Origin of the sequence: Alteraurantiacibacter aestuarii, assembly GCF_009827405.1 — a bacterium.
GTDB lineage: Bacteria > Pseudomonadota > Alphaproteobacteria > Sphingomonadales > Sphingomonadaceae > Alteraurantiacibacter > Alteraurantiacibacter aestuarii.
Genome location: NZ_WTYY01000002.1, coordinates 168834 through 280945, shown reverse-complemented (window position 1 = coordinate 280945; position 112112 = coordinate 168834). Strand labels below are relative to the sequence as shown.

116 protein-coding genes, 1 tRNA gene and 1 riboswitch (2 of these 118 cut by a window edge) are annotated in these 112112 nt (G+C 62.2%); of the genes, 72 read left to right on the top strand and 45 right to left on the bottom strand.

Annotation, left to right across the window (positions count from 1 at the left end):
• A protein-coding gene (locus tag GRI32_RS03975; RefSeq protein ID WP_160589837.1) for a DsbA family oxidoreductase crosses the window boundary here: on the top strand, window positions 1-644 show its 3' portion. It extends 37 nt beyond the left edge of the window; 644 of the gene's 681 nt are visible here — the last part of the coding sequence; the start codon falls outside the window, past its left edge; it ends in the stop codon at window positions 642-644.
• Between the two features lie 42 nt (window positions 645-686).
• Here GRI32_RS03975 and GRI32_RS03970 read toward each other — a convergent pair whose 3' ends face one another.
• Together GRI32_RS03970 and GRI32_RS03965 are read right to left on the bottom strand one after the other, a co-directional pair.
• Entirely contained in the window at window positions 687-935 is a 249-nt protein-coding gene (locus GRI32_RS03970) for a hypothetical protein (protein WP_160589836.1), read from the bottom strand.
• Window positions 936-1084: 149 nt separating this feature from the next.
• Window positions 1085-1471: a DUF1489 family protein gene (locus tag GRI32_RS03965; protein WP_419866758.1), complete on the bottom strand. Its 387-nt coding sequence runs from the start codon at window positions 1469-1471 to the stop codon at window positions 1085-1087.
• Between the two features lie 269 nt (window positions 1472-1740).
• On the opposite strand from GRI32_RS03965, the gene GRI32_RS03960 reads away from it, so the two are divergent.
• A complete protein-coding gene (locus GRI32_RS03960; RefSeq protein ID WP_160589834.1) occupies window positions 1741-1962 on the top strand; it encodes a twin-arginine translocase TatA/TatE family subunit in 222 nt (73 codons plus the stop codon).
• A 25-nt stretch (window positions 1963-1987) separates the two neighbouring features.
• On the top strand, window positions 1988-2947 hold the full coding sequence (locus GRI32_RS03955) for a CorA family divalent cation transporter (protein WP_160589833.1): 960 nt from the start codon (window positions 1988-1990) through the stop codon (window positions 2945-2947).
• 33 nt (window positions 2948-2980) lie between these two features.
• Here GRI32_RS03955 and mgtE read toward each other — a convergent pair whose 3' ends face one another.
• A complete protein-coding gene (gene mgtE, locus GRI32_RS03950) occupies window positions 2981-4396 on the bottom strand; it encodes a magnesium transporter (protein WP_160589832.1) in 1416 nt (471 codons plus the stop codon).
• A gap of 113 nt (window positions 4397-4509) precedes the next feature.
• Between mgtE and GRI32_RS03945 the strand changes: the two genes are divergently transcribed.
• Complete coding sequence (locus GRI32_RS03945) at window positions 4510-4974, top strand: peptidylprolyl isomerase (RefSeq protein ID WP_160589831.1); 465 nt, start codon at window positions 4510-4512, stop codon at window positions 4972-4974.
• Window positions 4974-5285 (top strand): DUF4919 domain-containing protein, encoded by a 312-nt coding sequence (locus tag GRI32_RS03940; RefSeq protein WP_160589830.1) that lies wholly within the window; start codon window positions 4974-4976, stop codon window positions 5283-5285. The genes GRI32_RS03945 and GRI32_RS03940 overlap by 1 nt, the downstream gene beginning before the upstream one ends.
• A gap of 56 nt (window positions 5286-5341) precedes the next feature.
• Here the strand turns inward: GRI32_RS03940 and GRI32_RS03935 are convergent, their stop codons facing one another.
• From GRI32_RS03935 to GRI32_RS03875, 13 genes are all read right to left on the bottom strand, one after another.
• Window positions 5342-6349, bottom strand: coding sequence for a nuclear transport factor 2 family protein (locus tag GRI32_RS03935; RefSeq protein ID WP_160589829.1), 1008 nt, complete (start codon window positions 6347-6349; stop codon window positions 5342-5344).
• Window positions 6350-6417: 68 nt separating this feature from the next.
• Window positions 6418-7296 carry a LysR substrate-binding domain-containing protein gene (locus GRI32_RS03930; protein WP_160589828.1) on the bottom strand — a complete coding sequence of 293 codons (879 nt, stop codon included), beginning with the start codon at window positions 7294-7296 and terminating at the stop codon, window positions 6418-6420.
• Window positions 7297-7367: 71 nt separating this feature from the next.
• The gene (locus tag GRI32_RS03925) at window positions 7368-8309 is read right to left on the bottom strand and encodes a hemolysin family protein (RefSeq protein WP_160589827.1); all 942 of its coding nucleotides are present in this window, start codon (window positions 8307-8309) and stop codon (window positions 7368-7370) included.
• Window positions 8310-8360: 51 nt separating this feature from the next.
• Complete coding sequence (gene ybeY / locus GRI32_RS03920) at window positions 8361-8858, bottom strand: rRNA maturation RNase YbeY (RefSeq protein WP_160589826.1); 498 nt, start codon at window positions 8856-8858, stop codon at window positions 8361-8363.
• A gap of 36 nt (window positions 8859-8894) precedes the next feature.
• A complete protein-coding gene (locus GRI32_RS03915) occupies window positions 8895-9935 on the bottom strand; it encodes a PhoH family protein (RefSeq protein WP_160589825.1) in 1041 nt (346 codons plus the stop codon).
• Window positions 9936-10246: 311 nt separating this feature from the next.
• Entirely contained in the window at window positions 10247-11599 is a 1353-nt protein-coding gene (gene miaB, locus GRI32_RS03910) for a tRNA (N6-isopentenyl adenosine(37)-C2)-methylthiotransferase MiaB (protein WP_160589824.1), read from the bottom strand.
• A gap of 45 nt (window positions 11600-11644) precedes the next feature.
• Window positions 11645-12337, bottom strand: a complete 693-nt coding sequence (locus tag GRI32_RS03905) for a lysophospholipid acyltransferase family protein (RefSeq protein WP_237437368.1) — start codon at window positions 12335-12337, stop codon at window positions 11645-11647.
• Between the two features lie 37 nt (window positions 12338-12374).
• Window positions 12375-12797: a Fur family transcriptional regulator gene (locus GRI32_RS03900; RefSeq protein ID WP_160589823.1), complete on the bottom strand. Its 423-nt coding sequence runs from the start codon at window positions 12795-12797 to the stop codon at window positions 12375-12377.
• A gap of 88 nt (window positions 12798-12885) precedes the next feature.
• Window positions 12886-13323 (bottom strand): Ros/MucR family transcriptional regulator, encoded by a 438-nt coding sequence (locus GRI32_RS03895; RefSeq protein ID WP_160589822.1) that lies wholly within the window; start codon window positions 13321-13323, stop codon window positions 12886-12888.
• A gap of 146 nt (window positions 13324-13469) precedes the next feature.
• On the bottom strand, window positions 13470-13928 hold the full coding sequence (locus GRI32_RS03890) for a GNAT family N-acetyltransferase (protein WP_160589821.1): 459 nt from the start codon (window positions 13926-13928) through the stop codon (window positions 13470-13472).
• Window positions 13925-14545, bottom strand: a complete 621-nt coding sequence (gene tsaB, locus GRI32_RS03885; RefSeq protein ID WP_160589820.1) for a tRNA (adenosine(37)-N6)-threonylcarbamoyltransferase complex dimerization subunit type 1 TsaB — start codon at window positions 14543-14545, stop codon at window positions 13925-13927. Before tsaB ends, GRI32_RS03890 begins: the two co-directional genes overlap by 4 nt.
• A 12-nt stretch (window positions 14546-14557) precedes the next feature.
• A complete protein-coding gene (locus tag GRI32_RS03880) occupies window positions 14558-15151 on the bottom strand; it encodes a malonic semialdehyde reductase (RefSeq protein ID WP_160589819.1) in 594 nt (197 codons plus the stop codon).
• A 17-nt stretch (window positions 15152-15168) separates the two neighbouring features.
• A complete protein-coding gene (locus tag GRI32_RS03875; RefSeq protein ID WP_160589818.1) occupies window positions 15169-15747 on the bottom strand; it encodes a NifU family protein in 579 nt (192 codons plus the stop codon).
• Window positions 15748-15893: 146 nt separating this feature from the next.
• Here GRI32_RS03875 and GRI32_RS03870 point away from each other — a divergent pair, with 146 nt between their 5' ends.
• The 6 genes from GRI32_RS03870 (at window position 15894) to GRI32_RS03845 (ending at window position 26181) form a co-directional block, all read left to right on the top strand.
• Window positions 15894-18818, top strand: coding sequence for a M16 family metallopeptidase (locus GRI32_RS03870; protein WP_160589817.1), 2925 nt, complete (start codon window positions 15894-15896; stop codon window positions 18816-18818).
• Window positions 18819-18942: 124 nt separating this feature from the next.
• Window positions 18943-20322, top strand: a complete 1380-nt coding sequence (locus GRI32_RS03865; protein WP_160589816.1) for a class II 3-deoxy-7-phosphoheptulonate synthase — start codon at window positions 18943-18945, stop codon at window positions 20320-20322.
• A gap of 148 nt (window positions 20323-20470) precedes the next feature.
• Entirely contained in the window at window positions 20471-22288 is a 1818-nt protein-coding gene (locus GRI32_RS03860; protein ID WP_160589815.1) for a sensor domain-containing diguanylate cyclase, read from the top strand.
• Window positions 22289-22434: 146 nt separating this feature from the next.
• Window positions 22435-23676, top strand: a complete 1242-nt coding sequence (gene egtB, locus GRI32_RS03855; protein ID WP_160589814.1) for an ergothioneine biosynthesis protein EgtB — start codon at window positions 22435-22437, stop codon at window positions 23674-23676.
• The gene (egtD, locus tag GRI32_RS03850) at window positions 23676-24662 is read left to right on the top strand and encodes an L-histidine N(alpha)-methyltransferase (protein WP_160589813.1); all 987 of its coding nucleotides are present in this window, start codon (window positions 23676-23678) and stop codon (window positions 24660-24662) included. The genes egtB and egtD overlap by 1 nt, the downstream gene beginning before the upstream one ends.
• Window positions 24663-24762: 100 nt before the next feature.
• On the top strand, window positions 24763-26181 hold the full coding sequence (locus GRI32_RS03845) for an MFS transporter (RefSeq protein ID WP_160589812.1): 1419 nt from the start codon (window positions 24763-24765) through the stop codon (window positions 26179-26181).
• Between the two features lie 108 nt (window positions 26182-26289).
• Here the strand turns inward: GRI32_RS03845 and GRI32_RS03840 are convergent, their stop codons facing one another.
• On the bottom strand, window positions 26290-27693 hold the full coding sequence (locus GRI32_RS03840; RefSeq protein WP_160589811.1) for a sulfatase-like hydrolase/transferase: 1404 nt from the start codon (window positions 27691-27693) through the stop codon (window positions 26290-26292).
• Window positions 27694-27831: 138 nt separating this feature from the next.
• The gene (locus tag GRI32_RS03835) at window positions 27832-30882 is read right to left on the bottom strand and encodes a TonB-dependent receptor domain-containing protein (RefSeq protein ID WP_160589810.1); all 3051 of its coding nucleotides are present in this window, start codon (window positions 30880-30882) and stop codon (window positions 27832-27834) included.
• 205 nt (window positions 30883-31087) lie between these two features.
• Between GRI32_RS03835 and GRI32_RS03830 the strand changes: the two genes are divergently transcribed.
• Entirely contained in the window at window positions 31088-32041 is a 954-nt protein-coding gene (locus GRI32_RS03830; protein WP_160589809.1) for a LysR family transcriptional regulator, read from the top strand.
• On the opposite strand, the gene GRI32_RS03825 is transcribed toward GRI32_RS03830, so the two are convergent.
• Window positions 32038-33366 carry a sulfatase-like hydrolase/transferase gene (locus tag GRI32_RS03825; RefSeq protein ID WP_237437367.1) on the bottom strand — a complete coding sequence of 443 codons (1329 nt, stop codon included), beginning with the start codon at window positions 33364-33366 and terminating at the stop codon, window positions 32038-32040. The two genes, GRI32_RS03830 and GRI32_RS03825, sit on opposite strands and share 4 nt — an antisense overlap.
• A 4-nt stretch (window positions 33367-33370) precedes the next feature.
• A complete protein-coding gene (locus GRI32_RS03820; RefSeq protein ID WP_160589807.1) occupies window positions 33371-33763 on the bottom strand; it encodes a VOC family protein in 393 nt (130 codons plus the stop codon).
• A gap of 129 nt (window positions 33764-33892) precedes the next feature.
• On the opposite strand from GRI32_RS03820, the gene GRI32_RS03815 reads away from it, so the two are divergent.
• Window positions 33893-35119, top strand: coding sequence for a lipopolysaccharide biosynthesis protein (locus GRI32_RS03815; protein ID WP_160589806.1), 1227 nt, complete (start codon window positions 33893-33895; stop codon window positions 35117-35119).
• Window positions 35120-35233: 114 nt separating this feature from the next.
• On the opposite strand, the gene GRI32_RS03810 is transcribed toward GRI32_RS03815, so the two are convergent.
• Window positions 35234-35308 (bottom strand) — tRNA-Gln (locus tag GRI32_RS03810).
• Window positions 35309-35533: 225 nt separating this feature from the next.
• Between GRI32_RS03810 and GRI32_RS03805 the strand changes: the two genes are divergently transcribed.
• Window positions 35534-37765 carry a TonB-dependent receptor gene (locus tag GRI32_RS03805; protein WP_237437366.1) on the top strand — a complete coding sequence of 744 codons (2232 nt, stop codon included), beginning with the start codon at window positions 35534-35536 and terminating at the stop codon, window positions 37763-37765.
• A gap of 69 nt (window positions 37766-37834) precedes the next feature.
• Here the strand turns inward: GRI32_RS03805 and yghU are convergent, their stop codons facing one another.
• A complete protein-coding gene (gene yghU / locus GRI32_RS03800) occupies window positions 37835-38698 on the bottom strand; it encodes a glutathione-dependent disulfide-bond oxidoreductase (protein WP_160589805.1) in 864 nt (287 codons plus the stop codon).
• A gap of 150 nt (window positions 38699-38848) precedes the next feature.
• Here yghU and GRI32_RS03795 point away from each other — a divergent pair, with 150 nt between their 5' ends.
• The gene (locus tag GRI32_RS03795; protein ID WP_160589804.1) at window positions 38849-39862 is read left to right on the top strand and encodes a methyltransferase; all 1014 of its coding nucleotides are present in this window, start codon (window positions 38849-38851) and stop codon (window positions 39860-39862) included.
• Here GRI32_RS03795 and GRI32_RS03790 read toward each other — a convergent pair.
• Window positions 39859-40311, bottom strand: coding sequence for an MEKHLA domain-containing protein (locus tag GRI32_RS03790; RefSeq protein WP_202385923.1), 453 nt, complete (start codon window positions 40309-40311; stop codon window positions 39859-39861). The genes GRI32_RS03795 and GRI32_RS03790 overlap by 4 nt on opposite strands.
• Window positions 40312-40388: 77 nt before the next feature.
• On the opposite strand from GRI32_RS03790, the gene GRI32_RS03785 reads away from it, so the two are divergent.
• Together GRI32_RS03785 and GRI32_RS03780 are read left to right on the top strand one after the other, a co-directional pair.
• Window positions 40389-41993 (top strand): GMC family oxidoreductase, encoded by a 1605-nt coding sequence (locus GRI32_RS03785; RefSeq protein ID WP_237437365.1) that lies wholly within the window; start codon window positions 40389-40391, stop codon window positions 41991-41993.
• Between the two features lie 147 nt (window positions 41994-42140).
• The gene (locus GRI32_RS03780; RefSeq protein ID WP_160589802.1) at window positions 42141-42605 is read left to right on the top strand and encodes a carboxypeptidase regulatory-like domain-containing protein; all 465 of its coding nucleotides are present in this window, start codon (window positions 42141-42143) and stop codon (window positions 42603-42605) included.
• An 18-nt stretch (window positions 42606-42623) separates the two neighbouring features.
• Here GRI32_RS03780 and GRI32_RS03775 read toward each other — a convergent pair whose 3' ends face one another.
• The 4 genes from GRI32_RS03775 to GRI32_RS03760 all read right to left on the bottom strand — a co-directional run bounded on the left by GRI32_RS03775 (window position 42624) and on the right by GRI32_RS03760 (window position 45859).
• A complete protein-coding gene (locus GRI32_RS03775; RefSeq protein ID WP_160589801.1) occupies window positions 42624-42920 on the bottom strand; it encodes a DUF3817 domain-containing protein in 297 nt (98 codons plus the stop codon).
• Window positions 42921-42923: 3 nt separating this feature from the next.
• Window positions 42924-44030 (bottom strand): branched-chain amino acid aminotransferase, encoded by a 1107-nt coding sequence (locus tag GRI32_RS03770; protein ID WP_160589800.1) that lies wholly within the window; start codon window positions 44028-44030, stop codon window positions 42924-42926.
• A gap of 729 nt (window positions 44031-44759) precedes the next feature.
• Window positions 44760-45329: a hypothetical protein gene (locus tag GRI32_RS03765; protein ID WP_160589799.1), complete on the bottom strand. Its 570-nt coding sequence runs from the start codon at window positions 45327-45329 to the stop codon at window positions 44760-44762.
• Between the two features lie 5 nt (window positions 45330-45334).
• Window positions 45335-45859 carry a hypothetical protein gene (locus GRI32_RS03760; RefSeq protein WP_160589798.1) on the bottom strand — a complete coding sequence of 175 codons (525 nt, stop codon included), beginning with the start codon at window positions 45857-45859 and terminating at the stop codon, window positions 45335-45337.
• Window positions 45860-45962: 103 nt separating this feature from the next.
• On the opposite strand from GRI32_RS03760, the gene GRI32_RS03755 reads away from it, so the two are divergent.
• The 3 genes from GRI32_RS03755 to GRI32_RS03745 all read left to right on the top strand — a co-directional run bounded on the left by GRI32_RS03755 (window position 45963) and on the right by GRI32_RS03745 (window position 47688).
• Window positions 45963-46733, top strand: a complete 771-nt coding sequence (locus GRI32_RS03755; protein ID WP_160589797.1) for a TlyA family RNA methyltransferase — start codon at window positions 45963-45965, stop codon at window positions 46731-46733.
• Between the two features lie 112 nt (window positions 46734-46845).
• On the top strand, window positions 46846-47400 hold the full coding sequence (locus GRI32_RS03750; RefSeq protein WP_160589796.1) for a TspO/MBR family protein: 555 nt from the start codon (window positions 46846-46848) through the stop codon (window positions 47398-47400).
• Window positions 47401-47439: 39 nt separating this feature from the next.
• A complete protein-coding gene (locus tag GRI32_RS03745; RefSeq protein ID WP_160589795.1) occupies window positions 47440-47688 on the top strand; it encodes an accessory factor UbiK family protein in 249 nt (82 codons plus the stop codon).
• A 63-nt stretch (window positions 47689-47751) separates the two neighbouring features.
• Here GRI32_RS03745 and GRI32_RS03740 read toward each other — a convergent pair whose 3' ends face one another.
• Window positions 47752-48162 (bottom strand): hypothetical protein, encoded by a 411-nt coding sequence (locus tag GRI32_RS03740; protein WP_160589794.1) that lies wholly within the window; start codon window positions 48160-48162, stop codon window positions 47752-47754.
• 124 nt (window positions 48163-48286) lie between these two features.
• On the opposite strand from GRI32_RS03740, the gene recO reads away from it, so the two are divergent.
• From recO to GRI32_RS03720, 4 genes are all read left to right on the top strand, one after another.
• Complete coding sequence (recO, locus tag GRI32_RS03735) at window positions 48287-48889, top strand: DNA repair protein RecO (protein ID WP_160589793.1); 603 nt, start codon at window positions 48287-48289, stop codon at window positions 48887-48889.
• Window positions 48890-48899: 10 nt separating this feature from the next.
• Window positions 48900-49958 (top strand): 3-isopropylmalate dehydrogenase, encoded by a 1059-nt coding sequence (gene leuB / locus GRI32_RS03730; RefSeq protein ID WP_160589792.1) that lies wholly within the window; start codon window positions 48900-48902, stop codon window positions 49956-49958.
• Between the two features lie 44 nt (window positions 49959-50002).
• Entirely contained in the window at window positions 50003-51154 is a 1152-nt protein-coding gene (locus GRI32_RS03725) for a glycosyltransferase family 2 protein (RefSeq protein WP_160589791.1), read from the top strand.
• Window positions 51155-51239: 85 nt separating this feature from the next.
• The gene (locus GRI32_RS03720; protein ID WP_160589790.1) at window positions 51240-51422 is read left to right on the top strand and encodes a PLD nuclease N-terminal domain-containing protein; all 183 of its coding nucleotides are present in this window, start codon (window positions 51240-51242) and stop codon (window positions 51420-51422) included.
• An 89-nt stretch (window positions 51423-51511) separates the two neighbouring features.
• On the opposite strand, the gene GRI32_RS03715 is transcribed toward GRI32_RS03720, so the two are convergent.
• Window positions 51512-52786 carry a glycosyltransferase family 39 protein gene (locus tag GRI32_RS03715; protein WP_160589789.1) on the bottom strand — a complete coding sequence of 425 codons (1275 nt, stop codon included), beginning with the start codon at window positions 52784-52786 and terminating at the stop codon, window positions 51512-51514.
• 89 nt (window positions 52787-52875) lie between these two features.
• Between GRI32_RS03715 and GRI32_RS03710 the strand changes: the two genes are divergently transcribed.
• From GRI32_RS03710 to apaG, 4 genes are all read left to right on the top strand, one after another.
• Entirely contained in the window at window positions 52876-53148 is a 273-nt protein-coding gene (locus tag GRI32_RS03710) for a hypothetical protein (protein WP_160589788.1), read from the top strand.
• Between the two features lie 45 nt (window positions 53149-53193).
• Window positions 53194-54399 carry a trans-sulfuration enzyme family protein gene (locus GRI32_RS03705; protein WP_160589787.1) on the top strand — a complete coding sequence of 402 codons (1206 nt, stop codon included), beginning with the start codon at window positions 53194-53196 and terminating at the stop codon, window positions 54397-54399.
• Window positions 54400-54489: 90 nt separating this feature from the next.
• Window positions 54490-55851 carry a PAS domain S-box protein gene (locus GRI32_RS10890; RefSeq protein WP_337190146.1) on the top strand — a complete coding sequence of 454 codons (1362 nt, stop codon included), beginning with the start codon at window positions 54490-54492 and terminating at the stop codon, window positions 55849-55851.
• A 65-nt stretch (window positions 55852-55916) separates the two neighbouring features.
• Window positions 55917-56315 carry a Co2+/Mg2+ efflux protein ApaG gene (gene apaG, locus GRI32_RS03695; protein WP_160590231.1) on the top strand — a complete coding sequence of 133 codons (399 nt, stop codon included), beginning with the start codon at window positions 55917-55919 and terminating at the stop codon, window positions 56313-56315.
• 77 nt (window positions 56316-56392) lie between these two features.
• Here the strand turns inward: apaG and GRI32_RS03690 are convergent, their stop codons facing one another.
• Window positions 56393-59017, bottom strand: a complete 2625-nt coding sequence (locus GRI32_RS03690; protein ID WP_160589786.1) for a M14 family metallopeptidase — start codon at window positions 59015-59017, stop codon at window positions 56393-56395.
• Window positions 59018-59130: 113 nt separating this feature from the next.
• On the opposite strand from GRI32_RS03690, the gene GRI32_RS03685 reads away from it, so the two are divergent.
• The 3 genes from GRI32_RS03685 (at window position 59131) to GRI32_RS03675 (ending at window position 61918) form a co-directional block, all read left to right on the top strand.
• Window positions 59131-59934, top strand: a complete 804-nt coding sequence (locus GRI32_RS03685; RefSeq protein ID WP_160589785.1) for a LysR family transcriptional regulator — start codon at window positions 59131-59133, stop codon at window positions 59932-59934.
• A 117-nt stretch (window positions 59935-60051) separates the two neighbouring features.
• Window positions 60052-60576 carry a GNAT family N-acetyltransferase gene (locus GRI32_RS03680; protein ID WP_160589784.1) on the top strand — a complete coding sequence of 175 codons (525 nt, stop codon included), beginning with the start codon at window positions 60052-60054 and terminating at the stop codon, window positions 60574-60576.
• 85 nt (window positions 60577-60661) lie between these two features.
• Window positions 60662-61918, top strand: a complete 1257-nt coding sequence (locus GRI32_RS03675; protein WP_160589783.1) for a hypothetical protein — start codon at window positions 60662-60664, stop codon at window positions 61916-61918.
• 177 nt (window positions 61919-62095) lie between these two features.
• Here the strand turns inward: GRI32_RS03675 and GRI32_RS03670 are convergent, their stop codons facing one another.
• Together GRI32_RS03670 and GRI32_RS03665 are read right to left on the bottom strand one after the other, a co-directional pair.
• Complete coding sequence (locus tag GRI32_RS03670; protein ID WP_160589782.1) at window positions 62096-63325, bottom strand: hypothetical protein; 1230 nt, start codon at window positions 63323-63325, stop codon at window positions 62096-62098.
• A gap of 95 nt (window positions 63326-63420) precedes the next feature.
• Window positions 63421-64080: a hypothetical protein gene (locus tag GRI32_RS03665; RefSeq protein ID WP_237437364.1), complete on the bottom strand. Its 660-nt coding sequence runs from the start codon at window positions 64078-64080 to the stop codon at window positions 63421-63423.
• A gap of 147 nt (window positions 64081-64227) precedes the next feature.
• Here GRI32_RS03665 and GRI32_RS03660 point away from each other — a divergent pair, with 147 nt between their 5' ends.
• The 37 genes from GRI32_RS03660 to GRI32_RS03480 all read left to right on the top strand — a co-directional run bounded on the left by GRI32_RS03660 (window position 64228) and on the right by GRI32_RS03480 (window position 91171).
• A complete protein-coding gene (locus GRI32_RS03660) occupies window positions 64228-65841 on the top strand; it encodes an RNA-directed DNA polymerase (protein WP_160589781.1) in 1614 nt (537 codons plus the stop codon).
• A 289-nt stretch (window positions 65842-66130) separates the two neighbouring features.
• Window positions 66131-66520: a hypothetical protein gene (locus tag GRI32_RS03655; RefSeq protein WP_160589780.1), complete on the top strand. Its 390-nt coding sequence runs from the start codon at window positions 66131-66133 to the stop codon at window positions 66518-66520.
• Between the two features lie 479 nt (window positions 66521-66999).
• Complete coding sequence (gene rpsL / locus GRI32_RS03650) at window positions 67000-67371, top strand: 30S ribosomal protein S12 (RefSeq protein WP_160589779.1); 372 nt, start codon at window positions 67000-67002, stop codon at window positions 67369-67371.
• 24 nt (window positions 67372-67395) lie between these two features.
• Window positions 67396-67866: a 30S ribosomal protein S7 gene (gene rpsG, locus GRI32_RS03645; RefSeq protein ID WP_160589778.1), complete on the top strand. Its 471-nt coding sequence runs from the start codon at window positions 67396-67398 to the stop codon at window positions 67864-67866.
• 129 nt (window positions 67867-67995) lie between these two features.
• Window positions 67996-70089 carry an elongation factor G gene (gene fusA, locus GRI32_RS03640; protein WP_160589777.1) on the top strand — a complete coding sequence of 698 codons (2094 nt, stop codon included), beginning with the start codon at window positions 67996-67998 and terminating at the stop codon, window positions 70087-70089.
• 93 nt (window positions 70090-70182) lie between these two features.
• Complete coding sequence (gene tuf, locus GRI32_RS03635) at window positions 70183-71373, top strand: elongation factor Tu (protein WP_160589776.1); 1191 nt, start codon at window positions 70183-70185, stop codon at window positions 71371-71373.
• Window positions 71374-71534: 161 nt separating this feature from the next.
• Window positions 71535-71846, top strand: coding sequence for a 30S ribosomal protein S10 (rpsJ, locus tag GRI32_RS03630; protein ID WP_034905023.1), 312 nt, complete (start codon window positions 71535-71537; stop codon window positions 71844-71846).
• 267 nt (window positions 71847-72113) lie between these two features.
• Window positions 72114-72977 (top strand): 50S ribosomal protein L3, encoded by an 864-nt coding sequence (rplC, locus tag GRI32_RS03625; protein WP_160589775.1) that lies wholly within the window; start codon window positions 72114-72116, stop codon window positions 72975-72977.
• A gap of 2 nt (window positions 72978-72979) precedes the next feature.
• The gene (gene rplD, locus GRI32_RS03620; protein ID WP_160589774.1) at window positions 72980-73603 is read left to right on the top strand and encodes a 50S ribosomal protein L4; all 624 of its coding nucleotides are present in this window, start codon (window positions 72980-72982) and stop codon (window positions 73601-73603) included.
• Window positions 73596-73907, top strand: coding sequence for a 50S ribosomal protein L23 (locus tag GRI32_RS03615; RefSeq protein WP_160589773.1), 312 nt, complete (start codon window positions 73596-73598; stop codon window positions 73905-73907). Before rplD ends, GRI32_RS03615 begins: the two co-directional genes overlap by 8 nt.
• Window positions 73908-73911: 4 nt before the next feature.
• Window positions 73912-74748 carry a 50S ribosomal protein L2 gene (rplB, locus tag GRI32_RS03610; protein WP_160589772.1) on the top strand — a complete coding sequence of 279 codons (837 nt, stop codon included), beginning with the start codon at window positions 73912-73914 and terminating at the stop codon, window positions 74746-74748.
• Between the two features lie 6 nt (window positions 74749-74754).
• Complete coding sequence (gene rpsS, locus GRI32_RS03605) at window positions 74755-75030, top strand: 30S ribosomal protein S19 (protein ID WP_160589771.1); 276 nt, start codon at window positions 74755-74757, stop codon at window positions 75028-75030.
• Window positions 75030-75407 (top strand): 50S ribosomal protein L22, encoded by a 378-nt coding sequence (gene rplV, locus GRI32_RS03600; RefSeq protein WP_160589770.1) that lies wholly within the window; start codon window positions 75030-75032, stop codon window positions 75405-75407. Before rpsS ends, rplV begins: the two co-directional genes overlap by 1 nt.
• A gap of 1 nt (window position 75408) precedes the next feature.
• Complete coding sequence (gene rpsC / locus GRI32_RS03595; RefSeq protein WP_160589769.1) at window positions 75409-76104, top strand: 30S ribosomal protein S3; 696 nt, start codon at window positions 75409-75411, stop codon at window positions 76102-76104.
• A gap of 15 nt (window positions 76105-76119) precedes the next feature.
• The gene (rplP, locus tag GRI32_RS03590; RefSeq protein ID WP_160589768.1) at window positions 76120-76551 is read left to right on the top strand and encodes a 50S ribosomal protein L16; all 432 of its coding nucleotides are present in this window, start codon (window positions 76120-76122) and stop codon (window positions 76549-76551) included.
• A gap of 3 nt (window positions 76552-76554) precedes the next feature.
• Entirely contained in the window at window positions 76555-76773 is a 219-nt protein-coding gene (gene rpmC, locus GRI32_RS03585) for a 50S ribosomal protein L29 (protein WP_160589767.1), read from the top strand.
• Between the two features lie 10 nt (window positions 76774-76783).
• Complete coding sequence (gene rpsQ, locus GRI32_RS03580) at window positions 76784-77074, top strand: 30S ribosomal protein S17 (RefSeq protein ID WP_160589766.1); 291 nt, start codon at window positions 76784-76786, stop codon at window positions 77072-77074.
• 70 nt (window positions 77075-77144) lie between these two features.
• Window positions 77145-77513 (top strand): 50S ribosomal protein L14, encoded by a 369-nt coding sequence (gene rplN, locus GRI32_RS03575; RefSeq protein WP_160589765.1) that lies wholly within the window; start codon window positions 77145-77147, stop codon window positions 77511-77513.
• Window positions 77513-77833 carry a 50S ribosomal protein L24 gene (gene rplX / locus GRI32_RS03570; protein ID WP_160589764.1) on the top strand — a complete coding sequence of 107 codons (321 nt, stop codon included), beginning with the start codon at window positions 77513-77515 and terminating at the stop codon, window positions 77831-77833. The genes rplN and rplX overlap by 1 nt, the downstream gene beginning before the upstream one ends.
• On the top strand, window positions 77826-78410 hold the full coding sequence (rplE, locus tag GRI32_RS03565; protein WP_160589763.1) for a 50S ribosomal protein L5: 585 nt from the start codon (window positions 77826-77828) through the stop codon (window positions 78408-78410). Before rplX ends, rplE begins: the two co-directional genes overlap by 8 nt.
• Window positions 78411-78434: 24 nt before the next feature.
• A complete protein-coding gene (gene rpsN, locus GRI32_RS03560; RefSeq protein WP_160589762.1) occupies window positions 78435-78740 on the top strand; it encodes a 30S ribosomal protein S14 in 306 nt (101 codons plus the stop codon).
• Between the two features lie 11 nt (window positions 78741-78751).
• Window positions 78752-79147, top strand: coding sequence for a 30S ribosomal protein S8 (rpsH, locus tag GRI32_RS03555; RefSeq protein WP_160589761.1), 396 nt, complete (start codon window positions 78752-78754; stop codon window positions 79145-79147).
• Window positions 79147-79680 (top strand): 50S ribosomal protein L6, encoded by a 534-nt coding sequence (gene rplF / locus GRI32_RS03550; RefSeq protein ID WP_160589760.1) that lies wholly within the window; start codon window positions 79147-79149, stop codon window positions 79678-79680. The genes rpsH and rplF overlap by 1 nt, the downstream gene beginning before the upstream one ends.
• Before the next feature lies 1 nt (window position 79681).
• A complete protein-coding gene (gene rplR, locus GRI32_RS03545; protein ID WP_160589759.1) occupies window positions 79682-80026 on the top strand; it encodes a 50S ribosomal protein L18 in 345 nt (114 codons plus the stop codon).
• Window positions 80026-80856 carry a 30S ribosomal protein S5 gene (gene rpsE / locus GRI32_RS10760; RefSeq protein WP_160589758.1) on the top strand — a complete coding sequence of 277 codons (831 nt, stop codon included), beginning with the start codon at window positions 80026-80028 and terminating at the stop codon, window positions 80854-80856. The genes rplR and rpsE overlap by 1 nt, the downstream gene beginning before the upstream one ends.
• Before the next feature lie 5 nt (window positions 80857-80861).
• Window positions 80862-81050, top strand: a complete 189-nt coding sequence (gene rpmD / locus GRI32_RS03535; protein ID WP_160589757.1) for a 50S ribosomal protein L30 — start codon at window positions 80862-80864, stop codon at window positions 81048-81050.
• 86 nt (window positions 81051-81136) lie between these two features.
• Entirely contained in the window at window positions 81137-81679 is a 543-nt protein-coding gene (gene rplO / locus GRI32_RS03530) for a 50S ribosomal protein L15 (protein WP_160589756.1), read from the top strand.
• Window positions 81680-81822: 143 nt separating this feature from the next.
• Window positions 81823-83187 carry a preprotein translocase subunit SecY gene (secY, locus tag GRI32_RS03525; RefSeq protein WP_160589755.1) on the top strand — a complete coding sequence of 455 codons (1365 nt, stop codon included), beginning with the start codon at window positions 81823-81825 and terminating at the stop codon, window positions 83185-83187.
• 39 nt (window positions 83188-83226) lie between these two features.
• Window positions 83227-83874 carry an adenylate kinase gene (locus GRI32_RS03520; protein ID WP_160589754.1) on the top strand — a complete coding sequence of 216 codons (648 nt, stop codon included), beginning with the start codon at window positions 83227-83229 and terminating at the stop codon, window positions 83872-83874.
• Window positions 83875-83951: 77 nt separating this feature from the next.
• Window positions 83952-84491, top strand: a complete 540-nt coding sequence (locus GRI32_RS03515; protein ID WP_160589753.1) for an SRPBCC family protein — start codon at window positions 83952-83954, stop codon at window positions 84489-84491.
• Between the two features lie 298 nt (window positions 84492-84789).
• On the top strand, window positions 84790-85158 hold the full coding sequence (gene rpsM, locus GRI32_RS03510; protein ID WP_160589752.1) for a 30S ribosomal protein S13: 369 nt from the start codon (window positions 84790-84792) through the stop codon (window positions 85156-85158).
• Between the two features lie 58 nt (window positions 85159-85216).
• The gene (gene rpsK / locus GRI32_RS03505) at window positions 85217-85606 is read left to right on the top strand and encodes a 30S ribosomal protein S11 (RefSeq protein WP_160589751.1); all 390 of its coding nucleotides are present in this window, start codon (window positions 85217-85219) and stop codon (window positions 85604-85606) included.
• Between the two features lie 118 nt (window positions 85607-85724).
• A complete protein-coding gene (locus GRI32_RS03500) occupies window positions 85725-86780 on the top strand; it encodes a DNA-directed RNA polymerase subunit alpha (protein WP_160589750.1) in 1056 nt (351 codons plus the stop codon).
• Between the two features lie 132 nt (window positions 86781-86912).
• Window positions 86913-87332, top strand: coding sequence for a 50S ribosomal protein L17 (gene rplQ / locus GRI32_RS03495; RefSeq protein ID WP_160589749.1), 420 nt, complete (start codon window positions 86913-86915; stop codon window positions 87330-87332).
• Between the two features lie 147 nt (window positions 87333-87479).
• Complete coding sequence (locus GRI32_RS03490) at window positions 87480-89555, top strand: prolyl oligopeptidase family serine peptidase (RefSeq protein WP_160589748.1); 2076 nt, start codon at window positions 87480-87482, stop codon at window positions 89553-89555.
• A gap of 129 nt (window positions 89556-89684) precedes the next feature.
• Complete coding sequence (locus GRI32_RS03485) at window positions 89685-90284, top strand: hypothetical protein (RefSeq protein ID WP_160589747.1); 600 nt, start codon at window positions 89685-89687, stop codon at window positions 90282-90284.
• Window positions 90285-90412: 128 nt separating this feature from the next.
• Window positions 90413-91171 carry a hypothetical protein gene (locus GRI32_RS03480; protein ID WP_160589746.1) on the top strand — a complete coding sequence of 253 codons (759 nt, stop codon included), beginning with the start codon at window positions 90413-90415 and terminating at the stop codon, window positions 91169-91171.
• Here the strand turns inward: GRI32_RS03480 and GRI32_RS03475 are convergent.
• From GRI32_RS03475 to GRI32_RS03425, 11 genes are all read right to left on the bottom strand, one after another.
• The gene (locus GRI32_RS03475; protein ID WP_160589745.1) at window positions 91168-91791 is read right to left on the bottom strand and encodes a trimeric intracellular cation channel family protein; all 624 of its coding nucleotides are present in this window, start codon (window positions 91789-91791) and stop codon (window positions 91168-91170) included. The genes GRI32_RS03480 and GRI32_RS03475 overlap by 4 nt on opposite strands.
• Before the next feature lie 3 nt (window positions 91792-91794).
• Window positions 91795-92496, bottom strand: coding sequence for a PepSY domain-containing protein (locus tag GRI32_RS03470; protein ID WP_160589744.1), 702 nt, complete (start codon window positions 92494-92496; stop codon window positions 91795-91797).
• 32 nt (window positions 92497-92528) lie between these two features.
• The gene (locus tag GRI32_RS03465; RefSeq protein ID WP_160589743.1) at window positions 92529-92957 is read right to left on the bottom strand and encodes a VOC family protein; all 429 of its coding nucleotides are present in this window, start codon (window positions 92955-92957) and stop codon (window positions 92529-92531) included.
• Between the two features lie 8 nt (window positions 92958-92965).
• Window positions 92966-94381: a dihydrolipoyl dehydrogenase gene (gene lpdA, locus GRI32_RS03460; protein ID WP_160589742.1), complete on the bottom strand. Its 1416-nt coding sequence runs from the start codon at window positions 94379-94381 to the stop codon at window positions 92966-92968.
• 10 nt (window positions 94382-94391) lie between these two features.
• Window positions 94392-95645, bottom strand: coding sequence for a 2-oxoglutarate dehydrogenase complex dihydrolipoyllysine-residue succinyltransferase (odhB, locus tag GRI32_RS03455; RefSeq protein ID WP_160589741.1), 1254 nt, complete (start codon window positions 95643-95645; stop codon window positions 94392-94394).
• 23 nt (window positions 95646-95668) lie between these two features.
• The gene (locus GRI32_RS03450; protein WP_160589740.1) at window positions 95669-98506 is read right to left on the bottom strand and encodes a 2-oxoglutarate dehydrogenase E1 component; all 2838 of its coding nucleotides are present in this window, start codon (window positions 98504-98506) and stop codon (window positions 95669-95671) included.
• Between the two features lie 52 nt (window positions 98507-98558).
• Window positions 98559-99449, bottom strand: coding sequence for a succinate--CoA ligase subunit alpha (gene sucD / locus GRI32_RS03445; protein ID WP_160589739.1), 891 nt, complete (start codon window positions 99447-99449; stop codon window positions 98559-98561).
• Between the two features lie 224 nt (window positions 99450-99673).
• Window positions 99674-100636 carry a malate dehydrogenase gene (mdh, locus tag GRI32_RS03440; RefSeq protein ID WP_160589738.1) on the bottom strand — a complete coding sequence of 321 codons (963 nt, stop codon included), beginning with the start codon at window positions 100634-100636 and terminating at the stop codon, window positions 99674-99676.
• A gap of 250 nt (window positions 100637-100886) precedes the next feature.
• Window positions 100887-102860, bottom strand: a complete 1974-nt coding sequence (locus tag GRI32_RS03435) for a putative bifunctional diguanylate cyclase/phosphodiesterase (RefSeq protein WP_337190145.1) — start codon at window positions 102858-102860, stop codon at window positions 100887-100889.
• 54 nt (window positions 102861-102914) lie between these two features.
• Window positions 102915-103238 (bottom strand): hypothetical protein, encoded by a 324-nt coding sequence (locus tag GRI32_RS03430; RefSeq protein ID WP_160589737.1) that lies wholly within the window; start codon window positions 103236-103238, stop codon window positions 102915-102917.
• 170 nt (window positions 103239-103408) lie between these two features.
• A complete protein-coding gene (locus GRI32_RS03425; protein WP_202385922.1) occupies window positions 103409-104416 on the bottom strand; it encodes a cell wall hydrolase in 1008 nt (335 codons plus the stop codon).
• 241 nt (window positions 104417-104657) lie between these two features.
• A riboswitch (cobalamin riboswitch) is annotated at window positions 104658-104821 on the top strand.
• A gap of 163 nt (window positions 104822-104984) precedes the next feature.
• On the opposite strand from GRI32_RS03425, the gene GRI32_RS03420 reads away from it, so the two are divergent.
• The 4 genes from GRI32_RS03420 to GRI32_RS03405 are packed head-to-tail and all read left to right on the top strand — an operon-like array spanning window position 104985 to window position 109388.
• Window positions 104985-106904, top strand: a complete 1920-nt coding sequence (locus tag GRI32_RS03420) for a TonB-dependent receptor plug domain-containing protein (RefSeq protein ID WP_160589735.1) — start codon at window positions 104985-104987, stop codon at window positions 106902-106904.
• A 2-nt stretch (window positions 106905-106906) separates the two neighbouring features.
• Entirely contained in the window at window positions 106907-107704 is a 798-nt protein-coding gene (locus GRI32_RS03415) for an ABC transporter substrate-binding protein (RefSeq protein ID WP_337190161.1), read from the top strand.
• Window positions 107701-108651: a FecCD family ABC transporter permease gene (locus tag GRI32_RS03410; protein WP_160589734.1), complete on the top strand. Its 951-nt coding sequence runs from the start codon at window positions 107701-107703 to the stop codon at window positions 108649-108651. The genes GRI32_RS03415 and GRI32_RS03410 overlap by 4 nt, the downstream gene beginning before the upstream one ends.
• Entirely contained in the window at window positions 108651-109388 is a 738-nt protein-coding gene (locus tag GRI32_RS03405; protein WP_160589733.1) for an ABC transporter ATP-binding protein, read from the top strand. Before GRI32_RS03410 ends, GRI32_RS03405 begins: the two co-directional genes overlap by 1 nt.
• Window positions 109389-109390: 2 nt before the next feature.
• Here GRI32_RS03405 and GRI32_RS03400 read toward each other — a convergent pair whose 3' ends face one another.
• Together GRI32_RS03400 and thpR are read right to left on the bottom strand one after the other, a co-directional pair.
• A complete protein-coding gene (locus GRI32_RS03400) occupies window positions 109391-111478 on the bottom strand; it encodes a M3 family metallopeptidase (protein WP_160589732.1) in 2088 nt (695 codons plus the stop codon).
• A gap of 115 nt (window positions 111479-111593) precedes the next feature.
• Window positions 111594-112112 carry the 3' portion of an RNA 2',3'-cyclic phosphodiesterase gene (gene thpR / locus GRI32_RS03395; protein WP_160589731.1) on the bottom strand. The gene runs 15 nt beyond the window's last position, so only the last 519 of its 534 coding nucleotides appear in the window; the start codon falls outside the window, past its right edge — the gene reads right to left on this strand; its stop codon occupies window positions 111594-111596.

Genomic DNA, 112112 nt, shown 5'->3' with positions numbered 1-112112 from the left:
TGGTGTGCCCCTGGTGCGCGATCGGCTGCACCCAGTTCGAACAGGCCGTGGCCGATCTGGCGGGCGATGTGGACGTGGAAATGCGCTTCATGCCGTTCGAACTGAACCCGCAGATGGGCCCCGAGGGCCACAATCAGGTGGACCTGCTGGCCAAGGCCTATGGCAAGACCCCGGCGGACGTTTTGCAGATGCGCCGCAATGTGGAGGCGACGGGCGCGGAAGCGGGCTTTCCCATGGCCTATTCGGGCGAGGGGGAGGAGCCGGTGCTGATGGTGTGGAACACGCATCAGGCGCACATGCTGCTGCGCTGGGCGCTGACCGTCGCGAATGCGGACGCTCAGGTGAGGCTGAAGAAGGCCATGTTCCGCGCCTATTTCCAGCAACGCCGCAATATCTCCGACCGCGAAGTGCTGCTCGATATAGCCGCAGCCGAGGGTTTCGACCGCGAAGCCGCCGCCGCCGCGCTGGACGATGAGGCGCTGTCCGCAGCGGTGAAAATGGAGGAGCAGCGCGGGCTGCAAAACCAGATCACCTCCGTCCCCACATTCGTGGTCAACGGCAAATATATCCTGCAAGGTGCAGCCCCGCCCGATGATTACAAGCAGGCGCTGTACAAACTCGCCAGCATGGAAGCGATGAGCTGAACGCCCCGATAGCCTGATTACGCGGAGAATCCGGCGGGACGATCAGCGCCTGGTGCGATCGCTCTGGATCTTGGTGCTGGTCTTGCGGCCTTTGAGGGCGTCTTCGGCAGGATTGTCGCTGCCGATGGCGCGTTCCCTGTCATCGGGATCGATCACACGGTTCATCTCGGCGCGCGCACCCACCAGCCTGTTCACCTCGCCGCCGGAAGTGCTGCCTTGCGAAGGGGTGGGAAATTCCGCCATCGAATCGATCAGTTTGTTGTCGGAATGGATTATCCGGCGTTTGGGCATTGGCCTTCTCCTGCTCTTGCGGTTTCGCGCTTGAGCTTTGGAGGATAAGGCCCATGCTGATCGGCCCAAATACGTAATTGGCGAAGGGCCGTGTTCGCAGGACAGATGCGGCGGCCATGCATTCGGGCAGGGCGCAAGGCGATCCCGCGCTAGACCAGCCCGAGTTTGCTCAATTTGCGTACCAGCACGCCGGGCATCGCATCGCCCGCCACTTCGCCGGCGGCCAGGTCCTTTGGCGCGGTCTTTTCGGTCAGGTAGCGCCAGCCCTGATGGCCGCGCTTGGCCTGCGGGTGGACGAGGATGAAACGGTTTTCGAGGATGATGTCCCAGTGCCCGTCGCTGTCGCGCTGCTCAAAGCCCACAATGGGCGATCGGCCCACCAGCGCGCCCTGGAATATCCAATAGAGCGATCCGCCTTCCATCTCCGCATGCCGCTTTGGCAGGTAGCGTGTGCGCACGCGCTTTTGCGCCTCATCTCCGCTGAACCAGTCCTGCACCTCTTCCAGCGAGGCGGCCTTGTAGGCGATCTTGGTCATGTTGAGCGGCATGGGGAGGGAGATAGGGTTTCGGGCGGAAATGCGAAAGCCCCTGTGCCCCATCCTGCCTTTTCTGCGGCAATGCGGGCGGTGATACGGGCGGGGCATTGCCTGTGGCATGACTGGCTGGCGAGCGGGCCGGATTTCGATCGCCGGGCACTGGCGGAATCGAATAATGCATCCGGCGCACCGGGGCACTGGAACAATGCGAGGGACAGGACTAAATACGCCGCTCATCTGGCGAAGCTTTTTTCGCGCAAGGAGCAATTATGGGAAGTCTGTCATTGACCCATTGGGTCATAGTACTGGTGGTTGCGATGGTCCTTTTCGGCCGGGGCCGCATTTCAGAGACGATGGGCGATTTCGGCAAGGGCATTACCAGCTTCCGCAAGGGAATGGCGGGTGAGGATGAGAGTGCTCCTGCCAAGAGCATTGAGACATTGCCCACGATCCGTGCAGAGATTGAATCCGCGCCGGTAAAGCCGGAATAATGGCGCCATCGGGCGCTCCGCCAGAATGATTGGTTTTGTCCTCGTCCGATCCGGCGACAATGTTGTCCGTGAACTTGCCGAGGGCAAGGACGTGGCGGTGGATGGCGCAGCCTTGCTGTGGGAACATATCGAGCAGGCAAGCGATGCCGATATCTCGCTGAAAATTCAGCGGACGGACATTCCCGCCGTCGTGTTTGCCGCCCTTGTCGCATCGGAAACCCGGCCCAGGTGCGACCAGATCGAGGATGGCGCGCTGATCAATCTGAGGGGGCCAGCGGCGCTGCCAGCTCCCGATGGCGACAGGCTGGTTTCCATTCGTGCGTGGGTCCACGGCGACAGGGTGATCTCTGTCAGCCGCCGCGGCCTTGCCGCAACCAGCCAGGTTGCAACGGCGATGAAGGCCGGCGCAATTTCCGATTGCGGCGATCTGGTGGCGGCGTTCTCCCAGTCCATCAGCAATGGTCTGGACCCTCAGGTGGCAAGCCTTGGTGACGATGTTGACGATTGCGAGAGCGAGCTCGAAGCAGGCAATATTTACCAGCTTCGCCGCCGGATCGCGACAATCCGCTCCCAGGCCATCGCCTTCAGGCGCTTTATCGCTCCCAACCGGGATGCGCTGCTGACTCTGGCCGGTCTGAGAGTGGACTGGCTTGCCGACGATGACCGCCTTCACATCCGCGAGGCTGCGGACCGTTTTTCGAGAATGGCGGAGGAACTGGAAGCGATCCGCGAACGCGCCGCCTTGCTGCATGAACAACTCACCGATCTGCGCGCGGAACTGGTTGATCAGCGCAGTCTGATGATTGCGATTGTCGCCTTCATCTTCCTGCCGCTGACATTCATTACCGGGCTGCTGGGCATGAATGTGCAAGGTATTCCCTTTGCCAATCAGCCTTGGGCATTCTGGGGAGTGGTCGCCTTTTGCAACGTGGTGGGGCTTATCGTCCTGGGCTGGTTCGGCATGCGCCACTGGCTGGGCAGGTAATCACCGCCCCTGCGGTGTGACAGCGCTGCTTTGTCAGACGGCCAGGCCAGCCGCCACGGCGAGCCCCAGGAAGGCGAAGAAGCCCATTGAATCGGTTATCATGGTCACGAACACGCTGCTGGCCACGGCGGGGTCCTGATCCAGCCGCTCGAAAATCACTGGCACCGCCACACCGGCCAGGCCTGCGGTGACGATGTTGATGACCACGGCGGTGGTGATCACTGCGCCCAGTTGCGGGGTGAAGATCACCGCCGTTGCCATGCCGATCAGCGCCGCCACGGTCACGCCATTGAGCAGGGCCACGCGAAATTCCCGCCACAGCATGCGCCTGGTGTTGGATTTGGTCAGCTGGTTCATGGCGATGGCGCGCACGGTCACCGCCATCGTCTGCGTGCCGGCATTGCCGCCGATGCTGGCGACAACGGGCATCAGAATGGCCAGCGCCACCAGCTTCTCTATCGCGGCGCCGAATGCGGCGATGATCAGGCTGGCGACCAGCGCCGTGCCCAGATTGGCGATCAGCCAGCGCACGCGGGCGAAATAGGCATCGCGGATCGGCTCGTTAATGTCGCCTTCGCCCGCGCCGGACATCAGCAGGGCATCCTCGCCCGCTTCTTCCTGAATGATGTGGACGATATCATCGACTGTCAGCTGGCCCACCAGCCGCCCGCTCTCATCGACCACGGCGGCGGAGATCAGCGCGTATTTCTGGAACCGCAGCGCCACTTCTTCCTGATCCATGTCCGTGGGGATCAGCGTCTGGTCGCGCTTCATCACATCGGTCAGCGGGATGTGGCGCGGGGTGCGCATGACCCATGAAAGCTGGCAGGTGCCGATCGGGCGATGGCGGTGATCGACCACGAACACTTCCCAGAACTCGGTGGTCAGGTCGTCATGATCGCGCAGATAATCGATCAAATCGCCCACGGTCATGTGTTCGGGCACGGCCACCAGCTCGCGCTGCATCAGGCGGCCGGCGGATTCCTCCGGGTAGGCGAGCGCCGATTCGATGGCTGCGCGGTCCTCGGCGTCCATCTCGGCCAGAACCGCCTGCTGGTCCTCGTCGTCCAGATCCTCGATCAACTGGACGGCATCGTCGGTATCCAGCTGTTCGGCGATTTCGGCCACGGCGGAGGCGGGCAGCGCCTCCACCATGCTTTCACGCACGTAATCGTTGAGCTCGGCGATCACGTCGCCGGTCATCAAATCGGTTATGGCAGAAGCGAGTTCGCGCCGTTCGCCCGGTTCCAGCAGTTCCAGAAGGTCGGCGATGTCGGCCGGGTGGAGCGGTTCCACCAGCTCATAGGCGCGGCTCTCGTCCTCCTCCTCCAGCGCATCGCGTACGGCGCGCACGAATTCCGGCTTGAGGCGGTTTTCCTCGTCAAACTCCTCTCCCTCGCCCTGCACGGCGTTCTCGTCTTCGAGTTCCTGGAGATCGGTTTGAGACATGATCCACGGCCTAATGCCGCCGCGCACAAAAGCAAGCCGCCCGCACCGGTGCGGGGTGACTTTGCCGCCATTGCGCCTATACCCCCACGCAAATTATCAAAGGAGAATATTGCATGGCCGACGAAAAGCTTACCTTCACCCTCGAAACTGCCAATGGTGAGGGCGGTGACGTCGTGATCAAGCTGCGGCCGGACCTTGCGCCGGGGCATGTTGCGCGGATCAAGGAACTGGTGGGCGAAGGCTTTTACGATGGCGTGGTGTTCCACCGCGTGATCCCCGGCTTCATGGCGCAGGGCGGTGATCCCACCGGCACCGGCATGGGCGGTTCCGACAAGCCTGACCTGAAGGCAGAATTCAACGACGCGCCGCATTCGCGCGGTGTATGCTCGATGGCGCGCACGCAGGTGCCCGACAGCGCCAACAGCCAGTTCTTCATCTGCCTGGACGATGCCCGTTTCCTGGATCGGCAATATACCGTCTGGGGCGAAGTGGAGAGCGGCATGGAACATGTCGACGCCCTGCCCAAGGGTGAGCCGCCGCGCGAACCCGGCAAGATCGTCAAGGCCACCATCAGCTGATGATCGCCCGCCGACTTGCGGCGGCCTTGCTGGCTGGCACCCTGTCGGCGGGCCTTTCGGGCTGCCTGCTGCCGCCCGATGCGCCCACCGTGCTCGCCTCTGCGGGCGGGACCGGGCCGGACGATGCCTATGTGGTGTCCAGCGTGGCGCAGGAATATGAAATCCTGCGCCTGCTGGGCCTGCAAAGCCAGTCGCAGGAAGTGCACCGTATCGATGGCCGCACATTCGATGTGCTGCGCGTGATCGATCCCCAGACGCAGGAAGCGCGAGATGTCTGGTTTGACATCTCGCGCTTCTTTGGTCGCGGGTAACAGGGTTCTTCGAGCCCTTGCGCGGTCATCCTCCCGCAGGGAGGATGCGCAGGGGGTTATTCCTGCTCGCGCGTGGGGGCCACGTTGCGCATCTGGATCAGCCATTCGCCGTCGACCTTCACCAGGTCGTCCACGCCCTGACCGGCTGCTGCCACCACGGGAGCGGTGGCGCTGCCTACCGCTCCGCCAGTGCCGAACACGGTCTGGTGGTAATAGTGATAGCGCGCGGAATTCGGCCCGGTGAATTCCAGCCACTGGTTCATCGTGAAGTGGTGCATCTTGGCGATGGCCACGCCTTGCTGGCGGCGTTCTTCCTGACCGGCTGCCAGATCACGGATCATCTGCGCCAGCGCTTCGCGGCCCTGTGTGCGGCCAAATGCGCCATTCGGGGTGAAGTTGGCGGCGTAGGCTTCCGGATCGTAATTATCGAGGCTGCGGTCATAAGCCCACATGCGTGCCTCGATCGCCTCGCGGTCGGCCATGCGCTGCGCCAGCTGTTCGGCATTCATCGCCGCCACGCCGGTTGGCTGCGGCGGAGCGGCGGTGGGCAGGGTGGCCGGGTCCCAATGCTCGTCCGCCTTGCCATCCACGAAACGCCAGGTGTCGAACCAGGTGGTGGTGTAGCTCTCGGCCGGATTATCCGCATAGGGCATGATGCGGCGGGTCAGGATGGTGACGTAATCGCCTTCCGCCATCACCGCGACCACGCCGTTGGGGTCCTCGGCGCTCAGCGCGGGGCAGGGGTTAAGCGGCTCTCGCTTGGCGATTTCCACGAAGTAATAGATCACCCCTTCCAGACCCGATGCGGCGACCGGATTGTGCTGGATATAGGCGTCGGTCAGCCATTCGCCTGCGCGCGCCCACTCATTGCACTTGAGCAGCTCCCGCTGGATGTGCAGCGCCGCCTGCTTGTTGCGATGGAGCACGGGATCGGAGCTGGAGAACAGGCTTTCGGGATCGGGATGCGGCACCACCGGATCGCTGAGCGCGCGCATCTGGGCGCTGACGGCAGTCGGGCTTACGGCCACCAATGCGGCGGCCAGGATCGTGTTGACGAATTTCATGATGTTCCCCTCATATCAGAATCTGCATTCCTGAATGCGAGGGTTGTGCCGCAAATCCCGGCGTGAGGCTAGAGGCCTGCGGTAACCAGCCAATCGTGGAAAATGCGCACCGGGCGCGCTTCCAGATCGACCGGGCGGCAGATGAACCAGTAGCTGTAGGGGCTGGCCACGGACACATCGAACAGCTTGGCCAGGCGCGGATCGTTGTTCCGCTCCATATGATCGTCATGCATCATGGCAATGCCCAGACCCTGCGCCGCGGCCTCCAGGATCAGCTGGCCCGAATCGTAGTGGTCAATCGCCGCCGGGCGCAGCTTTTCAAAGCCGAGCGCCTTCTTCCACGCCTCGAAACTCAGCGCCATGTCGGTGTGCACCAGGAAGGTCTGCTTCTCCAGCGTGGCAAGGTCCGGCTTTGGTCCAAGCTGTGCCGCAAGCTCCTTGCTGCAGATGGCATGGACGGTGTTCTGGTCCAGCTGCACGGCGTGGAACGACGGGTCGGGATCGGTCATCAGCGTGATCGCCGCATCCAGCGTATCGCCCACGCGGTCCACCAGATGCGGGCTGGTGTCGATGTCCAGATGCAGGCGCGGATGCAGGCTGCGCAATTCGGGCAAGCGCGGGAACAGGCGCTGCGTGCCGAACAGCGGCATCACACCCAGCCGCAGACGCAGCAGCTGGAAGTTCTCAGACTGCGATTCCACCGCCGCCGCCAGCGTTTCCAGATGCGGGGCCACGGCATCGTAGAAAGCGCGCCCCTCATCGGTCAGCTTCATCGCCTGCCCCGTGCGCGAGAACAGCTTGCGGCCGGTGAATTCTTCCAGATTGGTGATGCGGCGCGACAGCGCTGACGGGCTCAGCCCCAGCTCACTGGCCGCCGAACGCGCCGATCCAAGGCGCACGACACGTACAAAGGCCTCCAGGGCGCGAAGGGGCGGCAATCGTCTCATCCCGACCCTATGTTCAGAAATATGCAACTCATGTCGAGCGGGTTATTGCGCAAGTGCGAAGAAAAACCCGATCAATCCGCAGATTTGTCGTCCTCACGCTCGCTGGGAGCATGCAGGCGCAGGCGCGTGACGTGCGTTTCATCGCCTGCCAGTACCTCTATCCGCCAGCCACTGGGATGAGTCAGCATGGCGCCGGGCTGCGGCACCTGTTCGGCCAGGATGAAAGCGAGGCCGCCCAGCGTATCGACCGATTCTTCCACTTCGGCGATGCGCGGATCGCCGATTCGCTCGGCCACGTCGTCCAGTTCGGCGCGGGCATCGGCATCCCACATGCCATCACCGATCGGCACCACCAGTTCGACCGGGGCATCGTCATGCTCATCCTCGATGTCGCCAACGATTTCCTCGACCAGATCCTCGATGGTGATGATCCCGTCAGTGCCGGAAAACTCGTCCACCACAATCGCCAGGTGAACACGGCGGCTGCGCATGTCGGCCAGCACGTCCAGCGCGCCGCGCGCCTGCGGCACATACAGCGGCTGGCGCATCAGCGTGGTCCAGTCCTCTGGCGGATCGCGCTTTTCGGCCAGGAAGGTGAACACGTCCTTGATGTGCATCATGCCGATCACATCATCCAGCTGCTCGCGGAAAACGGGCATGCGGGAATGGCCATGTTCGGCAAACAGGGCGACCATCTGATCCCAGCTGGCATCGGCGCGAATGGCGATGATCTCACCGCGCGGGATGGCCACGTCATCGGCATCGTTTTCGCTGAAATGCAGCAGGTTGCGCAGCATCGTCAGCTCAACCGGAGACATGTCGCCGGCAGCCTTCTCTTCCGACCGGCCAGCAGTGGATTGTTCATCCTCATGCTCGTCGATCGCTTCTTCCAGCTGCTCGCGGAAGGAGGTGATGTTATTGGCTTCGAAGAGTGACCGGATTGCGTTCCACAATCCGCCGCTACTGTCTGCGTCTCCCTGCTGGGTTTCGCCGTTCCTGGTAATCTCGGGCATTGCCCCTGTCACTTCCTCTTACTGGCCGCAGTTTGTTGGCCGCAGTCGGGCCTATTCGTCTTCTATCGCACTATATGGGTCTGCAATTCCCATAAGCGCAAGCGTCTTAACTTCCAATTGTTCCATCGCCTCTGCCTCTGCGGGAGAGATTTCGTGATCATATCCCGCAAGGTGCAACAGGCCGTGGACGATCAGATGGGATGTGTGATCGGCAATTGCGATGCTTTTCTGTGCCGCCTCACGCGCGCAGGTTTCCTGGGCCAGCACAATATCGCCCAGCAACACCGGCGGGCCTTCTTCGTCCAGCGCCAGCAGGTCCTCCCGGGTCAGCATGGGGAAGGACAGCACATTGGTGGGCTTGTCGCGATCGCGCCACTGGCGGTTGAGCGCGTGAATTTGCGCGTCAGAGGTGAACGTCAGGCTGGTGGCAAGGCGCGGATTGGCCAGCTGGGGCGCGATGGCCTGCACGGCCTGCACGGCCCTGAGCGCCAGCGCTTCCCAGTCGGTATCGGCACTCCACGGTGCCTCGATCTCGCAATCGAGTTCCATCAGGCCAGTTCCATCATGCGGGCGGCAATTTGATCATCACGGAAGGGCATTCTCACCCTCATAGGCCTCGACAATGCGGCCCACGATCGGGTGGCGCACCACGTCTGCGGTGGTGAAGCGGGTGACGCCGATACCGTCCACGCCTTCCAGCCGCGCCACCGCATCGGCGAGGCCGCTCATCCGGTCGCCGCCGGGAATGTCCACCTGCCGCGGATCGCCGCACACCACCATCCGGCTGTTCTGGCCAAAGCGGGTGAGGAACATCTTCATCTGCTCCTTGGTGGTGTTCTGCGCCTCATCCAGAATCACGAAGGCATCGGCCAGCGTGCGTCCGCGCATGAAGGCAATCGGGGCAATCTCGATCTCGCCCGATGCCAGCCGCCGCTCCACCTGTTCTGGCGGCATGCAGTCGAACAGCGCATCGTAAAGCGGGCGCAGATAGGGATCGACCTTCTCCTTCATGTCACCGGGCAGGAAGCCCAGCTTTTCGCCCGCTTCCACCGCGGGCCGAGACAGGATCAGGCGCTGCACGCTGCCGGTAATCAGCTGGCTGACCGCCTGCGCCACCGCCACATAGGTCTTGCCCGTACCTGCCGGGCCGAGCGCGAAGATCACGTCGCGGCTGGCCAGCAGGCGCATGTATTCGGCCTGCTTGGCGGTGCGCGGCACGATGGTCTTCTTGCGCGTGCGGATCATGACAGAGGGCAATTCCGCCGTGGTATCGATGATCCCGTCCAGCGTGGGTTCGCTCGACATGGCGATCAGCGCCTCGATCGCCCCTGCATCCATTTCCTCACCGGCCAGCAATTTATCGTGCAGTTTCAGCAACACATCGCGGGTGCGGGCGACATCGTCCTCGGCCCCCTCGATCACAACCTTGTTGCCGCGCGCGCCGATATACACGCCCAGCCGGTTTTCGATCTGCACCAGATTGGCATCAAATTCACCGAACAGCGCGCCCAGCACGGTCTGTTCCTCAAATTTGACCTCCACCCGCGTTCGGCGACCATGATCGCGGCGATCTTCGGGGTGGGCGATTGCGGCCGAACTTTCGGCGCTGTGTGCTTTGCGGGTCATGTGCTCCCTTCGGCGATGATGGACACAAGAATAGGCACGCTTGCGGCTCAGGCAAGATGGGCGATGCAAGCAAGCGGTGGATAGTCACATGACTGTCATCCCAGCTCTGTCATCCCAGCTCTGTCATCCCAGCTCTGTCATCCCAGCTCTGTCATCCCAGCTCTGTCATCCCAGCTCTGTCATCCCAGCTCTGTCATCCCAGCTCTGTCATCCCAGCTCTGTCATCCCAGCTCTGTCATCCCAGCTCTGTCATCCGGACCCAACTGGCGAGAAATGGCGGAGCGTTCCATTTGCGCCCCTGAACAGGCCGATCAGGCCTGGCTGGACAGCACCTGCCCCTTGAGCGAGGCCGGTCCGGCTTCGCCCAGCCGGGCATGCACCATGTCGCCGATCTGCATCGCATCGGCCTCCGCACCTTCGAAGAACACCGATTGCAGCCAGGGCGACTTGCCCAGCCACTGGCCGGGGCGGCGGCCCTTGCGTTCAATCAGCACGTCGCAGGTCTTGCCGGTGCTGGCCTGATTGAAGGCATGTTGATCGCGGCCCAGCGATGCCTGCAGGCGCTGGAGTCGCTCTTCCATCACCTCGCGGGCGATCTGGCCATCCATGCTGGCGGCAGGCGTGCCGGGGCGGGGCGAATACATGAAGCTGAAGGCAGAGGCGTAGCGGACCGCGTCCACCACCTGCAACGTTTCGGCAAACTCGGCCTCGGTCTCTCCGGGGAAGCCGACGATGAAATCACCCGACAGCGCGATGTCGGGGCGCACTGCGCGAAAGCGCTCGAGCAGCTTGAGGTAGCTGTCCACCGTGTGGCTGCGGTTCATCGCTTTCAGCACCCGGTCTGATCCGCTCTGCACCGGCAGGTGCAGGTACGGCATCAGCTTCTGCACCTCGCCATGCGCGGCGATCAGGCCTTCGTCCATGTCGTTGGGGTGGCTGGTGGTATAGCGAATTCGCTGCAATTTCGGGAGCTTGTCCAGCTCTTTTATCAATTCTCCCAGGCCCACGGCGTGGCCCCTGGCATTCTCTCCGCGCCAGGCATTGACGTTCTGCCCCAGCAAGGTGATCTCGCGCGCGCCGGCTTCCACAAGCGCCTCAGCTTCGCGCAGCAAATCGCTGTAAGGGCGCGATATTTCTGCGCCGCGCGTATAGGGAACCACGCAATAGGTGCAGAACTTGTCGCACCCTTCCTGCACGGTCAGAAATGCCGATGGCCCAACCTTGCGCCGCGCCGGAAGTGCAGCAAATTTGGCGTCTTCCGGCATGTCTGTATCGGTTGCGCGCTCTCCGTTTGCGGCCCTGGCGATCATCGCCGGCAGGCGGTGATAGGCCTGCGGGCCGACCACCATGGAAACCGCCGGTGCGCGCTTCATGATCTCCTCACCCTCGGCCTGCGCCACGCAGCCGGCCACCGCGATCATCGGATCCTTGCCGACCTTGCGGCCCGCTTTGACCAGGCGGCCGATATCCGAATAGACCTTCTCCGCCGCCTTCTCGCGAATGTGGCAGGTGTTGAGCACCACCAGGTCCGCCTCCTCACCCTCGGGCGCGGCGGTAATGCCCTGCTCGGCCAGCATCTCGGCCATGCGCTCGCCATCATAGACGTTCATCTGGCAGCCGAAGCTCTTGACCCGGTAGGTCCTGGGAGGATTGCTGTGTGGCATGGGCGCGGCCTTTAGGTCATTGCGCAGCGGAAATCAAAGCGCGCGTCAGAAGCGCAGCGCGGCCTCGATCTTCGCCTGTGCCGCTGCCGCCATGGTCTTGCGATTGGTCATTTCATCGCCCGTCAGCGGGTCAAGGAAGCGGATGGTCAGCAGGATCGGCTTTGTGCGGGCGAGGATTCGCTTGAAATTGTCCAGTCCCGGCTCATCCCCGAACCACACCATTGCGGGCGTATCCTCATAATCTAGTGCCACCGGCTGCACCGGAATATCGGCGGGCAGGCGTTCAACTGCAGAGAGCAGCGATGACCGGAAGGGCAGCAGCCCGGTGCCATCATTGGTGGTGGATTCGGGAAAGATCGTCAGCCGTCTTTTGCCCAGCCGGTCGGTCACCTGCGCCACCTGCTCTGCCACGGTGGCGCGCTGGTCGCGGCTGATGAACAGCGTGGCGTTCTGCAGGCACAGCCACGCCAGCACGGGATGGGTGGACAGGCCGCTCTGCGCCACAAAGGCGGTGCGGCTGGCCCCGGCCAGCGTCAGAATATCCAGCCAGCTTTGATGATTGGCCAGCAGCAGCGCCCGCTGTGCAGGCTTGCCGACAATGCGCACGCGCACCCCGCTGATCCGCGCCAGTCCGCCCAGAAAAGGCGGGGGCACAAGATCGCGCCGGCCCAGCAGCGTGCACAGCAGGTGCGGAATGATGATGATTGCGAACAGCAGCAGCCAGCCGGCCGCCCGCAATATTACGAGCAGCCATCGCCAGCCGAGATCTGCTGGCTCAATCCTCGCGGTCGATGCGGACGCCGTACAGCTCCATCCGGTGGTCAACCAGGCGATAGCCCAGCTTCTCGGCAATCGTGCGTTGCAGCGCCTCCAGCTCGGGGTCGACGAATTCGACCACCTTGCCCGTTTCGACATCGATCAGATGATCGTGATGAGCCTCCGGCGCAGCTTCATAGCGCGCGCGGCCATCGCCGAAATCATGGCGATCGAGAATGCCCGCCTCTTCGAACAGGCGCACCGTGCGATAGACTGTGGCGATGGAGATCTTGGGATCAATGGCGGAAGAGCGCGCGTGCAGCTTCTCCACATCAGGATGATCGTCGCTCTCCGACAGGACCCGGGCGATCACGCGGCGCTGCTCTGTAATCCGCAGGCCACGTTCAGCGCACAAGGCTTCTAGGTCGATAGGCTGGTGCAAAATCAATAATCCCGGTTCGAAACAAGTCGCCCCGCCACTATGTAAGGGGCGGGGCGTCTTTTCAACCGGATTGGTCGATAGTGTTCAATCAAACCACTTTTTTGCGGCGACCACGACGCTGGCCGGGCTTGCGGCCAAGGCCGATCTTCTTGGCCAGTTCGCGGCGCTTTTCCGCATAATCGGGGGCGACCATCGGATAATCGGCAGGCAGATTCCAGCGGGCACGATATTCGTCCGGGGTCATGCCGTGATCGGTCATCAGGTGACGCTTGAGCATCTTCATCTTCTTGCCATCTTCCAGGCAAACGACGTGATCGTTCTTGATCGATGCGCGAATCGTTACTGCTGGCTCGGGACGTTCTTCCTTCGCTTCTACAGAGCCCAATCCAGAAAGAGCGCCATAAACGCTCTGAATAAGTACTGGAAGGTCAGACACATCAACATTGTTATTGGCGACATGCGCGGTGACGATGTCCGAGGTTAGCGTAATCAACATCTCGTTCATGTCGTTTTCAAGGTTATCCATGGGTTCCTCTTATTTTTATTTTGCGACCGTTTGACTAATGCCAGCCATCGTCTTCGATTGGCTATGCTCGTCGCCACTGCAACATCATTCACACGATTACAAGAGGCAGGGATGGTAAACCGGATTATTTTTCGGTGAAATTGTCTCTAACCACGTATTGTTGCAAAGGTAATCGCATCAAACGGGCCATCTATTCCGGATCGATAGTAATTGATCCGGCGACCAACCTCCTCAAACCCATGGTTTTGATATAGTTTGACGGCTGGATTCCCGTCCCGCATTTCAAGAAAAAGTCTTTTAGAACCACGTATTTGGGCACAATCCAGGAAGCGTTTCATCAAAGCTGAGCCAACTCCCGATCCGCGTGCCTGCGGCATCACGGCAATCAGCAGCAATTCCTCTTCTTCGGCGGCGGCGCGGGAAAGGGCGAAACCGCGCGTATCCTCCATCGCCCGGGGTTCGGCGCCATTGCCATCGGCAAGCAGAAAAAAAGTGCCCGGCATGGTCAGCGTGTCACCCACCTGCCGCCTGTTCCACGCCTCGCCATAGGCAGGATCGAACGATGCTTCCATCACCTGCATGATGGCATCGAGCGCATCCATCATGCTTTCACCCCCGGCAATCTGGCATCGGGAGCGCGCCCGTAAATGGGCGAAAGATCGGTGGCGAGCACGTCATCGCTCAGCAGAAATGACTGGCTCGCATCGGGCAGCAGATCAATTGCACGGTGATCGCCGCCCAGCGCTGCGGCCAGTTGCTGTGCCTTGCTGCCCGCGATTACTTGGTGCCGACATGCTGCACTTGCCTGTTCGGGCGTGAGCGAGCGGACGGTGTCTTGCGCAATTGCGTCAGCGGAGAAATTCTGCACGAAGTATTCGCCATGTCCGGCGGCCATGCACACGGTGACCGGGCCGGGATGCTGCGCGCGGGCCATCGCCGCCACCAGCGCCAGAGCGGGATAGCCCAGCACCTGCGCATCCCATGCCAGCCCCAATGCGCGCGCGGCGGCCAGGCCTATGCGCACGCCGGTAAAGCTGCCGGGGCCGAGCGAAACAAGGATACGGTCTGCGCGGCCCTTGCCGGGGAAATTGGCGATGGCGGGCACCAGCGTTTCTGCATGGCCGCGCCCGATCACCTTGTGGAAGGAGGCGATGCATGTCGTGTCATCGAACAAGGCTGCGGAGCAGGCTTCGGTGGCACTGTCTATGGCAAGTATTCGCATCGGCAGATGCTATCAGATCAGGCGGTTGAATGCACCGAAGTCCGGGCGCGGGCTGCGCTCATGCAGGCGCGTGGGATCGCCGTAACCGATCGAACAGATGAAATTGCTTTTCCAGCTGGGATCGTCGGCAAAGAAATCCGCATCGACAGCGGCGTTGTTGAAGCCCGACATAGGACCGCAATCCAGCCCCAGAGCGCGCGCGGCCAGAATCAGATAGCCGCCCTGCAGCGAGGAATTGCGAAAGGCCGATGTTTCACGCGCTTCCGGCTTGCCGTCGAACATCGCCTTGCCATTGCCGTGCGGGAAAAGCTGCGGCAGCTGCTCGTGAAAATCCACGTCCATCGCCACGATCGCGCAGACAGGAGCATTCCTGACCTTCTCGACATTGCCCGGCGCGGCATGGGCGGCCAGCCGCTCTTTCGCCGCATCCGATTTGCACCATACGATGCGTGCGGGCAGCTGGTTCATCGATGTCGGACCCATTTTCGCCAGCTCCCAGATCGCGTGGATCTGTTCATCGCTGACTTCGCGGCCATCGAAATACTGATGCGTGCGGGCTTCGCGGAACAGCTGGTTCAGCGAGCCATCGGAAAGAACATCTGCCATGAAAAACTCCGTCTGGATCAGGCGGCGCGGACTTCACTCACCTCGGGCACATAATGCTTCAGCAGGCCTTCGATACCGTGCTTGAGCGTGGCGGTGGAGCTGGGACAGCCGGAGCATGCGCCCTGCATCTGCAGATAGACCACGCCGTCGCGGAAACCACGATAGCGGATATCGCCGCCATCACCCGCCACAGCCGGACGAATGCGGGTTTCCAGCAATTCCTTGATCTGTTCGATGATGTCCGCGTGGGCGGGATCGTCGGCAATCTCCAGCTCGTCATCCGCCGGGACCGAAAAGCCGCTGGCATCGCCGCCGGTAAACAGCGGCGCCTGGCTGACGAAATGATCGAGCAGCACCACCACAACCTGCGACTTGAGTACGGACCAGTCCGCGCCCGGTCCGGCGGTGACGGATACGAAATCCTTGCCGAAGAACACGCCGGTCACTTCGCCTGTATCGAACAGCGCCTGCGCCAGCGGAGAAGCTTCCGCATCCTCGGGATTGGCAAAATCGCGCGTGCCCGAAGGCATGACCTGCTGGCCGGGCAGGAATTTCAGCGTTGCCGGGTTCGGTGTGGTTTCGGTCTCTATGAACATATCGGCGATGTAGGGGCGCGCACGGCGGACCACAAGGCAGCAATATTTGGCTTGCCCCAATCACAACTCGTCGGCCATCGTGGTGGCAGCCATCGAGCGCACCATTCACCAAGCCTTCATTCCTCCAAGGCCAATTAGGCACCGTGATGACATTTCTTTCGCGCTTCACCCGCGCTTTCCTGCCGGCCCTGCTGCTCCTTCCCGTACCGGCGCTGGCCCAGTCCGATTGCACGCTGGGGGTTTCCGGCCCGCAGGATGTGCCGCAATTCGACATGCCTGACGATCCGTGGATCTATCGCGGCACGGATATTCCGGTGGACCAGCAATGGCTGTTTGGCGAATTGCCCAATGGCGTGCGCTATGCCGTGCGCCAGAACGGCGTGCCGCCGTGCCAGATTTCCATCCGCGTGCGCATCGATGCAGGTTCGCTGCATGAGAATGATGACGAGCTGGGCTTTGCCCATCTGATCGAACACCTCACCTTCCGTCAGTCGCGCGATTTCGGTCCGGGTGAGGCGATTCCCTATTTCCAGCGGCTGGGCGCGGGCTTTGGCAATGATACCAACGCCATCACCAGCCCCACGCACACGGTTTACCAGCTGGACCTGCCCAATGCCCGGCGGGATACGCTGGAGGACAGTGCGCGGCTGTTTGCCGGGATGATCCAGGCCCCTACGCTCAGCGCGCAGGACCTGGCGAGCGACCTGCCCATCGTGCTGGCCGAACGGCGGGAGCGCGCCGGTCCGGACGAACGCATTTCGATCGCCACGCGTGAGACTTTCTTCAGCGGACAGCGGCTGGCGGATCGCCCGCCGATCGGCACGGTGAACTCTCTGCAGAACGCCACGCCCGAAGCCGTGCGCGCTTTCCATCAGCGTTGGTACCGCCCGGAAAACACCGTGGTGGTGCTGGTGGGCGATGCCTCTCCGCAAGTGCTGGCCGCGCTGGTCGAACGCAATTTTGCCGACTGGCAGGTTGCCGGACCGGTGACGCCCGAACCCGATTTCGGCGATCCGCAGGCGCCCGCAGGGGCCGATCCGGAAAATCCGGTGGGCGAAGTGCGCGTCCTGATCGAGCCGGGCCAGCCGCTCAGCCTGACCTATGCGATCCTGCGCGACTGGGACCAGGTGGTCGACAATCTGGAATACAACCGCGGCCTGCTGATCGATTCGGTGGCGGAATCGATCCTCAACCGGCGGCTGGAGGAAAATGCCCGCACCGGGGCGAGCTATCTGTTCGCCGGTATCCAGCAGGACAAGATCAGCCGGTCGGCCGATGGCACTTATGTCGTTGTCACCCCGCTTACCGATGACTGGAAAGCCGCGCTGGCCGATGTCCGCGGTGTGATCGCAGATGCGGTGACACAGCCGCCCAGCGAGGAAGAAATCGCCCGCGAACTGTCGCAGTTCGATGTCGCCTTTGTCGACATGGTCAGTCAGGAGCGGATTCAGGCCGGCAGTCAGCTGGCCGATAATCTGGTCAATGCGGTCGACATTCGCGAAGCCGTGGCCGCGCCCGAGACATTCCTCGAAGTGTTTCGCGCCATGCGTGACCGCTTCACTCCGCAGGCCATTCTCGAACACACGCAGCGCCTGTTTTCCGGCACTGTAGTGCGCGGCGTGATGCTGGTGCCCGATCTGGGCGTGGCGAACGAGGCGCAGTTCCGTGCCGCGCTGAGCGCGCCTGCCATCGCCAGCAGCGCCGCGCGCAGCGATGCCGAGGCGATCAGCTTTGCCGACCTTCCGCCGATCGGTGATCCGACACTTCCGGTGGTTTCCGAACCGCTTGGTCCCGGCCTTGTCAGCAATGTCGAGAAGCTGACCTTTGCCAATGGCGTTCGCGCGCTGATCCGCGACAGCAACAATGAGCCGGGCCGTGTCACCGTGCGCGTGCGCTTTGGTGCCGGCTGGCGCGGGTTCGAGGCCGATGAGGGTGTCTATGCCGATCTGGGCCGCCGCGCGCTGGTCAATTCGGGCATCGGTCCGCTGGGTCAGAACGAGCTGGACCGGCTCGCCACCGGGCGCAAGCTGACATTCGGTTTCAGCATTGGCGATGCGGCCTTTGAATTCGAAGGGATTACCCGGGCAGAGGATCTGGCGGACCAGCTGTATCTGTTCGCCGCCAAGCTGGCGCAGCCGCGCTGGGATGTGGCGCCGGTGGAACGCGCCAAGGCCAGCGCCCTGCTGACTTACGATTCGTTCGACGGCGATCCCAATGGCGTGATCAACCGCGATCTGGATTACCTGCTGCGCGGGATGGACGCGCGCTTTGCCACGCCCACGCCCGATCAGCTGCGCAGCGCCACCGCCGGCGAGTTTCGCCGCGTATGGTCGCGCCTGCTGGCACAAGGGCAGATAGAGGTCGACGTTTTCGGCGATATCGACCGCGATGCCACGGTGGACGCGCTGAGCCGCACATTTGGCGCGCTGGCCGTGCGCGACGAGCTTCCTGAACGGGTTGCAACACGCGGTGTCGGCTTCCCGCCGCCCAATGACACGCCAATGGTGATCAACCATTCTGGCGAGGCCAACCAGGCCGCGGCGCTGATCGCATGGCCCACCGGCGGCGGATCTGCCGGCCTGCCGCAGGCGCGCAAGCTGGACCTGCTGGCGCAGCTGGTCGCCAATCGCCTGCTGGACGGGCTGCGCGAGCGATCGGGCACGTCCTATGCGCCCTTCGCCAGTTCCAGCTGGCCGCTCGACATGGAAAGCGGCGGCCATGTGCTGGCGCTAGTGCAACTGGAGCCGGGCGATATCGACGACTTCTTTGCCGAGGCCGACCGGATCGTGGCCGATCTGGCCGACAAGGGGCCGACCGAGGATGAGCTGGCGCGGGTGATCGAACCTGTGCGCCAGAACATTGCCCGCGCGCAGACCGGCCACACATTCTGGCTCAACCAGATGGAAGGTTCGGCATTCGATCCTTATCGCGTGCTCAACCTGCCCACGCTGCCGGTCGATTACCTGGGCACTACGCGCGAAGAGATTCGCCAGCTTGCGCAGCGCTATCTTGCGCCAGAGCGCGGATTCCGGCTGGTGATCCTGCCTCCGGGCGATCGGGCGCCTGGTTAGCCTTGGAACAATAACGCAAGTAACCTTTGCCCTTGGCCCGACTCGGGGTTAGATGCTGCCTCCCCCTAAACATTTAATGCGGGACTCGGCTATTTCCGGGCCCTGCTGCATTGGACGAAGTGACGTGGCAAAAAACTGGACACCCGATAGCTGGAAGCAGGACCGTTTCGAGGCGAAGCACCTGCCGCATTATGAAGATGCGGCGGAACTGGCCGACGCCGAAAAGGTGCTGTCCGGTTTTCCTCCGCTGGTGTTTGCCGGTGAAGCGCGCGCGCTGAAGGCCAAGCTGGCCGATGTGACGGCGGGCGAAGCCTTCCTGTTGCAGGGCGGCGATTGCGCGGAAAGCTTTGCCGAATTCACGCCCAACAACATTCGCGACAGCCTGCGGGTGATCCTGCAGATGGCGGCCGTGCTGACCTATGCCAGCAAGATGCCGGTGGTGAAGGTGGCACGTATGGCGGGCCAGTTTGCCAAGCCGCGCAGCGCCGCAACAGAAGTGCAGGGCGGCGTGGAGCTGCCCAGCTACTTCGGCGATATTATCAACGGGATCGAATTCGATCCGGCCACGCGCCGCAACGATCCCCAGCGCATGCTGCGCGCCTACAGCCAGTCTGCCGCCACGCTCAACCTGCTGCGTGCCTTCACCACGGGCGGCTATGCCAATCTGCGCCAGGTGCATCAGTGGACGCTGGATTTCATGGGCCGCAGCGCCTGGTCCGAACAGTACAAGTCCATCGCCGACCGGATCGGTGAATCGCTCGATTTCATGGAAGCGTGCGGGATCGACATCGAAGATCAGCCGCAGCTCAAGATGGCAAGCCTGTACACCAGCCATGAAGCGCTGCTGCTGCCTTACGAGGAAGCGATGACGCGGCAGGATTCGCTGACCGGTGAATGGTACGACACATCGGCCCACATGCTGTGGATCGGTGATCGCACCCGCTTTGAGGACAGCGCCCATGTGGAATTCATGCGCGGGATCAACAATCCCATCGGCATGAAGTGCGGTCCCAGCCTGTCTCCCGATGCGCTGATCAAGATGCTCGACCTGCTCAATCCTGCGCGTGAGCCGGGACGCATGACGCTGATCAGCCGTTTCGGCCATGAGAAGGTGGAAGCCGGGCTTGCCCCGCTGGTCCGCGCGGTAAAGCGCGAAGGCCATCCGGTGGTGTGGAGCTGCGATCCGATGCACGGCAATGTCATCAAGTCCGACAGCGGATACAAGACCCGCCCGTTCGACCGGATCATGTCCGAAGTGAAGGGCTTCTTCGCGGTTCACCGGGCAGAGGGCACCCATGCCGGCGGCATCCATGTGGAAATGACCGGACAGGACGTGACCGAATGCACCGGCGGCGCGGTGGCTATCACCGATGCCGGCCTGGCCGATCGCTATCACACGCATTGCGATCCGCGCCTCAATGCCGCGCAATCGCTGGAACTGGCGTTCACCCTGGCTGAAATGCTCAACCTGGAACTCAGCGAGCGGCAGGCCGACGCAGCCTGACAAGGCTGGGCCTCACCGGCAGGAAGTTCGGCACCGCAACAGGTGGATGATGTGCCGCGCCTGTAAGTGGTAACACCTAGGCTGTGTAACCCGGACGATCATCATCTGCTCCTATAGTTCCTCCCTTGAGGGACTCAGGAGCATATTGATGGAGCGTTTGAGGCCCTTTTTGGGCCCCATACTTACCGGTGTAATCTGGTGCCTGTTCGCGCTGGGTACGTTGCAGCTGCGCTCCGAATATAATGCCGTGCTGATCATCTGGCTGCCCAGCGCGGTGGCGGTTGCGGCCCTGCATGCCCACCCCATGCGCCAATGGCCGGGCCTGTTGCTGGCGCTCTATATCGCCCAGCTGACCACTTCCCTGCTGATCGACCTGCCCCTGGTCAACGGCATGGCGCTGGCCTTTGCCACCATTGTCGAGGCTTTCATATGCACCAGAATTGGCAAGCTGGTGCTGGGCGGGCGTGGGCAATTGCCGCGAACATTTGCGCACATCGCCGGCCTGTTTCTGGCCGCTGTGGCAGGAGCGCTGGCCAGCGCGCTGATTTCCTTCCCGTTTCGCACTGATCCCACCCTGCCTGAACTGGCGTGGTGGTTTCTGGCCAGCGTGCTGGGCATTCTTGCCGGCACACCCGTGCTGTTGTTCCTTCGGCAATATCTGGGATTTGGCGATCAGAAAGTGGCGATCAGCGGCAGTCTGTCGCTGAAAGGACTGTTGCTCGCCTTCCTGTTGCTGGTGCTGCTGGCCGACATCGTGCTGGCCATTCCCCATATTTCGCTCACGCCACTGCTGGTGATCGGTATTCTTGCAATCGCCATCCGCTTTGGCCAGCTGGGCGCAGCCTGGGGTATTATCGCCTATGGCGTGGCGGCCACGGTCCGCAGCCTGGGTGGGCACAATCCTGCGGCATTTCTGGATTTCACCCCGTTCAATGCCGGCCTGTATCTGCAGGCGCTGATGCTGGTGATGCTGGCGGCATCGCTGCCGCTTGCGGCGCTGCTGCTATCGCGGGACAAGCTGGAGGAGACGCTGCGAAGGCGCAACGAGGCCTTGCACCAGAACCTGACCATCTTCAATCTGGCAGAGACCTTGGCGGGCATTGGCCGCTGGCGCTACGACCTGCGGAAGCACACGCAGGACTGGTCTGAGCGCATGCTGGAAATGAACGGCCTCCCGCGTGAACTGGCACCCGATCCGGGCGATGTGCGCGACAGCCTGCCTGATCGCGGGAAAGAGCTGTTCGGCCAGATCGCCAGACACCGCGATGACCGCAAGCCTTATGATTTTCATTACCGTGTCCGGCCCGGGGGCGGCGAGGAGAGGACCCTTCACATCTCCATCCTCAATGAATTTGATGACAGCGGCGCACGTATCGCCCTGTTCGCCGTGGCCATGGATGTGACGCAGCAGGTCCGGCGCGAGGAAGCGATCGAGCTTGCGCGCGGCCGCGCGGTGCAACTGGCGGCAGAGGCCAACAGGCGGGCCAATACCGATCCACTGACCGGCCTGCCCAATCGTCGCTGCACCTTGAACCGGCTGGGCAGATTGGTGGACAACGCCCATCGCGGCGGCAGTTCGCTTGCCGTCCTCATGTTCGACATCGACCATTTCAAGGCGGTCAATGATGGCCACGGCCACCGCACTGGCGATGAAGTGCTGATCCGCGTGGCCCAGCTGGCCAGCTGCGAAGTGCGCGGCGCGGATCTGGTGGGCCGCATCGGCGGGGAGGAATTCGTCTGGCTGCTGCCCGGTGTCGATCAGAACCGTGCAGGGCAACTGGCAGAGAGGCTGCGCAGCGCGATTGAAACCGGAAGTGCGCTGGGGGGCCTGCCGATGGTGACCGTTTCTATCGGCATCTCCAGCCTGCGCCCCGGTGAAGACGCCGATGCGATGCTGGCGCGTGCCGATAGCGCACTCTACCGGGCGAAGGAGGGCGGCAGGAACCGCGTTCGCCTGGCCGCCTGAAGCGGGCGCCTGCATAATTTCTGCGGAACCCGGCACTAGGTCGGGGTTTCTATAGGTAACCGTCCCGTGCATTATTGCGAATGCACGCTGACAGGCCGCAGGAGGGGTGTTTGCCCAAAGCCACTACCCGCCCGCATGCCCAGGGCATGCCAGATCTCGCACACAGCTTCCTCGCCACGCGGGCGATGAGCGAGGCGCTGTGCGCGCCGCTGTCCGAAGCCGATGCCACGATCCAGTCGATGGACGATGCCTCGCCCGCCAAATGGCACCTGGCGCATGTCACATGGTTCTGGGAAACCTTCCTGCTGCGCGATCACCTCCCCGGATACCGGCTGTTTGACGAGCAATGGCCGTTCCTGTTCAATTCTTATTACGAGGCGGAGGGCGATCGCATATTGCGCTCGCGGCGCGGCATGCTCTCGCGGCCGACACTGGCGCAGGTGCTGGAATGGCGCGCGCATGTGAATGCACATATGGAGCCGCTGCTGGCCGATCCCGCTGTGGCCGATCCCGCCGTGGCCGATTTGATCGAACTGGGTATCGCCCATGAACAGCAGCACATCGAATTGCTGCTGACCGACATCAAGCACGCCTTGTTCCGCAATCCGCTCGGCCCCGCCATGTGGGGTGGGCAGCCGGCAAAGGCGCAGGCGCAGGATGATGGCTGGCTGGAGCATCCCGGCGGCATCGCCCGCATCGGCCATCAGGATGAAGGCTTTGCCTTTGACAATGAGGGGCCGGTGCACCGCGCGCTGTTGGAACCCTTTGCCCTGTCGCGGCGGCTGGTGACCAATCGCGACTGGGACGCATTCATCGCCGATGGCGGATATCGAACTCCGGCGCTGTGGCTGTCCGATGGCTGGGCATGGGTGAACCGCATGCATATTGCCGCGCCGCTTTATTGGCGCGATGGCCAGCACTTCACCCATCAGGGCTGGCAGGACCGCGATCCCGATGCGCCGGTCTGCCATATTTCCTATTACGAGGCCGATGCCTTCGCCAGCTGGGCCGGTGCCATATGGCAAGGTGCGCGCCTGCCGACGGAGTTCGAATGGGAAGCGATTGCCCGCGGGCAGGATAAGCTGGGCTTCGATGCCGCATCAGGCAACCAGCTGGATGAAGCCGCGCCCCCTTTGCCCACCGGATCGGGCGAGCTGTTCGGCGATTGCTGGCAGTTCACCCGTTCGGCCTATCTGCCTTACCCGCGCTTCCGGCCTGCGGAGGGCGCGGTGGGTGAATATAACGGCAAGTTCATGGCCGGTCAGTGGGTGCTCAAGGGGGCCAGCTGCGCCACCATGCGTGGCCATTCGCGCCCGTCCTATCGCAACTTCTTCTATCCGCAGCAGCGCTGGCAATTCACCGGACTGCGATTGGCGAGAGATATCTGATGACTGCCATAACCGAAATCCGCCTTGTCGACCGGGATGAGGGCGGCGTTGACCGTGCCTTTCGTGCCGACGTGCTCGCCGGGCTGGCGCAGCGCCAGAAGGCTGTGCCAGCGCGCTGGCTGTATGACGATGCCGGATCGCAATTGTTCGAGGATATCACCCGCCTCCCCGAATATTACCCGACCCGCGCCGAGACCGAGATATTGCAGGCGCGCGGCGCCGAGTTTGCCGATCTGATCGGGCCGGGCAGGGCGGTAGTGGAATTCGGCTCCGGCTCCTCGGTCAAGACCCCGCTGCTGCTGGGGGCGATCGATCCGGGCGCCTATGTCCCGCTGGATATCGCGGGCGATTTCCTGCGCGCGGCAGCGGCGGAGCTGTCTGCCAACTTCCCCGGCCTGCCGGTCCATCCGGTGGAGGCAGACTTCACCAGAACGGTCACGCTGCCTGCCGAAGTGGCGGACATGCCCAAGCTGGGCTTCTTCCCCGGCTCCACCATCGGCAACATGGTTCCGCGCACGGCGGTGGACCTGCTGCGATCCATGCGGGAAACGCTGGGCAGCCAGTCAAAACTGCTGATCGGCATGGATCTGGTGAAGTCCAGGGATACGCTGATCGCCGCCTATGACGATGCGAAGGGGGTGACGGCGCAGTTCAACCTCAATCTGGCGCGGCGCATCAACCGCGAGCTGGACGGCACGATCCCGGTCGACAAGCTGCGCCACAAGGCCCGCTGGAATGACACTTTCGCCCGCATCGAGATGCATCTGCAGGCGGCGCAGGATTTATCCTTCGACGTGTCGGGTAAATCCTTCACCATGCAGGCGGGGGAAACCATTCACACGGAAAACAGCCACAAGTTCAGGCGCCGCAGCCAGAACATGCTGCTGCTGGCAGGCGGCTGGACCCCGCTGAAGCGCTGGGTTGACGGCAAGCGGCGGTTCTCGCTGATCCTGGCAGAAGCCAGCATCGCCCGCAGCGCGCCCTGACGCGCCGATCCGGCCACAGTTTGATACAAGCGGCGCATTGACGCGGAGCCTGCGCGCCGCCACTCTCCCCCTTTGACACTGTCCTTGGGAGGGGGCGATAATGGCCGCAGGTGCCACTGGCGAACACCGTTTTGATGTCGCCGCCTTCATCGATGAGAGAGACATCGGCTGGCGCGAGATCGTGACGCTGATTGTCTGTTCGATCGTCCTGTTCATGGACGGGTTCGACATGTATTTTCTGGGCAAGATCCTGCCCGCCATCGCCGTGGGGCTGGGCGGCGAATCGGTCGATATGGCCCCCGTCGTCACCAATCAGCAATGGGGCATGCTGCTGGGCGCGATCATCATTCCCCCGCTGGCTGACCGGATCGGGCGCAAGCCGGTGCTGGCGCTGTGCCTGCTGGCCTTTGGCTCGCTGACCCTGTGGGCTGCATGGTCCAGCGGTTTTACCATGCTGGCGGTGCTGCGCGGGATTGCCGGCATCTTCTTTTCCGCCATGCTGCCTGTTGGTCTGGCGATCATTGCCGAGGCCACGCCCAAGCGCCGCCGCGCGCTGTTCATGTCGATTGCGCTGGTGTGCTTTTCGGGCGGCAATCTGGGCAGCGGTTTCATGGTTACGCTGCTGCTGGAAGATCACGGCTGGCAGATTTTCTTCATCATTGGCGGGATTGTGCCCTTGGCGGCAATGCTTTTGCTGCTGACCATCCCCGAAAGCGTGTCCTTCCGCGTCAACCGCAACAGCGCCGATCCGCGCATTCCCGGGATGCTGCGGCGGCTTGATCCGGCAGTCGAACTGACCGGCAATGAAGTGTTCCATATGGGCGATCAGGCCGAAGTGGAGCGGCTGGGTCCGCTCGCCATGTTCGGTCCGCGCTTCCGCATGCAGACGATCCTGCTGTTTGCGATCTGCTTCTTCTCGCTGGGCAATATTGCGCTGCTGGCCAATTGGCTGGCCACCTTCATGCTGGAAATGCGCGATGTGCCGCTGACCGACTTCGCCTATTACATGATCATCGGTTATTTTGGCGGTGCGGCGGGCACTTTGACCATGGGCTGGCTGATGGACCGCATCAATCCGTACAAGGTGCTGGCGGTGTTCTTCGTGGTTGATGCGTTGGCGATTTACGCCATCGGCCAGGTCGATGCGCAAGTGGCGGTGATGGTGATCGCCGCGTTGATCGTGTGGAATTTCTGCCAGGTGGGCGGACAGACCGGCATCAACAATCTGGCCACGCTGGGCTATCCGCCCGAAATGCGCAGCAGCGGCATTGGCTGGGCCGGGGCGATGGGCCGCTTTGGCGGGGTGATCTTCCCGGCGCTGGGCGGCATGGCACTGGCGGCATCGCTGCGGCTGGAGACGATCATGCTGGCAGCCGCCATTCCGGCGCTGATCATTGCCGTGCTGATCACCGTGCTGGGGGTCATGAACAAGGGAATGATCGGCGGCGTGGCCATGCAGGGCGGCCAAGAGGGGCACGGCGGCCAAGGCGGACAGGGCGTACAGGCACCGGCCAACTGATAGCAATCAGTCCAAGACGATTCAGGCCAAAACGAAACGGGCCCAAACGAAACGGGCGAGCCGGTTGCCCAGCTCGCCCGCCCCCTCTCCCAAGGTCGGAACCTCGTTCTAACTGTTCCAGTCGTAGTGATCGGCCAGATGGCGCGGCTCAAAGCCATAGCTGCGGGCATTGGGATCATGCAGCATGTGCCCGTTCCACTCGATCCATGCCTGCTTCAGATCGGCAAAGACATCGGGCAGGCGATCCTTCAGATTGCCCCTCTCCTGCGGGTCCTCGATCACGTCGAACAGGAATTCGTTCTCATTGATCTTCAGGTATTTATAGCGGCCGCGGCGCACAGCGCGCTGGGTCTTGCTCCAGTACCGCCAGTACATGGTGCGATCGGGCAGGGTGATCCCGGCCAGCGCCGGATGCAGGTCTATGCCGTCGCTGGGATAGGCGGGATCGGGCGCGCCGCCTGCTGCCGCCAGCATGGTGGGCAGGAAATCCATCGACATGGCGGGCACATCGCTGGTTGATCCCGGTGCGGTCAGCCCCGGCCACTTGATGATCAGCGGCACGCGAATGCCGCCTTCCAGCAGCTCTGTCTTCATGCCCTTGAACGGCCATGTGTCGGAGAAACGCTCCCCGCCATTGTCGCTGGTGAAGATGACCACCGTATCCTGTTCCATCCCAAGATCAGCCAGCCTGGTCAGGATGCGGCCGATATTGGCATCCATGCTGGTGACCATCTGTGCATAGGTCGCCATCGTGCCGCCATCGAAATGGGTGATGTTCAGATCGTCGGTGGCGGGCTGCTGGTCGAGCCGCTCGCTTTCAGCCTGACCGCTGGCATTATTGCCTTCCCACGGCCAGTGCGGCGCGGTGAAGTGCAGCGACAGCAGCCACGGCTTGTCCGCTTCCTGCGCGCGCGCTTCGAGATATTCGATGGAGCGATCGGCCAGCAGGTCGGTATAATAGCCGACTTCCTCTATCTGGACGTCGCCGTCCCACATGTCATTCGCACCGGCGATCTTGTGGGTGAAGTAATCCACCCCGCCGCCGCGATTGCCCCAGAATTCGTCATAACCGCTCTTCATCGGGCCGAAATTGGGCAGGCGGCCCATGTGCCACTTGCCCACCAGCGCGGTGTGATAGCCCTGCTGCTTGAGCAGGGAGGGCATGGTCGGATGCGACGGGTCCATGCCCAGGTCGGGATTTTCCAGCGGCTCTTCCAGGCCCACCGGAATGCGATATTGATAGCGCCCGGTGATCAGCCCCACGCGGGTGGAGGAACATACGGCGCTGTTGGCATAGCCATGCATGAACTGCATGCCCTGCGCGGCCAGACTATCGAGAACCGGCGTTCTGTATTCGCGCCGCCCGTAACAGGACAGGTCGGCATAACCCAGATCGTCAGCCATGATGAACAGGAAGTTGGGCTTGCGGCCGGGCGTATGGGCCAGCCCCGGAATGCTGACCGTCAATGCGGCGGTGCCGATTGCGCCCTTGATGGCATTCCGGCGCGTCATCCCGGAAGTTGTTTTCCGCTCGGTCAAGATCAGCTTACCCTTCTTGTAATGGGTCGGGGAGAAATGGGAGGGCAGGGCCGGTGTTATGGTGGGACACCGACCCTGCCAATTGGCACGGCTGAGCCTGCCGTGCAAAGTTTACATGCGGAACTTCACACCCAGCGTATAGCGACGTCCCAGAACGTCATGCAGGGAATTGAAGGTCTGCGTCGCAGCTGCGGTAAAGAAGCTGTAGGTCGCCACAACCGGCGGGTCCTTGTCGAACAGATTGGTGATCGACAGTGACAGCTGGGCCCGGGTGTTCCCGATATCCAGATCATAGTTGAACCTTGTATCGACATAGAACACTGACGGGATCTGGTTGTTCTCGACGGTGATCCCGGTTGCGCCCTGCGTGGCGATGTTCTGGATCAGGCTGCTGCCGATGACGCGGCCGGTAAAGACAGCGTTGAACGGCCCGTTGTTGTAGGAAACGAAGCCCGTGCCCCTGAACTTGGGGAACGATCCGAAGCCGTCGAGCCTGGTCGGCTGAGGGTCGAAGTTGTTCGCCGGAGTAGCGGCACCCGTGTTCGAGCGTTCCAGCAGCCAGGTGGCAAAGCCGCGCAGCGAAAGCCGCTCGTCACCGCCGCCAAGAATATCGATGTCGGTGTTGTAGCCGAGTTCGAGATCGATACCTTCGACATAGGATCTGGCGACGTTGACAAATTGGTCGCCAACCAGCTGCATCAGCGGGAAGCCGCCGGCGTCTGTGACTTGTGATGTGCTTTCGGTGATCAGATTACAGAAAATCGGATCCTCGTCTTCGTAACAGCGACGGGCAACTTCGGACAGGCCAACCTGGCCAATGGCGCCCTTCACATCCACCCGGAACCAGTCCAGCGATGCCGAGAAGCCGGGCAGGAAGTCTGGCTGGAACACCACACCTGCGGTCAGCGTGTCGGCCTTTTCCGGGGCGACGTTGGGGTTGCCGCCAGAGAAGGTGGTGACGCTGTAGCTGGCGCTACAGGCCAGGTCCGGATCGTTCAGCGCATTACAGGCATCGATATCGGCCTGCGAGATACGCGGATCAGTGACCGTACCGATGCCGCCGGTCTTGTTGAACCGTTCGTTGAGGTTCGCAGCGCGAACGTCACGCGAGTAGGTGCCGCGAAGCCTGAGGTCTTCATAGACCGAGAAGTCGAGGCTGGTCTTGTAGGACCAGATCGTGCCTGAGCCTTCATAGTCGGCCCAGCGACCGGCCATGTTGAGACCTGCCCGTTGCCCGCTTCCGGTATCGAAAATCGGCAGCAGCACTTCACCGAACAGTTCCTTCACGTCCGCTCCGCCGCGGATATTCGAAACCTTCGAATATTGCGTGGCCACGGTGTTGTTGCAGTCACCGCTCACGCCGCGCAGGCCGGGCGACTCGCCCGAGCAGAGCACCGGACGTCCGCTATCGTGGTTGGAGGTCGGATTGGCCGGGTCACGGTTGACCTGGTAGATCGAGTCCTGACGATAGGACCCGCCAAAGGCCAGCGACACTGGGCCGGCCGGCAGATCGAACACGTTGCCGGCAAAGCTGAGTTCGGCAAAATGCTGTTCGAAGGTGGTGATCGCACGCTTGCCGGGGGTCGATGTGTAGGAATCGGTGATGCCCAGATCGAAGCCCGAATCCGCGAAGAACAGCGGCGTGGTGATCTGCTGGCCCGGGTCCATGCCGGTCACGTAATCAACCGCTTCGGGGCTGGCATTGCCGCGACCGAACAGGTTGATCGGCTCGCAACCGGGGAAATCGGTGCTGCCGAACTGGGTTACACGGCAAACTGCGTTGCCAGTGCCATCGTCCACGGCATCGATTGAAGCAAAGATGCGGTCCACGCGCAGGCCGAACTGGTCCCACTTCTTCTGGGAATGGCTGTACTGGTAATAGCCATCGACACGCCAGCCATCGAGGAAACCGTTGTTGTCGATTTCCGCTTCGAAGCCGACCGTTCCGATGTTCTGCGTGCTCCATTCCTCGTAATAGAGATTGCCGCAATCCTCGACAGAGCACATCCGGCGCAGTGCGAAGGAGGCGACATTTTCGTCCTCCATCGCCTGGGCAATTTCGGGATGATCGCGGTTGAGGAAGAAGTTGTCCTGATAGATCGTCAGCGTGGTCGGGAAGCCGACGAACGAACCGCGCGGAGTGGCGTTTTCGTACAGGTGGCTGTAGCCGCGCATATATTGCGCAAAGACCTTGAAATTATCGGTCAGTTCGTAGTCGAAATAGGCGAACAGCGAATAACGATCCGTATCGGGGAAGACGTTGCAGACTTCTCCGCAGTTGATGTCATCCCCGTTGCCGCCCGAGGTGCGGGAATCGAAGCCACCGACAGTACCATCGGATGCCACACCCAGCTGATAGGGGGTGGCGGGGCCGTCGCCATCGAACTGATAGCCATTCAGCGAGAAGCCCGCCTGACTGACAATCCCGTCAAAGCTGACCCGCGACGAATGAACATTCGGCCACACTTCATCAATGCCGTCGCCATCTGAATCGAGCAGGCCAAAGGCCTGGTACCAGTTGCGGCCGCTGTAATCGAAAATGCCGTTCATCTTGTTGGCTTCTGCCGACAGCAGCAGGTGGCCGCGATCGCCGACGGAAGTACCGTAGGAAATACTGCCTTCGTAATTGTCGCCGTCGCCCCGTTCGGTGATGCCGCCCTGCAGATTGATTTCCAGGCCGGTGAACCGGGTGTCGAGCAGGAAGTTGGTCACGCCTGCGACAGCATCGGTACCGTAGGCTGCCGAAGCGCCGCCGGTCACGTTCTCCACGCCCTTGAGCATGGCGGCAGGGATAAGGTTGATATCGGCACCGCCAAAGGCGGTCGTCGGCGAAACCCGGCGCCCGTTGAGCAGTGTCAGCGTGCGGTTCACGCCAAGACCACGCAGGTTGAGGTTGCCGGTGCCGGCGCGGGCAAAGAAGCCTGCGTTGCTGTTGGGCGTATCGTTGTTCACGAAGATCGGCAGGTTGTTCATCGCCTGGATCAGCGTGCCCGGATCGAGGTTGTCGATTTCCTCTTCGTTGATCGACGTCACCGGATTGGCCGTATCCATGCCCGATGGAATGGCCAGACGCGAACCGGTGACGAGGATGGTATCACCCTTTTCCTCGGTGTCGTCTGCATCTGCATCCTGCGCCTGAACGGCTGTGGACCCCAGAACCATGGCCAATGCGCTTGCACCGCAAGTGAGCCAAATACGCGTATTGCGCGCCGACTGACGCGCATAACTCTTTGTAAGAGACATGCTAGGTTTTCCTCCCCCTAAACAACTTGGCGGGGGAATGCCGCCTGATCCGGTTCAATAGCAACGCATGGCAAAGTGATGACAATAGATAGGTTTGAAGTTATAGGTGCGGAAAGGACCCATAATGCCAAGCCTGCCATTCACTCTTCGCCAGCTGGAAGTCTTCTCCAGCCTCGCCACCACTCGCAGCTTTGGCCGCAGCGCGGAATTGCTAGGAATTTCACAGGCTTCGGTCAGCAACCAGATCAAGGTTCTGGAGGAGCAGCTGGGCGTGGAACTGTTCGATCGCAAGCCGGGTCGCCGCCCGACCTTGCGGGCAGAGGGGCTGGCCTTCCTGGACGATCTGCGCAAGTTCCAGATTGCGGGCGAGGTGCTGGCGGCGCACCGCCGCAAGAATTGCGAGGAGGTTGAGCGCAAGGTCCGCTTCAAGGTTCTGGTGGGGCAGGGCATGTTCGATGCCTATGTCCGGCGCAAGCTGGACCAGTTCTTTGGCGCCCATCCGGACATAGAGCTGGAGTTCGAGGCGCAGTGGCCATTTGGCCAGCTGATCCGCGCGGTGGAAAGCGGCCAGTTCGATTTCGCCCTGATCAACCAGCGCGCCGATCATCCCGTGCTCAACCAGTTTCGCGAACTGGCGATGGTGCGCGGGGGCGTTTACGGCCACCGCAAATATGCCGAGGGGCATGACCTGCCGATGACTGCCGAGGCGCTCAACAAGCTGCCCTTCATCCTGCCCAAGGCCACCAGCAAGCAGGAGCGTGAGGTGCTGCGCAATTACGAACGGCACGGGATCATCCCGCGCCACATCATCGGCCATACGCAATATTATGATGTGATGGCGGCCATGCTCGATCGCGGGCTGGGAGTGGCCAGCCTGTCGGACGCGATCCTGCCGCCAGCCATGCGCAAGGACGTGATCATGCTCAAGTCGCTGGAAGACTGGCGCATGCTGTATTTCCGCAAGGATCTGGGCACTGATCCCAACTGCAATCTGGTGGAGGATTTCCTGATCTCCAGCGTGCTGGACGATCCTGACTATCCCGCCATCCGGCGCACGCGCAAGACCGTCCCTGCCTAGCTGTCCACGCCGTAATATTCGGCCAGCTGCGCACCGGTAAAGCCGTGCCGCCCGGCCTGCGGATCGGGTGGCAGCATGGTGGCGTTCCAGCTGTTCCATTCCGCGCGCAGGGAGTGGAAGTCCGTCGCCCGCCGCTCCTTCAGATTGGCGCGCTCCATCGGGTCAGCCACCACATCGAACAGGAAGGCATTGGTGCCGATCTGCAGGTATTTCTGGTTTCCGCGGCGCGCCGCCTTCTGGTCATGATTGGCAAAGCGCCAGAACAAGGTGCGCTGCGGCAGGTTGCGGCCGGCAATGGCGCTGCGAATATCGAGGCCATCGGTCGGGCGGGCCGGATCGGGCGCGCCGCCTGCCGCCGCCAGGAAGGTGGGCAGCCAGTCCATCGTCATCACCGGAACGTCATTCTCGCTGCCGGGCCTGGCCAGCCCCGGCCAGCGCACGATGGCGGGAATGCGCAATCCGCCTTCCAGCAGCTCGGTCTTGCGGCCGTTGAACGGCCAGGTCTTAGAGAAACGCTCCCCGCCATTGTCCGATGTGAACACCACCACGGTGTTGTCTGCCAATCCCAGACGCTCCAGCGCGGCGGTGACCTTGGCCACATTCTCATCCAGATTGCGCATCATCGCGGCATAGGTGGCCATGTCGCCGCCATCCCAGTGGATGATCGGCATGGGATCATCGGTCCGGGCCTTCAACCGCAAGGCTTCGCCCTCGTCATCGGGACCTTCCCACGGCCAGTGCGGGGCGGTGAAGTTGAGATTGAGGAAGAACGGCTGATCGCCCTTCGCGCGCTGTTCCAGCACTTCCACCGCGCGATCACCCAGCAGGTCTGTCAGATAGCCGACCCGCTCGATATTGGTCTCCCCGTCCCACAGGTCATTCTTGCCGTGCAGTTCGTGGGTGAAATAATCCACCCCGCCGCCACGAATGCCCCAGAACTCGTCAAAGCCGCTTTTGAGCGGGCAATAGCGGGGCAATTCGCCCAGATGCCATTTGCCCACCAGCGCGGTGTGATAGCCGCAGTTCTGCAACAGCGATGGCAGTGTGGGGTGCGCTGGCGGCAGGCCGATATCGCGGCCCTGAAGCGGTTCTTCCAGCCCGATCGCGATCCGGTATTGATAGCGCCCGGTCATCAGCGCCACGCGGGTGGCGGTGCATACCGCGCTGTTGGCATAGGCATGGGTGAAGCGCATGCCGCCATCGGCCAGCGCGTCTATCGCCGGCGTCTGGTAATCCTCCCGCCCATAGCAGGACAGGTCGGCAAAGCCGAGGTCATCGGCCAGGATGAAGACGAAGTTGGGCTTGGCGCCAGAGGGTGCGGACATGGCGTTATCCGCCAGCCTGCACCAGCTCGATCTCATGCCCTTGCGGTGATTTCACCAGGCAGACGCGAATGCCGGGAGCGACTTCGGTGATCTCCATTGTCTTCACGCCGCCCGCGGCAATCGCGCATTCCAGCGTGGTGACGATATCGCTGCAGGTGATGCCAAGCGGACCGTGGCCGGGTCCCACGGTGACATCCATCGGGAACTTGGTCTGCACCAGCATCAGGCTGGGCCCTGCCTCCTGCCCCGGAAGGTTGAGGATGTGTTCGAGGAATGCCTCCTCATCATAGGTCTGGCGCACCGTAAAGCCGAAGGCATCGCGCCAGAAGGCCAGCGCAGGCTCCATTTCTGCCACATTGAGTTTCATGAAGCTGAGGCGGATCGTGTTGTCTGGCATGGTGACTCCTGTTTCCCTTTGCCAGACCTATCGTCCTGCCCGGTTTTTGCAATTGGAGCATTTGCAAATGCGGCTTTTGCATTTGTCCGTCTTCTGGGGCAGGGGGCGCGAAGTGATAGAAGGCAGCACATGATCAAGCGCGCTCTGACCAATACCGGCTGGCTGATGGGCGCGCGCGGCATCAACGCGGCGCTCAGCCTTGTCTATCTGGCGCTGGCCACGCGGGCGCTGGGCCTGGCCGGATTTGGCCAGTTCATCCTGGTGGTCACCTTTGCGCAGGCGCTGGTCGGCTTCACCTCGTTCCAGACATGGCAGGTGGTGGTCCGCTGGGGCCAGACCAAGAAGACAATCGGCGATGCCACAGGCTTTGCGCTGGCGCTGGATGCGCTGACCATCATTGTTGGCACCATAGCCGCCGCGCTGATCCTGTGGCTGGCCGGTGACTGGCTGCCCCTGCCGCGTGAATTGCGGCTGACGGCGTTTTTCTTCACGCTGGTGTTTCTGTTTTCCGTCCGCTCCACACCCACCGGGATCTTGCGCCTGCATGATCGCTATGCCCGCGCGGCCACGGCGGATTCGGTCACTTCCATCGTGCGTGTGATCGGGGCGATCATCGTCGCCTTCCTGGCCCCCGGCATCACCGCCTTCCTGATCGTATGGGCCGCATCCGAAGCGGCGACAGCGGCGATGTACTGGTACTTCGCGCGCCAGACCCAGCCGATTTTCTGGCGCCATTTCAGCCTCAGCCGCGTGCCCGCCGCCGATGGCAAGACATGGAGCTTCGTGGTCGGAACCGCGCTTTCGGGCATGCTGCTGATCGCATCGCGGCAATTGCTGGTACTGCTGGTGGGCGCGCTGGGCGGAGCGGCGCTGGCGGGCATTTACCGCGTGGCGGCGCAACTGGGCGAAGGCCTGCTCAAGCTGGCGCAGGCGCTGCTGCGCGCCACCTATCCCGAACTTGTCCGCTCTCCCGAAGCGGCGCGCGCCATCGTGCGGCGCATCACCATCATCGCCGTGATTACCGGGATCGGCGCGATATTGTTCGCGCTGCTGGCGGGCCGCTGGCTGATCGGCGTGATTGCCGGGCCCGATTTCATCGCCGCCTATACGCCCATGATCCTGCTGTCGGCTGCCGCTGCGATAGAGCTGGTGGGTGCCAGTCTGGAGGCGCTGCTGGTGGCGCGCGGACGGGCATTCACCAATTTCCTGCTGCGCGCCGTGCCCACCGCCGCCGCGCTGGTCGCGCTGATCTGGCTGATCGACATTCACGGCTCTGCCGGCGCTGCCATGGCGGTGCTGGCCGCCAGCGTCACCACGGTGGCGGGCCTGGCCATCGTCAACCGCCGCACGGATTGACCTTCAAGGATCAGGAACTGGCTGGGGCGGCAGGATTGTCTTCGCCCTGCGGGCTCGTTCATCTTCGATTCCGAACCTGCGGTTCGATCCTTCTGCAAGGTCATTCGAAGGAATTGGCTGGGGCGGCAGGATTCGAACCTGCGCATGGCGGCACCAAAAGCCGCTGCCTTACCGCTTGGCCACGCCCCAGCACGGATGCGCCCATATAGAGCGCCCGCCGCAGATGAAAAGGGTGCGTTTGGGGTCGCGGGACCTTGTCCACCGTCCAGACCGGATGTTTTTCTGGCCCGAACACTGGCAGCGAAGGCTCCCGTCTCGGCCTGCGAAAGCAACGGCGGACAAACGGCAAACCTATTTGGCCGCGTCCGGGAAATGGTCTATGTTTCAAAAAAATAAAACAGGTGGGAGGATCAAATGAAAATCAGTCAAACACGTGCGTTTGCCGGGGTTTCGGCTCTGGCGGTTGCAATCTCCATGTCCGCGCCGGTTGCGGCGCAGCAGCAGGACGATCCTGCCGCGCAGGAAGGCGAAGCGTCGCAGGGCGGCAATACCATTGTGGTGACGGGCCTTCGCCGCGCCGATTCCCTGCAGGATACGCCGGTTGCGATTACCGCTTTCGGGGCCGAGACGATCGACAATGCGCGCATCCTGCGCCCGGCCGATTTCGTGGCGCTGACGCCCAACGTCAATCTGGTGGAAACGCAGAACGCGGGTAATGCCTTCGTCATCATTCGCGGCATTACCCAGGCCCGCAACAGCGAGCCATCGGTGGCGGTGGTTGTCGATGGCGTGTTGCAGGTCAATCCGGCCCAGTTCAACCAGCAGTTGTTCGATATCGAACAGATCGAAGTGCTCAAGGGTCCGCAGGGCGCGCTGTATGGCCGCAACGCCATTGGCGGGGCGATCATCGTCACCACCAAGGAGCCGGGCGACCAGCTGGAGGGCAATCTTACCGCCGGGATCGACAATGGCTTTGGCTTTTCCCTGCGCGGCGGGGTGAGCGGTCCGGTGGGCGAAACCGGCGGTTTCCGCCTGTCGGGTGCGTTCCAGGACACGGACGGATACATCCCCAATACCTATCTGGGCGAGGAGGCCGATCCGGTCCAGAACCTCTCGCTGCGCGGGCGGCTGATGTTCGACCTGAATGACAATATCGAGCTCGACCTGCGGGCATCGATGGACCAGCTGCGCACGCAGGCGCTGTATTTCAACATCGTCAACGATGTGAATGACACCAGCCTGCCGGTGCAGGTCAACAATGCCGGACAGAATGACCGCGATATCTACAATATCTCGGCCAAGCTCACCTTCGAAGGGGACGGCTTCACCGTCACCTCGATCACCTCGTATGACTGGCTGGAAGAAATCCTTACCGGCGACGCCTTCGACTTCCGCCCGATAGAGGAGAGCTTCTTCTTCCGTCCGGCGGATTCGCCCTTCGGTTTCGGCCTGGGTCTGGGCTTCGACCTCAACCAGAGCCAGTTCCTGGATGTTGAGGCTTTCAGCCAGGAAGTGCGCTTTGAATCGCCTTCCAATCAGGATCTGTTCTGGATGTTCGGCGGCTATCTGATCGCCACCGACCGCTATATCTCCACCGGCAACATGGTGGATACCGGCGCGGGCGTGTTCCCCGTGTACCGTGAGCCGAGCACCAACCCGCTCAACCCGCAATCCAGCTTTCTGGCCGATGAGCAGGACAATTTCGCCTGGGCGCTGTTCGCCAACGTGGGCTATCAGTTCAGCGACATGTTCCGCGCCGATGCCTCGCTGCGCTACGATCACGACAAGCGCCGCCAGACCACGCTGACCCCCACCGCCTTCCTGCCCAATGTGCCCGGCTTCCCGCAGGGCGCGACAGGCGATGTGCGCCAGATCAGCTTCGACGATCTGCAACCCAAGGTAACGCTGACCTACACGCCCACCGATGAGGTGACGCTGTATGGCGGCTATTCGCGCGGCTTCCGTTCGGGCGGTTTCAACCAGACGGGCGTGGGCGGCGTGGCCTTCGACAATGGCATTGTCGGCGTATCGGACATCTATGATGCGGAAACGGCCGACACCTTCGAACTGGGCTTCAAGTCCCAGCTTCTGGACCGCATGCTCACCTTGAACGGCGCGGTCTACACCACGACATCGAAGAACAGCTATTTCTTCGTCTTCCTTGCGGCAAACTCCACGCAGAACCTGGGCAATGTGCCCAAGACCAAGATCAAGGGGCTGGAACTGGAAGCCACGCTGCGGCCTGCCCGCGATGTTGAGCTTTCTGCCGCATGGGGTCTCACGTGGAGCGATATCAAGGCCTTCCCCGATCCCACCGTGATCGGCAATGAAGCGCCGCTGATCTCCCGCTCCACCGTCAATCTGGGGGCGCAGTTCACGCCTGCGCTGACCGACAATCTCGATCTGCTGATGCGTGTCGATTATCGCCGGACCGGGCGGACGTGGTGGGATGTGCCCAATTCCACGGTGCGCAATCCGGTCAATCTGGTGAATGCCCGTGTGGGCGTGGAGAATGACAGCTGGGGGCTGTATGCCTTCGCCAGCAATTTGTTCAACGAGGAGTATAACGCCGAGTTCTCACCCGGCGGCTTCGTGTTCAAGGCACGTCCGCGCATCTATGGGGCAGAGGCCAGCTTCCGCTTTTGATGCAAAACCGGCGGCGGGGGCTGGTGCCTCCGCCGCCGGTTTTCATCATCCGGCCTTGTAACACGTGGCCTAGACGTCGGCGCGCTTGCGCACCGGATCGAACAGGCTGCGATCCTCCACCTTGTCAAAATCGGCGGCGGAGTGGCGTTCTGCCATCGCCTGCGAATTGACGAGGCGCCCGCGGATTGCTCCGGGGCGCTTGTCGATGGCCTTTACCCAGCGGCCGACGTTTTCATATTCGTCCAGGCCCAGGAAGATATCGCAGCGGTTGTAAGCGCCGTGATAGAGGTTCCCCAGCCAGCAATAGGCGGCGATATCGGCAATCGAGTACTCGCCCGCCAGATATTCGGTCTTGCCCAGCTGGATGTTGGCGACATCGAACAGGCGCTTGGTTTCCATCGCATAGCGATCGATCGGGTATTTGTAGCGTTCGGGCGCATAGACATAGAAATGGCCAAAGCCGCCGCCGATGAAGGGCGCGCTGCCCATCTGCCACATCAGCCAGCTGAGCGTTTCGGCGCGCGCGGGATTGGTCTTGGGCAGCAGGAAATCGAACTTTTCCGCCAGATGGATCAGGATCGCACCGCTTTCGAACACGCGGAATGGTTCCGGCCCGCTCTTGTCGAGCAGGGCGGGGATCTTGGAATTGGGATTGAGATCGGTGAAGCCCGACCCGAACTGGTCACCTTCGAAAATCTTGATCAGCCAGGCATCATATTCCGCGCCCGAAAAACCCGCCTCCAGCAGCTCCTCGAACATGATCGTCACCTTCACCCCATTGGGCGTGCCCAGCGAATAGAGCTGGAACGGATGCTCGCCCTGCGGCAGCTCCTTTTCCATCCGCGCACCGGCGGTGGGACGGTTGACGCCGGAAAACTGGCCTCCGCTCTCGGTAGGGCTCCAGACCTTGGGCGGGGTATAGACATCGGACATTGGGCGTGCGCTCCTCAAACCTGCGTGGTCAATGCCAGCAAAGATCGGACTGCCTAGCGCGGCCTGCAAGCAAGGGAAAGTTTAACGGGGGCAGGGTTTTGCTTTGTGCGCCTGCCCGGCCTAAACCTCACCAGGCTGGGGGAGGATCAGATGACGGACAAGAGACGCGCATTCGGGCGATATTTCGATAATCCCGATGACCTGTTCAACTGGCTGAATCAGGCCGTGTTCGGCACGGCGGTGATGAATGCCCTCAACCGCGCGGGCGTGACGGCGCGGATTCTGGAGGGACCGGTCAGCGTGGCCGAGCTGGCCGACGCAGGCGACATTCCGGCGGACCTGCTGGGCCGCATGATCGATTTCCTGGCGGCGCATGAAATGCTGGAACTGGACGCGGACGGACTGGTGCGGGGCAGCAGCCGCACCGCCATGATGCTGGAAGCATCGGGCTTTCTGACCAATGTCGAGATATCCGGCCGCGCCTGCGCGCAATTATTGCCGGCCCTGCGCGAAGGAAAGACCCCGTTCGAGAAGGCTTATGGCGAACCGGTGTTCGACTATTTTCATTCGCATCCCGACATGGCGGCCGGTTTCGGCCAGTTCATGGGCTTCATGACGCGGCGTGTGCAGCGTTTCATCTTCTCTCAGCACCGCTTCCAGCCGTTTGAGACCGTGGCCGATATCGGCGGCAGCATGGGCGATATGCTGCTGGCCATTCTGGGCGAATATCCCGGCACCAGGGGCATCGTGTTCGACCGGCCCGACGTGATCGAAATCGCCCGCCCGAAAGTGGAGGCATCCCCTCTGGCGGAGCGGGTGGAGCTGGTGGGCGGCAGTTTCTTTGAAGCAGTGCCAGCGGCCGATCTCTATATCCTCAAGCAGATCCTGCACGATTGGGACGATGAGGAATGCCGGCGAATCCTGGGCAGCATCAGGGCGGCGATGAAGCCGGGCGCAAGGCTGGCTGTGATCGATCACCTGCTGTCCGATATTCCTCAGCCCGATGAGAGCATCGGCACCGATATCGCGATGATGGTGTGGGACACGGGGCGCGAACGCAAACAATCGGATTTCGAGGCCCTGTTCACCTCCGCCGGTTTCCGCATCGACCGCGTGACGCCCAATCCCAATGGCCACAGCGTGATCGAAGTGGTGCCGGTCTAGTCCGGGACTGGCGACCACTGCGCAAATGTTGCCGCCTGGCCGTGTCGCTGGCCAGCTTCGTCGATCAGATTCCACACCACCGCATTCTCGATGACAAAGCGCGTGCCATCCGCCGCGATGCGGATACCGCGATAGTTCGTCACCATGTCCTCCGCTTCCAGCTGGGCGAGCATGGCGGCGCGCTCCTCGCGCAGGCCCGGCTCGGCGCTCTTGTAGCTGGGCAGGCCGATGAACCGGGCGGCGCTCATTCTGAACAGTTCCAGCGCCTGCGCGTTGGCATAGAAGAACAGCGGCGGGTCCTGCGGGCCGTGCGCCACGATGGCATTGGCGGCGCTCCACAGATCGCTGCCGGGCGGGACGAGCGGCCTGCCCGCCAGCCGGGCAAAGCTGCTCTCTATCAGGGTCAGCCTGTCACCCGCGCTGCGCTGCATGATCGCTCTGTCGCTCATGGCAGGTGGAATAGCGCGCAGCACCCTTGCGGGGAATGCTGCTTTTGCCCATCACGCGGGAATTGAGGGAGAGCGACTTGGCACAGCAGGCAGACATTATCGTTATCGGCGGCGGCAGCGCGGGCATGGCCATGGCCGTGCGGCTGGCCGAGGCGGGCAAGCGCGTCACGCTGGTGGAGGCGGGCAAGAGCCACAAGGACATCCGCTCCGCCGTGCCTGCCTTGATGAGCGGCATCGTCCACACGCCCGATTTTGACTGGATGTACAAGGCCGAGCCTGATGCGTCCGTTGGCGGGCGGCCCGATGTGTGGCCTGCGGGCAAGCGGCTGGGCGGGGGTTCGTCCATCAACGGAATGATGTTCATTCGCGGCCATTCCTATGATTATGACCGCTGGGCGCAGCTGGGCGCGTCCGGCTGGGACTATGCATCCGTGCTGCCCTACTTCCGCCGGATGGAGGATAATGAGCGCGGGGCTGATGACTATCGCGGGCAGGGCGGGCCGATTGCCGTGTCCGAAGTCCGCTCCCGCTACGATGTCACCGATCACTGGATAGACGCTGTGCAGCAGGCGGGCTTTCCACGCTCGCCCGATCTGAATGGCCAGCACAATGAAGGTGTGGATTATATCCAGCTCTCGCAGCGCGCGGGCCTGCGCTCCTCCACCGCTGCCGGATATCTGAAGAACAAGCCCGCCAGCCTGGAAATCCTGCTTGAGGCGCAGGTGCACAAGATCGAGATTACCGATGGCCGCGCCAGCGGGGTCACGCTCAAGCGCGCGGGCGCGTTGATCACACTGACCGCCAGCGAGGGCGTGGTGCTGTGCGCAGGCGCGCTCAACACCCCGCGCCTGCTGATGCTGTCGGGCATTGGCCCTGCCGATCACCTGCGTGAACACGGAATAGATGTGGTGGTGGATGCGCCGGGCGTGGGGCGCAATCTGCAGGAACATCCCGGCGTGCATCTGGTCAATGAAGTTGCCGCCCACACGCTCAACGATGACAGCCGCGGGCTGGCTGGCGTGCGCAGCGTGCTCAAATTCCTGTTCGCCCGCAAAGGCGCGCTGACCACCGGCATCGGCCATGCGCAGGCTTTCGTGCGCACGCGCGAAGGGCTGGATGCGCCCAATATCCAGCTGGCGTTCTCTGCCTTCGCCTTCGATGTCACGCCCACGGGCAATCTGGAGCTGCGCAAGGAAAGCTCCGTCTCCACCTTCGTGGCGCTGATGCGGCCAGAGGCGCGCGGGCGGCTGACGCTTGCCAGCGCCGATCCCGCCGCGCCGCCGCGTATCGAGCACCAGCTGCTGGGCGAGGCGGAGGATGAGGCGCAATTGATCGAGGGGCTGGAAATCGCCCGGCGGATCATGGCACAGGCCGCGATTGCGGGCGAAGTCACCAGCGAAGTGCGCCCCGGTGCCGCAGCTGTGGGGGCGGAGGCGCTGACGCCCTATGTGCGCGCCGCCACCATTCCCATGTACCATCCCGTCGGCACGGCCAGGATGGGTGCAGCCGATGATCCGATGGCCGTGCTCACGCCAGACGTGCGCGTAAAGGGCGTGGACGGGCTGTGGGTGGCCGATGCATCGATCATGCCGACAATTCCGCAGGGCAACACCAACGCCACCGCCATCATGATTGGCGAGCGGGCCAGCGCGCTGGTGCTGGAAGGGCTGAAACAGGGGTGAGGCGCCCGGGAATGTTAACATGGGCACGGTCAACAGGGGGATGGTCAACAAAATGTCATCAACTGTAATCTGGCTGTCATGTTGATCGGCTGTTGATGGGCCTGAAGGTGCCGCGCAGATTCGCTGGCGCCAGAACGGGTTCCTCACGTGCGGATTGCAGCTTTCCTCCTTGGTGTTTCATCGCTTTGCGCAGCCAGCGGCGCGCAGGCCGGGGACATTGCCGGCACGGTCTATGATGCACGCGGGGAGCCTGCCGCCGCCGTCCAGCTTGAAATTGCCGAGCTGGGCCTGACGACGGTGACGGGCGCGGATGGTTCCTATCGCTTTGCCGATGTGCTTGCGGGTGAGCACCGGATTGCGGTTTTGCAAGGGTCGCAGGCCATCCAGCGCGTGCTGGTGAATGTCGATGACGGCAGCGATGCCAGCCGCAATATCGTGATGGTTTCACGCCGCGCGGTGAATGGTTTCCTCGGCTCCGCCTTCCCCGCAGAGGCTGAGGACGGGACCGGAGAGCAGGCCTTTTCCCGTGCGCTGGAACTGGCCGATCAGATGACCCGTGAAATCCCGATGGGCGAAGCGCGCGAATGGCGCTGGCGCGACCTCGACGGCTGATCGGAACTAGATTACCGCCTAGACTACAGGGCGCGCTGTCTGTTTGCCGCGGATCAGCGGATCATTCAGGAATGTGCCGAATGGAAACAGCGCGGCGATGAAGGTGCGCGCCCATTCCCAGCCGGAAAAGCCCTTGCCCGGAAGGCAGGCGATCATCGCCGCCAGATAGGCCAGCCAGGCCACGCCGTGCGTCATCCCCACAGGCGGCACCAGCATGGGATTACCCGCCCAGTATTTCAGCGGCATGGCCACCAGGAACAGGGCAATCGTGGTCACCCCTTCGACAAGGGCGATGATCCGGAAAATGCGCAACATCGATCAGCCCAGCCGCATGACCCAGCCGTGGCGGTCTGCCGCCCCGCCGCGCTGGATGGACACGAGCCGTTCGCGCAATTTGCTGGTCATCTGGCCAGGGCCGCCGCCGCCGATGGTGAACTCGCCATCCTTGCCCGCAACCTTGCCCACCGGCGTGACCACCGCAGCGGTGCCGCAGGCGAAGGTTTCGGTCAGCCGCCCGCTGCCCGCATCTTCGCGCCACTGGTCGAGACTGTAGCGTTCCTCGCGGATGTTCAGCCCTTCGTCGCGCGCCAGCGTCAGCAGGCTGTTGCGGGTGATGCCGGGCAGGATCGTGCCGGAAAGCGGCGGCGTGATGATGCTGCCGTCATCGAACACGAAGAACAGGTTCATGCCGCCCAGTTCCTCGATCCATTTGCGCTCCACCGCATCCAGGAACACCACCTGATCGTGACCCTTGGCGATGGCTTCGGCCTGCGGGACAAGGCTGGCGGCATAATTGCCGCCGCACTTGGCCGCACCCGTGCCGCCCGGCGCCGCGCGCGTGTAATCGCTCGAAACCCAGATGCTGACCGCCGGAGCGCCCGATTTGAAGTAATTGCCAGCCGGGGAAAGGATCACCAGGAACTTGTACTGCTTGGCCGGGCGCACGCCCAGGAATGGCTCATTGGCGAACATGAACGGGCGGATATACAGCGATCCGCCTTCCACCTGCGGGAACCAGTCGGCATCAGCGGTAACGACCTGGCGCACGGCTTCGATAAACAGCTCTTCGGGAATTTCCGGCATCGCCAGCCGGCGCGCGGAATCGTTGAAACGCTGGGCGTTCTGGTCGGGCCGGAACAGCGCCATCGATCCATCATCGAGGCGGTAGGCCTTCATCCCTTCGAAGATTTCCTGCGCGTAATGCAGCACCGATGCCGCGGGATCGAGCGCGATGGGGCCGCGCGGGCACAGCGTGGCATTGTGCCAGCCAGTTCCCTCATCCCAGTCGATAGAGACCATGTGATCGGTAAACACCTTGCCAAAGCCGGGATCGGCGATCGCCGCCGCGCGGGTGGCGGCATCGGTCGGGGCAGGGTGCTCGATACGGGCAAAATCGAGTGCGGGGGAATCCGCGAAAGTCGCCATTATTATCAATCCTTACAAATCAGGCGTCAGATATGACCAATTATTCCAAATTGGAAGCTGATTTTGAAATTTTCGTAAAAACCGCTATTCTTGCTGTTCGACTGCTAGCGGGCAAAGTGGCGAATAGAAAGTGGACATGCATGCAAGGTGTGCAGCGACAGTGTATGACCGTCTTCCAGCCAACCGATTCAAGTGGAGGAGGAACGCATGTCTGACCAGAATGACAAGGAAGCGATCGCCAAGAAGGAAGCCGCTGCCATAGCCGCCAGGAAGGAAGCCGCCGACAAGAAGGCGGGTGCGGACGGCGGCCAGAAGAAATAGCGTCTGGCGCGGGCTGCGCCCACTCGCAGTGATTGCGATGGCCACAGGCAAAACGCCTTTCAATTGACAGACCGCAAATGAGAAGGGCGGCCCTCGCGAAACGAGGAACCGCCCTTTTCATGGTCAGCGGCCGGAAGTGCCGCCCACAAAGCCTCTACCGGTAATGTTTCTAGTACCGATAATGCCTTGTGTGGAACTGTACCGACCCCCTTGCTGAACCATGAGACATCGGATCACCTCCTTTCGCGCTATTAAGCCAACACCCCAAACCGTTTTACCGGGCCGTATCACCGTGGGCGAAGACCGCGTTAACCGCTGGCCTTGATTGCAGTTGTGAATCTTTGCCGGCCACAAAACAAGACTTGTAAAAATCTTTTTCACAGTCAGAATTGTTGCTTCGCACAAATTCTATCGGCAATCCTCGATCACGCGGGTGATTTCGGGATAGGCTGGCGGATAGATCGGAGCCGCGCCTGTCACGCCCACGGCAAAATGGCCGCGTGAAAAGGCGATGGCGTCAAGGAAGCGATCGCTGCCCTCAAATGCCCAGGTCACACTCGCGCCGTCCTGCCCGCGGGTGAGATTGGCGGCACGCTGCGCGGTTTCCGTGCGGATATCCATTCTGGGTGCTTCGGGCAGGCCTTGCGCCGGGCGCCCGATCAGCACCCGCCTGGTGTCTGTGTAACAGCCGATCACCAGCAACGTCGCGCCGCTGTCATCGATGAAACGCGCGCCGGAGCCGCCTTCATTCCGGACATAGGTCCAGTCGCCCGCCGTGCGCGGCTGCTCTGCCCAGTCATCCGGCAGCGGCAGGATGGGCACGACCGAGATCGTCGGAGGCGGGGGCGGCGGCGCGCTGACTGGCGCGGGGGCCGGGCTGGGCGCGGGTGCCTGTTCGCTCGATGCCGGGATACAGGCAGACAGCGCCATGCAGGCAAGGCCCGCCAGCGCCGCCGAAAAAGGACTGCGTGTCAGCACTGGCCTCATGCGCAGGCCTCGAACACGCGGCGGATGCCGGGTGCCGTGGGCAGGCGCAGGATCGATCCATCGGGGGCGGTGATGGACACGGCCTGGCCGGGCATCACGAAGCCGCCGAACACCGGTGCATCGCGCGCAATATCGGCGCGCATCATCGGCAGCGTGCCGCCGGTGGAGACCATATCCAGCCGCGCGGCGGTGCCGCCCGCTTCGATCACATAAGGCTGCGTGCCATCGGAACTGCCCGCCACCGTCATGCTCAGCGCGCGGCTGGCGGTGGTGCAGGCGATCACCACCAGCGCATCGCTTCCCGCCGGGCCAAAGCTGGCGCTCGCCCCGTTGGCATCTTCCGAAATCGTCCATTGTCCTTCGGCCAGCGGAGAGCCATCGGGCGCGGCGGTGGCAACAGGGGTGGAGGTGAGCACAGGCTCGGGAGCCTGCACTTCTTCCTCGCTCACATCCTCACCGGAGGAGCAGGCGGCCAGAAGTGCCGTGCCGATGAAAAGGGCCGAAATGCTGCGTAAATGCATGGGTCTGCAATCCTTCAGTCTCAACAAAATGGCGCCCATCTGCCTTATCATTATGACAATTCAAATCTGGCGCGAGAGCGCATCGCCCCCTATCGCCCTTCCCATGGCCACAGGCAAGAACGTAGCAGGCAAGACCGCCAGGAAAAGGATCGATCAGCTGCTGGTCGATCTGGGGCATGCGGATAGCCGCGCCCGCGCGCAGGCGCTGGTGATGGCGGGCCTCGTGTTCGTGAAGGAACAGCGCGTGGCCAAGCCGGGCCAGCAGGTTCCGGTGGATGCCGAGATTGTCCTCAAGGGCCGCGATCATCCCTGGGTCGGGCGCGGCGGGGTCAAGCTGGACGGTGCGATCAAGCATTTCGGACTCGATCCGTCTGGCGCGGTGGCAATGGATATCGGCTCCTCCACCGGCGGGTTCACGCAGGTGCTGTTGCATCACGGGGCACAGCATGTGTTCGCGGTGGATGTCGGCACCAACCAGCTGGACTGGAAGCTGCGCGGCGATGACCGCATCACCGTGCTGGAACAGACCAATGCCCGTGCGCTGACCGCCGATATCATCAATCGGTCCTGCAACTGGGTGGTGTGCGATGCATCGTTCATTTCGCTGCGCAAGGTGCTGGAAGTGCCGCTGCAACTGGCTGCGCCCACATGCCAGCTGGTGGCGCTGATCAAGCCGCAGTTCGAAGTGGAGCGCGGCGAGGTGGGCAAGGGCGGCATCGTGCGCGATGAGGCGCTGCACCAGCGCGTGTGCGATGAGGTGCAGGCATGGCTGGAAGGCGAAGGCTGGCGGATCCAGGGCATCACCCAAAGCCCGATCAAGGGCACCGAAGGCAACGTGGAATTCCTCATATCGGCGCAGAGAGGCGGAGATTGACCGCTCGCACCCGGAATGCGGCCTTTCGCCCGCTTGCGCCAACAGCCCCGTGCGGTCACAATGACTTACGTGATTCTCGCGGCGTGAAACCGCCCGACATGCAGGAGCTTCAATGAACCGCCTCGCGTCCCCCGCGCAATTGCGCGCCAGCCTGCTTCGCTGGTCCCTGTTTCTGGTGCCAACCGTGCTGCTGCTGGGTTTCCTGTCCGGGCAAGTGGCTGGAAGCGCGGCGAATAATCCGTGGTTCGATGCGCTGGTAAAGCCCGCGATCTATCCGCCCCCCGCCACATTCGGCATTGTCTGGGCAACCCTCTACCTGATGATGGGCGTTGCGCTGGCGATGGTCTGCGCCGCTTGGGGTGCCCGCATGCGCGTGCTGGCGATCCTCGCCTTCGTGGTGCAATTCGCGCTCAATCTGGCGTGGTCGCCGATTTTCTTTGCGGAACATGACATTGCACTGGCGCTGGCGGTACTGATCGCGCTGGACGTGGCGCTGGCAGTGACTGTGTGGCTGTTCTGGAAAGTACGCCCGGCGGCCGGGATCATCCTGCTGCCCTATCTGGCGTGGGTGTTGTTTGCCAGCGTGCTCAACTGGCAGTTTCTTGACGCCAATCCCGATGCCAGCGAGATTGAGGTAAGCAACGCCGTGCAACGTTTCGAGTTGTGAAAGCTTGCCAAGAGCGCATCACAATACCAGATAGGTCCCATGCAAAGCGAAAACCCGATCATCGCCGACTTCGTCAAACTGGCCAACAGCGCGGCCGGCACCTTTGCGGGCATGACCCGCGAGGCGCGCGACACTGCGCGTGAGAAAATGAGGGAGGCCATGGGCGGCATGGATTTCGTCAGCCGCGAGGAATTTGACGCGGTCAAGGACATGGCCGCCAACGCGCGCGAAAAATGCGACGTGCTCGAAGCGAAGATCGCCGCGCTTGAGGCAAAGCTGGCCAAATAGGCCGCGCGGCCTGAGGGTGTGCCTGATGGTGCAGTCCGTCAGGCGCCAATCACCGCAAATGGCTCAGTTGCGCTGGAAGAAGCGTCCGGCCTCGTCATGCTGGGCCATGCGCAGGCAGCGCCCCACAACATCGGCATAATGCTCGCTCACCGCGCGTGTCCGGCTCGCCCCGGGCGGCATCTCGCGCACGGCCAGGGTATCGGCCTGCATCGCTTCGATCTTTGCCGCGCGCAGGTCCAGCACGGTGTCGAGCGTATCTTCGGAGGAACTGGCAAGGTTCTGGGTGACCCAGCCTTGCAGGTCATCCTTGTGTACGCGGAACTGCGGCAATTCGCTGCACACATCGCCCATCGCCAGCAATTCGGCATAAAATTCCTGCTGCACCGGGCTGAGCGCGCCCTCCTGCGCCTGTAGCGGCGATGAAAGGCCCGCGCTGGCAAGCGCGGCTGCTGCCATGGCTGCAATCTTCAACATGATGCTTTCCTCTCCCCAGGGATGGGCCCGACAATATCGAAATACAGCCCCGCGCACAAATGCCACCTCCTTGCGGGCCGCTCTCCTTGCAGCTCTGGCGCGAAAGCGGCACATGCATGATCCTATGCACATCCGCGCCCCCGCCATCCTCGTCGCATCCCGCCAGCATGGGGAAACTGCGGTCGTCGCGCGTTTCCTGACCGAGGAATACGGGCTGGTGGCGGCCTATGTCGCGGGCGGGCGCGGGCGGCAGCTGCGCCCGGTGATGATCCCCGGCAATCTGGTGGAGGTGCAGATCTCCGCCCGGTCTGAAAGTCAGCTGCCCTTTGCCAGACCCGAACTGATCGCCAGCCGCGGGCCTTTCATCACGGAGCCGCTGCTCGCCAGCGCCATTGGCTGGACCTGCGCGCTGACCGCCACCGCCCTGCCCGAACGCCAGCCCTACCCGCCGCTGCATTCGGCGCTGGGGGGGCTGCTCGATGCGATCTGCCAGGCACCGTCGGCGCGCGGCTGGACCAGTGCGCTGATCGGCTATGAGGTGCTGCTGCTGCGCGAGCTGGGCTATGGCGGGGAGGCCACCCGTCCCGAAGGCGACCTGCCGCAATTACTGGTGGAAATGGACGCTTTGGCGGCCCCGCTGGAGCACTACCTGCTTGCCGACAGGCGCGGCGATGTTATGGCCGCGCGCGCTCGCTTGAGAGAATTGCTGGGACGGATAATAGAATGAAAGTCGCCAAATGAAGATCGCATGTCTGGCCGGGGACGGTATCGGCCCGGAAATCATGGCAGAGGCCAAGAAGGTGCTGGCGGCACTGGATCTGCCCGATATCGAGACCGCTGACGCCGATGTCGGCGGCGCTGCCTACAAGGCGCATGGCCATCCCCTGCCGCCCGAGACGCTGGCGCTGTGCAAGGCCTCCGATGCCATATTGTTTGGCGCCGTGGGTGATCCCTCGTGTGACAATCTGGAGCGGCACCTGCGCCCCGAACAGGCCATTCTGGGCCTGCGCCAGGCGCTGACGCTGTTCGCCAACCTGCGCCCCGCCACCATGTTTCCGGGGCTGGAGGACATGTCTGCCCTGCGTCCTGAAGTGGCGCGCGAGATCGACCTGCTGATCGTACGCGAACTCAATGGCGATGTGTATTTTGGCGAAAAGGCCATCCGCACTCTGGATGACGGTCGCCGTCAGGGCTTCGATTTCATGTCCTATGCCGAGGACGAGGTGCGCCGCATCGCCCATGTGGCGTTCCGCGCCGCGCAGGGCCGCGACAAGCGTCTGTGCAGCGTGGACAAGGCCAATGTGCTGGAAACCAGCCAGCTGTGGCGCGACGTGGTGATAGAGACATCCGCCGAATATCCCGATGTCGAACTCAGCCACATGTATGTCGACAATGCCGCCATGCAGCTGGTCCGCAATCCCGGCCAGTTCGATGTGGTGGTAACGGGCAATCTGTTTGGCGACATCCTGTCTGACCAGGCGAGCATGTGCGTGGGCTCCATCGGCCTGCTCGCCAGCGCATCGCTGGGGGAAGCGCAGACGGACTTCGGCACTTTCGGACTGTATGAACCGATCCACGGCAGCGCGCCTGATATTGCCGGCACGGGCAAGGCCAATCCGATGGCCATGATCCTCAGCCTTGCGATGCTGCTGCGCCATTCGCTGGGGCTGGAGGCACAGGCGCAGCAAGTTGAGGCGGCAGTGGCAAAGGCGCTGGAAGCAGGCGTGAAGGGTGCCGATCTTGGCGGCGGCGCCGGAACTGCAGAAATCGGCGATGCGATCGTTGATCTTCTGTAAACCGTCAACGATCTGTTAGCATTAACCATGTACCGCACCGGCCCATGGACATGACGCACACAGATCTGCGCCCAGCTGCACAAAGCACCGCGCCAGTTGCCCTGCCGCTCGAACTCGCGGTGGTGCTGCCCACCCTGAACGAGAAGGGCAATATCGCCCCGATGGTTCGGCGGCTGGAAGACGCGCTTGGCCCTTCGGGCTGGGAAGCGGTGTTCGTCGATGACAATTCCACCGATGGCACCGCCGAAGAGGCACGCCGCATCGGCCAGAGCGATCCGCGCATCCGCGTGATCCAGCGCATTGGCCGGCGCGGTCTTGCCAGCGCCGCGATCGAGGGGATGTGCGCCACTGCCGCGCCTTTCGTGGCGGTGATGGACGCCGATCACCAGCACGATCCGGCGCTGCTGAAAGACATGCTCGCCGCAGTCAAATCGGGCGAGGCCGATCTCGCCTATGCCAGCCGTTTTGCCGAGGGCGGCAATGCCGATGGCCTGTCCAGCGCGGGCCGCGAAAAGGGCAGTCGCTTTGCCAATGCCATGGCGCGCAAGCTGACCGGCACCGAACTGACCGACGCGATGAGCGGATACTTCCTGCTGCGCACCGATCAGCTGCGCAAGCAGGCGCAACATCTTTCCGGCATTGGTTTCAAGATCATGCTCGACATTCTGGCGACGGCCAAGCCGCAGCTGACAGTAAAGGAATTCCCCTTGAAATTTGCCGAGCGCCTCGAAGGTGAAAGCAAGCTGGATCACGGCGTGGTCCTGGATTTCGTCGCCGGACTGTATGAGCGCTATTTCGGGCGCTACATCCCCACGCGCTTTGCCCTGTTCGGCACCGTGGGCGGGCTGGGCGTGTTCGTCCACATGGCCGTGCTGGCATCGCTTTTCCGCACCGGTCTGACAGGGTTCACCCTGGCAACGGCGGTGGCCACGATCGTGGCGATGACGTTCAATTTCTGGCTCAACAACCTGCTCACCTACCGCGACCAGAAGCTGTCGGGGCCAGAGGGTCTGTTCTATGGCTGGCTGAAATTCTGCGCCACCTGCGCCGTGGGTGCCTTCGCCAATGTGGCCGTATCATCGATGCTGGAAGCCAATGGCTTCCGCTGGTGGATCGCCGCGCTGGTGGGCGTGGTGCTGGCATCGGTGTGGAATTATGCCCTGTCCAGCAAGTTCGTGTGGGGCCGCTTCCGCTAAGTTTCTCGGAACCAGAAACGATTTCCATCCGTTCCAACGGACATGAAGGGCGCAAGGCTACGCCTCAAACCGTCAGGAGCAAGTCATGGAAATCATTGGTGTTCTGGTCCTTCTTCTGGACATTTACGCAATCTACAACGTGGTCACCAGCGGCGAATCCGTTGTCGGCAAGCTGCTGTGGTCGCTGGGTATCATCGTCTTCCCGGTGGTGGGCTTCATCGCCTGGATGCTGGTCGGCCCCAAGGGCGGCGGCCGCGCTGTCGTCTAACGCCGTACAACAAGCCTGAGGCTGCAAACGCCGCAGTGGTGCGGGACATCCCGCGCTGCTGCGGCGCAGTGCATTTACCGGGCTGAAGATCAGCGCCAGCCGGGCAACCACGCCCAGCGCAGGAACGCCATCTCGCCGTCCAGCGGGGCCGCGGTGAGAATGGGGTAGAACCACGCGAACAGCGCGGCAGATCCGCCAACGATGACGGCAGGGGCAAGCCGCTCCCCCCTTTGCCACAATCGCTGCGTCGCCAGCGCCAGCGCCGCCATGCCAAAGCAGTGCGGCAGCAGGTAATGATAATAGAATTGCACCGGCTTGGGGGCCACGATCCACAGGCCCAGGCTGACCGCATACAGCAGTGCCAGCGCCATGCAGTCCCGCCGCCCGTCCTTCCATCCTGCCCACGCACACCACGCCAGCGCGGGCAGGGCCAGCAGCGATGACAGTGGATTGCCGATCAGCAGCACGCCGCGCTGCGCTCCGTCCGCCTGTTCATACAGATACCAGATCGCCCGCCAGTTGCTCGCCCATTGCCACCACTGGCTCTGATAGGGATGCGGCTTGAGCACCTGCGTCTGCAGGTCGAGCATTTGCGCATGCAGCGCGATCAGGCCCGATGGATTGCCCGAAACCTCGGCATAGAACAGGAACGGCCAGTAGCTGAGCGCATAGATGGCGAGCGGCACCAGCCCCAGCCAGATGGCCGCCTCCCACAAGGTCATGCCGCCAATCGGCCAGCCGCGATTGCTGGTGAGAAAGTGCCATTTTGCCTGCCATGTGCGGGCGATGATGAAGGCGAGGCCGGGCATCATCGCTAGCGGAATGGCGTTCCACTTGCAGGCCATCGCCGCGCCCAGGGCAACGCCGGCAATCGCCAGCCGCCAGCGCGCGGTCTCATGCTCTCGCACCGCGCCCGCGCACATCCACAGCGCCAGCAGCATGAAGCCCGCCATGAAGATATCGAGCATGGCAATGCGCGCCTGCACCAGCAGCGGAAAGCCGGTGATCAGGAAGAAGCCTGTCAGCACGCTGGCTGCCCGGGTGGCGCTGGCGAACCACATGGCGCGCATCCCGGCAAACACCGCCAGCGTGCCAAATATCAGCGACATGATCCGCCAGCCGAGCGTATTGTCGCCAAACACCAGCACGCCCAGTGCGATCATCTGCTTGCCCAGCGGCGGGTGTTCCAGATTGGTGGCGGTGGACAAATCCAGCAGATTGCGCACGGCAGGCAGGTAATGCACTTCATCAAAGAACAGAGCGGAGGGCAGGGTCAGCCGCACTGCGCACAACCCCGCAAACAGCGCCGCTAGCGCGATGTTCCAGCGGATCGGATCAACGGGATGCGGGGGCGCTTCGCTCATCACCGCTGGCGATAGCATTCCCGCAGCCCAACACAAACGCCGATCAACCGGCCTTGGAACTTCACGCCTTACCGTGCCTTTTTAAGCATATGACTGATAATCTTTACCTGTTGTGGTTCGATAATCCCGAAGGCCTGCCGTCCGGCTTTGATTTTCACGGCGATGCGCAGGCGCTAGCTGATGGCATGTGGCTGGTTCGATCCGACCTTACCCGTTCAAAGCTCTATCACCGGGCCAAGTGGCAATTGCCCGATGACGCTCCGCTGCTGCTGGCCCCTCTGGCCGATGACCGCGATGGCTGGCCCAAGTTCAAGGGGCTGGAGGTGGGTGCGCTCAAGTGGTTGCGTCAGGGCGAGACATAGGAGCACGCTTGCCCGCCGCGCGCAGTGCCACTAAACGCGCAACCCATGAAAAAGACCACCGGCACAGATCGCTCCATCACTTCCAACTGGCGCCCGGCCACGCGCGCCGTGCGTGCGGGCACATGGCGCAGCGAACAGGGCGAGACGAGCGAGGCGCTGTTCCTCACCAGCGGCTATACCTATGACGATGCCGCCACGGTAGCCGCGCGCTTTGCGGGTGAGGCCGAGGGCATGACCTATTCGCGCCTGCAGAACCCCACCGTGGCGATGTGCGAGGAGCGTATCGCTTCGCTGGAAGGGGCCGAGGCATGCCGCATGCAGGCCACCGGCATGGCCGCCATGACCACAGCCCTGCTGTGCCAGCTTTCCGCAGGCGACCACGTTGTCGCCGGGCGCGCCGCCTTTGGTTCGTGCCGCTGGCTGGTGGACACTCTGCTGCCCAAATTCGGGATCGAGACCACCATTGTGGATGCGCGCGACAATTCCGCATGGGAAGCCGCGATCAGGCCGAATACCAAGGTGTTCTTCTTTGAGACTCCGGCCAATCCGACGATGGATATTGCCGATCTGGCGTTCATCTGCGGTCTGGCCCGCGCGCATGGCATCACCAGCGTGGTGGATAATGCCTTTGCCACCGCCGCCTTGCAGCGACCGATGGAATTTGGCGCCGATGTCGTCGCCTATTCCGCCACCAAGCTGATGGACGGGCAGGGGCGCGTGCTGGCCGGGGCCGTGTGCGGAAGCGCGCAGTGGATCAATGACGTGCTGCTGCCGTTCCAGCGCAACACCGGCCCCAATTGCTCACCCTTCAACGCATGGGTGGTGATGAAGGGTCTGGAAACGCTCGACCTGCGGGCCCAACGGCAGAGCGAGAACGCGCTGCAAGTGGCCCGCGCCATCGAAGGCCGCGTGCCGACCATGCTCCACCCCGGCCTGCCCAGCCATCCGCAGCACGATCTGGCGACCAGGCAGATGGACAATTTCGGCCCGATCTTCAGCTTCGTGGTCGATGGCAGGGCGCAGGCGCACGCCATTCTGGATGCGCTGGAACTGGTCGATATCTCCAACAATATCGGCGATTCCAAATCGCTGATGTGCCACCCCGCCAGCACCACCCACGCCAACATGGGCGAGGAGGGCCGCGATGCGATGGGCGTGTTCGAAGGCATGCTGCGCATCAATGTCGGGCTGGAAGACCCCCTCGACGTGATCGAGGATCTGGATCAGGCACTGGGCAAGGCCGGGCTGTAACCCACCGTCAACAATTTGAATTCCCTTGCGTCACAGCCTCATATATCTGTGATCGCTGGAAAATAACATACGGGCTGGGACGCATGGCACGTGGCTGAAATTTCGGATTTCTACGCGGCACTGGTCGAATCGACCGATGACGCGATCGTGGCCAAGGACGTCAATGGCACGGTGTTGTCATGGAACCCTGCTGCGGTGCGCCTGTTCGGCTATTCCGAAGCAGAGATGGTCGGCCAGTCGATCGTGCAATTGCTGCCGGATGACAGGCTGGACGAGGAAGTGAATATCCTCACCCGCATCCGCGCAGGCGAACGCGTGGGCCAGTTCTTCACCAAGCGTCGGCACAAGTCGGGCAGGCTGATCGATGTTTCGGTCACCGTCTCGCCTGTGCATGACAAGGACGGCAATGTTGTCGGGGCGAGCAAGATCGCCCGAGATGCAACGCAGGTTCTGGAGCGCGAGCGGCGGTTGCGTCAGAGCGAGGCGCGCTTCCACATGCTGGCGGACAATATCGCCCCTTTTGCCTGGATCGCCGAGCCCAGTGGCAACATCATCTGGTACAACAAGCGCTGGTACGATTACACCGGCACCACGCTTGAGGATATGCGCGGCTGGGGCTGGACCAAGGTGCATCACCCCGATCACGTGGACCGCGTGCGCGAGCATATCAAATCCTGCTTCGAAAGCGGTGAGGAGTGGGAGGATACCTTCCCGCTGCGATCGAAGGAAGGCGAGTATCGCTGGTTCCTCAGCCGCGCCAAGCCGATCAGGGAAGAACACGGCAATATCATCTGGTGGTTCGGCACCAATACGGACATTACCGAGCAGCGCGAACAGGCAGAGCAGATCCGCCTGTTGCTGATGGAAGTGAACCACCGTTCCAAGAACATGCTGTCCACAATCCAGGCGCTGATCCGCCGCAGCGTGAAGGATAATGACGGCTTCATCGCCCGCTTTCAGGACCGGATACGCAGTCTGGCGGTGAATCAGGACATATTGGTGCGGCGCGAATGGCGGGAAGTTCCGGTGGAAGAGCTGGCGCGCCTGCAACTGGCATTCGTGATGGATGCTCCCGGTGAGATCACCATCAGCGGATCGGAATTTCCGCTCAACCCCCGCGCGGCGGAGATCATCGGCATGGCACTGCATGAACTGGCCACCAACTCGCTCAAATATGGCGCCTTGTCGGCGGGTGGCGGGCAGGTGTCGATCGGCTGGGAAGTGGACGAAGAGGGCGGGCTTTTCTCCATGCACTGGACCGAATCCGGCGGCCCGCAGGTTACCGCTCCCGAGCAGACCGGCTTTGGCAGCACGCTGATTGCCGAGGTGCCACGGCGGTTCTTTGGCGGGGAGGCGGGCATTGACTATGCCAGCAGCGGGATCAGCTGGTCGCTCAAGGCACCGCTGGCGATGATCAGGGCAGGACTTTCGCAATCGGCTGCGACGAATTGAGTGCTGGCCCCTTGCCGCGGGCGTCAAACCCGTTACGCTCCCGACTCATGAAGATCAAAGACGCCATGAACCTGCTGTTCCAGCATGTCGCCATCACGGCCGGCGTGACGGTGCGCGTGTCGGTAAACTTCATGCCCGAGCAATCGCGCGTGGAGGCCGGGCGGTGGTTCTGGGTCTACCATATCCGGCTGGAGAACAACCGGGAAGACACGGTGCAGCTGCGCACACGCCACTGGCGCATCACCGATTCGCGCGGAATGGTGAATGTGGTCGATGGTGAGGGTGTGGTTGGCGAAACGCCGATTCTGGCTCCCGGCCAGACGCATGATTACGTGTCCGGCTGCGAACTCACCACCAATTACGGCGCGATGGAAGGCCATTTCACCTTTGCGCAAAGCGACGGCACCCTGTTCGAAGTGGCGATCCCCTTCTTCCCGCTGTCCGCTCCGGCAGAGACGATCTGACCTGGGTCAGGCCAAGCCAGGCTTAGCCTGACTCCGCCCAACTCAGCCCAACTCAGCTCAGGTCCGGTCAAACTGGCTCAGCGTACCCGCGCGGGCGCCACAATCACCGCATTGGCCAGCAGCAGGTCCAGCCCGTCCAGATATCCGCGCACGGTGGGATCATGGGTGAAGCCGATGGCCAGCCCGCTGCCCGCACCCTGCGCCATCAGGAACGGCTTGAAGGCCATCTGGCGGCGGTTTTCGTCCCACACATAACCGCTCGCCAGCAGGCTATCGGCGGCAGCAAAGCGCACCACATTCATGCCATCGTCGCGGTTGAGCGGGGCAAACACCAGATCGCCCGATGCAAATACCACCGGCGCGGCATCGTCATATCCGGCGGACAGGAAATTGTCGGAATCGATGGCGGTGTGGAGCAGCGCGCCGGGCAGCGTATCGGGCCGGCGGGCGTTGTCGGCTATGGCCGCGCGATAGGCGGCCTCGTCTGCGATGGCTTCACCCGCCACCATCGTTGCGGGGTTTTCCTCCTCCTTGGAAGGCTCTCCGCCCAGCACGGTTTCGCGCGCGGTGGCGAACAGCGCATTCTCGCTGCCGGTGAAGCCGAGCATGGCATTGCCCAGCACCACCACCACGCCGCCTTCGCGGGCATAGGTGGCGATTGCGCCGCGTGCGGCTTCATCCAGGCTGCCTTCTGTTTCCGGCACGATCAGCACGTCATAGCGCGCCAGATCGGCCACGGGCAGGGTGCCGGAGCGGATCGGGGCGACGGGAATGCCCAGCCGCTGCTCCAGCGTATAGCGCGCAGAGCCGGCCGATGTCGGGTTGACGCCGTCATCCCACACCATCGCCACCTTGGGCATGGCGAGGCGCACGAAATGGTCCGAGCCAAGGTTTGGCCCGTCATCCACCCAGCCATTGTCCAGCGCCACCACTTCCGCGCCGATCTGGCGGGCGAGCGAGGTCAGATCGCCGATGGTGTCCGGGTTGTCGGCGCGGGAGAACACCACCGTGCCGCGCGGGAATTCGCGCGCGCCAATGGTGAATGCGGCATCGGTGGAGCGGCCCTCCAGCCCGGCAGCCAGCGCTTGCGCCACCAGCCTGACCTGGCCGCTGTCGGTCCACGGCACGGCCAGCCCGAAGGCGCCCGCGTCCGCCGCCATCGATGGCAGCGGGTCCTCTGCGGTGATGGCGGTCCCGCCCGCCACGGTGTTGCACAGCGCGACGTCGAGACCGGACATCATGCCCACGCTCCACGCCGTGGTGTCATACAGCTCATGCTCCAGATCGCGGTTGCGGCGCGATTCCTGTTCGGAAACGAAGTCCGCCGGCAAATCGGTATTGGCATCGAGCAGGCTGCGGATCAGCCGCGCCGCGCCCTGCCGGCGATCAACCGCCAGATAGCCGCGCGGATAATTGACCCCGCAGGCGCTGGCCGGGCCTTCGATGCGGCGCACGGCAATTCCCTGAAACGCCAGCCGCCGGGCGAGCTGTTCACCGTTCCACCGTCGCTGCGCCAGATCGATCACATAGTGGCCCGTGCCCGCCGCGCCGCCGATCGCGCTGCGGCGATAGTCGGCATAATCGTTCAGGAACATGTCGGCATTGCGCGCCACCGTTTCCGCCGTTGCCAGCGTGGTGATGAAGTGATTGCGCACCCCGTCGGCATAGGTCAGCATGGACCCGTCCGTGCGTTCCCACACCTGCCCGCGCGCGCTGGATTGCTCGTAAGTCATGGCGATCGAACCGTTCAGCGTGGGCCATGTGTCACCATAGCCTGGATAGAACAGGTCAAAGACCTCGCGCGTGTAATAGGTCTGTCCCAGCCCATCCATTGCAGCGGCCACATTGCGGCCCAGCAGCACCTGCTTGGCGCGCTGGCCCTGCGTGACATTGGGATTGAAGGGATCGGCGGATGGCGGGAAGAAATAGGACGAATCGCCGCCCATCTCATGCGCATCCACCAGCACCACCGGCTGCCATTCGCGCACGGCGGTGATCTTGCCGCGCGTTTCGGGCTGGGTCAGCGCAAACCAGTCACGGTTGAGGTCGAACAGGTAGTGGTTGAAACGGCCGCCCGGCCAGGGCTGGTCATGGCCCGCCGTATAGCGATCGGCGAAGGGCTGAATGCCCAGCTGCTCGCGGTACTTGTTGACGAAGCGGCCGCGCCCGTCGGGGTTCTGGCTGGGATCGATGATCACCACCGAATTGCCCATGATGGTATCGACCATCTCATCACCCTGTGCGGCCAGCAGGTGATAGGCCAGCACCAGCGCGGCATCGGTGGAGGAAATCTCGTCCCCGTGCACGCCATAGGACAGCCACGTTACCGGCAGGATATTCGACAGCGCCTGCGGGGAGGTGCCATTGGCCAGCTGCGACAGATCGGCGCGTACCGCATCGATGCGGGCCATGTTGGCGGCTGATGTGACCACCGCATAAACCAGCGGGCGACCTTCCCAGCTGGTGGCATACTGGACCAGACGGAACCGGTCCGGTGCAGCCTGTTCCAGCGCCCGCAAATAGCTCAGCGCCTCTTCGGGAGAGCTGATGCGCGTGCCGGTGGCGTGGCCCACCACCTGTTCCAGCGTCGGAACATCATCCGCAAAGCGCCCTTCCAGCAAGCTCTGTGCCTGCGCCGGATTGGCAGCAAGGCCGGCAAGGGCAAGTATGCAAAGGGAGAAGGCAGCAAGCAGGCGCTTCATGATATGCTCCGGCAGGAAAGGACGGTTGGCTGCTTCCTGTAGTTTCAGGTGCAATCGGTCAAGCTCTGTTGCGCTTGCCCCCGCAGGTCCGCCGCATTACAGCGCGGCTTCCCATGAAGCGCACCCATCTGCCCCTCAACGCCTTGCGCGTATTCGATGCCGCCGCGCGGCACCTGAGTTTCACCCGTGCAGCGGATGAGCTGGCGGTGACGCCTGCCGCCGTGGGCCAGCAGATCCGCGCGCTGGAAGATGTGCTGGGCGTGGTGCTGTTTCGGCGCACGTCAAAGGGGCTGGAACTGACCGATGAAGCGGTCAGCGGGCTTGATCCCTTGCGCGAAGGCTTCCTGCGCTTTGAGGAAAGCGTGCAGGCGATGCAGTCTGGCCAGTCCAGTTCCAACTATACTATCGCCGTGCCGCGCGAATTCTATTCCCAGTGGCTGGCCACGCGGCTTGCCAGTTTCCGCCAGAACAACCCCGAAGTGCGATATCAGCTGATCGCCGATGAGGATGCCGACTTTACCGAGGCCAACCTCGATGTCGCCATTCGGCTGGTGGAGGGACCGGGAGAGCTGGAAGGCGTGCAACTGGCCCCCGGACGCCGCGTGACTGTGGCCGCGCCCGGTGCCATCGCTTCAGGTGCCGCCGATGGCTGGATCAGCTGGCCCGCTTTCCCCGCGCCCGAAGGCACCGATGCATTGTTGCAGGTGGGCAATGCCGGACAGGCGCTGTCCTCCGCACTGGCGGGCCTTGGCCGCACGATCATGCCTTTCCCCCTGGTGGCGGAGGCGCTGGAGAATGGCCGCCTCATCAAGCTGGCCGAAGAAGAAGATTGCCGCCGCGCATACTGGCTGATCGCCCCGCGCCCGCAATGGCGGCAGAAGAAGGTCAAGGCGCTCGTCGAGCATCTGACTCAATAGGTGTTCGCCCGCGCATCCGCGCGTCCATCCTGTGACTGGACGGGCAGGCAGGCTGCCCCCGCTGCGGGCGACCGTTCGGCCTTGCGGTCGCTGCGTGAGCGTTTATCGCTCTCCACAATGGAAACCGTGCCGACCCTCACCACCACCCGCTTCACCATGCGGCCATTGCAGCCGGGCGATGAGCACGTGCTGTTCAAGTCCTACAGCGATCCCGATCTGATGCGGTACTGGAGCCGCGGTCCGTTCGACAATGTCAACGATTTGCGCAGCTGGTTGTTCGATCGCGGCTGGGGCGGGCGCACATGGGTGGCGGTGCCCCATGCCGGCGGCGATCCGGTGCTGCGCGTGATAGCCAGCGAGGCGGGACGGGAAATATCGGAAATCGGCTACATGATCGTGCCGGGGCATGAACGGCAGGGCATTGCCCGTGAATGCCTGACCGCGCTGATCACCCATCTGTTCCGGGTTGACGGCGTCCACCGCATCTTTGGCGATGTCGACCCGCGCAATATTCCCTCCAACCGTTTGCTGGAGGGGCTGGGCTTCACCCGCGAGGCGCATCTGCGCGATGCGATGAAGACGCATCTGGGCTGGTGCGACACGTGGCTATGGGGCCTGCTGGAAGATGAATGGAGCCTCTAGGCCCGATTAATCTTTGACCTGCTAGGCACAATATGGTGCCTGTGGGTGATTGCCCGCGCGGGCAATGATCTGAAGGGGGAATTACATGGTTTTCAGGATTGGCAAGGCTGCACTTCTGGCCGGCGCGGCGGCTATCCTCGCGCCCGTTTGTGCATCGGCACAAGATGTTCGCAATCTGGATGACGCAGCCAGCGAAGTGCGCATCTTTACCGATGAGGTGGGCACCACCCCTGTGCGATACCGCTATACCATCGCGCCCATGACATCGCTGCTGATCGATGTGATCCCGGCAGCAGGGTCGGACCTTGATCCGATGCTGACCGTCACCGATGTCGCCAGCGGCGAAGTGCTGGCCGAAGATGACGATGGCGGCGAAGGCCTGGCCTCACGCGCGCGCATCTTCTCGCAGGAAGGCCAGCAGATTGAAATCATGGTCAGTTCCTATGCCTTCTTCTCCGGAGAGGAGACCACCGGCAGGTTTGAGCTGCAATTGCGCCCCTCCGCCTATCGCCCCGCGCCCACCCGCGCGGTGAGCTTCGATTCCACCACGCGGGACACGCTGTCCGAAGGGACCAGCCACCTGTTCACCATCCACGGTGAGGAAGGCCAGCTGCTGGAAGTGGCGATGATCGCCAATGATGAGCTGATCGATCCCACGCTGTCGATCTTTCAGGGCAGCACGGCCGATGGCGAGCCGCTGGCCAGCAATGACGATGGCGGGGAAGGGCTGAACGCGCTGCTGCGTTTCGTCCTGCCCGAAAGCGGCACCTATACGATCAAGGCCGAACCATTCGAAGGCACGTCTGGCGAATACACCTTGCGCGTTGCCGCGGCGAGTTTCCCCGTCCTGCAATCGCCGCAGCAGGCGATCGGGCTGGGCGAGCGCCTGTCCGGTACGCTGGGAGAGGGGTATGAGAACGGTTCGATCGATCCCTCGCAGATCACCTACCAGCTGACCGAGGAAGCCATCGCCGCCATCCGCTCGGGCAGCGGAGAGGTGACCTTCAACATGACCACGCCGCTGTTTGCGGAGGATGACTTTGGCAGCAATGTCGATGCCTACCTCGAACTGGGGCTGGAGACGCCGATCGGCTTTGCCAGCCTGATGAGCGACGACGATGGCGGAGAAGGCCTCAATTCGCGCATCGCGATCGATCTTGGCCCGCTGGCGGATGAGCCGGGCTGGCTGGAACGGCTGCGCCTGCACGCCAGCTCCATCGGTTCGGGCGGTGCGTTCGAGATCGAGGTGGTCGAAGGCCTGCAACCTGTCGATGACGGTTTTGAAGGCGACGAGAACTATGATGGCGGCCCGCCGACATTCAGGCCTGCACCGGCAGACTGATTGCGCAGCCTCTGATCCCGGACCTCGGCATGACCGGGCCTGGTGAAGGGCGCAAGGTCGCTCAGATCCGGCAAGCGATGAAAAAGCCATGAAAAAGGGCCCCGATCCGCAGTGGATCGGGGCCTCTTTTTGATGTTCAGGCTACCGGATCAGATCCGGCCTGCATGACCCAGCTTATCAGCCGCCACCGAAGCCGGGGCGGGGGCCTACGCCCGGATCCCAGTCGAACGGCTGGGCAAAGCGTGCGCGGTCATCATTCTCGGCGGTCACCGCCTCTTCCTCGCCCGCGGCAATGCGCGCCTGCTGTGCGCGGCTGGCGCTGATATAGTCGCGCGGCATGTAATTGCCTTCATGGCAGGCATATTCGAAGAATTCATATTCCTCGTCACGCGACCACTCGATGCGGGTGGTCCAGGGCTGGGTATAGACCTCAGGGTCGGAATAGGTCAGCTCGTGCACGATGGCGTTGGGGCCGGTCATGGTCAGCCGCTCCACCGTCATCGCCTGCGTGCTCATGGGCACGGTGTTGAAGGCGGGAACATCCAGCGTGCCGGTGAACTGCGTGGCCATGTTGAGCGGGCTGGCAGAGCGCTTGGACACATCGTCGGTCGCCGCATCGCCGGAAACGATATTGGTCGTCTCGATCACCAGCGTCTTGCCTTCCCACCAGGCGCGTGAATTGCCCATCCAGGCTTCCACTGCATCGTCCCAGCCGGCGGCCTGCGCCTCTTCCTTGCTGTCATAGATCTTGATCACCCGCGTACCGAGCATTTCCAGCACGATGGTGATGTATCCCGGAGACTGGAACACGCGGATGCCGTTGTTGTAGCGGAACGGATACATGGAGGCGGGGAAGCCGCGCGACACGCAGCGGTCCCAGCTGTCAAAATCGTCCACCCAGTCATACGCCTGACCGGGCACCCAGCCGGAACGGCCTTCGCGGAACAGTTCCATGCCATGCGGCGTCAGGGCGGGCAGCTGGCCGTCTGCCGGGCTGACCAGCATGGAGGTGCGCTTGCCGAAATCGGCGCCTTCGAACCATTCGGCCAGGCCCTGCGTACCACCGGCACCGATGCCGTTTTCATTGGCCTGGGTGAAATTGCCGTCATTGCCGCGCGCTGCTGCCAGCCGCCGCTCGAATTCCTCATCCGTTACCCAGAAGCGGTTGCCATACTGGGCAGGGCGCTGGAACAGGATGCGGCCTTCGTTGAGCTTTTCAATCGGCCAGGTGCCAGTGAAATTATAGTCACCCCAGCTGGTCTTTTCCGGCGTGTAGTCGGTCGGCACCGGAGGCAGGACGGTGAGGTCCGCCGGGCGCGACTGGGCCATGGCGGCAGGTGCGGTAAATGCCACGGCCAGAGCGGCGGCGGCGATGGCGATACGTGAAGTAAGACCGTTGCGGGTCATGGTAAGGTTCCTCTCCCAAGGGTGTTTGCAGGGGAGTTTATGGGAGTTTTCTCCCGGAAGCCATACCTCTCGTTGACTTTGTTTGTAACAGTTTGTCACGTCCCCGGCGGCTGCCTGGCCGCGCGCTGGTCCTCCAGCAACACCTGCACCGCCTCCTCGCGCTGGCGAAACAGGTCGAGCTTGGCGTTGAGGCTTTCGAGCACACTGCGCTCATCGTGCGCCCGCTCCAGCTGGGATGCGGCCAGAACCTCTGCGCGGATGCGTTCATACAGCGGGTGGCCGGGGCGAATATCCGCGCCATAGCGATCCGCCCGGCGATTGCGCAGCAGGAACATCACCAGCGCCTCATTATGCCGCCGCTCGCTGCCCACCACCTTGCCCGCAGAGACCACCAGCCGCTCCTCCCCCTCGATTGCACGGGCCAGAGCGGTATCCTCCAGCCGCGCCACCCCCCGGTCCACCGCCGCATCCCACGCCGCATCAAACTCCTGCGCGCCGGGGCGCTTCCGCAGCTTGTACAGCGCCTCCATACTCGCGCCGATATGTTTGGCGGCAGAGGTGACAATGCCCGTGGCCGCCAGATGCGCAATAAAGGCCCGCTGCCGCTCCGCCGTGATCGAATTGCGGCGCGGAGCCGCATGCGGAACCGGCGCGAAATCCAGTAGCGGATCAGCGGGATCGAGTGCCTCACCGGAGCGGGTCGTCATATAGGACGTGCCCTGGCGGGCGATTTTGCGGGGGTTGCGTGTATTCATGCCATGAGCGCTGGCATAAGGGGACGGGTGTAGGAAAGCGTGGATATTTGTTGATCTAGTGATTGTAGTCATTTGAGTTAGATTTAAAGTTCAAGATAATTACTGTCTGTGTGGCATTGTAAGAATTGAGAATAGGCGGAGGCGAAATTGGACAAAGCCGAATTCGAAAAGGTGAAATCTGCGATAGACATGGCTATCGCTAGAATTCTCAATAAGGGTACAGACGATGTTTTTCGACCACCGATATTTTCACGCTCAATCGAGAGCAGCATTCTAGGAGAAAACGAAGACAGTTTCCGAAAAGAGGCTTATAATCAAACGCTTAAATTTCTTAAGTCCGCGAACCTTCAAGATGCTCGTATAGGTTCTGCTCGCCGCGGATTGGTCGCTAAAGACGAGAGTACCTTTAGAGAGGTGGCGTGGCTCGATCCTTTTGATGCAGTAAAGTATTTGGCTCTATCATTGCTTACTTTCGATAATATAGAGAGTAAAAGAATTAGCAAACAAGACAATGTGATACATTCACATAGAAAATCAGATCTTGCGGAGGAAATTTTTGACGCCAATTTTGGTTATGACAGTTTTAGAAGACGGTCTTCGGAACTTTCTTCTGAGCGAATTGGTAAATGGAAAATCATAACCGATATCGCAAATTTCTTCGATCGAATTGGCAATCACACCCTTGAAAACCATCTTCTCAATATTGGAATAGAGCCAAAATATGTCGCATTGATAAGGGAAGTGCTTCTGTTTTGGGCAGGTGATCGACGGAGCTTTGGTATTCCTGTTGGCTCGGATGCAAGTAGAATATTGTCCGAGGCAACACTTCTCCAGGTCGATCGAAAATTGAATGATTCGAACATTGTCTTTATTCGATACGTAGATGATTTTCGTATCTTTACAGAGACGCGCTTCGAGGCACTAAAGGCAGTCGAGTTATTGACAACTCTGCTGGCTGAAGAGGGTTTGTCGCTCAACAGTCGGAAGACGTCTATTTCGAAGATAGTTAATCCGGAAGAAGTGGCGGAGATTGCCAATCTTTTTCAGGGTGGTGAGCATGAGGCAATAGACCTCGAAAAAAAGATCGAAGTGCAGAGGCTGGCTCAGGTTAGCGGGAAAGGATCAATATCAAAATTTTATAAAGAACCAGGAAAAGATGCTCTAAAAAATATTAAGAAGATAGGAAAGGGGGCGATATTAAGTGAAATAAATATTTGTCAAGAACATGAGTTTGAGTCAAAGCTTAAGTTGGCAGTAAAATTTTTTGTTTACGTCGATCATGATGTTGAGATTCTTAAGTTATTACTGGATCGCAGGCTGACTGCCATCTTTTACATAGCTGACGCCCTTGTAAAGGAAGCTGCCAAATTTTCAGCAGAAGAGTGTGATGAAATCAGGCGCGTCCTATTTGATGAGATGGCTTGGGAGCATTGTGCCTACCCTCTTCAGGTGCCGGTTTTACGTCTTGCCGCGCATGATGCATTCAGAGAAACGCGCTATGTGCGCCAAATTGTGGACAATCACCTTCAATTGGACTGCATGCTCTTTTTTCGTGAAGTGGTGTCTCTGGGGTATCCTTGCCTAGACCGAGCGCGAATTCGTCGGCTTGCAATTCATGTTTTTGGTAATGTCCCTGAATTCGTGAGGCGCGCCATTTTTTTTGCGGTAAGAGAGCATCCCTCATTGTCAGATGATGAAAAGCGCCCCCTGCTTAAGAATATGAGGCAGCATGGCGATGACTGGTTCATTGAGTTAATGTGATTTTTGTATGATGTCAGTATTGTGCCACCGACCCCAATCCCGTCCCAAGTCGCGTTAATGCGAAACGGGAGTCCGCTCCTCCAACGTCAGATAGAGCAGGCCATTGTCGGTTAAGTCCCGCGCTCCAAACACCCCTCCCAAACCAACTTTGCGCGCGCGCAAAGCGTTGTCCGTCACAATAGGGCATTGAACACTCTCCATGGTCGCAAGCTGGGCTAACGCGCTTGTCGCGCAGGCCCTCCATGGATCGGGCCCCACGCTGGGTGGGGCGCAGATATGGAGACCCTTGATGAAACGCCCGCTCATTCTGCTCGGTCTGGCTGTTGCCGCTCCGCTGACGCTTGTCGGCTGCGCCAATCACATGACCTATGGCGTGGGGATGAGCTGGTACAGTCACCCTTACAGCGTGTGGTATGACGGGTTTTACGGACCGTTCTATGATGGCTACTGGGGGACGGACGGATATTTCTATTTCCGGCTCGACATGATCTCCAGCGCCTATCGCCGGGCCGATCCGGGCCATTTCTACCGCCAGCCTCCCGCGCGCAATATGGAGCGCTATCGCCATTATGAAGGCCGCTCATACGAGCCGCCGCGCGGAACGCGGATGCCCAATTACCCAGCGCGCGGTGACGGTAGCCGTGATCGGGACCGGCCGCGCGACCGGGACCGGGATTGACCGGAGGGGGGAATCACCCTAAAGGCCCGCTCGACCGAGACGGAGTTCGCTCCTCCTTGGTCAAACAGAGCTGAACATTGGCGGTTTTGTCCCATTTTTAATCGGGGGCCTTGCGGGGAGACTCGCCAAGGCTCCTTTTTCAATTGGGGTGGCCTGTCAAAGTAACCCGGTGCTCAAGTGCTCGGGTGGAGTGTTTTCGGCTCGTGCTTCACGGGATGTCGCCTTGCGGCGGCTCCCTTGTTTCGCTGGCTTCCCGCTTTCGCGGGAATGACGAAGCGGACGGAAGCGCGATCCAAGAACAATCCATTCGGGCCGGTAGTGCCTTCAGGCCAAACCGCCGATTTGCAGGGCCAGTCCTTGTGAGCCGTGTGGCCAGGCCGGAACCTCATCAATGTGAGAGCGGGTACCGCTTTCGCGCCCGGATGAGGTGACCTGCGATGATAATGTCGTCGTCGCAGCAAGCTAGGTGAAGAGAGAATATGCCGACGATCAACCAGCTGGTCCGCAAGGGCCGCGATCCCGTCAAGGCCAAGAGCAAAGTGCCTGCGATGGAAGAGAACCCCCAGAAGCGCGGTGTTTGCACCCGCGTTTACACCACCACGCCGAAGAAGCCGAACTCGGCTCTGCGCAAGGTGGCCAAGGTTCGTCTGACCAACCAGCGCGAAGTCATCGCCTACATCCCCGGTGAAGGCCACAACCTCCAGGAGCACTCCGTTGTGCTGATCCGTGGCGGCCGTGTGCGCGATCTTCCCGGTGTGCGTTACCATGTGCTGCGCGGCGTACTCGATACGCAGGGCGTGAAGGATCGCAAGCAGAGCCGTTCGAAGTACGGCGCGAAGCGTCCTAAGTAAGCTTTCGGGATAAGGAATTAAGATATGTCACGTCGTCGTCGTCCCGAAAAGCGGGTTATCCTGCCTGATCCCAAGTTTGGTGATGAGGTACTGTCCAAGTTCATGAACAACCTCATGCTGGACGGTAAGAAGTCCACTGCAGAGCGCATCGTTTATGGCGCGCTGGAAACGGTTGAGGCTCGCGCCAAGACCAATCCGGTGGAAACTTTCCATGAGGCCCTGAACAACATCAAGCCTTCGGTTGAAGTGCGCAGCCGCCGCGTTGGCGGTGCCACGTACCAGGTGCCTGTGGAAGTTCGCCCCGAGCGTGCCCAGGCGCTGGCCATTCGCTGGCTGATCGGTGCTGCCCGCGGCCGTGCGGAAACCACCATGGCTGCCCGTCTCTCGGCAGAGCTGATGGATGCTGCCAACAACCGCGGCAATGCCGTGAAGAAGCGCGAAGACACGCACCGCATGGCCGATGCCAACCGCGCGTTCAGCCACTATCGCTGGTAAGGACTGGCGCTGGTAGTGCTTCGCTGTTGAGGGCCGGGGGCGGCGTCCCCGGTCTTCAAGCGGTCACATTTATAACTATATGGGGCGCAGCCTGACCAGGGTTGCCCCTTACGAACCGAGGAATTTCACATGGCCCGCGACTATCCGCTGGAGCGCTATCGCAATATCGGCATCATGGCCCACATCGATGCCGGCAAGACCACGACTACCGAGCGTATCCTTTACTACACCGGCAAGTCCTACAAGATCGGCGAAGTGCACGATGGCGCTGCGACGATGGACTGGATGGAGCAGGAGCAGGAGCGCGGGATCACCATTACGTCTGCCGCGACGACCACTTTCTGGAAGGCGGAAGACGGCCAGGGCCCCGAGCACCGCATCAACATCATCGATACGCCCGGACACGTGGACTTCACCATCGAAGTCGAACGTTCGCTGCGCGTGCTCGATGGCGCGGTCGCCGTGTTTGACGGCGTTGCCGGCGTTGAGCCGCAGTCCGAAACCGTGTGGCGCCAGGCGGACAAGTACAAGGTTCCGCGGATGTGCTTCATCAACAAGCTGGATCGCACCGGCGCGGACTTCTATTACTGCGTGGACAGCATCGTGGAGCGCCTCGGCGCGAAGCCGCTGGTGCTCTATCTCCCGATCGGTGCGGAAGCTGATCTGCTCGGCGTTGTCGACCTGGTCAACAACCGCGGCATCGTGTGGGAAGACGAGAGCCTGGGCGCCACCTTCAACTATGTCGATATCCCGGCAGACATGGCCGAAAAGGCCGCCGAATATCGTGAGCGGATGATCGAGCTTGTCGTCGAACAGGATGACGAGATCATGGAAAGCTATCTGGAAGGCAACATCCCCGATGCGGCCACGCTGAAGCGCCTGATCCGCAAGGGTACGCTGGAGCAGGCTTTCGTGCCTGTTCTGTGTGGCTCTGCCTTCAAGAACAAGGGTGTTCAGCCGCTGCTCGACGCGGTGGTCGATTACATGCCCGCGCCGACCGACGTGGAAGCCATTCGCGGCGTGCTGCTCGACGGTGAAACCGAAGAAATGCGCCCGTCCAGGGATGACGCACCGTTCTCCGCACTGGCGTTCAAGATCATGAACGATCCGTTCGTCGGCTCGCTCACCTTCACCCGCATCTATTCGGGACGTCTGGCCAAGGGCACCGTGCTCAACTCGGTCAAGGACAAGAAGGAAAAGATCGGCCGCATGCTGCTGATGCATTCCAACAACCGCGAAGACATCGATGAGGCATTTGCCGGTGACATCGTCGCCATCGCTGGCCTGAAGGAAACCACCACCGGCGATACGCTGTGCGATCCTGCCAAGCCGATCATCCTCGAGCGGATGGAATTCCCCGAGCCGGTTATCGAGCTTTCGGTGGAGCCCAAGACCAAGGCCGACCAGGAAAAGATGGGCGTTGCCCTCAACCGCCTGGCTGCCGAGGATCCCTCGTTCCGCGTTTCGACCGATCATGAATCGGGCCAGACGATCATCAAGGGCATGGGCGAGCTTCACCTCGACATCCTGGTTGACCGCATGCGCCGCGAATTCAAGGTTGAGGCCAATGTCGGTGCACCGCAGGTGGCCTATCGTGAAAGCCTGGGTCGTTCCGTCGAAGTTACCTACACCCACAAGAAGCAGTCGGGTGGTTCGGGTCAGTTCGGTGAAGCCAAGGTCCGGGTCACCCCGGGTGAGCGCGGGCAGGGCATCGTCTTTGAAGATGTCATCAAGGGCGGCAATATTCCTCGCGAATATATCCCCTCGATCGAAAAGGGCATGCGCGAGCAGGCCGAAAGCGGCTATCTCGTTGGCTTCCCGATCATCGATTTCACCATCGAGCTGCTCGACGGCAAATACCATGACGTCGACTCCAGCACGGTGGCATTCGAAATCACCGGTCGCGGCGCCATGCGTGAAGCGGCTGAAAAGGCCGGCATCAAACTGCTTGAGCCGGTGATGAAGGTCGAAGTTGTGACGCCTGAAGAATATCTGGGTGACGTGATCGGCGATCTCAACTCCCGTCGTGGCCAGATTCAGGGCACCGACACGCGCGGCAACGCACAGGCGGTCGAGGCATTCGTGCCGCTGGCCAACATGTTCGGCTACGTGAATGAACTGCGTTCGTTCTCGCAGGGCCGCGCGCAGTACTCGATGCAGTTCTCCCATTATGACGAAGTGCCCGCGAATGTTGCGGCAGAGGTCAAGGAGAAGCTTGCGTAAGGCCGGCTCAACGTCTAGGGGCGGCGCCTGATTCAGCGGGTGCCCGCCTGATCTTTAAAAAATCAGATTCGAACTAAGAAGGTTATTGGAACAATGGCAAAGGCAAAATTCGAGCGGAACAAGCCGCACTGCAACATCGGCACCATCGGTCACGTCGATCACGGCAAGACCACGCTGACGGCCGCAATCACCAAGGTGATGGCTGAAATCCACGGCGGCGCTGCCGTCGACTTCGCCAACATCGACAAGGCTCCCGAAGAGCGCGAGCGCGGCATTACCATTTCGACCGCACACGTCGAATATGAAACCGCTGCACGTCACTATGCACACGTCGATTGCCCGGGCCACGCTGACTATGTGAAGAACATGATCACCGGTGCTGCCCAGATGGACGGCGCGATCCTGGTGGTGAACGCTGCCGACGGCCCCATGCCGCAGACCCGTGAGCACATCCTGCTCGCCCGTCAGGTCGGCGTGCCGGCTCTGGTCGTGTACATGAACAAGGTTGACCAGGTCGACGACGAGGAAATCCTCGAGCTGGTCGAACTGGAAATCCGCGAGCTGCTGTCCAGCTACGATTTCGACGGTGACAACATTCCGATCGTCAAGGGTTCCGCCCTGGCCGCTCTGGAAGGCCGTGACGATGAAATCGGCAAGAACTCCATCATCGCCCTGATGGACGCTGTTGACGAATTCATCCCGCAGCCCGACCGTCCGGTCGACAAGCCCTTCCTGATGCCGATCGAAGACGTGTTCTCGATCTCTGGTCGTGGTACGGTTGTGACCGGCCGCGTTGAGACCGGCATTGTGAATGTTGGCGACGAAGTTGAAATCGTCGGCATCAAGGACACTGCCAAGACCGTCGTGACCGGCGTGGAAATGTTCCGCAAGCTGCTCGATCGCGGTGAAGCTGGTGACAACATTGGCGCCCTGATCCGTGGCGTTGGCCGTGAAGAAGTTGAGCGTGGTCAGGTTCTGGCCAAGCCCGGCTCGGTCAACCCGCACACTGAATTCAGTGCCGAAGTCTACGTGCTGTCGAAGGATGAAGGTGGCCGTCACACGCCGTTCTTCGCCAACTACCGCCCGCAGTTCTACTTCCGCACCACCGACGTGACCGGCGAAGTGATCCTCCCCGAGGGCACCGAGATGGTCATGCCTGGTGACAACGTTACGATCTCGGTCAAGCTGATCGCACCGATCGCCATGGACGAAGGTCTGCGCTTCGCAATTCGCGAAGGCGGCCGTACCGTGGGTTCGGGGGTTGTCAGCAAGATCACTAAGTAATATAGGCTCGCCACCGACCGGATCTTTAAGGGATTCGGTCGGTGGAGATTTCTAGGGGGCCGCCCCTTCCCGAAGCTTCGAAAGAGGCGCGGTGAGGCGGGGCGGTCTCTTGTTTTTTGGGGGTTTCGGCTCCCTTTGGCTCTTTCGCATCGGTAATGGACATGGAAGCTCAGAATATCCGTATTCGCCTCAAGGCGTTTGATCACCGCGTGCTCGACCAGGCAACTGGTGAGATCGCGGACACTGCTCGCCGCACTGGCGCACTTATTCGGGGTCCCATTCCTCTGCCGACGCGTATCGAGAAGTTCACCGTGAACCGCGGCCCGCATATCGACAAGAAGTCGCGCGAGCAGTTCGAGGTGCGCACCTACAAGCGGTTGCTCGACATCGTGCAGCCCAACGCCCAGACGGTCGATGCTTTGATGAAGCTTGATCTCGCAGCTGGCGTGAACGTTGAAATTAAGCTCGCTTAATTTCGCCGCAGGTCTTCGGTCCGGACTGTAAACGGACCGCGAAATTCCAGGGGCCCTCAATGGCCCCGCATGATCGCAAGTTCATGCAAGACATTGGGATACCGCCGGATCTTTCCTTCGGGAAAACATGGTCCGGGTCTGCGTCCCCCGTCTCGCTCTCTCCCGCACAGGGGAGGGCACCTCAGCCCGGACGGGGCGATGCATCACATATTGGGCTGTGCAAGCCTGTCGGATGGTCCGGCAGGCCTCTGTTTAGGAGTTTGGATCATGCGCACTGGCGTGATCGCGAAGAAAGTCGGGATGACCCGCTTGTTCCAGGAAGATGGCCGGCATGTGCCTGTCACCGTTCTGGCGCTTGAGGATTGCCAGGTCACCGCTCACCGTACTGAAGACCGCGATGGATATTTCTCGGTTCAGGTTGGTGCAGGCGAGGCCAAGCAGAAGAACGTCAACAAGCCGCAGCGCGAAGCTTTCGCCAAGGCTGAAGTCGGTCTGAAGCAGCGTGTCGCCGAGTTCCGCGTAGACAATGAAGACGGCCTGCTTCCGGTAGGTTCCACCATCTCTGCCGAGCATTTCATTGCCGGCCAGAAGGTGGACATCACCGGTCACACGCAGGGCAAGGGTTTTGCCGGTGCCATGAAGCGCTGGGGCTTTAAGGGCCTGCGCGCTACCCATGGTGTTTCGATCAGTCACCGTTCGCACGGTTCGACCGGTCAGCGCCAGGATCCGGGCAAGGTCTTCAAGAACAAGAAGATGGCCGGCCACATGGGCGATCGTCAGCGCACCCAGCAGAATCTGGAAGTTGTGCGGACCGATGCCGAGCGTGGCCTGATCTTCGTGAAGGGCTCTGTGCCCGGTTCGAAGAACGGCTGGCTGATGGTTCGCGATTCCGTGAAGCTTGCGCTTCCCGAAGGCGTGCCGTTCCCCGGTGCGATCCTGGAAAAGAAGAGCACGCAGCCCGAGCATGACGTTGCAACTCCCGGCCTGGTCGAGGGTGCAGCTGAGCATGAAGTGCAGCCCGAAGTGACCCTGGAGCAGCAAGCAACGCTGCTTGAGGAACAGAATTCCGGTGTGGCTGCCGATGAGAACAACGCTGACGGCGCCGCCGACGGCGAGAGCAAGGAGTCCTGATCGTGAAGGTCAAGGTCCAGAAAATCGACGGCAAGGCGTCGGGCGACATCGAGCTTAGCGATGCCGTGTTCGGCCTCGAGCCGCGCGCGGATATCCTGCACCGGGTTGTTACCTGGCAGCTCGAGAACCGCCGTGCCACCGCCCGTCCCACGCGCGAACGTTCCGACGTTGCCCGTACCGGTGCCAAGTTCGGCAAGCAGAAGGGCGGCGGCCGTGCCCGTCATGGTGACCGCGCTGCTCCGATCTTCATCGGTGGTGGTAAGGCCCACGGTGCCCGCAAGCGTGACTTCGAGCAGTCGCTCAACAAGAAGATCCGCGCTCTCGGCCTGCGCATGGCTCTGTCGAGCAAGGCAAACAACGGCCTGGTGGTCGTTGACAGCCTGTCGCTCTCGGATGCCAAGACCAAGGCGCTGGCAGCAACGTTCGGCAAGAATGGCTGGAACGGCAAGGTGCTGGTGATCGATGGCGATACTGTCGAAGACGGCTTCCGCCTGGCCGCTGGCAACCTGCCGGGTGTCAATGTGATGCCGGCCGTGGGTGCCAATGTCTATGACATCCTCAATCACGATACGCTGGTCCTGACCAAGGCCGCTGTCGAAAAGCTGGAGGCGCGTTTCAATGGCTAAGAAGAGCGAAGTGGACGCGCGTCACTACGACGTGATCCTCGCCCCCCATATCACCGAGAAGGCAACCCTGCTTTCCGAACATAACGCCGTTGTGTTCAAGGTGGCCGGAGAAGCGACCAAGCCGCAGATCAAGGATGCGGTTGAGGCTCTCTTCGACGTGAAGGTCACGGGCGTGAACACCATTGTCCACAAAGGCAAGACGAAGCGCTGGAAGGGCAAGCCCTACAAGCGCAGCGACATGAAGAAGGCGATTGTCACGCTGGCCGAAGGCGAGTCGATTGACATCACCGAAGGTGTGAGCTGATCCGATGGCATTGAAAAACTATAACCCGACCAGCCCGGCACGCCGTGCCCTGATCCTGGTAGACAAGTCCGACCTGTACAAAGGCAAGCCGGTCAAGTCTCTCACCAAGGGTCTGACCAAGACCGGTGGCCGCAACAACAAGGGCCATGTGACCAGCCGCGGCATTGGCGGCGGGCACAAGCAGAAGTATCGATTTATCGACTTCAAGCGCCGCAAGTGGGACATGGAAGCAACCGTGGAACGGATCGAATATGATCCCAACCGCACTGCCTTCATCGCCCTGATCAAATATACCGACGGTGAGCTGTCCTATATCATCGCGCCGAACCGGATGGCCGTGGGTGACACGATCATCGCTGGCGAAAAGGTCGACACCAAGGTTGGCAATGCCATGCTGCTGGGCCAGATGCCCGTCGGCACGATTTGCCACAATGTCGAGATGAAGCCGGGCAAGGGCGGCCAGATCGCCCGTTCGGCGGGCACCTATGTGCAGCTGGTCGGTCGTGACCGCGGCATGGTTATGGTGCGCCTCAATTCGGGTGAGCAGCGCTACGTTCGTGGTGATTGCATGGGTACGGTTGGCGCGGTTTCGAACCCCGACAACCAGAACCAGAACCTGGGCAAGGCCGGCCGCAAGCGTTGGATGGGCGTAAAGCCGCTGACGCGTGGTGTCGCCAAGAACCCGGTTGATCACCCCCATGGTGGCGGCGAAGGCCGTACCTCGGGTGGCCGTCATCCAGTTACGCCGTGGGGCAAGCCGACCAAGGGCGCCCGTACCCGCAAGAACAAGCAGACGGACAAGATGATCATCCGTTCGCGTCACGCGAAAAAGAAGAGGTAAGCGAAGATGGCACGTTCCGTCTGGAAAGGTCCGTTCGTCGATCTTCACCTGCTGAAGAAGGCGCAGGACGCTCAGGAAGCAAGCAGCAACAAGCCGATCAAGACCTGGTCGCGCCGTTCAACCGTGCTTCCCGATTTCGTCGGCCTGACGTTCAACGTCTACAATGGCCACAAGTTTATTCCGGTGTCCGTTAGTGAGGACATGGTCGGTCACAAGCTCGGTGAATTTGCGCCCACGCGCACCTTCCCCGGCCACGCTGCCGACAAGAAGGGTAAGCGATAATGGGCAAGGCAAAATCACCCCGCCGCGTCGGCGATAACGAGGCGCTGGCTGTTGGCACCACCATTCGTGGTTCGGCCCAGAAGCTGAACCTGGTGGCTGCGTTGATCCGTGGCAAGAAGGCAGAAGATGCTCTGAACATCCTCTCCTTCTCCAAGCGCGGCATGGCAGTTGACGCCAAGAAGGTTCTCGCATCGGCCATCGCCAATGCGGAAAACAACCATAACCTGGATGTGGACGCGCTGGTCGTGGCCGAAGCCAGTGTTGGCAAGTCTGTCACCATGAAGCGTTTCGCGACGCGCGGCCGTGGCAAGTCCACCCGCATCCTCAAGCCGTTCAGCCGGCTGCGGATTGTCGTGCGCGAGCAAGAGGAGGCTTAAGATGGGTCATAAAAGCAATCCGATCGGCCTCCGCCTGCAGATCAACCGCACGTGGGACAGCCGCTGGTACGCCGAGGGCTCTGACTATCGTCAGCTGCTCAAGGAAGATATCGAGATCCGCAAGTACATCATGGCGAACCTGCCCCAGGCAGCGATTTCCAAGGTGGTGATCGAGCGTCCGGCCAAGCTGTGCCGCGTTTCGATCTATGCTGCACGTCCCGGTGTCATCATCGGCAAGAAGGGTGCGGACATCGAAAAGCTGCGCTCCAAGCTGGCCACGATGACGTCGAGCGAAGTGAAGCTGAACATCGTTGAAATCCGCAAGCCGGAAATCGATGCCAAGCTCGTTGCGCAGGGCATTGCCGATCAGCTGGTTCGCCGCGTGGCGTTCCGCCGGGCGATGAAGCGCGCGATGCAGTCTGCCATGCGTCTGGGTGCCGAAGGCATCAAGATCATGTGTGCGGGCCGTCTGGGCGGTGCTGAAATCGCCCGCGTGGAACAGTATCGCGAAGGCCGTGTGCCTTTGCACACACTGCGTGCCAACGTCGATTACGCCGAAGCCGAGGCGCTCACCGCCTATGGCATCATCGGCATCAAGGTCTGGGTCTTCAAGGGCGAAATCCTTGGCCACGATCCGATGGCACAGGACCGGCTGATGATGGAAGCACAGACTTCCGGCGTCCGTCCGGCTCGTTGAGGTTAGGGTAAAGCAATGCTGCAACCGAAGAAAACCAAGTATCGCAAGGCCTTCAAGGGCCGTATCCATGGCCTGGCCAAGGGCGGTACGGATCTGAATTTCGGCTCCTATGGTCTCAAGGCCATGGAACCCGAGCGTATCACTGCACGCCAGATTGAAGCTGCGCGCCGTGCCATCACGCGTCACATCAAGCGCCAGGGTCGCCTCTGGATTCGCATCTTCCCGGACGTTCCGGTGTCGAAGAAGCCTGCTGAAGTGCGTCAGGGCAAGGGCAAGGGCAGCATCGAATTCTGGGCCGCTCGCGTGAAGCCCGGCCGTATCCTGTTCGAGCTCGACGGCGTTCCCGGCCCGCTGGCCGCTGAAGCTTTCAGCCGTGCGGCGATGAAGCTGCCGATCAAGACGAAGGTCGTTGCCCGTCTGGGCGACACCTCGCACCTGGGAGCATAAGTCATGTCCAAGATCGAAGATCTTCGCACCAAGACCAACGACCAGCTCGCTGTTGCTCTGACCGAGCTCAAGCGTGAGCAGTTCAACCTGCGCTTCCAGAGCGCGACCAACCAGCTTGAGCGTCCTGCTCGGGTCCGGGAAGTTCGCCGCGGTATCGCGCAGATCAAGACGCTTCAGGTAGAGCGCGCCAACAGCGCCTCTGCCGAAGCCGCCAAGGCTTAAGGAGTTAACGATGCCGAAGCGTATCCTGACCGGGACCGTCACCTCCGACAAGACCGACAAGACCGTGACCGTGAAGGTCGAACGCCGCGTGAAGCACCCGCTGTACGGGAAGATCATCAAGCGTTCGAAGAAGTATCACGCGCACGATGAAGCCAATGAATTCAGCGAAGGCGATACCGTCCGCATCGAGGAGACCAAACCGATCTCCAAGACCAAGACGTGGAAGGTCCTCGACCGTGTGACTGCGAGCAAGGGGCAGGCTGTAGAGGCCGACCTGGAAGTCGAAGAAGCAAGCAACTGATTTTAGTCGTTAGGAACTCCCGGGCTGGCACCGCCAAGTCCCGGAAAGCCAATGAGAAGGAACCGGATCAATGATCCAGATGCAATCCAATCTCGACGTCGCGGACAACAGCGGCGCAAAGCGCGTCCAGTGCATCAAGGTGCTGGGCGGGTCCAAGCGTCGTACCGCGTCTGTCGGGGACGTGATCGTGGTTTCCATCAAGGAAGCCCAGCCACGCGCCCGTGTTAAGAAGGGTGACGTTCACCGTGCCGTGATCGTGCGCACCCGCAAGGACGTTCGTCGTCCCGACGGCAGCGTGATCCGTTTCGACAGCAATGCCGCTGTTCTCGTGAACAAGAGCGAGGAGCCGATCGGCACCCGTATCTTCGGCCCGGTGGTGCGTGAACTGCGCTCCAAGGGCTTCATGAAGATCATCTCGCTTGCTCCGGAGGTGCTGTAATGGCTGCCGCAAAGATCAAGAAGGGCGACAAGGTCGTCGTGTTGTCGGGCAAGGACAAGGGCCGTACCGGCACCGTGTCCAAGGTCATGCCGAAAGAAGGCAAGGTCCTGGTTGAGGGCGTGAATGTCGCTGCCCGTCACCGCAAGCCGACGCAGACAAACCCGCAGGGCGGCATTGAACGTGCTCCTGCTCCGATGGCGATTGGCAAGGTTGCCGTTGCCGATCCCAAGGATGGCAAGCCGACCCGCGTGCGCTTTGAAGAGCGTGACGGCAAGAAGGTCCGTGTAGCCGTCAAGTCCGGGGAGACGATCGATGGCTGAAGTCTACACACCGCGCATGAAGCAGCGCTACAATGATCAGATCACGAAGGCGATGACCGAGAAATTCGGTTACACCAACGCGAACCAGGTGCCCAAGCTGGAAAAGATCACGCTGAACATGGGTGTTGGCGAAGCGAGTCAGGACAAGAAGAAGGTCCAGATTGCTGCCGCAGAAATGGAATTGATTGCTGGCCAGAAGCCGGTGATCACCAAGGCGAAGAAGTCAATCGCGCAGTTCAAGCTGCGTGAAGGCATGCCGATCGGTTGCAAGGTAACCCTGCGCCGTGACCGCATGTTCGAGTTCCTCGACCGCCTGGTGACGATCGCAATGCCTCGCATTCGCGACTTCCGTGGGCTGAATCCGAACAGCTTCGACGGCAATGGCAACTATGCCATGGGCCTGAAGGAGCAGATCATCTTTCCGGAAATCAGCTACGACCAGATCGAAAAGGTGCGCGGGATGGATATCATCGTGACCACCACCGCCAAGACCGACGACGAAGCGCGCGAGCTGCTGCGTCTGTTCGGTTTCCCGTTCCCGGCTGAAGAAGCCGAAGAAGAAAAGGCTGCCGCGTAAGCGGCGCAGGAGAGCTTAAGTCCAATGGCGAAACTGAGTTCCATAAACAAGAACGAGAAGCGTAAGGCTCTCGTCCTCAAGTACGCGGCGAAGTACGCCCGTCTCAAGGCTGTTGCCGATGATGAATCGCTCGATGAGAGTGAGCGTCTGATGGCTCGCCTGAAGATGGCCGAGATCCCGCGGAATGGTAACCCCACACGTGTGCGCAACCGCTGCACCACCACCGGCCGCCCGCGCGGCTATTATCGCAAGTTCGGCCTGAACAGGATCGAACTGCGGAATCTGGCCAACAAGGGTCTGATTCCGGGCGTGACCAAGTCGAGCTGGTGAGGATCTAGAACATGGCATTGACCGATCCCCTGGGTGATATGCTCACCCGTATCCGCAACGGCCAGCAGGCGAAGAAGGATTCCGTCCTTTCGCCCGCTTCAAAGCTGCGTGCAAACGTCCTCGAAGTGCTTCAGCGCGAAGGCTACATCCGTGGCTACAGCGAAGACGCTTCGGGTCAGCACCCGGCGTTGCGTATCGAACTGAAATATTTCGAGGGTGAGCCTGCTATCAAGCATGTCGCCCGTGTCTCCAAGCCTGGCCGCCGCGTCTATTCGGGTTCCAAGGAACTCGCTCCGGTGCGCAACGGCCTTGGCATTTCCATCGTTTCGACGCCTCGTGGTGTGCTTTCGGATGCCGAAGCGCGCACCCAGAACGTGGGCGGCGAAGTGCTCGCGGAGGTGTTCTGATGAGCCGCATTGGTAAACAGCCGGTCGCCATCCCTGGTGGCGTAACCGCGCAGATCGATAACGGCACGCTCAGCGTGAAGGGCCCCAAGGGCACCCTGACCATCGGCCTGGTCGATGATATCGACTATCAGGTCGAGGGCGACGTGATCCGCGTCAAGCCGGCCAATTCGACCAAGCGCGCCCGCTCCTACTGGGGCATGCAGCGCACTCTGGTATCGAACCTGGTCGAAGGTGTGACCGAGGGTTACACCAAGGTGCTGGAGATCAACGGCGTTGGTTATCGTGCAACGGCTACGGGCAACAAGCTCAAGCTGCAGCTCGGTTTCAGCCACGATGTCGATCTTGACGTGCCCGCCGGGCTTGAAGTGAAGACCCCTGACCAGACGACGATCGAAGTCAGCGGGATCGACAAGCAGGCTGTCGGGCAGTTCGCCGCAGAGATCCGCGAATTCCGTAAGCCGGAGCCTTACAAGGGCAAGGGTGTGAAATATCGCGGCGAGTATATCTTCCGCAAGGAAGGGAAGAAGAAGTAAGATGGCAAAGCTTTCCCTGTTCGAGCGCCGCCGCCGCCGCGTGCGCACCGCGCTCAAGAAGCGTTCCGGCGCCAAGCCGCGCCTTTCCGTGCACCGCACGGGCAGGCACATCTATGCGCAGATCATCGATGACAAGGACGGCCGCACTGTTGCTGCCGCCTCAACCCTGGGTGAAAAGATCTCGGGCGCGAATGTCGATGCCGCTGCCAAGGTGGGCAAGGATATTGCCGCTGCCGCCAAGAAGGCTGGCGTCTCCACTGTCGTGTTCGATCGCGGCGGGTTCCTGTTTCATGGCCGCGTAAAAGCGCTGGCCGATGCTGCCCGCGAAGGCGGCCTGGAGTTCTGATGATGGCTGACGAGAACAACACAGAAGAAAACGCCACCCCGCAGGCTCCGGTGGAAAATGCTCCTGCTGCGGCAGAAGTTGCACCCAATGTGGCCGAAACAACCGAAGCTGCGGCAACGGAGTCTGCCGATACCGGCGCTCCTTCCCAGCCGCGCGAGAACAATCGCGGTGGCCGTGGTCGTGGCGGCGGTGCTGGTGGCGGCGGTGGCCGTGATGGCAACCGCGAAGGTGGCCGTGGACGCGGTGGCCGTGGTGGCCGTGACGATCGCCGCGGTGGCCGTGACGATGATGGCGGTGAGGAGCTGATCGAAAAGCTCGTCCACATCAACCGCGTCGCCAAGGTGGTGAAGGGCGGCAAGCGCTTTGGTTTTGCTGCACTGGTCGTGGTTGGCGATGGCAAGGGCCGCGTCGGCTTTGGCCACGGCAAGGCACGCGAAGTGCCGGAAGCTATCAACAAGGCGACTGCTGCTGCCAAGAAGAAGATGGTTCGCGTTCCGCTCAAGGACGGCCGCACGCTGCATCACGATGGCATGGGCCATTTCGGTGCCGGCAAGGTGAATGTTCGTTCGGCACCTGCGGGTACCGGCATCATCGCCGGTGGTCCGATGCGCGCAGTTTTCGAAAGCCTTGGCGTTGCCGACGTTGTGACCAAGTCCATCGGCACCTCCAATCCCTATAACATGATCCGCGCCACTTTCGACGCGCTGGTACATCAGACTTCTCCGAAGTCCGTTGCCCAGCGTCGTGGCAAGAAAGTCGCCGACCTTCTGGGTCGCGGCGGCGCGAGCGAAGCAGAGGCCGAAGCCGCTGCTGAAGCTATCGCGGAGTAATCAAGATGGCCGAGAAGAAAACCATCAAGCTCAGGCAGATCGGTTCGCCGATCCGTCGTCCCAAGATCCAGCGCCAGATCCTCATCGGTCTGGGCCTCAACAAGATGCACAAGGTTGTTGAGCTGCAGGATACTCCCGAAGTGCGCGGAGCGCTCAAGAAGCTCCCGCACATGGTGGAAGTGGTCGTCGATTAAGCCGCAAGGCATTTGACCAGGCAGGCCCGGGCATGTACCGGGCCGCCACTATTTCAGCGCGAACAAAGCGAAAGCGAGTGCAAACTATGAAACTCAACGAACTCCGTGACAACGAAGGCGCACGCAAGAACCGCATGCGCGTGGGCCGTGGTATCGGCTCGGGCAAGGGCAAGACGTCCGGCCGCGGTCAGAAGGGCCAGAAGAGCCGTTCGGGCGTTGCCGTAAAGGGCTTCGAAGGCGGCCAGATGCCGCTTCACATGCGTCTGCCAAAGCGTGGCTTCAACAATCCGTTCGGCAAGGATTATGCCGAAGTGAACGTTGGTACCGTGCAGAAGCTGATCGACGAGAAGAAGCTCGACGGCAAGAAGGTCATCGATCACGAAGCTCTCAAGGCTGCCGGCGTTGCCCGTGGCGGCAAGCATGGCGTTCGCCTGCTGGCCAAGGGTGAACTGACCGCCAAGGTATCGTTCAAGGTTGCCGGCGCCTCCAAGGGCGCTCTGGCTGCGGTTGAAAAGGCCGGTGGTTCGGTCGAACTTCCCGCTGCCCAGCCCAGCGAGCATGAGAAGAAGACGGCCCGCCGCGAAGTGAACAAGGCCAACAGCAAGGTCGGCCTGAAGCCCGCCAAGTAACCGGTCAATCAGTCCCCGCAGCAGGCATTTTTTGCCAATTGCTGCGGGGATGATTTGTCCGGGGGGTTCGACATCGCGGATCAGGCCCTATATTGGGCCGGAACGCGGTCCGGTTTGGACGCACAGCAAGGCATATTCTTTCCATGTCATCACGCGCCGACAACATCGCCAGCTCGCTGAGCTTCGCCAATTTCAGCAAGGCAACGGAGCTGCGTGAGCGCATCTTCTTCACCATTGGTGCGCTGATCGTTTTCCGTTTCCTCAGCTTCATTCCGCTTCCCGGCGTGAATCCGCTGATCCTGGAGACGCTGTACGATCAGGCGCGCGGCGGCATCCTCGATTTGTTCAACACCTTCTCCGGCGGTGGTCTGGAACGGATGAGCCTGATCGCTCTGGGCGTGATGCCCTATATTACCGCTTCCATCGTGATCCAGCTGGCCGCCTCTCTTCACCCGTCGCTGATGGCGTTGAAGAAGGAAGGCGAGGCAGGGCGCAAGAAGCTCAACCAATACACGCGTTACGGCACGGTTTTCCTGTGCGCGATCCAGGGCTGGTTCCTGGCTTCGGGCCTGGAAGCATTCGGCGCGCAGAGCGGCGTTCAGGCAGTGGTTGCACCGGGCGTGATGTTCCGCGTCGGCGCGGTGATCTCTCTGGTTGGCGGCACCATGTTCCTGCTGTGGCTGGGTGAGCAGATCACCGCCCGCGGCATCGGCAACGGTGTATCGCTGATCATCATGGCCGGTATCGTCGCCCAGTTCCCGACGTTCACCAGCAATCTGTTCTCAGGCTACAGCGAAGGCTCGATCAGCACCGGTATCGTTATCGGCCTGATCGGCATGATCGTGGTGCTGATCCTGGGCATCTGTTTCATGGAGCGCGCCCAGCGGCGCCTGCTGATCCAGTACCCCAAGCGCGCCCAGCAGCGCGGCGGCATGCAGGCGGACCGCTCGCATCTTCCGCTCAAGCTCAACACCGCCGGCGTTATCCCGCCGATCTTCGCCAGCTCATTGCTTCTGCTTCCGCTGACGATCAGCCAGTTCGCCGGCAATTCGGTGGATTCGGACAGCGCCTTCTTCGGCGTGATCCAGACGCTCAACCAGTATCTGACCCACGGCGCGCCGCTGTACATGGCGCTGTATGCTGCGGGCATCATCTTCTTCTGCTTCTTCTACACCGCAGTGGTCTTCAACCCTGAAGACACGGCGGAGAACCTGAAGAAGAACGGCGGCTTCATCCCCGGCATTCGCCCGGGCAAGCGGACCGCCGATTATCTCGATTATGTGCTGACCCGCATCACCGTGGTCGGCGCGATCTACCTCACCGTGGTGTGCGTGGTGCCGGAATACATGATCGCGCAGACCGGCGTTCCGCTGTTCCTTGGCGGTACCAGCCTGCTGATCGTGGTGAACGTCACTGTCGATACGATCAGCCAGATCCAGTCGCATCTGCTGGCTCACCAGTATGGTGACCTGATCAAGAAGGCCAAGTTGAAGGGACGCCTGCGCTAACCGCGCAAGGACGTGCCGCACGGGGGAGTTTCGAACGCCATGAACATCATTCTTCTTGGCCCTCCAGGGGCGGGCAAGGGCACCCAGTCCAGCCTGCTTGTCGAGCATCACGGCATGCGCCAGCTCTCCACCGGAGACATGCTGCGCGCCGCGGTGAAGGCGCAGACGCCCGTTGGCATCAAGGCCAAGCAGGTGATGGACCGGGGTGAGCTGGTTTCCGACCAGATCGTCTCCGACCTGATCGATGCCGAGCTGGCCGCAATGGGCGCCGATGTCGGCGCCATCTTCGATGGCTATCCGCGCACCGAAGCGCAGGCACTGGCGCTGGACGAACTGCTCGCCAAGAACGGCCGCAAGCTTGACCATGTGATCGAACTGGACGTGGACGAGGATGCTCTGGTTGAGCGGATCATCGGTCGCTTCACCTGCGCCAATTGCGGCGAGGGCTATCACGATATCTTCAAGCAGCCCGCAGTGGCTGGCGTGTGCGACAAGTGTGGCCACGAGGAATTCAAGCGTCGTCCGGACGACAATGAGGAAACCGTGCGCACGCGCATGGCCGAATACCGGGCCAAGACCGCGCCGATCCTGCCGCATTACGATGCTCTGGGCATCGTCACGCGGATTGATGGCATGGCCGATATCGCGGTTGTGACCAAGGCGATCGAGAAAGTCCTGGCCAGCTGATCGCTCCTGCGCTTTCCGATCCGGCGGAGACTTGCTAGTCATCCGCCGGGACGGAGAATTCGCAAGGGGCTTTCATCATGCGGGTAATTCTTGTCGGGCTGGCGGCCATTGCGGCGGCATCCCCTGCATCTGCTGACATTGTTCCGTCTGCTGGCGGGGGCTTTGCCTCCAGCAACCAGGCCGTAGTCTCTGCCGATCTCGCCACCACCTGGTCCATGCTGGTGGAGCCGCAGAACTGGTGGACCCACAGCTGGTCCGGCAATTCGGCCAATCTCTCGCTCGATCCGCGCGCCGGCGGCTGTTTTTGCGAGGTGATCCCCGCACAAGATGACCGCGCGCCCGGGTCTGCCGAACATATGCGGGTGGTGATGGTCATGCCCGGATCGACGCTGCGCATGGTGGGTGCGCTGGGTCCGCTGCAGGCTGAAGGCCTTTCCGGCACGCTCACCGTAACGCTGGCCGATACGGGAGAGGGGACGCTGATCACGTGGGATTATGTGGTCGGCGGCCAGTCGCGCCAGTCGCTGGAGGCCCTGGCGCCGGTGGTTGACCGGGTGCAGGCGGAATTCCTCGGCGGACTTGTTGCTGCGCTGGGCGGACCGGCCCCGGCTCCCTAGAATCCACAATTTCAGCACAGTGTTTTTGACGAGCGGGTAATGCCGCGCTATAAGTGATGTCACCAAGTGCCATGCAGAGGCGCAGGAACTTTCCTGCGGCTCCTTTGCGCGCTTGACGCGAGTGGCGAATCGCCCTACTTGCGGCTTCCATTCGTTTAATCGGAAACCGGTCCGGCAGGCGGCAGCCACAGATGCGCGCCATCCGGGCTGATTGCTGTTGTGGCGCAGTTTTCGGTCAAGCGTTCGACCTTTACGCTATGAGATAGGGGATTTATCCCCTGTGGAGCAGGAGATTTAAGTGGCTCGTATTGCCGGGGTAAATATCCCCACCAACAAGCGCGTTATCGTGGCGCTGACTTACATTCACGGTATCGGCCCGACCACGGCCAAGAAAATCGCCGACAAGCTTGGTATCGATCATTCCCGCCGCGTGCAGGATCTGAGCGATGCGGAAGTCCTGCAGATCCGTGAAACGATCGATGCGGATGTCACCGTTGAAGGCGATCTGCGCCGCAACACGGCGATGAACATCAAGCGCCTTATGGACCTGGCCTGCTATCGCGGCCTGCGTCATCGCAAGGGCCTGCCCGTCCGTGGTCAGCGCACCCATACCAACGCCCGTACCCGCAAGGGCAAGGCCAAGCCTATCGCAGGCAAGAAGAAGTAAGCTTCGGGCCAGTCCCAAAGCTTTTCCCTTCTGCTGCAGATAAAGAGGAATACGTACCATGGCACGCGAACCAGGCCGCGTTAGGCGCCGCGATAAAAAGAACATTTCAAGCGGTGTTGCGCATGTCAACGCCAGCTTCAACAACACGATGATCACCATCACCGACGCACAGGGCAATGCAATCAGCTGGTCCAGCGCTGGCACGATGGGCTTCAAGGGTAGCCGCAAGTCCACTCCCTATGCTGCTCAGGTAGCTGCGGATGACGCCGGCAAGAAAGCCGCCGAACATGGCGTGCGCACCCTGGAAGTTGAGATCAAGGGTCCGGGCTCGGGCCGTGAAAGCGCTCTTCGTGCACTGGCGGCGGTGGGTTTCACCATCACCTCCATTCGCGACGTCACACCGATACCGCATAACGGCGTGAGGCCATCCAAGCGCCGCCGCGTCTGATCCGAACCTGCCCGCGAGGCCGGTAAAACGGTCCCGCATACAGTCATTCGCATCGGCCGCGGCGTCCCAGACGCTCCGCGGCCTTTGCCGCCGAAACTTAAGCCTTTAGGGGAAGTCCATGTCCGTCAATATGAAGAACTGGCAGGAACTCAAGAAGCCCAACAGCCTCGAAATCAAGGAAGGCAGCGACAAGAAGCGCAAGGCCACCTTCGTCGCCGAACCGCTCGAACGCGGCTATGGCCTGACGCTTGGCAATGCGCTGCGCCGCGTTCTGCTCGCCAGCCTTCAGGGTGCCGCCATCACCTCGATCAAGATCGAGAATGTGCTGCATGAGTTCTCGTCACTCGCCGGTGTGCGTGAAGACGTGACCGATATCGTCCTGAACGTGAAGCAGATCGCGCTGAAGATGGAAGGTGAAGGCCCCAAGCGCCTGCAGCTTTCCGCCACCGGCCCGGCTGAAGTAACCGCCGGTGACATCGCCGTGACCGGTGACATTGAAGTGCTCAACCCCGATCTGGTGATCTGTCACCTGGACGAAGGCGCGACGCTGAACATGGAACTGACCGCGGACAGCGGCAGCGGCTATACGCCTGCTGTGCAGAACCGCCCGGCCGATGCGCCGATCGGCCTGATCCCGGTGGATTCGCTCTACTCGCCGATCAAGCAGGTCAGCTACAAGGTCGACAAGGCCCGCGTTGGCCAGGAACTGGACTTCGACAAGCTGAGCCTGACTGTCGAGACCGACGGCACCGTCACTCCTGAAGATGCTGTGGCCTATGCCGCACGCATCCTGCAGGACCAGCTGACGCTGTTCGTCCACTTCGAAGACGGCATTCCGCAGCCGACCAGCGCCATGATCGGCGTTGCCGCGCAGCCGGAAGAAAGCGACACCAACCAGCTCAACCGTTACCTCCTCAAGAAGGTGGACGAGCTGGAACTGTCGGTTCGCTCGGCCAACTGCCTCAAGAACGACAACATCATCTATATCGGCGACCTGGTCCAGAAGACCGAAGCCGAGATGCTGCGCACGCCGAACTTCGGCCGCAAGTCGCTCAACGAGATCAAGGAAGTGCTGTCTTCCATGGGTCTGCGTCTTGGCATGGACATCCCCGGATGGCCGCCTGAGAACATTGAGGAAATGGCCAAGAAGCTCGAACAAGAGCTGCTCGGTTAATCTCCTTGGGTTAATCCTTTCGGGAGTCCCCGCCAGTGGCGGGGACTTACCACAAGGGCGAAGGTGTCGGCCCTGATTGGCACCGGCTACTGGCTACCTGACACGGGCCTTTATCGAACGGAGTATTGAATTATGCGTCACGGACATTCAGGCCGCAAGCTGAGCCGCAAGACCGGCCATCGCAAGGCCCTTTTCCGCAATATGGCGGCGGCCCTCATCAAGCATGAGCAGATCACCACCACCACGGCCAAGGCCAAGGAACTGCGCCCCTATATTGAAAAGCTGATCACGCTGGCAAAGCGTGGCGGCCTTTCCAACCGTCGTCTGGCGCAGTCGCGCCTGCTGGACGAAACCCAGCTGAAGAAGCTGTTTGACGTTCTGGCAGCTCGCTATGCTGACCGTGAAGGCGGTTATACCCGCGTGATCAAGGCCGGTTTCCGTGCTTCGGACGCTGCCCCCATCGCGATCATCGAACTGGTTGACCGTGACGTGGACGCCAAGGGCCAGGACAGCGGCCCGGTGATGACCGAGGACGAATACGAAGACGCGTAAGCACGCGATCCTTCGGACCCTTTCAAAAGGCGGTTGCATTCTATCCGATTGCGACCGCCTTTTTGTATGTCCCCGATCCCTTTGGCGCTGCCGGTCCGCAGTGCATCGCGTCTTGCCGCCTTGGCCAATCGCGCTAAGGCGCTGGGTATGAGCGCACCAGATTATCCCAAGACCCGCCGCGGCGACGCGACCGAGACCATTTTTGGCGAGACGATTGCCGACCCCTATCGCTGGCTGGAAGACGATGTCCGTAACAGCCCGGAAGTGGCCGATTGGGTGGAGCGGCAGAACGCCCTTACCAACGCCTTCCTGGACCGGCTGCCCGCGCGCGAATGGTTCCGCTCGCGCATCAGCGAGTTGTTCGATTTCGAACGTTTCTCCACCCCCTACCAGCGCGGCGGGCGCTATTTCTATTCGCGCAATTCGGGCCTGCAGAACCAGTCTCCGCTGTATGTGCGCGATACGCTGGATGCGGCGCCGCGCCTGCTGATCGATCCCAACCAGTGGGCCGATGACGGGGCTACCGCGCTGTCGGGCTGGGCGCCGTCTCCCGATGGCTCCAAATTGCTCTACTCCGTGCAGGATGGCGGCACCGACTGGCGCATCCTGCGGGTGCTGGATGTGGCGACTGGCGAGGTCCGGCAGGATGAGATCCGCTGGGCCAAGTTCACCGGCCTTGCATGGGTGGGGGAGGAGGGATTTCTCTACTCGCGCTTCCCCGAGCCGGAGGAAGGCGAGGATTTTCAGGCGCTGAACTACAATCAGGCAGTCTATTTCCACCGCCTGGGCACCGCGCAGGAAAGCGACCAACTGGTCTTCTCCACCCCCGATCACCCAGAACGCAACCACAGCGCCAGCGTTTCCGATGATGGCCGCTGGGCGATCATCACCTCATCCATCGGCACCGATGCGCGCTATGAAATTCATGCGGTCAGTCTGGACGATACCGGCAGCGGGGACTGGACCGCACGTGCGCTGGTGACCGGCTTCGACAATGCGTGGAAATTCATCGACGGTATCGGTGACCGGCTGTGGTTCGTCACCAACGAAGACGCACCTCTCTACCGCGTGGTCAGCATCGATCTGGCGGCCGGCCATCCGCAGTGGCGCGAAGTGGTGGCGCAGCAGGACCAGCCGATAGACGGGGCATCGATCGTCGGGGACCGCCTGATCCTGTCCTATCTGCGCGATGCCAGCTCTGCCGTGCGCATCTACACTCTGGACGGAGCAGAGGCGGGCGAAGTGGCGCTGGACGGGATCGGCAGCGTGGGCGGGTTTTCCGGCCACCCCGGCAATGATGAGGCGTTCTACAGCTTCACCAGTTTCAACCGCCCGCCCACCATCTATCGCATGGACGTGGCAAGCGGCGAGACGACCATCTTCGCCCAGCCGGAGATGGCCTTCGATCCTGACAATTTCGTGGTCGAGCAGCGCTTCTATCACAGCAAGGACGGCACGCGCGTGCCCATGTTCATCATGCGCCGCCGCGATCTGGCCGAAGCGGGAGAACCGCTGCCCACGCTGCTGTATGGCTATGGCGGTTTCGACATTTCGCTCACCCCCGGCTTTTCCGCCAGCCGCCTGGCGTGGGTGGAGGCGGGCGGGGCTTATGTGGTGGCCAACATCCGTGGCGGCGGCGAATATGGCAAGGCGTGGCACGATGGCGGTCGCCGCGCCAGCAAGCAGAACAGTTTCGATGATTTTATCGCTGCGGGTGAATATCTGATCGCACAGGGCATCACCGCGCAAGGCGGGCTGGCGATACAGGGCGGATCGAACGGCGGCTTGCTGGTGGGCGCGGTCGTCAACCAGCGGCCAGACCTGTTCGCAGCGGGCAATGCCGGCGTGGGCGTGATGGACATGCTGCGCTTCGATCGCTGGACCGCAGGGCGCTATTGGGTGGACGATTACGGCTATCCTGACCGCGAGGAGGACTTCCGCATCCTGCGCGCCTATTCCCCGCTGCACAATATTCAGGACGGGGTGGACTATCCCGCGCTGCTGGTGACCACTGCCGATACCGATGACCGCGTGGTGCCGGGCCACAGCTTCAAATATATCGCCGCGATGCAGGAAGCTGAACGCGGGGAGCGCCCGCAGCTGATCCGCATAGAGACGCGCGCGGGCCACGGATCGGGCAAGCCGACCGACAAGGCGATTGCCGAAGCCGCGGATATCATGGGTTTTCTTGCATATTGGACGGGTCTGGACGCACCCGAATAACTGTTCATAAAAGCTAACACTTTTGTGAACGCTGGCTAACACGCGAGTTCAGCGTCACCTCACCGTGGCATGCCTATAACTCTCCTCATGGGTGACAGATGGTCACCTGGACGATTGAGGAGAACGACCATGAAGTCCATTTCCAAAGCTCTTGCCAAGGGTACGATTGCAACCGTCGCGGCTGGCGCGCTGGCCGTGGGCATGGCAGCTCCTGCCAACGCCCAGGACCGCAACCACCGCAATAACAATCACATCAGCACGGGCGAAGTCATTGCCGGAGCGGTGATCCTGGGTGGCCTTGCCGCCGTGATCGCTTCCAGCGACAACAACCGCCGCTATGACGACAGGCGCTATGACGATCGCCGTTACAATGACCGCGACTACAATGACCGGCGCTATAACGACCGGGATCGGTATGACGATCGTCGTTCGGGCAGTCGCTATGGCTACAATGGCCGCGGCAATCCCGATCGCGCGGTAGAACAGTGCGTACGGGCCGCTGAACGCCAGGCAGAACGCTGGGGCGGTGGCCGTGCCGACGTGACCCAGATCCGCGATGTCGAGCGTGAACGCGGCGGTTTCGAAGTGACCGGCAGGATTGCAGTGCGCACCAACGATTATCGTGGCCGCAATTCCCGCAACAGAGGCTGGGATGAAGGGCGCTTCACCTGCGACTTCCGCCGTGGCCGGGTGGTCGACATCGACTATCGCGGCATCCGCGGCCTCTGAGACATGAATCTCCCGGGAAAGGCGGTTCAGGCTAATGCAAGCCTGGGCCGCCTATCTCTTGTGTCAATGACAAAGTCGGCCCCCAATATGATGGGGCTGCGCAACAGACTGAAGATAGGAAGCCGCCAATGGCCGTGATCCGCAACAAATTCGCCCTTGCCGCCGCAACGCTGGCCGCCACGTCGATGACCGCCATCCCCGTGGCCGCCGCGCAACTCCCGCATGTTGCCAGTGGAACCTCTGCCGCCGTGGTCGCCTATGATGGCGATGCCGGCAATGTGCAGAACCACCGCTGGCGCCGCGATCGTCGCGGAGTGAATACGGGCGATGTGATCGCTGGCGTCCTGGTGCTGGGTACGATTGCCGCCATTGCCAGCTCTGCCTCCAGTAACCGTGACCGCACCTATGACCGCACCCGTGTGCGCGATAATGACGTGCGTTACCGCGAACCGGCCCGCCCTGAGCGCTCCTGGTCGTCGGGCGGCATGGACCGCGCGGTGGACATGTGCGTGGATCAGGTCGAACGCGGGCGTGACCGGGTGGACAGCGTGGACAATGCCGCGCGTGATTCCAGCGGTTGGAACGTGTCCGGATCGCTCAGCAGCGGCGACTATTTCTCCTGCCGGATCGACAATGAAGGCCGTATCCGCAGCATCGATATGGGTGACGATTTCTCCTATTCCGCAGACGGCGATACGCAGTTTTCGGGCGATGACCGCCAGTGGTCCGATGATCAATACGCTGCGGCCCGCGCCAGTACGCACGGTTCACAAGGCAGCAGCAGTAGCGCAGTGATTGACCAGGACCTGCGCGATGATCCGCGTCCGGCCTATCCCGGCGGTCCGCTGCCCGGTGAAGAGGGCTACGAAGCCAGTTTTGGCGGTTAGGTGTCCCTCGAATAGGCGGGCAGGGTAAGATGCCAAATCAGCGCCGCACCGCGCAGGGCAAAACCTGCGCATGCGGCGATGGCCCAGCTCCACCAGTCACCCATTCCCAGATAGACGAAGATCGCGGTCAGCGTGGCCGAAAGTGCTGCGGCTGTAACGTAAAGATCGGGCCGCATCATGATCGATGGCACGCCCGCCACCACATCGCGGATAATGCCGCCCGCACAACCTGTCAGCACGCCCAGGATCACCGCCGGAACAGGCGCCACGCCAAAGGCCAGCGCCTTGGCCGTGCCCAGCACCGCAAAGGCGGCAAGCCCGGCGGCATCGGCCCATTCCAGCAGTCTGTTGTCCCAGATGCGGTGCGGGGTGAACCACACCACCAGCGCGGTGGCCAGGATCACCGGAGCCACCCACGGATCGCGCAGCCAGAAGGCGGGCACGCCGATCAGCACATCGCGCACCGATCCGCCGCCAACCCCCGTCACCAGCGCAAAGAAGCACAGCGTCACGAATGTCTGCCGCAGCCGCGCGGCGATCAACGCTCCGGTCAGCGCGAACACTGCCGTGCCCGCAAGATCGAGCAACGGCGGCAGTGCAGGAAGCAGCGGCGGAGTCATGCTTCAGTCCTGACCCTGTGCCTTGACCCGCACCTTTGCCTTGCGGCGGCGGAACATCAGCACGCAGCCCAGCAGCGAACCGATCACGCCCAGCAGGGCGAAGATGATCAGTACCGGGTGCGATGTATCCTCGCGCGTCTGCAGATCCATGATGTGCAGGCCCCACATGAAATCATACACGCGCCACCAAGATGATCGCACCGCCAGCAGCTGGCCGGTGGAATTGTGAATGTAGATATTGGTCCCGTCGGCAAAATGGGCCTGCCAGGATGCGGTGGGCAGGCGCAGATCGCCGGGCACCACGTCGGAGGGGAAATAGGTGATCGTCTCCAGCGCGGCATCGCCGGCATAGGCCGCCAGCGCAATGCGCCGCGCCTCATCCTCGATCACCGGCGGGATCAGAGTGCCATCGGTGGCGGAATAGCGATATTGCCCGCCATCCTCCTCGGTCACGATCCACGCGGGGCCATCCACCTGATTGACCAGAGAGATGCTGCGCGCTGTGCCGATGCGGGTGGGGAAGACCAGACCCGCAGTCTCGATCAGCGCAGGATCGGCACGCAGGTGATCGCCGCGCACAGTCTCGATAGGCTGCGCCACCATCACCAGCCCGCTGATCGTCCACATCAGGATCGGCACGCCGACCAGCCAGCCAAGCCAGATGTGCCAGCGCGCGAAGCGCTGCATTGTTTGTTGGATACCCATTGGCAGTGATTAGCGGGGCGGGCGCCGCAGCGCTAGCGTGTCGCGAACAGCTTTGACCGGTCGGCAAAGGCCTTCATTTCCACCGCATTGCCCGATGGATCGCGGAAGAACATGGTCGCCTGCTCGCCCGGCTGGCCGGCAAAGCGGATGTAGGGCGCAATCGCGAATTTCACGCCCGCGTCCGTCAGCCTCGCGGCCAGCGCCTTCCATTCCACCATCGACAGCACGATGCCGAAATGGGGGACTGGCACGCCGTGGCCATCCACCGGGTTGCTGGCTTCATCGCGCCGGTCGCAGCCGGGAACGAGGTGGGTCACGATCTGGTGGCCGCAAAAGTCGAAATCCACCCATGTCTCGCAGCTGCGCCCTTCGGGGCAGCCCATCACGCCGCCCCAGAACGCCCGCGCCGCCGCCAGATCATGCACCGGGAAGGCGAGGTGGAAGGGGGAAAGCTCTGCCATGCTGGCGCTTACATATGGATCGGCTTGCCGCGCACCGCCATTGCCGCTTCCTTGATCGCTTCGGAGTGCGTCGGGTGGGCGTGGCAGGTATAGGCGATATCCTCGCTGGTCGCGCCGAACTCCATGCCCAGCGCGGCTTCGGCGATCATCGTTCCGGCGACAGAGGCGATGGCCCACACGCCCAGAACGCGGTCCGTCTGCGCATCGGCGATCACCTTCACGAAGCCGTCCGGCTCATGATTGGTCTTGGCGCGGCTGTTGGCGAGCATGGGGAACTTGCCGACCTTGATCGCGGCCTTGTCGCCGCCGGCTTTCTCCAGCGCGGCTTCCTCGGTCAGGCCGACACCGGCCATTTCCGGCCAGGTATAGACCACGCCGGGGATCACATCGTGGTTGACGATGCCGGTCTGTCCGGCGATCCATTCGGCCACCGCAATGCCCTCATCCTCGGCCTTGTGGGCGAGCATGGGGCCGGGGACCACGTCGCCAATGGCGCGCACACCGGCCACCGAAGTGCGGAATTCTCCGTCAATCTCGATCTGGCCGCGCTTGTTGGTCTCCAGGCCGATATTCTCCAGCCCGAGCCCTTCGGTATTGGGCCTGCGTCCGATGGAAACCAGCACGCAGTCCGCCTTCAGCGTCTCTGCCGCGCCGCCTGCGGAAGGCTCCAGCGTCAAGGTGGCGGTCTTGCCCTTCACGGCAACGCCGGTGACCTTGGTAGACAGCTTCAGTTCCATGCCCTGCTTGGCAAAGACCTTGGCGGCTTCCTTGCGGATATCGCCGTCCATGCCGGGCAGCAACTGGTCGAGGAATTCCACCACGGTGACTTTCGCGCCGAGCCTGCGCCAGACCGAACCCAGCTCCAGCCCGATCACGCCGCCGCCGATCACCACCATGTGCTTTGGCACGGCGGCAAGTTCCAGCGCGCCGGTGGAATCGACCACCACGCCCTTGTCATTGTCCACGTCCACGCCGGGCAGCGGGGTGACGGAGGAACCGGTGGCGATCACCACTTCCTTCGCGCTGTAGGTGGCATCGCCAACCTTCACCGTGTGCGCATCGACAAAGCTGGCAAAGCCCTTGATCCAGGTGACCTTGTTCTTCTTGAACAGATATTCGATCCCGCCGGTCAGCTGCTTGACCGCATCCCTGCGCTGATCATGCATCACCGGAAGGTTGAGCTTTGGCGTCACGTCCACGCCCATCTTGGCCATCATGCCATTGGCCGCCGCGTCATAGAATTCGGACGCATGCAGCATCGCCTTGGAAGGAATGCAGCCGACATTGAGGCATGTTCCGCCCAGCGTCTCGCGGCTTTCCACGCAGGCCGTCTTCAGCCCCAGCTGCGCCGCGCGGATCGCGCCGACATAACCGCCGGGGCCAGAGCCGATGAACAGGACGTCGAAATCGTAATTGTCAGCCATCACTTCTTCCTCAAAGGTCGATCAGCATCCGCATCGGATCTTCGATCGCTTCCTTCATGATCTTGAGCGCAGTCACTGCCTCGCGTCCGTCAATGATGCGGTGGTCGTAGGACAGGGCGAGATACATCATCGGGCGGATCACCACCTGGCCATTTACGGCGACGGGGCGATCCTCGATCCGGTGGAGGCCAAGCACGGCGCTCTGCGGCGGGTTGATGATCGGGGTCGACATCAGCGATCCGAACACGCCGCCGTTGGAGATGGTGAAGGTGCCGCCCTGCATGTCTGCCATGGTCAGCGTGCCTTCCTTGGCCTTGCGGCCGAATTCGGCGATGGCCAGCTCGATCTCGGCAAAGCTCATCTGGTCCACGCTGCGCACCACCGGCACAACCAGCCCGTTGGGCGCGCTGACCGCGACCGAGAGGTCGACGAAATTATGGTAGAGGATCTCGTCGCCCTCGATCTGCGCATTGACCGACGGGACATCCTTCAGCGCCAGGCAGGCGGCCTTGGCGAAGAACGACATGAAGCCCAGCTTGATGCCGTGCTTCCTGGCGAACATGTCCTTGTACTGGTTGCGCGCCTCGATCACCGCGGTCATGTCCACATCGTTGAACGTGGTCAGCAGGGCGGCATTGTCCTGCGCGCTCTTGAGCCTCTTGGCGATGGTCTGGCGCAGGCGCGTCATCTTCACCCGCTCGACAGTGCGCTCACCCGTGGCGCCGGCATCTGCGGCGGCCGGTGCGGGCGAGGGCGCAGGCGCTGCCGCGCCGCCATCCTTCTTGGCCTTGGCGGCGGCCAGCACGTCTTCCTTGGTCAGGCGGCCATCCTTGCCGGTGCCTTTGATGGTGCTGGGGTCCACCCCATGTTCCAGAACCGCGCGGCGCACGGCGGGGGACAGCGTCTGCGGATCGCCGGCATCATCGTCCGCGGCTTCCTTGGCAATAGCGGCCGGAGCGGGGGCCGGAGACGGGGCCGGTGCAGCAGCGGCAGGCGCGGGCGAGGGTGCAGGCGCGGCGGCGCCATCGGTAGCCTCTATCTGCGCGATAGCTGCGCCAACTTCCACCGTGTCACCCACGGCCACAAGCTGTGCGCTGAGGATACCGGCCACAGGGGCGGGCACTTCCACTGCAACCTTGTCTGTCTCCAGACTGCAAATCGGCTCGTCCAGGGCGACTGCATCACCGGGCTTCTTCAGCCATTCGCCAATAGTGGCTTCGGTAACGGATTCGCCCAGCGTGGGGACTTTGACTTCATGGGCCATGATTGGATTTCCCTTGGGCCTGACTAGCTGGCTGTGGATTTGCGTTTTGCGGCGGCGGAGCGATCAGACAGGCCGAGCGCATCGGCAACCAGCTCCTCCTGCTGCATCTGGTGGCGTTTGGCGAACCCTGTGGCAGGCGATGCCGCCACTTCGCGCCCGGCATAGCGCGGGCGCATGCCGGTGTGTCCGGCGGCGGTCAGCGCATTCTCGATCTGGTTGTCGACAAAGAACCATGCGCCGTTGTTGCGCGGTTCTTCCTGGCACCAGATCACCTGTTCAAGCCCGGTCATGCGTTTGAGGCGCGTGGCCAGCGGCTCTCCGGGGAATGGGTAGAGCTGTTCCAGACGGACGATGGACACGTCGTCCAGCCCTTCCGCATCGCGCTTTTCCATCAGGTCATAGGCGACCTTGCCGCTGCACAGCACCAGGCGGCGCACCTTGGCATCGTCGATTGGCGACTTGTCGGAAAGGATGCGCATGAAGTGGCTCTCGCCCATGAACTTGTCGGCATCGCTCTTGGCCATCGGATGGCGCAGCAGGCTCTTGGGCGTCATGATGATCAGCGGCTTGCGGAATGGGCGCATCATCTGCCGGCGCAGGACGTGGAAGTAATTGGCCGGACTGGTGATGTTGCACACCTGAATGTTGTCGTTGGCGCACAGCTGCAAGAACCGCTCGAGCCGGGCGGAGGAATGCTCCGGTCCCTGACCCTCGAAGCCGTGCGGCAGCAGCATCACCAGACCATTGGCGCGCAGCCACTTGGCCTCACCCGATGCGATGAACTGATCGATGATGACCTGCGCGCCATTGGCGAAATCGCCGAACTGTGCTTCCCACATCACCAGCGTCTTGGGATCGGCCAGGGCAAAGCCATATTCGAAGCCGAGCACGCCGAATTCGGACAGGGTGCTGTCATACACCTCGAACTTGCCGTGCGGCAGGGTGGCGAGCGGGATGTACTTGCTCTCGGTATTCTGGTCGATCCAGATGGCGTGGCGCTGGCTGAAGGTGCCGCGGCCCGAATCCTGCCCGGACAGGCGCACCCCGAAGCCCTCGGTCACCAGACTGCCGAATGCCAGCGCCTCGGCAGTGGCCCAGTCAAAGCCGGTGCCTGTTTCGAATGATTTTGCCTTGGCATCCAGCACACGTTGCAGCGTCTTGTGGATGGTGTGTTCGGCGGGAACCGTGGTCAGCGTGCGGCCAAGGCTTTCGAACAGCTTCTTCTCGATCGCGGTGTGCACGTTGCGGCGCGCGCTTTCGGGATCGGCTGGCTTGTGCAGCCCGCTCCAGCGACCGGCGAACCAGTCCGCCTCATTGGGCTTGTAGCTCTTGCCGGCCTCGAATTCCTCTTCGAGATGGTCGATGAATTCCTGGCGCATCGCGGGCGCGGTGCCTTCCTCGATCACGCCTTCGGCCTTCAGCCGCTCGGAATACAGCTCGCTCACGCGCGGATGCTGCTTGATCCGTTCATACATCAGCGGCTGGGTGAAGCTGGGCTCATCGCCTTCATTGTGGCCGAACCGGCGATAGCACCACATGTCGATCACGATATCGCGCTTGAAGCGCTGGCGGTATTCGATGGCGAGCTTGCAGGCGAAGGTCACCGCTTCGGGATTGTCGCCGTTCACATGCAGGATGGGCGCCTGCACGCCCTTGGCTACGTCTGACGGGTAAGGTGACGATCTGGCGAATTGTGGGCTGGTGGTAAAACCGATCTGGTTATTGATCACGAAGTGCAGGCAGCCGCCAGTGGAATATCCGCGGACGCCCGAAAGGCCGAAGCATTCCCACACCACACCCTGTCCGGCAAAGGCGGCATCGCCGTGCAGCAGCACCGGCAGCACCTGATCGTGCTTGGACAGATCGTCGCGGATCGCCTGCTGGGCGCGGGTCTTGCCCAGCACCACGGGATTGACCGCTTCGAGGTGGCTTGGATTGGGGACCAGCGACATGTGCACGGAAATACCGTCAAACTCACGGTCAGTGCTGGTGCCCAGGTGGTATTTTACATCGCCCGAACCGCCCACATCGTCAGGATTGGCGCTGCCGCCGGAAAATTCGTGGAAGATCACCTTGTACGGCTTGGCCATGACATTGGCGAGCACGTTCAGGCGGCCACGGTGGGACATGCCATAGATGATTTCCCGCACACCCAGTGAGCCGCCATATTTGATCACCGCTTCCAGCGCCGGGATCATGCTCTCACCGCCATCAAGGCCAAAGCGCTTGGTGCCGACATATTTCTTGCCGAGGAACTTTTCATATTCCTCGCCGCGGATCACCGCGCCCAGAATGGCGCGCTTGCCCTCCGGCGTGAACTGGATGACCTTGTCCGGCCCCTCGATCCGGTCCTGCAGGAAGCGGCGCTCCTCCACGTCGGAGATATGCATGTATTCCAGGCCGACATGGCCGCAGTAATTCTTGCGCAGGATCTCCACCAGATGGCGCGGGGTAATCCAGTGGAAGCCCAGGTTTCCGCCGATAAACACCTCTTCATCCAGCGCCGCGCCGGAAAAGCCGTGCCATTCCAGCGTCAGGTCGCGCGGCAATTCGCGGTGCGACAGGTGCAGCGGATCAAGGTCCGCCGCCAGATGGCCGCGCACGCGGTAGGTACGGATCAGCAGCATGGCGCGGATGGAGGCATCCGCCGCCTTCTCGATCGCTTCGGGATCGCTCGCCTTGCCTGCCTGAGCCACCGCCTGCTTCACCGCGATGGTCATGGTGGTGGGGTCCATCGCCCCGGTCAGATCATCCTCGCCGCCAAAATCCAGCGGCCAGCGTGTGCTGGCCCAGCTGGGGCCTTGCTGCGGTCCGTCCTGGCTATCCAGTTCGGGGAGGAAATCTTGCGCTTCATTACCCATGGGGCGGGTCCTTGGTTGGGAAGTGATTATACCTTCATCAAAGCGATGAAGGTCACACCAGTTCCTTCAGCAACGCGTCGAGCGTGGTGCCCAGCTCGCTGGGGCTGGGGGAAACGCGGATGCCCGCGCTTTCCATCGCCGCAATCTTGTCATCCGCGCCGCCCTGTCCGCCGGACACGATGGCACCGGCATGGCCCATCCGCCGTCCGGGAGGGGCGGTGCGGCCGGCAATGAAACCGACCATCGGCTTGGAGCGGCCCTTGGCGGCTTCCTGCTTGATGAATTCTGCCGCTTCTTCTTCCGCGCTGCCGCCGATTTCACCGATCATGATGATCGACTTCGTTTCGGGGTCATCGAGGAACAGGTCGAGCACGTCGATGAAGTTGGTGCCGTTGACCGGATCGCCGCCAATGCCCACTGCCGTGGTCTGGCCAAGGCCCACCGCAGTGGTCTGGTGCACGGCTTCATAGGTCAGCGTGCCGGAGCGTGAGACCACGCCGACGCTGCCCTTGGAGAAGATGGAGCCGGGCATGATGCCGATCTTGCATTCGCCGGGTGTCAGCACACCGGGGCAGTTCGGGCCGATCAGGCGCGACCTGGTGCCCGAAAGCGCGCGCTTCACGGTCACCATGTCGAGCACGGGAACGCCCTCGGTAATGGTCACGATCAGCTCGATCCCGGCGTCGATAGCCTCAAGGATCGCGTCTGCCGCAAAGGGCGGCGGCACATAGATGACAGAAGCCGTCGCGCCGGTTTCCGCCGCGGCTTCCTTCACCGTGTTGAAATTGGGCAGACCAAGGTGGGTGGAGCCGCCTTTGCCCGGCGTCACGCCCGCCACCATCTGCGTCCCGTAATCGAGCGCCTGCTGCGTGTGGAACGTGCCGGTTTCACCCGTCATCCCCTGCGTGATGACCTTGGTGTCTTTGTTTACGAGGATGCTCATCTTGTGTCCTTGTCTTGATCGTCGCTGGCATGGCCGGATGATCGAATAAATGGGTAGGAAATTGCCATAAGTATAAGCCCAGCCAGCAGAACTGGAGGGCCTGCCATCCACGGAATTAACTGCCCCAATCCATCTCCAACTCGGGGAGCGAACCACCCGTCGTGGGTCATTGCTGCATCAAAGATGCTCAGCAAGAGTCCGAGCGGGAGGCAGAGACCGCTCATTTACGCCAGCGAGCTATCCAGTGCCTTGCAAGCCGCCAGCAATTCCTCGACCGCATCGACGCTGACCTGGAAGCCGGCCTTGGCCGCCTCGTCCAGTTCGATCTCGACAATGCGCTCCACGCCGCCGGCGCCGATCACGATGGGCACGCCCACATACAGGCCGTCCACGCCATACTGACCTTCGAGATAGGCGGCGCAGGGCAGGACGCGCTTCTTGTCCTTGAGATAGCTCTCGGCCATCTGGATGGCCGAGGTTGCGGGGGCATAATAGGCCGAGCCATTGCCCAGAAGAGCCACGATCTCGCCGCCGCCAGAGCGGGTGCGCTGGACGATGGCGTCCATCTTTTCCTGCGTGGACCAGCCCATCTTGATGAGGTCTGGCACGGGAATACCCGCAACGGTCGAATATTCGAGCACGGGCACCATGGTATCGCCGTGGCCGCCCAGCACGAAGGCGGTAACGTCTTCCACGCTGACGTTGAATTCATCGGCGAGGAAGTGGCGGAAGCGCGCAGAGTCCAGAACGCCTGCCATACCCACCACCTTGTTGTGCGGCAGGCCGGAAAATTCGCGCAGCGCCCACACCATCGCATCCAGCGGGTTAGTGATGCAGATCACGAACGCATCGGGGCAGTTGGCCTTGATGCCTTCGCCAACGGCTTTCATCACTTTCAGATTGATGCCCAGCAGATCGTCGCGGCTCATGCCCGGCTTGCGCGGGATGCCTGCGGTAACGATCACCACGTCTGCGCCAGCGATATCGGCGTAATCGGTGGTGCCCTTGAGCCTGGAGTCAAAACCCTCAACCGGAGCGGCCTGCGACAGGTCCAGCGCCTTGCCCGCAGGCATACCTTCGGCAATGTCGAACAGGACGACGTCGCCCATTTCCTTCATCGCTGCGAGGTGAGCCAATGTGCCGCCGATCATGCCGGCGCCGACGAGCGCGATTTTGTTACGGGCCATGAGCAACCTGTGTCCTTCATCCTGCGCGGGCGCGTATGCAGGCGAAAACATGGTGTGCCGCCCCGCGTCCGCCAGGGGATTCGGCACAAGTTCAGAAGCGGCCCTAAGCGCGCCACCCGGCCTTTGCAACCGCGAAAGTCCCTTATTTTGCAGAGTTTTCTGCTATCAGTTCGCAATAGCGATTTTGCGGTGCAATATTGATCGCTTCAAGGCGATTATAGCCCGGCTTGACCCCTTTGGCTCGCGCCAGTCAACTGGCGAGCCGCGTCAGCCCCAGGCGGTCTGCCTCTTCGGTCAGCAGGATGGCCGCCATATGCTCTGGCACCGCGCGGCTGAAGTAATAGCCCTGGCCCAGCGTGCAGCCCGCCCGGCGCACGATCTGCACCTGTTCGACCGTTTCCAGCCCTTCGGCGACAATCTCCATGCCCAGCGTCGATCCCATTTCCGCCACCGCGCGAATGATCGCATCGCTGTGGCGCCCGATATTGGGACCGGACACGAAGCTGCGATCCACCTTGATGGTGCGGAAAGGATATTTGTTGATGTAGTGCAGAGAGGAATAGCCGGTTCCGAAATCATCGAGCGCAAAGCGCACGCCTTCGCCAGACAGCTGATCCATGAAGGCGGCGGTGGATTCATCGTCTTCCAGGAACAGGCTTTCGGTCACTTCCAGTTGCAGCCGCTCGGGGGATAGCCCGGCATCGTCCAGTGCCCGCAATATGCCCAGCGCCGCGCCCGGCGCCTTGATCTGGATGGGTGAAAGATTGACCGCCACGGTGATGTCATTGGGCCATTTGGCGCAGGCGAGTGCAGCCTGCCGGGTGATCCAGTTGCCCAGCGTGATGATCAGGCCGGTCTCCTCGGCCACGGGGATGAATTCTTCCGGTGCCAGCTCCCCCTTTTCCGGGTGGAACCAGCGTACCAGCGCTTCAAAGCTGCGGATGCGACCGCTGGAAAGGTCCAGTATCGGCTGGAAATAGATCGACAGTTCATCTCGCTGGATCGCGGCGCGCAGCTCTGCCTCAATCTCCTTGCGGCGCACCAGGATGCGCGTCATCGAAGGGGCGAACTGACAGATCTGATGCCTGCCTGCGGCCTTGGCATGATACAGCGCCAGATCTGCCTGCTGCATCATCTCGTCCAGCGTCTGCTCGCCATCAATTCGCGAAGTCATGCCGATCGAAGCGCCGGATTCGATCCGGTGTCCGCCCAGCCGCATGGGGGCAGCCATCTCGCTGGATAGCAGGCCGGCGAGATTTTCCGCTTCGCGAGCGCTGGCAAATGTGTCCAGCAGCAGGAATTCATCGCTGCCAAAGCGCGCCAGCACCGCTCCGGGTGCGGTAAGCGCGCGCAAACGGTGGGCTGTTTCCTTCAGTACCTTGTCACCCATCTTGTGACCCAGTGAATCGTTCACTTCCTTGAAGCGGTGCATGTCCAGCCAGAACAGGGCGATGCGGGCATCCGGATCGGCGCGGCCGAGAACCTGCTTGGCCTCGGCAGAAAAGCCGGTGCGGTTGAGCAGGCCGGTAACGATGTCCGTGCGCGATTGCAGGTGAAGGTGCTCGGCCAGTTCGGCGTTGCGCCGGGCGCTGCGAACCTGGCGAGAAAGCGTTGAAAACACATTCAGCGTCACGATTGACAGGCCGATGGTCAGGGTTGGAAGGATTGCCGCGAGCACGAGATAGGGGGGGCTGCCATTGACAAGCGATGCGACCACGATGGGCAGGAAGGTCAGTCCCATCTGCCCCAGCGCGATCAACGGGCGCCCGGCATTGCCAACCGCAATCCCTGCACCAAACAGCAGCGCATACCCCACCAGCAGCACCTGAAGATCGGGATTGGTCGCATGATGGATGGCCATTGCTGCGGTGAAACCGGCGATTGCGGCATAGGCCAGCGCTCCGGCGGGATAAACATAGCGCAGCCAGTCACCCAGGCTTCCTTGCAGCGATCGCGCACCATAAGCCATGCCGACACGGATGGCTGCCAGCGCAATCAACAGGCAGGCAGACCAGAACAATGTCTTAGAAGAGGTGGTTATCGCAGTGACCAGCCCTGCACCGGCACCGCAGACAGCACCGATAGCCAGACCGGTAGGGCGCAGGTGCAGGGTCTGCGACAACTGGTCGCGGACGCTCATGTCCTTGGCATCAAAACCGCACTTGGCGGCCAGAAAGTCCTCCAGGCTGGTAATCTCGCGACTCCTTTTTTTTGTCGCGTTCACCTTTACTGTGGATAGGTCACTGGTTTGTTAACCAGCCATCTTCCGGGCAAATGCCTAGTTGGCCTTAATCTGCAGGTCAGAAGCGTCGCCTTTTTCCAGCCTGCCAGCCATCCGGCGGTCGAGCGCGCGGCAAATGTCCAGCCACCATGCATAGGCCTGCTCGTCCCCGGCATCGCGGGCATCCTGCGCCTGCTTGCTGGCGTGGTTGGCAGCGGCCAGTCCGTGCTGGGCAAAATGACGCAGGGCGGCGTGCAGCATCGTCTCGCTGGCGTGGCGCGTGCCATTGTCATTTGCAGGCAGCGCAATTGCCTGGTGCACCTCGACTTCGTCCATGCGGTTGCGGATCGAAGATCTGGGTGCGGCAAAGCGAATGGTCATTTAGGGCGTCCTGACGATCAAGGGCACCGCATGCGCAGCGCCGGGGTCAGCCTTATAGGAAGCCTAGGCTAAGCGAAGGTTCGCGCAAATGGTTTCCGATTTATTGTCGATAAATATCGGCGGTTTCCGCGTCAGCCTTTTCAATGGCTTGCAGGCACCGCGTGGCGGGGTCAGGGTTGCTTCAGCCACTGCCCGCTTTGCTGATATTCAGACCGCACGCTGCCAGGCATGGGAAGATTTTCCTGTACCGCTGACGCTGCACGCACTGGCGCAGGCGGCGCGCTGATCGCGCTGATCGCGCTGGTCGTGGAAGCGGCGAGCGCTTCGCTGGCGGGCGGCGTAGCGGCGGGAGCCGCCGGGATCAGTTCGCGCTGCGGAACATAGGTGGCGCTGGCAAAATTGCGCACCGGCAGTGGTTCGCCGCCGCGATAGCTGGCGGTGAATGCCGATGGGCGGCCCGATGCACCGCGCCAGCGATAGAACAGATGCGCGCCGATATGGCTCACCTGTTGCAGGCTGGCGGCCCAGTAGGGGCTGACCTCGTCAGTGTGATAATGCGTGGCCAGGCCAACCGGCTCATAGACAAAACCGCCCAGCGCCGCGCGCGCCACGCGGCCCGCACGCAGCCAAGCGGCCTGTCCCGGCTGGCGTGACAGCGATCCGTCGCAGGTGAAGCTGAACTGGCAGCCGGTAGCACGCTCCGACCCCTGGAACACCACGCCGCACACGCTGTTGGGATAGGCGGGATGGCTGACGCGGTTCATCACCACCTGCGCCACCGCGCGCTGGCCGTCCACGCTTTCGCTCGCCGCTTCGTAATAGATGGCCATGGTCATGCATTGCTCTGCCCGGGTGATGTCGGTCAGACTTCCGGTCACCGTCAGGGATGGAGCCGCCGGACCGCTGGCGGGCTGCGGCATAAGGCGGGATGCCGGCTCCAGCGCTGCGGGCAGGGCGGAACTCTCTGTCTGGACAAGCCGGGCCGGCTCTTGCCGCGCCATGACCTGCGGCACATCGGCCAGGGCAAAGCGCACCTGCACATGATCGCGCGCGTCACCGCCGGGAGGGGCGGCCATCGCCGGAACAGCCATCGCTGCGGCCAGAATGCCCATGCGCCGATAGATGATCCTGCGCTGCATCGGCCGGGCGATGGAACGCGAGCGACCCCGGCGCGTCATCCGCGCCGAAAAGTCCCGTGGGCGTTCATCATCAAGGCCATCAACAAAGGTCAGCGCGGCAAATCCCAAACATGCGATAACTCGCGCTTGGGCGCGTATCGCGAATCCTGACATCGCGCCTCGGCTCCGATCCGCGCGTCTCACATCGGGACGTATAGGGGTGAGGTGTTAAACTTGCCCGAACAGTGCGCGCGGCCTAACACTGCCGCATCGTCACGGAATGTCCGGGAGGCCGGACCGCTGCTCCTTTGCAAAATGGGGCGGTGAGGGAAGCAGGTTCAAATCCTGCGCTGCCCCCGCAACTGTGACCGGGGAGCGCTTTCCCATCATGCCACTGGCCGCCCTCTGCAAGGATGGCACCGGGAAGGCGGGAGGGCGCGGCGATCCGGCGAGCCAGGAGACCTGTTCCGTCAGGCGGTCGTTCGGCAGCGGGCGGGGTGTACCGATTGCCAGCGGAAGCGGACGCGCGGCGCATGGGCGCGGCGCGCAAGCCTCCAGCCCTGAACGGCTCTTGTGCGTTCACGGTGTGGGGGATCTTGTGCGAAGAATTCTGGCCTTTTTCGGGTTGATGGCTTGTTGTGCCGCGCCTGCCCATGCGCAGGAAGCGGATGACGAGGAGGCCCAGGAGGAAGGAACCTCCATCGTTTTCGCTGATCCGGCACCTGACGATATGTACGCGATCGTCGTCAACGGTCGGCGCACGCATGTCGATGATCTGGACGTGCCAGTATCGATTATCGGCATCGAAGAGATCTATGCGGTTCAGGGCAGCGATTTTACCCGCATTCTTCAACGCGCACCGGGGGTTACCTTCTCTCGCAATGGCGGGCCGGGAGGCTTGACGTCGCTGCGCATTCGCGGGGCAGAGGCTGATCAGACGCTGGTGCTGCTGGATGGTGTGCCGATCAATGATGTGGCTACTCCGGGTGGCGGCTATGATTTTGCCGCCATGTTGCCGGCGGGAATTTCCAGGATCGAGATTCAGCGCAGTTCCAACAGTACGGTCTGGGGCAGCCGGGCGATGGGCGGCGTGGTTGCCATGTCCACTGATCACCTGTGGAATGAAGTGCCAGTGTCTGCGGAATATGGCGGGCCTGACAGTCTCACGGCGCAGGCAGCTGGCGGATATTATTCCTCCCCCTTTGAAGCGTCTGCCAAGGCCGCCTTTCTGGAAAGTGGAGGCATCTCCGCCGCTGCAAACGGCACGGAGGCCGATGCGTTGCGCCAGTGGCAGGCTGGCGGACAGATGCGCGCCCGGATTGTGGACGGGCTGGAGATGCGAGCATCCTATCGTCATGCGGATGCGCGGGCCGATCTCGATGGCTTTCCCGCTCCTGACTATCAGCTGGCGGATACCAATGAGCATCAGCGCTCAAAGCTGGGGGCGGGCAGGGCTGCGCTGACCTATTGGGACGATCGGCTGACTATCACCGCGGCTTATTCACGCTCGCAAACAAGGCGGGCGATATTTGATCGCGATGTTGGCCCGGATGCCAATTTCAACAGCGATGGCCGCAGCGAGCGGGTGGAGATTCGCGGCGACTGGCAGCTGGGCGGAAGCGGTCTTTACAGCGCAGACCGGACATGGCTGGAATTTGGCGCGGAACAGGACCGCAGCCGCTTTGCCACGCTGTTCGATGCGCCGGCCAGCACCGCAAGCCGTGCAGCCTTTGTCCAAGTGGGCCATCGCGGGGAGATTTTTCAGGTCCATGCAGGCGTGCGCCGCGAGGATCATCGGGATTTTGGCGGGGTCTGGAACCTTGGGGCGGATGCATCATATTCCTTCGCCCCTGATTGGCAGGCCAAGGCCAGCTATGGAGAGGGGTTCAAGGCGCCCAGCCTGTTCCAGCTCCATTCCGATTATGGCAATTTTGCCCTGCGGCCAGAGCGGAGCCGAAGCTTTGACGTTTCGCTGCAAAAGGGTGTGCAGAACTTCCGCACATCCATGGCTGTCACCCTGTTCCGCCGTGAAAGTTCGGACCTGATCGGCTTTGTTTCCTGCTTTGGTGAAAGCACGGGCATTTGCACAGACAGGCCGTTCGGCACTTATGACAACACCGGTCTGGCCCGCGCGCAAGGTGTTGAAGTAGAGGCAGAAACCGGTGTCACCCAGCGCGTGAATGCGCGGCTTGCATGGGCCTATATCGATACGCGGGATCGTACGGCAGGCGCGCTGTACCAGGGCAACCGGCTGGCGCGCCGCCCCGTCCATGCGGGCACTCTCACGCTGGATTGGGAGGCGATTGGATATGAAGCTTTCTATCTCGGCGCAGATCTGCGCGTGGTTTCTGCCAGCTTCGATGATCCTGCCAACAGTGTGCGGCTGGGCAGCTATGCGCTGGTGGATTTGCGCGCGCACTGGAACGTCTCTGAAGTATTCGAGATCTATGGCCGCATTGAGAACATCTGGGATGAGCAATACCAGACCGCCGCCGGATATGGCACGCAAGGCCGCGCGGCCTACATCGGCGTGAGGGTGAGGCTTTGAGGGTGCTGGCTGGCCTGCTGCTGCTGGCGCTGGCGGGGTGCCAATCCGCGCCAAAGCGCGAGCAGGGCGATGCGCCCACCGTCGTCAGCCTCAACCCGTGCAGCGATGCGATTCTGGCAGAAGTCGCCGCGCCGGGACAATTGCTGGCGATATCGCATTACAGCCACGATCCGGCGGCCACATCGATGCCGCTGGAACAGGCGCGCCGCTTCGCCATCACCGGCGGCACGGTGGAGGAAGTGTTGGCGCTCGATCCCGATGTGGTGGTGGCGGGCAGCTTCCTGCCGCCCGCCAGCCGCGCCGCGTTCGACCGGCTGGGCATTCAGGTGGAGACCATCGGCATTGCCTCCACGCTGGAGGACAGCCTGTCGCAGATCCGCCAGCTAGCCGCGCTGACGGGGGATGCGGCGGCGGGAGAGGAGCTGGTCCGGCAGGTGGAGACGGCATGGCGGCAATCCGCCCACTACGGCCCGCCCATGTCCACCCTGATGTGGCAGGAAGGCGGCATCGTACCGGGGCCTGAGAGCCTGATCGCCCGAATGCTGGATCACAGCGGCTTTGCGCTTCATTCCGCCGCGCGCGGGCTTGCGCAGGGGGCCTATCTGCCGCTCGAAGCCGTGCTGGCCGATCCGCCCGCGCTGGTTCTTGCCGCCAGTGACGAACGCATGCTGACCCATCAGGTCCTGGGCAAGATGCAAGGCACTGCATACCGCGATTTCGATCCCGCGCTGCTGTATTGCGGCGGCCCCACCATCATCCGCGCGCTGGCGCGGCTGGCTCAGGTGCGCGCCAGCATATGACCCGGCCTGTCCTCCTCTTCACCCTGCTGCTGGCCATTGCCCTGCCGCTCTCGCTGCTGGCGGGGCGGGTGTGGATCGATCCTGCTGCCACCCCCAATGCCGCGCTGATCGTGATGGAGCTGCGCCTGCCGCGCGGGCTGCTGGCGATCGTCATCGGCGCGGGGCTGGGCGCATCAGGCGCGGCGATGCAGGGCTATCTGCGCAATCCGCTGGCCGATCCCGGCCTGTTCGGCATCGCCCCGGGCGCGGCGCTGGGCGCTGTCATGGCGCTGTGGCTGGGGCTTGCGAGCGGCTTGCTGCTGCCGCTGTTCGCGCTGGTCGGCGCGGGCGGAGCGATGGCGCTGCTGGCGCTGATCGCGGGCCGCAGCGGCGGTATTGCCCTGTTTACGCTGGCGGGCATGATGATCGCCAGCCTGGCCGGTGCGCTCACCTCGCTCGCCATCAGCATGGCCCCCAATGCCTTTGCCATGAGCGAGATCGTCAGCTGGCTGATGGGCGCGCTGACAGACCGCAGCTGGAACGATGTCTGGCTGGCCGCGCCGCTGACGCTGGCGGGTATTGGCGTTCTGATGCTGGCAGGCAAATCGCTCGACGCGCTGACCTTGGGGGAGGCGGCTGCGCGCTCGCTCGGCATCAACCCGGCGCGGCTGCGCTGGGCGATGATCGTCGGCACCGGTCTTGCCGTGGGCAGCGGCGTGGCGGTGGCCGGGATCATCGGCTTTGTCGGCCTGATCGTGCCGCATCTGGTGCGCCCGCTCACCGACGGACGCCCCTCGCGGCTGATCGCGCCCAGTGCGCTGGCAGGGGCGCTGCTGGTGCTGGTGGCGGACATGGTGTGCCGTATATTGCCGCTGGTGAGCGAACTCAGGCTCGGCATCGCGCTCAGTCTGATCGGCGCGCCGTTCTTCCTCTGGCTGCTGCTGAAAATGCGGCGGGAGCTGGCGTGATGCTGGAAGTGCAGGACCTGTGTGTGGAACTGGGCGGAGCAAGTGTGCTGCGGGGTATTACTGCGACCTTCCGGCCCGGAACAGTCACGGCAATCTGCGGCCCCAACGGCGCGGGCAAATCCACGCTGCTGGCCGCGCTGGCAGGGCTGTTGCCCGCTGCATCGGGCAAGGTTCTGCTCGATGGGGAGGCGCTCTCCGCCATTCCCGCAAGGCAGCGCGCCCGTGCCATCGGTTACCTGCCGCAAGCGGGTGAAGTGGCGTGGAACCTGTCGGTAGAAGCGCTCGCAACGCTGGGCCGCCTACCACATGGGGACAGCGACATTCAGGCGGTGCACGCCGCGCTGGAAGCCACCGGGATGGCGGGTTTTGCGCAGCGCCCCATCGCCACATTGTCCGGCGGCGAAAAGGCGCGGGCGCTGCTGGCGCGCGTGCTGGCGAGTGGCCCACGCTGGATATTGGCGGATGAGCCGCTCGCCGCGCTCGATCTGGGGCACCAGCTGGCCATGCTCAGGCACCTGCGCTCAGCCGCGCAGGGCGGAGTGGGCGTGGTGCTGGTGCTGCACGATCTGCCGCTGGCGATGAACCATGCCGATCATGTGCTGGTGCTGGATGGCGGCGCGCTGCACGCCAGCGGGCCGCCTGAAGTGGCGCTTTCGCCCGATACGATAGGTCAGGTCTGGAAAACCCGCGCGCGCTGGCTGGGAGAGCCGGGCACGCGCGCACTTTCAATCAGCTGAGGTCAGGCGGCCAGCAGGCCGCGCGCCTCCAGCAGGGGTTCCACGCGCGGATCGCGCCCGGTGAAATCGCGGTACATCTGCTCATAGCCCTTGGAATGGCCCAGACCCAGGAAGGTCTTGCGGATATGTTCGCCCATTTCCCGCGTCATCCCGCCATTTTCCCGGACCCAGCTATAGGCATCGTGGTGCAGCGCCTCGGTCCACAGGTAGGAGTAATAGCCCGCCGAATAGCCATGTTCGAAAATGTGCCGGAAGTATGGCGTGCGATAGCGCGGCGGGACCAGATCGGTGCGCAGGCCAAGACCGTTCAGTGCTGCCGCTTCAAACGCCATCACGTCATCGGGTGCCTCACCCGGCTTGAGCGCGTGCCATTCCATGTCCAGCAGCGATGCGGTGAGATTCTCGCCCAGCGCATAGCCCTGGTTGAACTTGCTGGCGCGGTCGACAGCATCGATCAGCGCATCGGGTATCCGCTCCCCGGTCTGCCAGTGGCGAGCATAATTACCCAGCACTTCGGGCAGCACGGCGAAGTTTTCATGGAACTGGCTGGGAAATTCCACCCAGTCGCGCGCGGTGTTGGTGCCCGAGAGCGAGGGATATTGCTGATCGGCGAAGAAGCCGTGCAGCGCGTGGCCGAATTCGTGGAACATGGTGGTCACGTCATCGAAGCTGGCCAGTGCCGGTTCGCCCTCGGCCGGCGGAGAGACATTCTGCGTGTTGCCGATAACGGGCTTCAGGCCGAGCAGGTGGCTCTGTTCGATGAAGCTGTTCATCCACGCGCCGCCGCGCTTGGATTCGCGCGCGAAGGGATCGAAATAGAACAGCGCCAGCTCCGATCCGTCCGCGTCGAACACCGTATAGACGCTCACGTCGGGGTGATAGACGGGGATGTCGGTGCGCTTTTCGAACGACAGGCCATAGAGCTTCTCGGCCATGTAGAACACGCCGTCTTCCAGCACGCGGTCGACCACGAAATACTGCTTGATGGCGTTTTCATCCAGGCTGTAGCGCTCCTGCCGGATCTTCTCCGCGTAATAGGGCCAGTCCCACGGCTGCACGGTGAAGTTGTGGCCGTCCTGCGCGATCCGATCGTTCAACAGGGCTGCTTCGCGTTCCTGCGTGGCGGCCAGCGCGGGGACCATCTGGCGCATGAAATCCAGCGCCCTGGCCGGATTGGTGGCCATGCGGTCATACATTTCCCAGCTGGCATAATCGGGCTCGCCAAACAGCTGGGCCTTGCGCGTGCGCAGCGCGATCATTTCCGCCGTGGAGGCCAGCGTATCGAATTCGCCGCCCTGGTTGCGCTGGATGCTGGCGCGGTAAAGCCGCTCGCGCACGTCGCGATTGTCGAGGCTGGACAGCAGCGCCTGCGAGGTGGTGTTCTGCAATGTCAGGACATATTTCCCCGCCAGACCCCGTTCGCGGGCGGCACCGGCTGCGGCGCTGATTTCGGCCTCGGTCAGCCCGGCCAGTTCCTCGCGGCTGTCCACCACCAGTGCCCCGGCGATGCTGCCTGCGGTCAGCGTCTTGGAAAAGGCAGAGGACAGGGTGGAGAGCCGCGTATTGATCTGCCGCAGCTCCGTCTTTGCGGCCTCATCCAGCATCGCCCCGCGGTGGACGAAATCCTGATGGGTCACGTCCAGCAGCATGGCATCCTCGCCCGTCAGCGACAGGGCCGCGCGGGCATCGAAAACTGCCTTCACGCGGGCGAACAGATCAGCATTGAGGTAGATCGCATCCATCATCGCCGCCACTTGCGGGGCGATGGCGGTATCGGCGGCGGCCAGCGAGGGATTGATATTGGCGCTGACCTTTTGCGAAAAGGCGGAATAGATGCGGCCGAACACCTGTCCCGCACGCTCCATTGCCACAATTGTGTTGGCGAATGACGGCGCGTCCGGATTGGCGGCTATCTGCTCGATCTCGGCCAGATAGACGGAAATGGCCCGCACGATGGCGGCCTCATATTCATCGTCAGCAATGGCCGTGAAATCGGGCGCGTGGAACGGCAATGCGGACAATTGCGCAAAGGCGCCGGTGGCTTGCGGGACGGTGGACGGGACGACTGGTGCAGTCGAGGCATCGTTCATGGGGCGAGATCCGTTGTTTTTGGGCCACCGGGGCCAGTTTCAGCTGAAACCTGCACATAGGTACGATCGATCGGTGTCGCCAGTGAAATAGGCCGCGTCCCCGCCTGTTGGGGCATCAGGAAGGAAACCGCATCACGTCCTGATAGATCGATCCGCCAGTGGACAGGTGGCTTTCCACCAGCACGAAATTCTCGGCGATGAACGGCGGCGCGTGCAGCCGGGCGTGACGCGCCAGCCAAGCGCCGATCCCAGCGGCGGACCGGTCGAGACGGGCCAGGGTGATATGTGGCACGAACTTGCGCGTCTCATCCTCCAGCCCGGCGGCGCGGCAGGCCTGTTCAACCCGCTTCTGCAAATCCGAAAGATCCCGCGATGGCTCCACCCGTGCCCAGAGGGTTCGCGGTGCGCCCTTGGTTTCGAAATGGCCGACACCGGCAATACTGATGGCAAAGGGCGCAAAGCGGATTTGTGCCAGCGCCAGCGCCAGATCCTCGGCCTGCGGACGCTCCACCTCGCCCACGAAGCGCAAGGTCAGGTGCAGCTGCTCCTCACTTTGCCAGCGGGCGTTGTCCAGCCCCTCCATCGTATCGATCAGGCTGTCGATCACGGCCACGGGCGGGCGGATGGCGATGAA

Bases quoted from the DNA above. Each gene is read 5' to 3' on its own strand.
- GRI32_RS03970 (WP_160589836.1), bottom strand. From the start codon at position 935: ATGCCCAAACGCCGGATAATCCATTCCGACAACAAACTGATCGATTCG.
- GRI32_RS03965 (WP_419866758.1), bottom strand. From the start codon at position 1,471: ATGACCAAGATCGCCTACAAGGCCGCCTCGCTGGAAGAGGTGCAGGAC.
- GRI32_RS03960 (WP_160589834.1), top strand. From the start codon at position 1,741: ATGGGAAGTCTGTCATTGACCCATTGGGTCATAGTACTGGTGGTTGCG.
- GRI32_RS03955 (WP_160589833.1), top strand. From the start codon at position 1,988: ATGATTGGTTTTGTCCTCGTCCGATCCGGCGACAATGTTGTCCGTGAA.
- mgtE (WP_160589832.1), bottom strand. From the start codon at position 4,396: ATGTCTCAAACCGATCTCCAGGAACTCGAAGACGAGAACGCCGTGCAG.
- GRI32_RS03945 (WP_160589831.1), top strand. From the start codon at position 4,510: ATGGCCGACGAAAAGCTTACCTTCACCCTCGAAACTGCCAATGGTGAG.
- GRI32_RS03940 (WP_160589830.1), top strand. From the start codon at position 4,974: ATGATCGCCCGCCGACTTGCGGCGGCCTTGCTGGCTGGCACCCTGTCG.
- GRI32_RS03935 (WP_160589829.1), bottom strand. From the start codon at position 6,349: ATGAAATTCGTCAACACGATCCTGGCCGCCGCATTGGTGGCCGTAAGC.
- GRI32_RS03930 (WP_160589828.1), bottom strand. From the start codon at position 7,296: ATGAGACGATTGCCGCCCCTTCGCGCCCTGGAGGCCTTTGTACGTGTC.
- GRI32_RS03925 (WP_160589827.1), bottom strand. From the start codon at position 8,309: ATGCCCGAGATTACCAGGAACGGCGAAACCCAGCAGGGAGACGCAGAC.
- ybeY (WP_160589826.1), bottom strand. From the start codon at position 8,858: ATGGAACTCGATTGCGAGATCGAGGCACCGTGGAGTGCCGATACCGAC.
- GRI32_RS03915 (WP_160589825.1), bottom strand. From the start codon at position 9,935: ATGACCCGCAAAGCACACAGCGCCGAAAGTTCGGCCGCAATCGCCCAC.
- miaB (WP_160589824.1), bottom strand. From the start codon at position 11,599: ATGCCACACAGCAATCCTCCCAGGACCTACCGGGTCAAGAGCTTCGGC.
- GRI32_RS03895 (WP_160589822.1), bottom strand. From the start codon at position 13,323: ATGGATAACCTTGAAAACGACATGAACGAGATGTTGATTACGCTAACC.
- GRI32_RS03890 (WP_160589821.1), bottom strand. From the start codon at position 13,928: ATGATGGATGCGCTCGATGCCATCATGCAGGTGATGGAAGCATCGTTC.
- tsaB (WP_160589820.1), bottom strand. From the start codon at position 14,545: ATGCGAATACTTGCCATAGACAGTGCCACCGAAGCCTGCTCCGCAGCC.
- GRI32_RS03880 (WP_160589819.1), bottom strand. From the start codon at position 15,151: ATGGCAGATGTTCTTTCCGATGGCTCGCTGAACCAGCTGTTCCGCGAA.
- GRI32_RS03875 (WP_160589818.1), bottom strand. From the start codon at position 15,747: ATGTTCATAGAGACCGAAACCACACCGAACCCGGCAACGCTGAAATTC.
- GRI32_RS03870 (WP_160589817.1), top strand. From the start codon at position 15,894: ATGACATTTCTTTCGCGCTTCACCCGCGCTTTCCTGCCGGCCCTGCTG.
- GRI32_RS03860 (WP_160589815.1), top strand. From the start codon at position 20,471: ATGGAGCGTTTGAGGCCCTTTTTGGGCCCCATACTTACCGGTGTAATC.
- egtB (WP_160589814.1), top strand. From the start codon at position 22,435: ATGCCAGATCTCGCACACAGCTTCCTCGCCACGCGGGCGATGAGCGAG.
- egtD (WP_160589813.1), top strand. From the start codon at position 23,676: ATGACTGCCATAACCGAAATCCGCCTTGTCGACCGGGATGAGGGCGGC.
- GRI32_RS03845 (WP_160589812.1), top strand. From the start codon at position 24,763: ATGGCCGCAGGTGCCACTGGCGAACACCGTTTTGATGTCGCCGCCTTC.
- GRI32_RS03840 (WP_160589811.1), bottom strand. From the start codon at position 27,693: ATGACGCGCCGGAATGCCATCAAGGGCGCAATCGGCACCGCCGCATTG.
- GRI32_RS03835 (WP_160589810.1), bottom strand. From the start codon at position 30,882: ATGGTTCTGGGGTCCACAGCCGTTCAGGCGCAGGATGCAGATGCAGAC.
- GRI32_RS03830 (WP_160589809.1), top strand. From the start codon at position 31,088: ATGCCAAGCCTGCCATTCACTCTTCGCCAGCTGGAAGTCTTCTCCAGC.
- GRI32_RS03825 (WP_237437367.1), bottom strand. From the start codon at position 33,366: ATGTCCGCACCCTCTGGCGCCAAGCCCAACTTCGTCTTCATCCTGGCC.
- GRI32_RS03820 (WP_160589807.1), bottom strand. From the start codon at position 33,763: ATGCCAGACAACACGATCCGCCTCAGCTTCATGAAACTCAATGTGGCA.
- GRI32_RS03815 (WP_160589806.1), top strand. From the start codon at position 33,893: ATGATCAAGCGCGCTCTGACCAATACCGGCTGGCTGATGGGCGCGCGC.
- GRI32_RS03805 (WP_237437366.1), top strand. From the start codon at position 35,534: ATGAAAATCAGTCAAACACGTGCGTTTGCCGGGGTTTCGGCTCTGGCG.
- yghU (WP_160589805.1), bottom strand. From the start codon at position 38,698: ATGTCCGATGTCTATACCCCGCCCAAGGTCTGGAGCCCTACCGAGAGC.
- GRI32_RS03795 (WP_160589804.1), top strand. From the start codon at position 38,849: ATGACGGACAAGAGACGCGCATTCGGGCGATATTTCGATAATCCCGAT.
- GRI32_RS03790 (WP_202385923.1), bottom strand. From the start codon at position 40,311: ATGAGCGACAGAGCGATCATGCAGCGCAGCGCGGGTGACAGGCTGACC.
- GRI32_RS03775 (WP_160589801.1), bottom strand. From the start codon at position 42,920: ATGTTGCGCATTTTCCGGATCATCGCCCTTGTCGAAGGGGTGACCACG.
- GRI32_RS03770 (WP_160589800.1), bottom strand. From the start codon at position 44,030: ATGGCGACTTTCGCGGATTCCCCCGCACTCGATTTTGCCCGTATCGAG.
- GRI32_RS03760 (WP_160589798.1), bottom strand. From the start codon at position 45,859: ATGCATTTACGCAGCATTTCGGCCCTTTTCATCGGCACGGCACTTCTG.
- GRI32_RS03755 (WP_160589797.1), top strand. From the start codon at position 45,963: ATGGCCACAGGCAAGAACGTAGCAGGCAAGACCGCCAGGAAAAGGATC.
- GRI32_RS03750 (WP_160589796.1), top strand. From the start codon at position 46,846: ATGAACCGCCTCGCGTCCCCCGCGCAATTGCGCGCCAGCCTGCTTCGC.
- GRI32_RS03745 (WP_160589795.1), top strand. From the start codon at position 47,440: ATGCAAAGCGAAAACCCGATCATCGCCGACTTCGTCAAACTGGCCAAC.
- GRI32_RS03740 (WP_160589794.1), bottom strand. From the start codon at position 48,162: ATGTTGAAGATTGCAGCCATGGCAGCAGCCGCGCTTGCCAGCGCGGGC.
- recO (WP_160589793.1), top strand. From the start codon at position 48,287: ATGCACATCCGCGCCCCCGCCATCCTCGTCGCATCCCGCCAGCATGGG.
- leuB (WP_160589792.1), top strand. From the start codon at position 48,900: ATGAAGATCGCATGTCTGGCCGGGGACGGTATCGGCCCGGAAATCATG.
- GRI32_RS03725 (WP_160589791.1), top strand. From the start codon at position 50,003: ATGGACATGACGCACACAGATCTGCGCCCAGCTGCACAAAGCACCGCG.
- GRI32_RS03720 (WP_160589790.1), top strand. From the start codon at position 51,240: ATGGAAATCATTGGTGTTCTGGTCCTTCTTCTGGACATTTACGCAATC.
- GRI32_RS03715 (WP_160589789.1), bottom strand. From the start codon at position 52,786: ATGAGCGAAGCGCCCCCGCATCCCGTTGATCCGATCCGCTGGAACATC.
- GRI32_RS03710 (WP_160589788.1), top strand. From the start codon at position 52,876: ATGACTGATAATCTTTACCTGTTGTGGTTCGATAATCCCGAAGGCCTG.
- GRI32_RS03705 (WP_160589787.1), top strand. From the start codon at position 53,194: ATGAAAAAGACCACCGGCACAGATCGCTCCATCACTTCCAACTGGCGC.
- apaG (WP_160590231.1), top strand. From the start codon at position 55,917: ATGAACCTGCTGTTCCAGCATGTCGCCATCACGGCCGGCGTGACGGTG.
- GRI32_RS03690 (WP_160589786.1), bottom strand. From the start codon at position 59,017: ATGAAGCGCCTGCTTGCTGCCTTCTCCCTTTGCATACTTGCCCTTGCC.
- GRI32_RS03685 (WP_160589785.1), top strand. From the start codon at position 59,131: ATGAAGCGCACCCATCTGCCCCTCAACGCCTTGCGCGTATTCGATGCC.
- GRI32_RS03680 (WP_160589784.1), top strand. From the start codon at position 60,052: ATGGAAACCGTGCCGACCCTCACCACCACCCGCTTCACCATGCGGCCA.
- GRI32_RS03675 (WP_160589783.1), top strand. From the start codon at position 60,662: ATGGTTTTCAGGATTGGCAAGGCTGCACTTCTGGCCGGCGCGGCGGCT.
- GRI32_RS03670 (WP_160589782.1), bottom strand. From the start codon at position 63,325: ATGACCCGCAACGGTCTTACTTCACGTATCGCCATCGCCGCCGCCGCT.
- GRI32_RS03665 (WP_237437364.1), bottom strand. From the start codon at position 64,080: ATGAATACACGCAACCCCCGCAAAATCGCCCGCCAGGGCACGTCCTAT.
- GRI32_RS03655 (WP_160589780.1), top strand. From the start codon at position 66,131: ATGAAACGCCCGCTCATTCTGCTCGGTCTGGCTGTTGCCGCTCCGCTG.
- rpsL (WP_160589779.1), top strand. From the start codon at position 67,000: ATGCCGACGATCAACCAGCTGGTCCGCAAGGGCCGCGATCCCGTCAAG.
- rpsG (WP_160589778.1), top strand. From the start codon at position 67,396: ATGTCACGTCGTCGTCGTCCCGAAAAGCGGGTTATCCTGCCTGATCCC.
- fusA (WP_160589777.1), top strand. From the start codon at position 67,996: ATGGCCCGCGACTATCCGCTGGAGCGCTATCGCAATATCGGCATCATG.
- tuf (WP_160589776.1), top strand. From the start codon at position 70,183: ATGGCAAAGGCAAAATTCGAGCGGAACAAGCCGCACTGCAACATCGGC.
- rpsJ (WP_034905023.1), top strand. From the start codon at position 71,535: ATGGAAGCTCAGAATATCCGTATTCGCCTCAAGGCGTTTGATCACCGC.
- rplC (WP_160589775.1), top strand. From the start codon at position 72,114: ATGCGCACTGGCGTGATCGCGAAGAAAGTCGGGATGACCCGCTTGTTC.
- GRI32_RS03615 (WP_160589773.1), top strand. From the start codon at position 73,596: ATGGCTAAGAAGAGCGAAGTGGACGCGCGTCACTACGACGTGATCCTC.
- rplB (WP_160589772.1), top strand. From the start codon at position 73,912: ATGGCATTGAAAAACTATAACCCGACCAGCCCGGCACGCCGTGCCCTG.
- rpsS (WP_160589771.1), top strand. From the start codon at position 74,755: ATGGCACGTTCCGTCTGGAAAGGTCCGTTCGTCGATCTTCACCTGCTG.
- rplV (WP_160589770.1), top strand. From the start codon at position 75,030: ATGGGCAAGGCAAAATCACCCCGCCGCGTCGGCGATAACGAGGCGCTG.
- rpsC (WP_160589769.1), top strand. From the start codon at position 75,409: ATGGGTCATAAAAGCAATCCGATCGGCCTCCGCCTGCAGATCAACCGC.
- rplP (WP_160589768.1), top strand. From the start codon at position 76,120: ATGCTGCAACCGAAGAAAACCAAGTATCGCAAGGCCTTCAAGGGCCGT.
- rpmC (WP_160589767.1), top strand. From the start codon at position 76,555: ATGTCCAAGATCGAAGATCTTCGCACCAAGACCAACGACCAGCTCGCT.
- rpsQ (WP_160589766.1), top strand. From the start codon at position 76,784: ATGCCGAAGCGTATCCTGACCGGGACCGTCACCTCCGACAAGACCGAC.
- rplN (WP_160589765.1), top strand. From the start codon at position 77,145: ATGATCCAGATGCAATCCAATCTCGACGTCGCGGACAACAGCGGCGCA.
- rplX (WP_160589764.1), top strand. From the start codon at position 77,513: ATGGCTGCCGCAAAGATCAAGAAGGGCGACAAGGTCGTCGTGTTGTCG.
- rplE (WP_160589763.1), top strand. From the start codon at position 77,826: ATGGCTGAAGTCTACACACCGCGCATGAAGCAGCGCTACAATGATCAG.
- rpsN (WP_160589762.1), top strand. From the start codon at position 78,435: ATGGCGAAACTGAGTTCCATAAACAAGAACGAGAAGCGTAAGGCTCTC.
- rpsH (WP_160589761.1), top strand. From the start codon at position 78,752: ATGGCATTGACCGATCCCCTGGGTGATATGCTCACCCGTATCCGCAAC.
- rplF (WP_160589760.1), top strand. From the start codon at position 79,147: ATGAGCCGCATTGGTAAACAGCCGGTCGCCATCCCTGGTGGCGTAACC.
- rplR (WP_160589759.1), top strand. From the start codon at position 79,682: ATGGCAAAGCTTTCCCTGTTCGAGCGCCGCCGCCGCCGCGTGCGCACC.
- rpsE (WP_160589758.1), top strand. From the start codon at position 80,026: ATGATGGCTGACGAGAACAACACAGAAGAAAACGCCACCCCGCAGGCT.
- rpmD (WP_160589757.1), top strand. From the start codon at position 80,862: ATGGCCGAGAAGAAAACCATCAAGCTCAGGCAGATCGGTTCGCCGATC.
- rplO (WP_160589756.1), top strand. From the start codon at position 81,137: ATGAAACTCAACGAACTCCGTGACAACGAAGGCGCACGCAAGAACCGC.
- secY (WP_160589755.1), top strand. From the start codon at position 81,823: ATGTCATCACGCGCCGACAACATCGCCAGCTCGCTGAGCTTCGCCAAT.
- GRI32_RS03520 (WP_160589754.1), top strand. From the start codon at position 83,227: ATGAACATCATTCTTCTTGGCCCTCCAGGGGCGGGCAAGGGCACCCAG.
- GRI32_RS03515 (WP_160589753.1), top strand. From the start codon at position 83,952: ATGCGGGTAATTCTTGTCGGGCTGGCGGCCATTGCGGCGGCATCCCCT.
- rpsK (WP_160589751.1), top strand. From the start codon at position 85,217: ATGGCACGCGAACCAGGCCGCGTTAGGCGCCGCGATAAAAAGAACATT.
- GRI32_RS03500 (WP_160589750.1), top strand. From the start codon at position 85,725: ATGTCCGTCAATATGAAGAACTGGCAGGAACTCAAGAAGCCCAACAGC.
- rplQ (WP_160589749.1), top strand. From the start codon at position 86,913: ATGCGTCACGGACATTCAGGCCGCAAGCTGAGCCGCAAGACCGGCCAT.
- GRI32_RS03490 (WP_160589748.1), top strand. From the start codon at position 87,480: ATGAGCGCACCAGATTATCCCAAGACCCGCCGCGGCGACGCGACCGAG.
- GRI32_RS03485 (WP_160589747.1), top strand. From the start codon at position 89,685: ATGAAGTCCATTTCCAAAGCTCTTGCCAAGGGTACGATTGCAACCGTC.
- GRI32_RS03480 (WP_160589746.1), top strand. From the start codon at position 90,413: ATGGCCGTGATCCGCAACAAATTCGCCCTTGCCGCCGCAACGCTGGCC.
- GRI32_RS03475 (WP_160589745.1), bottom strand. From the start codon at position 91,791: ATGACTCCGCCGCTGCTTCCTGCACTGCCGCCGTTGCTCGATCTTGCG.
- GRI32_RS03470 (WP_160589744.1), bottom strand. From the start codon at position 92,496: ATGGGTATCCAACAAACAATGCAGCGCTTCGCGCGCTGGCACATCTGG.
- GRI32_RS03465 (WP_160589743.1), bottom strand. From the start codon at position 92,957: ATGGCAGAGCTTTCCCCCTTCCACCTCGCCTTCCCGGTGCATGATCTG.
- lpdA (WP_160589742.1), bottom strand. From the start codon at position 94,381: ATGGCTGACAATTACGATTTCGACGTCCTGTTCATCGGCTCTGGCCCC.
- odhB (WP_160589741.1), bottom strand. From the start codon at position 95,645: ATGGCCCATGAAGTCAAAGTCCCCACGCTGGGCGAATCCGTTACCGAA.
- GRI32_RS03450 (WP_160589740.1), bottom strand. From the start codon at position 98,506: ATGGGTAATGAAGCGCAAGATTTCCTCCCCGAACTGGATAGCCAGGAC.
- sucD (WP_160589739.1), bottom strand. From the start codon at position 99,449: ATGAGCATCCTCGTAAACAAAGACACCAAGGTCATCACGCAGGGGATG.
- mdh (WP_160589738.1), bottom strand. From the start codon at position 100,636: ATGGCCCGTAACAAAATCGCGCTCGTCGGCGCCGGCATGATCGGCGGC.
- GRI32_RS03430 (WP_160589737.1), bottom strand. From the start codon at position 103,238: ATGACCATTCGCTTTGCCGCACCCAGATCTTCGATCCGCAACCGCATG.
- GRI32_RS03425 (WP_202385922.1), bottom strand. From the start codon at position 104,416: ATGACGCGCCGGGGTCGCTCGCGTTCCATCGCCCGGCCGATGCAGCGC.
- GRI32_RS03420 (WP_160589735.1), top strand. From the start codon at position 104,985: ATGGCTTGTTGTGCCGCGCCTGCCCATGCGCAGGAAGCGGATGACGAG.
- GRI32_RS03410 (WP_160589734.1), top strand. From the start codon at position 107,701: ATGACCCGGCCTGTCCTCCTCTTCACCCTGCTGCTGGCCATTGCCCTG.
- GRI32_RS03405 (WP_160589733.1), top strand. From the start codon at position 108,651: ATGCTGGAAGTGCAGGACCTGTGTGTGGAACTGGGCGGAGCAAGTGTG.
- GRI32_RS03400 (WP_160589732.1), bottom strand. From the start codon at position 111,478: ATGAACGATGCCTCGACTGCACCAGTCGTCCCGTCCACCGTCCCGCAA.